General features: G+C 36.3%; 115 protein-coding genes, 1 pseudogene and 1 other annotated feature (1 of these 117 running past the window's edge). Of the genes and pseudogenes, 16 read left to right on the top strand and 100 right to left on the bottom strand.

Translation table 11 applies throughout. The annotated features are described in order from the left end of the window. The 10 genes from smc to sdaAB all read right to left on the bottom strand — a co-directional run. On the bottom strand, window positions 1-2,356 hold the 5' portion of the coding sequence (smc, locus tag NST98_RS00580) for a chromosome segregation protein SMC (protein WP_340714118.1). It extends 1,217 nt beyond the left edge of the window; the window shows 2,356 of its 3,573 coding nt (coding positions 1-2,356); its start codon is at window positions 2,354-2,356; its stop codon lies beyond the left edge, outside the window. Window position 2,357: 1 nt separating this feature from the next. Beyond that, a complete protein-coding gene (gene rnc, locus NST98_RS00575) occupies window positions 2,358-3,119 on the bottom strand; it encodes a ribonuclease III (protein WP_016837447.1) in 762 nt (253 codons plus the stop codon). Between the two features lie 219 nt (window positions 3,120-3,338). Then, a complete protein-coding gene (locus tag NST98_RS00570) occupies window positions 3,339-3,575 on the bottom strand; it encodes an acyl carrier protein (RefSeq protein ID WP_096550640.1) in 237 nt (78 codons plus the stop codon). Between the two features lie 111 nt (window positions 3,576-3,686). Then, window positions 3,687-4,433 carry a 3-oxoacyl-[acyl-carrier-protein] reductase gene (gene fabG, locus NST98_RS00565; protein ID WP_340714117.1) on the bottom strand — a complete coding sequence of 249 codons (747 nt, stop codon included), beginning with the start codon at window positions 4,431-4,433 and terminating at the stop codon, window positions 3,687-3,689. 4 nt (window positions 4,434-4,437) lie between these two features. Continuing rightward, entirely contained in the window at window positions 4,438-5,376 is a 939-nt protein-coding gene (gene fabD / locus NST98_RS00560) for an ACP S-malonyltransferase (RefSeq protein WP_340714116.1), read from the bottom strand. Between the two features lie 12 nt (window positions 5,377-5,388). After that, window positions 5,389-6,387, bottom strand: a complete 999-nt coding sequence (plsX, locus tag NST98_RS00555; protein ID WP_340714115.1) for a phosphate acyltransferase PlsX — start codon at window positions 6,385-6,387, stop codon at window positions 5,389-5,391. Further along, window positions 6,384-6,962, bottom strand: a complete 579-nt coding sequence (gene fapR / locus NST98_RS00550) for a transcription factor FapR (protein ID WP_026018997.1) — start codon at window positions 6,960-6,962, stop codon at window positions 6,384-6,386. The genes plsX and fapR overlap by 4 nt, the downstream gene beginning before the upstream one ends. A gap of 188 nt (window positions 6,963-7,150) precedes the next feature. Next, the gene (gene recG / locus NST98_RS00545; RefSeq protein ID WP_445684050.1) at window positions 7,151-9,199 is read right to left on the bottom strand and encodes an ATP-dependent DNA helicase RecG; all 2,049 of its coding nucleotides are present in this window, start codon (window positions 9,197-9,199) and stop codon (window positions 7,151-7,153) included. A gap of 7 nt (window positions 9,200-9,206) precedes the next feature. Then, window positions 9,207-10,085: an L-serine ammonia-lyase, iron-sulfur-dependent, subunit alpha gene (gene sdaAA / locus NST98_RS00540; protein WP_096550639.1), complete on the bottom strand. Its 879-nt coding sequence runs from the start codon at window positions 10,083-10,085 to the stop codon at window positions 9,207-9,209. Window positions 10,086-10,098: 13 nt separating this feature from the next. Next, entirely contained in the window at window positions 10,099-10,761 is a 663-nt protein-coding gene (gene sdaAB, locus NST98_RS00535) for an L-serine ammonia-lyase, iron-sulfur-dependent subunit beta (RefSeq protein ID WP_016837455.1), read from the bottom strand. Between the two features lie 568 nt (window positions 10,762-11,329). Here sdaAB and NST98_RS00530 point away from each other — a divergent pair. Beyond that, a complete protein-coding gene (locus NST98_RS00530) occupies window positions 11,330-11,473 on the top strand; it encodes a hypothetical protein (RefSeq protein ID WP_172597780.1) in 144 nt (47 codons plus the stop codon). Window positions 11,474-11,538: 65 nt separating this feature from the next. Here the strand turns inward: NST98_RS00530 and NST98_RS00525 are convergent, their stop codons facing one another. Next, a complete protein-coding gene (locus NST98_RS00525; RefSeq protein WP_340714114.1) occupies window positions 11,539-13,182 on the bottom strand; it encodes a DAK2 domain-containing protein in 1,644 nt (547 codons plus the stop codon). A 17-nt stretch (window positions 13,183-13,199) separates the two neighbouring features. Further along, window positions 13,200-13,565, bottom strand: a complete 366-nt coding sequence (locus tag NST98_RS00520) for an Asp23/Gls24 family envelope stress response protein (protein WP_016837457.1) — start codon at window positions 13,563-13,565, stop codon at window positions 13,200-13,202. 316 nt (window positions 13,566-13,881) lie between these two features. On the opposite strand from NST98_RS00520, the gene rpmB reads away from it, so the two are divergent. After that, on the top strand, window positions 13,882-14,070 hold the full coding sequence (rpmB, locus tag NST98_RS00515; protein WP_016837458.1) for a 50S ribosomal protein L28: 189 nt from the start codon (window positions 13,882-13,884) through the stop codon (window positions 14,068-14,070). Window positions 14,071-14,499: 429 nt separating this feature from the next. Here the strand turns inward: rpmB and NST98_RS00510 are convergent, their stop codons facing one another. From NST98_RS00510 to NST98_RS00435, 16 genes and pseudogenes are all read right to left on the bottom strand, one after another. Continuing rightward, window positions 14,500-15,156 carry a thiamine diphosphokinase gene (locus NST98_RS00510; RefSeq protein WP_016837459.1) on the bottom strand — a complete coding sequence of 219 codons (657 nt, stop codon included), beginning with the start codon at window positions 15,154-15,156 and terminating at the stop codon, window positions 14,500-14,502. Continuing rightward, complete coding sequence (rpe, locus tag NST98_RS00505; RefSeq protein WP_340704259.1) at window positions 15,153-15,821, bottom strand: ribulose-phosphate 3-epimerase; 669 nt, start codon at window positions 15,819-15,821, stop codon at window positions 15,153-15,155. Before rpe ends, NST98_RS00510 begins: the two co-directional genes overlap by 4 nt. 2 nt (window positions 15,822-15,823) lie before the next feature. Beyond that, window positions 15,824-16,708 carry a ribosome small subunit-dependent GTPase A gene (gene rsgA / locus NST98_RS00500; protein ID WP_340714113.1) on the bottom strand — a complete coding sequence of 295 codons (885 nt, stop codon included), beginning with the start codon at window positions 16,706-16,708 and terminating at the stop codon, window positions 15,824-15,826. An 11-nt stretch (window positions 16,709-16,719) separates the two neighbouring features. Beyond that, window positions 16,720-18,687, bottom strand: a complete 1,968-nt coding sequence (gene pknB, locus NST98_RS00495) for a Stk1 family PASTA domain-containing Ser/Thr kinase (RefSeq protein WP_340714112.1) — start codon at window positions 18,685-18,687, stop codon at window positions 16,720-16,722. 3 nt (window positions 18,688-18,690) lie between these two features. Then, on the bottom strand, window positions 18,691-19,437 hold the full coding sequence (locus tag NST98_RS00490; protein WP_016837463.1) for a Stp1/IreP family PP2C-type Ser/Thr phosphatase: 747 nt from the start codon (window positions 19,435-19,437) through the stop codon (window positions 18,691-18,693). Between the two features lie 5 nt (window positions 19,438-19,442). Beyond that, window positions 19,443-20,579: a 23S rRNA (adenine(2503)-C(2))-methyltransferase RlmN gene (gene rlmN, locus NST98_RS00485; protein ID WP_340714111.1), complete on the bottom strand. Its 1,137-nt coding sequence runs from the start codon at window positions 20,577-20,579 to the stop codon at window positions 19,443-19,445. 18 nt (window positions 20,580-20,597) lie between these two features. Further along, a complete protein-coding gene (gene rsmB / locus NST98_RS00480) occupies window positions 20,598-21,956 on the bottom strand; it encodes a 16S rRNA (cytosine(967)-C(5))-methyltransferase RsmB (protein ID WP_340714110.1) in 1,359 nt (452 codons plus the stop codon). Further along, window positions 21,953-22,891 carry a methionyl-tRNA formyltransferase gene (gene fmt / locus NST98_RS00475; RefSeq protein WP_340714109.1) on the bottom strand — a complete coding sequence of 313 codons (939 nt, stop codon included), beginning with the start codon at window positions 22,889-22,891 and terminating at the stop codon, window positions 21,953-21,955. Before fmt ends, rsmB begins: the two co-directional genes overlap by 4 nt. Window positions 22,892-22,894: 3 nt before the next feature. Beyond that, window positions 22,895-23,386 (bottom strand): peptide deformylase, encoded by a 492-nt coding sequence (def, locus tag NST98_RS00470; RefSeq protein ID WP_340432942.1) that lies wholly within the window; start codon window positions 23,384-23,386, stop codon window positions 22,895-22,897. An 18-nt stretch (window positions 23,387-23,404) separates the two neighbouring features. Further along, window positions 23,405-25,813 (bottom strand): primosomal protein N', encoded by a 2,409-nt coding sequence (priA, locus tag NST98_RS00465; protein ID WP_340715638.1) that lies wholly within the window; start codon window positions 25,811-25,813, stop codon window positions 23,405-23,407. 5 nt (window positions 25,814-25,818) lie between these two features. Then, window positions 25,819-26,364, bottom strand: a pseudogene (gene coaBC / locus NST98_RS00460) (bifunctional phosphopantothenoylcysteine decarboxylase/phosphopantothenate--cysteine ligase CoaBC); the annotation flags it as partial. A gap of 68 nt (window positions 26,365-26,432) precedes the next feature. Continuing rightward, on the bottom strand, window positions 26,433-26,672 hold the full coding sequence (gene rpoZ, locus NST98_RS00455; protein ID WP_340715637.1) for a DNA-directed RNA polymerase subunit omega: 240 nt from the start codon (window positions 26,670-26,672) through the stop codon (window positions 26,433-26,435). A 2-nt stretch (window positions 26,673-26,674) separates the two neighbouring features. Beyond that, window positions 26,675-27,292: a guanylate kinase gene (gene gmk, locus NST98_RS00450; RefSeq protein WP_016837471.1), complete on the bottom strand. Its 618-nt coding sequence runs from the start codon at window positions 27,290-27,292 to the stop codon at window positions 26,675-26,677. 37 nt (window positions 27,293-27,329) lie between these two features. Then, the gene (locus tag NST98_RS00445) at window positions 27,330-28,205 is read right to left on the bottom strand and encodes a YicC/YloC family endoribonuclease (RefSeq protein ID WP_340714108.1); all 876 of its coding nucleotides are present in this window, start codon (window positions 28,203-28,205) and stop codon (window positions 27,330-27,332) included. 98 nt (window positions 28,206-28,303) lie between these two features. Beyond that, window positions 28,304-29,224, bottom strand: coding sequence for an NAD(P)H-binding protein (locus NST98_RS00440; protein ID WP_340714107.1), 921 nt, complete (start codon window positions 29,222-29,224; stop codon window positions 28,304-28,306). Window positions 29,225-29,311: 87 nt separating this feature from the next. Beyond that, on the bottom strand, window positions 29,312-29,878 hold the full coding sequence (locus tag NST98_RS00435) for a TetR/AcrR family transcriptional regulator (protein WP_016837474.1): 567 nt from the start codon (window positions 29,876-29,878) through the stop codon (window positions 29,312-29,314). A gap of 200 nt (window positions 29,879-30,078) precedes the next feature. Here NST98_RS00435 and NST98_RS00430 point away from each other — a divergent pair, with 200 nt between their 5' ends. Then, complete coding sequence (locus tag NST98_RS00430; RefSeq protein WP_016837475.1) at window positions 30,079-31,761, top strand: Rqc2 family fibronectin-binding protein; 1,683 nt, start codon at window positions 30,079-30,081, stop codon at window positions 31,759-31,761. A 242-nt stretch (window positions 31,762-32,003) separates the two neighbouring features. Further along, a complete protein-coding gene (locus NST98_RS00425; RefSeq protein ID WP_340714106.1) occupies window positions 32,004-33,932 on the top strand; it encodes a serine hydrolase domain-containing protein in 1,929 nt (642 codons plus the stop codon). Between the two features lie 46 nt (window positions 33,933-33,978). Here the strand turns inward: NST98_RS00425 and pyrE are convergent, their stop codons facing one another. From pyrE to NST98_RS00210, 43 genes are all read right to left on the bottom strand, one after another. Further along, entirely contained in the window at window positions 33,979-34,608 is a 630-nt protein-coding gene (gene pyrE / locus NST98_RS00420) for an orotate phosphoribosyltransferase (RefSeq protein ID WP_340714105.1), read from the bottom strand. Further along, window positions 34,608-35,306, bottom strand: a complete 699-nt coding sequence (gene pyrF, locus NST98_RS00415) for an orotidine-5'-phosphate decarboxylase (RefSeq protein ID WP_340714104.1) — start codon at window positions 35,304-35,306, stop codon at window positions 34,608-34,610. Before pyrF ends, pyrE begins: the two co-directional genes overlap by 1 nt. Next, window positions 35,306-36,217: a dihydroorotate dehydrogenase gene (locus NST98_RS00410; protein WP_168411959.1), complete on the bottom strand. Its 912-nt coding sequence runs from the start codon at window positions 36,215-36,217 to the stop codon at window positions 35,306-35,308. The genes pyrF and NST98_RS00410 overlap by 1 nt, the downstream gene beginning before the upstream one ends. After that, window positions 36,214-36,987 (bottom strand): dihydroorotate dehydrogenase electron transfer subunit, encoded by a 774-nt coding sequence (locus NST98_RS00405; protein WP_168411958.1) that lies wholly within the window; start codon window positions 36,985-36,987, stop codon window positions 36,214-36,216. Before NST98_RS00405 ends, NST98_RS00410 begins: the two co-directional genes overlap by 4 nt. Beyond that, window positions 36,984-40,181, bottom strand: coding sequence for a carbamoyl-phosphate synthase large subunit (carB, locus tag NST98_RS00400; RefSeq protein WP_340714103.1), 3,198 nt, complete (start codon window positions 40,179-40,181; stop codon window positions 36,984-36,986). The genes NST98_RS00405 and carB overlap by 4 nt, the downstream gene beginning before the upstream one ends. Next, complete coding sequence (locus NST98_RS00395) at window positions 40,168-41,271, bottom strand: carbamoyl phosphate synthase small subunit (protein ID WP_096550607.1); 1,104 nt, start codon at window positions 41,269-41,271, stop codon at window positions 40,168-40,170. Before NST98_RS00395 ends, carB begins: the two co-directional genes overlap by 14 nt. Further along, on the bottom strand, window positions 41,271-42,545 hold the full coding sequence (locus tag NST98_RS00390; protein WP_340704273.1) for a dihydroorotase: 1,275 nt from the start codon (window positions 42,543-42,545) through the stop codon (window positions 41,271-41,273). Before NST98_RS00390 ends, NST98_RS00395 begins: the two co-directional genes overlap by 1 nt. Before the next feature lies 1 nt (window position 42,546). Next, window positions 42,547-43,416 carry an aspartate carbamoyltransferase catalytic subunit gene (locus NST98_RS00385; protein ID WP_340714102.1) on the bottom strand — a complete coding sequence of 290 codons (870 nt, stop codon included), beginning with the start codon at window positions 43,414-43,416 and terminating at the stop codon, window positions 42,547-42,549. Between the two features lie 134 nt (window positions 43,417-43,550). Next, a complete protein-coding gene (locus NST98_RS00380) occupies window positions 43,551-44,882 on the bottom strand; it encodes a solute carrier family 23 protein (protein WP_016837485.1) in 1,332 nt (443 codons plus the stop codon). 21 nt (window positions 44,883-44,903) lie between these two features. Further along, window positions 44,904-45,449: a bifunctional pyr operon transcriptional regulator/uracil phosphoribosyltransferase PyrR gene (gene pyrR, locus NST98_RS00375; RefSeq protein ID WP_016837486.1), complete on the bottom strand. Its 546-nt coding sequence runs from the start codon at window positions 45,447-45,449 to the stop codon at window positions 44,904-44,906. Between the two features lie 300 nt (window positions 45,450-45,749). Further along, window positions 45,750-46,664 (bottom strand): RluA family pseudouridine synthase, encoded by a 915-nt coding sequence (locus NST98_RS00370; protein WP_096550604.1) that lies wholly within the window; start codon window positions 46,662-46,664, stop codon window positions 45,750-45,752. Beyond that, window positions 46,661-47,140 (bottom strand): signal peptidase II, encoded by a 480-nt coding sequence (lspA, locus tag NST98_RS00365; protein WP_340714101.1) that lies wholly within the window; start codon window positions 47,138-47,140, stop codon window positions 46,661-46,663. Before lspA ends, NST98_RS00370 begins: the two co-directional genes overlap by 4 nt. A 381-nt stretch (window positions 47,141-47,521) precedes the next feature. Beyond that, window positions 47,522-50,284 (bottom strand): isoleucine--tRNA ligase, encoded by a 2,763-nt coding sequence (gene ileS / locus NST98_RS00360; protein WP_016837490.1) that lies wholly within the window; start codon window positions 50,282-50,284, stop codon window positions 47,522-47,524. A gap of 100 nt (window positions 50,285-50,384) precedes the next feature. Then, window positions 50,385-50,615 (bottom strand) — a binding site (T-box leader). Window positions 50,616-50,686: 71 nt separating this feature from the next. Then, window positions 50,687-51,241, bottom strand: coding sequence for a DivIVA domain-containing protein (locus NST98_RS00355; protein WP_340433072.1), 555 nt, complete (start codon window positions 51,239-51,241; stop codon window positions 50,687-50,689). Between the two features lie 85 nt (window positions 51,242-51,326). Next, window positions 51,327-52,112, bottom strand: coding sequence for a YlmH family RNA-binding protein (locus tag NST98_RS00350; protein ID WP_340714100.1), 786 nt, complete (start codon window positions 52,110-52,112; stop codon window positions 51,327-51,329). A gap of 84 nt (window positions 52,113-52,196) precedes the next feature. Further along, window positions 52,197-52,460 (bottom strand): YggT family protein, encoded by a 264-nt coding sequence (locus tag NST98_RS00345; protein WP_016837493.1) that lies wholly within the window; start codon window positions 52,458-52,460, stop codon window positions 52,197-52,199. Window positions 52,461-52,483: 23 nt separating this feature from the next. Beyond that, window positions 52,484-52,942 (bottom strand): cell division protein SepF, encoded by a 459-nt coding sequence (locus NST98_RS00340; RefSeq protein ID WP_016837494.1) that lies wholly within the window; start codon window positions 52,940-52,942, stop codon window positions 52,484-52,486. 12 nt (window positions 52,943-52,954) lie between these two features. After that, window positions 52,955-53,626 carry a YggS family pyridoxal phosphate-dependent enzyme gene (locus NST98_RS00335; protein WP_340433069.1) on the bottom strand — a complete coding sequence of 224 codons (672 nt, stop codon included), beginning with the start codon at window positions 53,624-53,626 and terminating at the stop codon, window positions 52,955-52,957. Between the two features lie 75 nt (window positions 53,627-53,701). Further along, entirely contained in the window at window positions 53,702-53,938 is a 237-nt protein-coding gene (locus NST98_RS00330; protein ID WP_016837496.1) for a hypothetical protein, read from the bottom strand. Between the two features lie 213 nt (window positions 53,939-54,151). Beyond that, the gene (gene sigG / locus NST98_RS00325; RefSeq protein WP_340715636.1) at window positions 54,152-54,931 is read right to left on the bottom strand and encodes an RNA polymerase sporulation sigma factor SigG; all 780 of its coding nucleotides are present in this window, start codon (window positions 54,929-54,931) and stop codon (window positions 54,152-54,154) included. A gap of 105 nt (window positions 54,932-55,036) precedes the next feature. Further along, window positions 55,037-55,744: an RNA polymerase sporulation sigma factor SigE gene (gene sigE / locus NST98_RS00320; protein ID WP_096550600.1), complete on the bottom strand. Its 708-nt coding sequence runs from the start codon at window positions 55,742-55,744 to the stop codon at window positions 55,037-55,039. A 20-nt stretch (window positions 55,745-55,764) separates the two neighbouring features. Then, on the bottom strand, window positions 55,765-56,592 hold the full coding sequence (locus NST98_RS00315) for a sigma-E processing peptidase SpoIIGA (RefSeq protein ID WP_340433065.1): 828 nt from the start codon (window positions 56,590-56,592) through the stop codon (window positions 55,765-55,767). A 264-nt stretch (window positions 56,593-56,856) separates the two neighbouring features. After that, the gene (gene ftsZ, locus NST98_RS00310) at window positions 56,857-58,014 is read right to left on the bottom strand and encodes a cell division protein FtsZ (RefSeq protein ID WP_340714099.1); all 1,158 of its coding nucleotides are present in this window, start codon (window positions 58,012-58,014) and stop codon (window positions 56,857-56,859) included. Window positions 58,015-58,065: 51 nt separating this feature from the next. Then, a complete protein-coding gene (ftsA, locus tag NST98_RS00305) occupies window positions 58,066-59,358 on the bottom strand; it encodes a cell division protein FtsA (protein ID WP_340433058.1) in 1,293 nt (430 codons plus the stop codon). Between the two features lie 107 nt (window positions 59,359-59,465). Continuing rightward, window positions 59,466-59,834 (bottom strand): small basic family protein, encoded by a 369-nt coding sequence (locus NST98_RS00300; RefSeq protein WP_340704276.1) that lies wholly within the window; start codon window positions 59,832-59,834, stop codon window positions 59,466-59,468. 3 nt (window positions 59,835-59,837) lie between these two features. Beyond that, the gene (locus NST98_RS00295) at window positions 59,838-60,554 is read right to left on the bottom strand and encodes a DUF881 domain-containing protein (RefSeq protein WP_340704277.1); all 717 of its coding nucleotides are present in this window, start codon (window positions 60,552-60,554) and stop codon (window positions 59,838-59,840) included. A gap of 15 nt (window positions 60,555-60,569) precedes the next feature. Next, window positions 60,570-61,292 carry a DUF881 domain-containing protein gene (locus NST98_RS00290; protein ID WP_340714098.1) on the bottom strand — a complete coding sequence of 241 codons (723 nt, stop codon included), beginning with the start codon at window positions 61,290-61,292 and terminating at the stop codon, window positions 60,570-60,572. Beyond that, window positions 61,264-62,091: a cell division protein FtsQ/DivIB gene (locus NST98_RS00285; RefSeq protein WP_340714097.1), complete on the bottom strand. Its 828-nt coding sequence runs from the start codon at window positions 62,089-62,091 to the stop codon at window positions 61,264-61,266. The genes NST98_RS00290 and NST98_RS00285 overlap by 29 nt, the downstream gene beginning before the upstream one ends. Window positions 62,092-62,111: 20 nt before the next feature. Beyond that, window positions 62,112-63,200 (bottom strand): putative lipid II flippase FtsW, encoded by a 1,089-nt coding sequence (ftsW, locus tag NST98_RS00280; protein ID WP_096550596.1) that lies wholly within the window; start codon window positions 63,198-63,200, stop codon window positions 62,112-62,114. 43 nt (window positions 63,201-63,243) lie between these two features. Continuing rightward, window positions 63,244-64,596, bottom strand: coding sequence for a UDP-N-acetylmuramoyl-L-alanine--D-glutamate ligase (murD, locus tag NST98_RS00275; protein WP_340433048.1), 1,353 nt, complete (start codon window positions 64,594-64,596; stop codon window positions 63,244-63,246). Continuing rightward, on the bottom strand, window positions 64,593-65,567 hold the full coding sequence (mraY, locus tag NST98_RS00270; RefSeq protein WP_096550594.1) for a phospho-N-acetylmuramoyl-pentapeptide-transferase: 975 nt from the start codon (window positions 65,565-65,567) through the stop codon (window positions 64,593-64,595). Before mraY ends, murD begins: the two co-directional genes overlap by 4 nt. Window positions 65,568-65,728: 161 nt before the next feature. After that, window positions 65,729-67,648: a stage V sporulation protein D gene (locus NST98_RS00265; RefSeq protein ID WP_340714096.1), complete on the bottom strand. Its 1,920-nt coding sequence runs from the start codon at window positions 67,646-67,648 to the stop codon at window positions 65,729-65,731. A 63-nt stretch (window positions 67,649-67,711) separates the two neighbouring features. Next, a complete protein-coding gene (locus tag NST98_RS00260; RefSeq protein WP_445684015.1) occupies window positions 67,712-69,919 on the bottom strand; it encodes a penicillin-binding transpeptidase domain-containing protein in 2,208 nt (735 codons plus the stop codon). Continuing rightward, window positions 69,916-70,296, bottom strand: coding sequence for a cell division protein FtsL (ftsL, locus tag NST98_RS00255; protein WP_096550591.1), 381 nt, complete (start codon window positions 70,294-70,296; stop codon window positions 69,916-69,918). Before ftsL ends, NST98_RS00260 begins: the two co-directional genes overlap by 4 nt. After that, entirely contained in the window at window positions 70,297-71,247 is a 951-nt protein-coding gene (gene rsmH, locus NST98_RS00250) for a 16S rRNA (cytosine(1402)-N(4))-methyltransferase RsmH (protein WP_340714094.1), read from the bottom strand. It lies immediately after the preceding gene. A 30-nt stretch (window positions 71,248-71,277) separates the two neighbouring features. Next, window positions 71,278-71,709, bottom strand: a complete 432-nt coding sequence (gene mraZ, locus NST98_RS00245; RefSeq protein WP_016837513.1) for a division/cell wall cluster transcriptional repressor MraZ — start codon at window positions 71,707-71,709, stop codon at window positions 71,278-71,280. Between the two features lie 187 nt (window positions 71,710-71,896). Then, window positions 71,897-73,510, bottom strand: a complete 1,614-nt coding sequence (gene bshC / locus NST98_RS00240; RefSeq protein WP_096550589.1) for a bacillithiol biosynthesis cysteine-adding enzyme BshC — start codon at window positions 73,508-73,510, stop codon at window positions 71,897-71,899. A gap of 108 nt (window positions 73,511-73,618) precedes the next feature. Continuing rightward, the gene (locus tag NST98_RS00235; protein ID WP_340714093.1) at window positions 73,619-74,011 is read right to left on the bottom strand and encodes a DUF3397 family protein; all 393 of its coding nucleotides are present in this window, start codon (window positions 74,009-74,011) and stop codon (window positions 73,619-73,621) included. After that, window positions 74,008-74,901 (bottom strand): ketopantoate reductase family protein, encoded by an 894-nt coding sequence (locus NST98_RS00230; RefSeq protein WP_340714092.1) that lies wholly within the window; start codon window positions 74,899-74,901, stop codon window positions 74,008-74,010. Before NST98_RS00230 ends, NST98_RS00235 begins: the two co-directional genes overlap by 4 nt. Before the next feature lie 232 nt (window positions 74,902-75,133). Further along, the gene (locus NST98_RS00225) at window positions 75,134-75,532 is read right to left on the bottom strand and encodes a transcriptional regulator (RefSeq protein ID WP_016837517.1); all 399 of its coding nucleotides are present in this window, start codon (window positions 75,530-75,532) and stop codon (window positions 75,134-75,136) included. 164 nt (window positions 75,533-75,696) lie between these two features. Next, window positions 75,697-76,467 (bottom strand): enoyl-CoA hydratase/isomerase family protein, encoded by a 771-nt coding sequence (locus NST98_RS00220; RefSeq protein ID WP_016837518.1) that lies wholly within the window; start codon window positions 76,465-76,467, stop codon window positions 75,697-75,699. Between the two features lie 185 nt (window positions 76,468-76,652). Then, window positions 76,653-76,826 (bottom strand): 50S ribosomal protein L32, encoded by a 174-nt coding sequence (gene rpmF, locus NST98_RS00215; protein WP_016837519.1) that lies wholly within the window; start codon window positions 76,824-76,826, stop codon window positions 76,653-76,655. A gap of 21 nt (window positions 76,827-76,847) precedes the next feature. Then, window positions 76,848-77,387 carry a YceD family protein gene (locus NST98_RS00210; RefSeq protein WP_340714091.1) on the bottom strand — a complete coding sequence of 180 codons (540 nt, stop codon included), beginning with the start codon at window positions 77,385-77,387 and terminating at the stop codon, window positions 76,848-76,850. 158 nt (window positions 77,388-77,545) lie between these two features. On the opposite strand from NST98_RS00210, the gene NST98_RS00205 reads away from it, so the two are divergent. Beyond that, window positions 77,546-78,754 carry a nucleotidyltransferase gene (locus NST98_RS00205; RefSeq protein ID WP_168411945.1) on the top strand — a complete coding sequence of 403 codons (1,209 nt, stop codon included), beginning with the start codon at window positions 77,546-77,548 and terminating at the stop codon, window positions 78,752-78,754. A 2-nt stretch (window positions 78,755-78,756) separates the two neighbouring features. Here NST98_RS00205 and NST98_RS00200 read toward each other — a convergent pair whose 3' ends face one another. Next, on the bottom strand, window positions 78,757-79,806 hold the full coding sequence (locus NST98_RS00200; protein ID WP_340714090.1) for a SepM family pheromone-processing serine protease: 1,050 nt from the start codon (window positions 79,804-79,806) through the stop codon (window positions 78,757-78,759). Between the two features lie 17 nt (window positions 79,807-79,823). Here NST98_RS00200 and NST98_RS00195 point away from each other — a divergent pair, with 17 nt between their 5' ends. Both NST98_RS00195 and NST98_RS00190 read left to right on the top strand, forming a co-directional pair. Continuing rightward, window positions 79,824-79,952 carry a hypothetical protein gene (locus NST98_RS00195; protein ID WP_340714089.1) on the top strand — a complete coding sequence of 43 codons (129 nt, stop codon included), beginning with the start codon at window positions 79,824-79,826 and terminating at the stop codon, window positions 79,950-79,952. A 71-nt stretch (window positions 79,953-80,023) separates the two neighbouring features. Further along, window positions 80,024-80,818, top strand: a complete 795-nt coding sequence (locus NST98_RS00190) for a hypothetical protein (RefSeq protein ID WP_340714088.1) — start codon at window positions 80,024-80,026, stop codon at window positions 80,816-80,818. Window positions 80,819-80,871: 53 nt separating this feature from the next. Here NST98_RS00190 and coaD read toward each other — a convergent pair whose 3' ends face one another. From coaD to NST98_RS00175, 3 genes are read right to left on the bottom strand one after another with little or no spacing between them, the layout of a single operon-like run. Then, the gene (gene coaD, locus NST98_RS00185) at window positions 80,872-81,357 is read right to left on the bottom strand and encodes a pantetheine-phosphate adenylyltransferase (protein ID WP_016837525.1); all 486 of its coding nucleotides are present in this window, start codon (window positions 81,355-81,357) and stop codon (window positions 80,872-80,874) included. A gap of 13 nt (window positions 81,358-81,370) precedes the next feature. Beyond that, window positions 81,371-81,922 (bottom strand): 16S rRNA (guanine(966)-N(2))-methyltransferase RsmD, encoded by a 552-nt coding sequence (gene rsmD / locus NST98_RS00180; protein ID WP_016837526.1) that lies wholly within the window; start codon window positions 81,920-81,922, stop codon window positions 81,371-81,373. Between the two features lie 16 nt (window positions 81,923-81,938). After that, entirely contained in the window at window positions 81,939-83,363 is a 1,425-nt protein-coding gene (locus NST98_RS00175; RefSeq protein WP_340714087.1) for an RNA polymerase II, read from the bottom strand. A gap of 55 nt (window positions 83,364-83,418) precedes the next feature. On the opposite strand from NST98_RS00175, the gene NST98_RS00170 reads away from it, so the two are divergent. Beyond that, entirely contained in the window at window positions 83,419-83,808 is a 390-nt protein-coding gene (locus NST98_RS00170) for a DUF7147 family protein (RefSeq protein ID WP_096550582.1), read from the top strand. 4 nt (window positions 83,809-83,812) lie between these two features. Here NST98_RS00170 and NST98_RS00165 read toward each other — a convergent pair whose 3' ends face one another. Beyond that, complete coding sequence (locus tag NST98_RS00165; RefSeq protein WP_096550581.1) at window positions 83,813-84,091, bottom strand: YlbG family protein; 279 nt, start codon at window positions 84,089-84,091, stop codon at window positions 83,813-83,815. 181 nt (window positions 84,092-84,272) lie between these two features. On the opposite strand from NST98_RS00165, the gene NST98_RS00160 reads away from it, so the two are divergent. Next, window positions 84,273-85,211, top strand: coding sequence for a glycerophosphodiester phosphodiesterase (locus NST98_RS00160; protein ID WP_340433018.1), 939 nt, complete (start codon window positions 84,273-84,275; stop codon window positions 85,209-85,211). Window positions 85,212-85,295: 84 nt separating this feature from the next. Here the strand turns inward: NST98_RS00160 and NST98_RS00155 are convergent, their stop codons facing one another. From NST98_RS00155 to NST98_RS00145, 3 genes are all read right to left on the bottom strand, one after another. Beyond that, window positions 85,296-85,739, bottom strand: a complete 444-nt coding sequence (locus tag NST98_RS00155) for a YlbF family regulator (protein WP_340433016.1) — start codon at window positions 85,737-85,739, stop codon at window positions 85,296-85,298. 94 nt (window positions 85,740-85,833) lie between these two features. After that, window positions 85,834-87,324 (bottom strand): UDP-N-acetylmuramoyl-L-alanyl-D-glutamate--2,6-diaminopimelate ligase, encoded by a 1,491-nt coding sequence (locus tag NST98_RS00150; RefSeq protein WP_340714086.1) that lies wholly within the window; start codon window positions 87,322-87,324, stop codon window positions 85,834-85,836. 146 nt (window positions 87,325-87,470) lie between these two features. Beyond that, the gene (locus NST98_RS00145; protein WP_340714085.1) at window positions 87,471-88,529 is read right to left on the bottom strand and encodes a CAP domain-containing protein; all 1,059 of its coding nucleotides are present in this window, start codon (window positions 88,527-88,529) and stop codon (window positions 87,471-87,473) included. A gap of 136 nt (window positions 88,530-88,665) precedes the next feature. Between NST98_RS00145 and NST98_RS00140 the strand changes: the two genes are divergently transcribed. Then, window positions 88,666-89,028 (top strand): YugN family protein, encoded by a 363-nt coding sequence (locus tag NST98_RS00140; RefSeq protein ID WP_340714084.1) that lies wholly within the window; start codon window positions 88,666-88,668, stop codon window positions 89,026-89,028. Window positions 89,029-89,146: 118 nt separating this feature from the next. Here the strand turns inward: NST98_RS00140 and NST98_RS00135 are convergent, their stop codons facing one another. The 6 genes from NST98_RS00135 to coxB all read right to left on the bottom strand — a co-directional run bounded on the left by NST98_RS00135 (window position 89,147) and on the right by coxB (window position 94,715). Then, window positions 89,147-89,608 carry a DUF420 domain-containing protein gene (locus tag NST98_RS00135; protein ID WP_016837535.1) on the bottom strand — a complete coding sequence of 154 codons (462 nt, stop codon included), beginning with the start codon at window positions 89,606-89,608 and terminating at the stop codon, window positions 89,147-89,149. A 19-nt stretch (window positions 89,609-89,627) separates the two neighbouring features. Then, on the bottom strand, window positions 89,628-90,560 hold the full coding sequence (gene ctaG / locus NST98_RS00130; RefSeq protein WP_016837536.1) for a cytochrome c oxidase assembly factor CtaG: 933 nt from the start codon (window positions 90,558-90,560) through the stop codon (window positions 89,628-89,630). 174 nt (window positions 90,561-90,734) lie between these two features. Then, entirely contained in the window at window positions 90,735-91,076 is a 342-nt protein-coding gene (locus NST98_RS00125; protein WP_016837537.1) for a cytochrome C oxidase subunit IV family protein, read from the bottom strand. A gap of 1 nt (window position 91,077) precedes the next feature. After that, entirely contained in the window at window positions 91,078-91,704 is a 627-nt protein-coding gene (locus tag NST98_RS00120) for a cytochrome (ubi)quinol oxidase subunit III (protein WP_026019003.1), read from the bottom strand. Beyond that, window positions 91,701-93,593 (bottom strand): cytochrome c oxidase subunit I, encoded by a 1,893-nt coding sequence (locus tag NST98_RS00115; protein WP_016837539.1) that lies wholly within the window; start codon window positions 93,591-93,593, stop codon window positions 91,701-91,703. Before NST98_RS00115 ends, NST98_RS00120 begins: the two co-directional genes overlap by 4 nt. 45 nt (window positions 93,594-93,638) lie before the next feature. Beyond that, window positions 93,639-94,715, bottom strand: a complete 1,077-nt coding sequence (coxB, locus tag NST98_RS00110) for a cytochrome c oxidase subunit II (RefSeq protein ID WP_340714083.1) — start codon at window positions 94,713-94,715, stop codon at window positions 93,639-93,641. Window positions 94,716-95,520: 805 nt separating this feature from the next. Here coxB and NST98_RS00105 point away from each other — a divergent pair. Continuing rightward, the gene (locus tag NST98_RS00105) at window positions 95,521-96,450 is read left to right on the top strand and encodes a COX15/CtaA family protein (protein WP_016837541.1); all 930 of its coding nucleotides are present in this window, start codon (window positions 95,521-95,523) and stop codon (window positions 96,448-96,450) included. 226 nt (window positions 96,451-96,676) lie between these two features. Here the strand turns inward: NST98_RS00105 and pyc are convergent, their stop codons facing one another. From pyc to NST98_RS00090, 3 genes are read right to left on the bottom strand one after another with little or no spacing between them, the layout of a single operon-like run. Continuing rightward, window positions 96,677-100,114 (bottom strand): pyruvate carboxylase, encoded by a 3,438-nt coding sequence (pyc, locus tag NST98_RS00100; RefSeq protein WP_340714082.1) that lies wholly within the window; start codon window positions 100,112-100,114, stop codon window positions 96,677-96,679. Then, on the bottom strand, window positions 100,111-101,298 hold the full coding sequence (locus NST98_RS00095) for an FtsW/RodA/SpoVE family cell cycle protein (RefSeq protein ID WP_016837543.1): 1,188 nt from the start codon (window positions 101,296-101,298) through the stop codon (window positions 100,111-100,113). The genes pyc and NST98_RS00095 overlap by 4 nt, the downstream gene beginning before the upstream one ends. A gap of 54 nt (window positions 101,299-101,352) precedes the next feature. Next, a complete protein-coding gene (locus NST98_RS00090; RefSeq protein ID WP_016837544.1) occupies window positions 101,353-101,640 on the bottom strand; it encodes a YlaN family protein in 288 nt (95 codons plus the stop codon). Between the two features lie 178 nt (window positions 101,641-101,818). Between NST98_RS00090 and NST98_RS00085 the strand changes: the two genes are divergently transcribed. Continuing rightward, window positions 101,819-102,319, top strand: a complete 501-nt coding sequence (locus tag NST98_RS00085; RefSeq protein WP_016837545.1) for a hypothetical protein — start codon at window positions 101,819-101,821, stop codon at window positions 102,317-102,319. A 10-nt stretch (window positions 102,320-102,329) separates the two neighbouring features. Further along, window positions 102,330-102,533, top strand: coding sequence for a YlaI family protein (locus NST98_RS00080; protein ID WP_016837546.1), 204 nt, complete (start codon window positions 102,330-102,332; stop codon window positions 102,531-102,533). A gap of 97 nt (window positions 102,534-102,630) precedes the next feature. Here the strand turns inward: NST98_RS00080 and NST98_RS00075 are convergent, their stop codons facing one another. The 5 genes from NST98_RS00075 to typA all read right to left on the bottom strand — a co-directional run bounded on the left by NST98_RS00075 (window position 102,631) and on the right by typA (window position 107,997). Further along, window positions 102,631-103,425, bottom strand: coding sequence for an ABC transporter permease (locus NST98_RS00075; protein ID WP_016837547.1), 795 nt, complete (start codon window positions 103,423-103,425; stop codon window positions 102,631-102,633). Further along, a complete protein-coding gene (locus NST98_RS00070; protein ID WP_016837548.1) occupies window positions 103,415-104,179 on the bottom strand; it encodes an ABC transporter ATP-binding protein in 765 nt (254 codons plus the stop codon). Before NST98_RS00070 ends, NST98_RS00075 begins: the two co-directional genes overlap by 11 nt. 1 nt (window position 104,180) lies before the next feature. Beyond that, entirely contained in the window at window positions 104,181-105,170 is a 990-nt protein-coding gene (locus NST98_RS00065) for an ABC transporter substrate-binding protein (protein ID WP_340714081.1), read from the bottom strand. A 578-nt stretch (window positions 105,171-105,748) separates the two neighbouring features. Next, window positions 105,749-106,114 (bottom strand): YlaH-like family protein, encoded by a 366-nt coding sequence (locus NST98_RS00060; protein WP_016837559.1) that lies wholly within the window; start codon window positions 106,112-106,114, stop codon window positions 105,749-105,751. 35 nt (window positions 106,115-106,149) lie between these two features. Further along, a complete protein-coding gene (gene typA / locus NST98_RS00055) occupies window positions 106,150-107,997 on the bottom strand; it encodes a translational GTPase TypA (protein ID WP_016837560.1) in 1,848 nt (615 codons plus the stop codon). A gap of 126 nt (window positions 107,998-108,123) precedes the next feature. Between typA and NST98_RS00050 the strand changes: the two genes are divergently transcribed. Then, a complete protein-coding gene (locus tag NST98_RS00050) occupies window positions 108,124-108,309 on the top strand; it encodes a DUF5325 family protein (protein ID WP_016837561.1) in 186 nt (61 codons plus the stop codon). A 171-nt stretch (window positions 108,310-108,480) separates the two neighbouring features. Here NST98_RS00050 and NST98_RS00045 read toward each other — a convergent pair whose 3' ends face one another. Together NST98_RS00045 and NST98_RS00040 are read right to left on the bottom strand one after the other, a co-directional pair. Then, window positions 108,481-109,272: an inositol monophosphatase family protein gene (locus NST98_RS00045; RefSeq protein WP_096550562.1), complete on the bottom strand. Its 792-nt coding sequence runs from the start codon at window positions 109,270-109,272 to the stop codon at window positions 108,481-108,483. Window positions 109,273-109,611: 339 nt separating this feature from the next. Further along, complete coding sequence (locus NST98_RS00040) at window positions 109,612-109,809, bottom strand: hypothetical protein (RefSeq protein ID WP_340714080.1); 198 nt, start codon at window positions 109,807-109,809, stop codon at window positions 109,612-109,614. 118 nt (window positions 109,810-109,927) lie between these two features. Between NST98_RS00040 and NST98_RS00035 the strand changes: the two genes are divergently transcribed. Continuing rightward, window positions 109,928-110,557 carry a YktB family protein gene (locus NST98_RS00035; protein WP_340715635.1) on the top strand — a complete coding sequence of 210 codons (630 nt, stop codon included), beginning with the start codon at window positions 109,928-109,930 and terminating at the stop codon, window positions 110,555-110,557. 222 nt (window positions 110,558-110,779) lie between these two features. Here the strand turns inward: NST98_RS00035 and NST98_RS00030 are convergent, their stop codons facing one another. Together NST98_RS00030 and NST98_RS00025 are read right to left on the bottom strand one after the other, a co-directional pair. Beyond that, window positions 110,780-111,070: a UPF0223 family protein gene (locus tag NST98_RS00030; protein ID WP_340704306.1), complete on the bottom strand. Its 291-nt coding sequence runs from the start codon at window positions 111,068-111,070 to the stop codon at window positions 110,780-110,782. Window positions 111,071-111,094: 24 nt separating this feature from the next. Next, the gene (locus NST98_RS00025) at window positions 111,095-112,054 is read right to left on the bottom strand and encodes an NAD(P)H-dependent flavin oxidoreductase (RefSeq protein ID WP_340705476.1); all 960 of its coding nucleotides are present in this window, start codon (window positions 112,052-112,054) and stop codon (window positions 111,095-111,097) included. Window positions 112,055-112,199: 145 nt separating this feature from the next. Between NST98_RS00025 and NST98_RS00020 the strand changes: the two genes are divergently transcribed. Beyond that, window positions 112,200-113,669, top strand: coding sequence for an aminotransferase class I/II-fold pyridoxal phosphate-dependent enzyme (locus NST98_RS00020; RefSeq protein WP_340714079.1), 1,470 nt, complete (start codon window positions 112,200-112,202; stop codon window positions 113,667-113,669). Between the two features lie 47 nt (window positions 113,670-113,716). On the opposite strand, the gene NST98_RS00015 is transcribed toward NST98_RS00020, so the two are convergent. The 3 genes from NST98_RS00015 to NST98_RS00005 form a co-directional block, all read right to left on the bottom strand. After that, the gene (locus tag NST98_RS00015) at window positions 113,717-114,394 is read right to left on the bottom strand and encodes an LrgB family protein (RefSeq protein ID WP_016837568.1); all 678 of its coding nucleotides are present in this window, start codon (window positions 114,392-114,394) and stop codon (window positions 113,717-113,719) included. Next, window positions 114,369-114,785: a CidA/LrgA family protein gene (locus NST98_RS00010; RefSeq protein WP_026019007.1), complete on the bottom strand. Its 417-nt coding sequence runs from the start codon at window positions 114,783-114,785 to the stop codon at window positions 114,369-114,371. Before NST98_RS00010 ends, NST98_RS00015 begins: the two co-directional genes overlap by 26 nt. A 300-nt stretch (window positions 114,786-115,085) precedes the next feature. Continuing rightward, window positions 115,086-115,253: a hypothetical protein gene (locus NST98_RS00005; RefSeq protein ID WP_340714078.1), complete on the bottom strand. Its 168-nt coding sequence runs from the start codon at window positions 115,251-115,253 to the stop codon at window positions 115,086-115,088. Window positions 115,254-115,343 lie beyond the last annotated feature (90 nt).

Genomic DNA, 115,343 nt, shown 5'->3' with positions numbered 1-115,343 from the left:
GCAATTCTTTATTCAGTTCAGCTAGTCGTTCTTCTGTTTGGCTTTTTTGTTTAAGTAACGCCTCTCTTCTTGAAGATGCGGACGATTTTTCAGAAGTTGCGAGATTTACAGTATTTTTTAAGTTTTTCTCTTCCAATTCTAATTCAACATATTTCGAATGCAACTCCATTTCCTCTTGGCGGTATTGTTCGCTTTGCACCTTTAACAATTCCACTTGTTTACGTAAGGTTGTTAACGTTTCCTTTTCTGTTGCCAGCGTTTTTTCCGCTTGATAAATGGATTGCTCAATTTGGGATAAATTTTTCTTTAACTGTTCTAACTCAGCTTTTCTAGTAAATAAAGAGTTTTGTTGTTTGACGGAACCGCCTGTTAATGAACCGCCAGCATTTACGATATCTCCATCTAATGTCACAACACGATATTTATAGCCACATAACCTCGCGATTTGACTTGCTCCTTCTAAGTTTTCAGCGACAAGAACATTTCCTAATAAGTATTCCACAATATTCCGGTTATGTTCATCAAATTCTACTAATTCATGAGCAAGTTGAATATAAGCTGGATGGTTCATTGCTTCTTGAATTTGTATAGTAGATAGTTTTCGAGATTTCATGACGTTTTTTGGCAAGAAAGTAGCTCGTCCAGCTTTTTTTGCTTTTAACCAGCCAATCGCTTTTTGCGCATCTTGCTCTGTATTTGTGACAATGTGTTGGGTTGCAGCTCCTAAAGCGGTTTCAATGGCTTTAGAATACTTACCTTCCACTTTTAACAGCTCTAGAACGGCTCCTTCAATTCCTTTTAATTCTCCCCGTTCTCTTGCTAGTAAAATTTCCTTCACACCAAAAGTGAAACCAGAAAAGTCTGATTCTAGTTCCTCAATCGCTTCTTTTCTAGACTTCAATTGTTGTTGATGTTGATATGCTTGATACAGCATTCGTTGTTTTTCTTCAAATGAGGAAGTGGCAGCGTTTAGTTGACGTTGTAATTGTTCATATTGCTCCAACACGTCACTAACTTTATTTCGTATATATTCGAGCTTTTGTGCGAGTTCATTTTTCAAGTTGGAAACTTGTTTTAATTTTTTTAACATCTCTTCAGAGCGGTCGTTCATACGCTCTTCTGTTTCTTCATATTGGGTTAATTGCTGCTCAATATGTTTTAACTCATTCTTTGCAGTTGCTTCTTCGTTCAATAAATCAATATATAAATTTTTATATTCTTCGATTTGTTGTTCAATTTGAGAAACAGAACTATTTAACGAAACATCCAGTTGTTTAATTTCAGCTTTTAGTTGTTGAATTTCATTTTTTTTCAAATCAAACAATTTTTTATTTTCTTCCTCAGTTTTCGCTAGTTCCATTTCTTCTTCTTTTGCTTCTTTTAAGGCAAGTTGTAATTGTTGAAACTGCTTTTCTGCATTGGAGCGTTTTTCCTGCATTAACGCTTTTCGTCCTTCCCAACGCTCCACTTCAGCACTCGCTTCAACTAGTCGTTCTTGCGCAGCATCAATCGTCTCATCAATGTTATGGATTTTTGTGCGGAGTTCGTCCATTTTTGTTTGTAAATTTGCTATTTCTGATGCTTGATTTTGCTCTTGTTGTTCCAGTTGTTCGTGCTCTTCCTTGACAATGAGTAGTTCTTGATGGTGCTCTTTCAAATCATGAACGATCAGTGACATATCCAATTCTTTCAATTCTTCTGTCATGTGAAGGTAGTCTTTTGCTGCAGAACTCTGGATTTTTAATGGCTCTAAACGGCTATCCAATTCATGTAAAATGTCTAACACTCGATGTAAGTTGTCATCGGTTTCTAATAATTTTTGCTCTGCCTTTTTTTTGCGCAGTTTATATTTTAATATTCCAGCTGCTTCTTCAAATATTGTTCGGCGATCATCCGGTTTACTATTTAAAATTTCATCAACTCGGCCTTGAGAGATAATAGAAAAGGCTTCTTTCCCTAATCCTGAATCCATAAACAAATCCGTAATATCTTTCAGGCGACATTGCTGATTATTCAATAGATATTCGCTTTCACCCGAACGATATACTCGTCGAGTTACGCTAATTTCAGAATAGGGAATACCCACTTCTTCATCTTCATTGTTTAAAATCAACGTAACTTCAGCAAAGTTCAAAGGTTTTCGAGATGCGCTTCCAGCAAATATAACATCTTCCATTTTCGAACCGCGCAAGCTTTTTGCCGACTGTTCCCCTAAGACCCAACGAATCGCATCGGTTACATTGCTCTTTCCACTACCATTAGGGCCTACAACTGCAGTTACCCCTGGAACAAAATCGATACCGATGCGATCCGCGAATGATTTAAAACCTACTACTTCAAGTCGTTTAAGGAACATATTATTCCTCCTTATGCAAGGACTGATTTAACGCAACCATTGCATTTTGTGCAGCTTGCTGTTCAGCCTCTTTTTTCGATTTTCCGCGTCCAATTCCAAGTTCTTTGTCGTTTAGCAATACGCGGGAAACGAATGTCCGATTGTGGGCAGGCCCTCTTTCGTCAATAATTTCATAATGTAATACTCCAGTATTTGATTGCTGCACCAATTCTTGCAATTGGCTTTTAAAATCCATCACATGCGAAAAAGCACCGACTTCAACTTTAGGGAACACGACTCTTTGTAAAAACTGAACAACAGAATCTAAACCTTGATCTAAATAAAGGGCACCAATAAAGGATTCAAATACGTCGGCAAGCAAGGCTGGTCTCTCTCTTCCACCAGTCAATTCTTCACCTTTACCTAAAAGTACATATTTTCCGAAATTCAATTCGTTTGCGAATATCACAAGGGATGGCTCACAAACGATGGAAGCTCGAAGCTTCGTCAATTCTCCTTCACTCATATGCGGGTAACGATCAAATAAAAATTTAGATACTGATAGTTCAAGAACTGCATCACCTAAAAATTCTAATCGTTCATTATCAGCAAATAATTTTTTGCGATGCTCATTCACATAGGATGAATGGGTAAAAGCTTGGTAGAGTAAATTCTTGTTATTGAACGTGATATTTAATTCTTCTTGTAATTCTTCAAATTGCTGTTTAATTTTTTCGGGAAACACTCCATTTTTTTGTTGAGTACCTTTTCTTTTTATCGTCATGAACAATCTGCCTTCCTATTCATTTCTCTCGTAAATATATCGTTGTTATTCGAAACAGTAAAGATATAAGGATAAAAGATTTATCCACATATCTTCACATCGAATAAATACATTGTTTTTATTATAACCCAAATTCACTTTTCATTTTTCTTTTCATGAATTTAAGCAATGAAAAGAGGCACCCATCAGCCACGTTGTGCGGGATGTGCCTCTTATAAATTAGTTTAATTTACTTTCGATATACTTGATTGCATCGCCAACAGTAACGATCTTTTCTGCATCTTCATCAGAGATTTCCATATCGAATTCATCTTCAAGTTCCATAACTAATTCTACAACGTCTAATGAATCTGCACCTAAATCTTCACGGAAAGATGCTTGTTCTGTTACTTCGCTTTCGTCAACACCAAGACGGTCAACGATTACTTTTGTTACACGTTCTAATACTGTGCTCATTTAGGTCACCTCCCTTCAATAGTATACATAAAAGTGTTTCCTGTTCAAAGAGTCTTTCATGAAAGGATGGTTAATCAACATTATTTATAGTTAGTAGCCCACAATTTTTGATTACATTGCAATGCCGCCATCCACATGAAGAACTTGTCCAGTAATATATTCAGCATCGTCTGAAGCCAAAAATACAACTGCTTTTGCTACATGTTCTGGCTTACCAAGTTTGGCTAATGGAATTTGTGAAAGCATAGAGTTTTTAATATCTTCCGGAAGAGCGTCTGTCATTTCAGTCGTAATAAATCCTGGAGCTACAGCATTCACTAAAATATTTCGTGATGCCAACTCTCTTGAAGTCGTTTTCGTCAATCCAATAACACCTGCTTTTGCTGCTGTGTAATTGGCTTGTCCAGCGTTCCCCGTCACGCCAACGACTGAAGCAATGTTGATAATGCGACCAGAACGTTGTTTCATCATTTGGCGAGTTACAGCTTTTGTGCATAGGAATACGCCTTTTAAGTTCGTTTGAATAACTTCATCCCACTCTTCTTCCTTCATGCGCATCAATAAATTATCTCGAGTAATGCCTGCATTGTTTACGAGAATATCGATTGAACCAAATTCATCTAATGCTGTTTTCATTAAGTTTTGTACTGATTCATTATCTGCAACATTTGCTTGAACTGCAATAGCTTTTTTACCAATTTTTAAAATTTCTTCTACCACTTCATCTGCTTTTTCTTTACTGCCGCTGTAGTTCACGACTACATTGGCACCCTCTTTTGCCAGTTCCAATGCAATGGCTCGTCCGATTCCTCTTGAAGCTCCCGTTACAACTGCCGTTTTACCATCTAACTTTCCCATGTTTTCACCCCTTCAATTCCTTTACAACTTCTTCAAAAGTTGCTATATCATATACACAATATGATTTTACTGAGCGATCGATTTTTTTGACTAATCCTGATAATACTTTACCTGGTCCGCATTCGATAAATGTTGTAACACCACATTCCAACATCTTTCGAACATCACGTTCCCATTGTACAGGGCTATAAACTTGTTCCACCATTTCTTTCTTGATGGATTCCACATCTTCCAATATTCCTGCATGTACATTACTAATAATTGGAATATTTGGTTGTGAAATTTCTACTTGCTCGATTTCCTTTTCTAATTTTATTGCCGCATCTTTCATCAATTCAGAGTGGAATGGTCCACTTACATCAAGTGGGATGGCTCTTTTAGCACCTTTTTCTTTCGCCAATTGAGATGCTTTTTCTACACCTGCTTTTGTACCTGAAATGACAATTTGGCCAGGGCAGTTTAAGTTAGCCAGTTGTACTAAATCACCGTTATTAGTGATTTCAGCACATACTTCTTTTAAAGGCTCTTCATCCATTCCTAAAATCGCAGCCATAGCACCTTGACCAGCTGGCACCGCTTCATTCATGTAAAGACCTCGTTTATGAACGATTTTGACAGCCTCTTCAAAAGATAACGATCCAGCAATAACGAAAGATCCATACTCTCCTAATGAATGTCCTGCTGTATAGTCAGGAGTAATGCCAGCTTCCATTAATTTGGATGCAATCATCACTCCTGTTGTAAGCAACGCAGGTTGAGCATGGTAAGTTAACGTTAGTTCTTCTTGTGGTCCCTCTAACATTAATGTTGATAGTTTAATATTTAAAGCTTGATCCGCTTGATCATAAAAAGCTTTGCTCGCTTCATCATTGGCTACAAACTCTGCACCCATTCCTACTTTTTGAGAGCCTTGTCCTGGAAAAATAAATGCTATTTTTGACATTTGTCGTCTCCTTTACTCATTTTCTTTCTGACTTTCTAGTATTGCTTGCTTCATGACGTTGACGATATCATTTTCAACCATCATAGCAGCTTGGCGTATTGTATTATAAATCGCTCTCGCATCGGATGATCCATGAGCTTTCACGACAGGAGCCTGCAACCCGAAAAGCAATGCTCCGCCATGTTCGGAGTAGTCTAGTTTATTTTTTAATCCTTTTAATTCATTTTTTACGAGTAATGCACCAAGCTTTGTTTTAGTAGAAGCCATGAATACGTCTTTTAACATTTTCATTAATGTTCCTGCTGTACCTTCAATGGACTTTAACACCATATTGCCTGTAAAGCCATCTGTTACAACGACATCTGCAACCCCTTCAAGCAAGTCGCGTGCTTCCACATTACCGACAAAGTTGAAATCTCCTTGCTGCAACATGCCATAAACTGCTTTTGTCAGTTCATTCCCTTTATTTTCTTCAGTTCCAATATTCAACAACCCAATTCGAGGGCGAGCTATTCCTTGAACTTTTTGAGCATAAATATTACCCATCACCGCATATTGAAAAAGATTTTCAGGTTTTGCGTCTGCATTTGCACCTAAATCTAGCATTAAAAACCCTTTACCATCGACTGTTGGGAGGATTGTTGCGAGAGCAGGCCTTGATACCCCTTCTATTCGCCCCACTTTGAATAATCCGCCGGACATATATGCACCTGTATTACCTGCAGAAATACATGCGTCTACTTTCCCTTCACTTACAGCTTCCAACATGCGTGTCATCGATGAATCCTTTTTTCGTCGAACGGAACGGACAGGATCATCTTCTCCAGTAATGACTTCTTCACAGTGGATGATTTCTAGACGGTCATTTTGTATAATATATTTTTCTAATTCTTCTTTTCTTCCAAATAGTTGTATTTCTATGTTTGTAAAATCTTTTAAAGCTTCGTTGACACCTTCCACAATTTTTTGAGGTGCATAATCTCCGCCCATACCGTCAATTGCAATTTTCATTTTTGTTCACCTTCACCTTTCGTGCGATACATTTCAAATTCGCCTTTGAATACGGTTTCGTTGTTTACCGTCGAAATAACATCGATATACGTTCGATTTTTTTCAGTGTTAGTTTCTCGGACAATCGCTTTCGTTACTACTCGGTCTCCTGCACGAACAGGTTTAATAAATACAACATTTGACCGAACTGTTAATGCAAGTTCATCATTAATCACTGCAACACATAGGGAGTTGGCTTGGGCAAATAAATGATGTCCACGGGCGATTCCATTTCTTTGGAAAACATGTTCTTCTTTTACATCAAAAATGGATATGGCTCTCTTATCTAACTCGATATCAATAATTTCACCGATTACTTCGTTAATAGGTAATGACTTTACTTCATTTTCTAAATTTCTTTCCGCAACATCTTTTATTCGTTCTCTTAGTTCCGGAATTGATAGTTCCATCCGATCGAGGCGAATCGTTTGAACGCTCACACCAAATTTTGTAGCAAGTTGTTCATCCGTGACGAATGGATTTTCCTCAATCGTTTCTAAAAGTAATTGCTGCCGTTCTTTTTTCGATTTTTTTATCAACATTCGCCACCTACTTTCTTCTGTTTTAGCACTTGGTACTAATACCAGTATACATTTCCATAAAAAAGAACGCAACAACGAATTGTTACGTTCAATTATTGAGTTCTTTCAATGCTCAATAAAAACACTTCCTAAATCTTCTATTTAATTTATGTTTTGTTCTTGCTTTCTATTAATTGAGTACATCAATCCATTCTCTCTCCATTTAATGCACCGGATTGTTCTAACATTTCCCGCAGAATCCTATATTCATCCTCTTTCCAAAAACGCTCATCATTAATAAGCTTTACAGCATCATTTCGAGCAACTTCCAATACTCGATAATCATGCACTAAGTCAGCTATTTTAAAATCCGGTAAGCCGCTTTGTTTTTTACCGAAGAAGTCTCCAGGGCCACGTAATTCTAAATCTTTTTCAGCTAACCGGAAACCATCATTCGTTTCTGTCATACTCCTCATTCGTTCAATTCCTTCATCGGTTTTTGGATTTGCTAGCAACACACAGTAAGATTGATAGTTCCCACGTCCAACTCGACCACGCAGCTGATGGAGCTGTGCAAGCCCAAAACGATCCGCATCATAAATTAGCATGAAACTTGCATTCGGCACGTTCACTCCTACTTCCACAACTGTCGTAGAAACGAGCACATGTATGTTCCCTTCTTTAAAATCTCGCATCACTTGATCTTTTTCATCGGGATGAAGCCGACCGTGCATGAGCCCTACTTTGTAGCGTCCGTGGAATATTCTTCTTAACTGTTCATATACCTCTACCGCATTTTGGACATCTATCTTCTCTGATTCTTCAATTAATGGACATATAACGTATGCTTGGCGACCTTTTTTCAATTCCATCTCCATTTTCACAAGGCTTGCATTCAACTGTTCTTTTTTCATCCAGTGCGTCTCAATTTGCTTGCGTCCAGAAGGCATTTCATCAATGACGGAAATATCCATTTCTCCAAATGCCGTAATAGCTAATGTACGCGGAATAGGTGTTGCTGTCATAAATAGCACGTCTGGGTGCATCCCTTTTTCCCTCAAGATTCTCCTTTGTTCCACTCCAAAGCGATGTTGTTCATCGGTTATGACAAACCCTAGACGATTGAACGTGACATCAGGTTGAATTAGGGCATGTGTTCCAATAATGACTTGGATTTCCCCATTCTCCAACTGTTCTAAAATGATTTTTCGGTCTTTTGCTTTTGTAGAGCCCGTTAGCAGTGCAATTTTTACACCCATCGGTTGGAATAAACTTTCCAGAGAAGCATAATGTTGTTCTGCTAATATTTCCGTAGGTGCCATTAAAGCACCTTGGAAACCTGCTGTAACGCAAGCATACAAGGTTATTGCAGCAACAATCGTTTTCCCTGAACCAACATCCCCCTGCAGAAGCCTATTCATGCGAAATGGTGATTTTAAATCTTTGCAAATTTCATTGACGACTCGTTTTTGGGCATTTGTCAATTCAAAAGGAATTTGTTGAATAAATTTCTTAAGTTTTTCTAAATCATACTGAATAACAATTCCTTTTTCATGATCTTTTCTCGACTTACGCAATGCTTGAATGCGCAGTTGAAACATAAGAAGTTCCTCGTAAACAAAACGCCTGCGAGCCTGCTTCAAATGATTAGCATCTTTCGGAAAATGAATGCCCTCTAATGCTTCTTCGATAGATAACAATTGATATTGTTCTCTTATTTTATTTGGCAGCTTTTCAGCCATCTGCCCTTTTGCAAGATCGAGTGCTTGCCGCATAAACTTCCGAAATTTATTTTGATGCAGATTGCCTTTTAAACGATAAACCGGTTCAAAATCTTGGTTAATCTCCTTCGCTCCAAATTTGACTGACGATGCAGTTATCGTTTGCCGTCCTCTATCCCATTTCCCTGAAACAGTAATAATGGTACCTGGAGTTAACCGTTCTTTTAAATAATGTTGATTAAAGAAAACCACTTTAACAATATGCCTACCAGAGAAAACGCTTACTTGAAGTCTTGACTTTTTCCGTCCGGTAAAAAAGACGACAGGCATGCCTTCTACTCTTGCTTCTATTGTTACTTGTTCGTTATGAGGCGTTTCTGCTAAATCCTTTAATCGAAAGTCCTCATACCGATATGGAAAATACATGATTAGATCATGTATATGATAAATCCCTAATTCATTTAATAATTCAGCGGTTTCTGTTCCTACGCCTTTAATATTGGTAACGGGTTCTAATTCGATTTGTCCCAATATATCTTCACGCTCCAAATATTTTTGCAGCAATTGCTTTTCCAGTCGGTGTAGCAGCAAGTCCTCCTCTACCAGTTTCTTTCAAGTTTGGATGCATTGTTTGCCCAATTCTAAACATAGCACCAATTACTTCATCACAAGGAATTCTACTTTCGATTCCAGCAAGCGCCATGTCCGCAGCAACAAGAGCGTTGTTAGCACCGATTGCATTACGTTTTACACAAGGAACTTCCACCAATCCAGCGACCGGGTCACAAACTAGACCTAGCATATTTTTTAACGTAATGGCGAAAGCTTCTGCACTTTGTTTTGGAGTTCCTCCAGCCATTTCTACAATGGCAGCAGCGGCCATTCCTGCGGCTGAACCTACCTCCGCTTGGCAACCTCCAGCTGCACCAGAAATGCTTGCGTTATTTGCTACCACGAACCCGAAAGCACCTGCAGTAAATAAATAACGAATCATTTGTTCACGAGTAGGATTAAGCTTATTCTTTACAGCAAAAAGAGTGCCAGGCACTACTCCGGCGGAACCAGCAGTAGGTGTTGCACAAATGATTCCCATAGCTGCATTCACTTCATTTGTTGCCATCGCCTTACTTACCGCATCTAACATCAATTCCCCTGATAGAGTGTTTCCTTTTTCAATGTACTTTTGCAATAAAACACTATCACCACCAGTCAAACCAGTGACTGATTTTACACCTTTTAATCCTCGTTCAACTGCTTGTTCCATCACAGTTAAATTTTTATCCATCTGCTCAATAATTTCTTCTCTAGAGCGATTCGTCATTAATATTTCTTGTTCAATCATCACTTCAGAAATGCTTTTATTTTCATTTTCACAAAGCTCAATTAATTCTCTGACATTTCGAAATAGTAAATCCATAGCATCTCCTCTTTTAAGTATTGATTTTCGAAACTTTCGTAATATTAGGGATTAAAGAAATTTGAGTTAGTATTTTTTCATCTACATTTTGGTCAACTTCAATAACCATTAATGCTGTAGAACCGCGGTCGATTCGAGACACTTCCATATGCCCGATATTCACATCATGCATGGCTAAAATGTTGGCTACATTCGCAATGCAACCTGCCCGGTCATTGTGAACGACTAAAATAGTAGGCATCCCGCCAGTTAAACGCAATTTAAATCCATTTACTTCACTAATTTCAATTTTTCCACCGCCAATCGAAATCGCTTCAATCGACAATTCCGATTCTTCATCACCCAATACTATTCTTGCTGTATTAGGATGTTCTTTGTTTGCTGTTTCTGGAATAAATTCAAATTGTAAATTTTCTTCTTTTGCATGCTTAAAGGAATCAATAATTCTAGTATCGAAAGTGTCAAAATTTAATAATCCACCTACAATGGCAACATCTGTCCCATGACCGCGGTAAGTTTCCGCAAAAGAACCATATAAATGGATTTTTGCCCACGTTGGTTTTTTTCCAAATAAATCCCTTGCCACTTTCCCTATCCGAACAGCTCCTGCTGTATGAGAGGAAGAAGGTCCTACCATGATGGGACCGATAATATCAAAAACAGAGGTAAATTTCATAACATCACCTATTTGTTAAGTTTGAATTAAGTGTAACATGAACTATCAGTTTCTATCAAAACAATAATATTTTTTTCACCTGCCACTTATTAGAAACTCTATATAAAATAAAAAACGTCCCTAGAAGAGACGCTTTTTTATTCTACGTGCGCCCGGCATGTACATGAACTATAGGGTGTAAGTCCCGAACTGTGAAGGCAGAAGTAACAGTTAGCTTAACGCAAGGATGTCCGTGGTGACGCGGAATCTGAAGGAAGCTGGAGGCAAAACACCGGTCCGAGGAACACGAATCTCATATAAGGCTAGGTATGATTGAGTGAGTTTGCGTAACAAAACAAAGCTCTTTCTGTCGAAGGTCATATCGAGTAAATGAGGCGGATAGATGGTGTGAAAGTGCATGTACTTACCCGGGGAGGTCTGGCGGATATGTGAAGTACGCTTCATAACCTACTTAGTGATAAGTAGCTGAACCGTCAGAAGTCAGCAGAGGTCATAGTATTAGTTGGTTTAGAACTACTAAGAAGGACCGAACAATTAAGAGAGAATAGCCCTTGGCATTCAGTGAGTCATGATGAACACAGAAAACGTAGTACCTCACTTGAGGAAGGAAGCGGTGAATCCCGTGGGAGACCTCTTGGAGGGTGGAGTGACCACTGGCATAAGAAGACAAGCTATTCACGGAAGTTATGAAAACTTGCGTCAATTATCTTAATTGAACCGCCGTATACGGAACCGTACGTACGGTGGTGTGAGAGGACGGGAGCTAATCACTCCCTCCTACTCGATTGAGAAGATAAACGGATATAATGTTTGTTTTCCATCGATAATATCCAATTCTACATGTGAGAATCGATCCTCAATGAACCGAACGACTGCATTGACTTGTTCTTCAGTTGCATCTTCACCATAAATCATCGTTACAATTTCTGTGTCATCATCAATTAGATGAGACAATAAATTATAAGTAGCATCTAACATATCGGAAGTTGAAGCAACAATTTTTCCGTCAGCAAGTGCCATGTAATCATCTTTATGGATTTCTACTCCGTCAATCGTCGTTTCTCTAACAGCAAAGGTAATTTGACCCGTCTTTACTCCTGCAATCGCTTCTGTCATCGCTTCTTTATTTTCTTCAACAGAGGCTTCTGGATTGAATGCAAGGATTGCTGCCATACCTTGAGGTATTGTTTTTGTCGGCACAACTGCCGCTTCAATATCTAATAATTCAACCGCCTGTTCAGCAGCCATCACAATATTTTTGTTGTTTGGTAAAATTAATACTTTTTCCGCACCTATTTCTTTTACCGCTTTCACGATATCTTCTGTAGACGGATTCATCGTTTGACCGCCTTCAATGACATAAGAGGCTCCAATACTACGAAGCAAGTTGCTAATCCCCTCACCCATTGCAACAGTCACAACAGCATATGGATGTTTTTCAACCGTTTGTTTTTCATCTTTCTCGGAATTCACGATCGCTGAATGTTGTTCGCGCATATTATCAATTTTTATTTTTATGAGGCTTCCATATTTTTGCCCTTCGTTCAGAACAACTCCAGGAGTTTCAGTGTGAATATGTACTTTCGCTATTTCGTTGTCTGAAACAACAAGTAAAGAATCTCCGAGATTACTCAAGTCTTCACGGAATTTCCCTTCATCAAACGGTTCTTTTCCTGGCTCAAAACGAACCATAATCTCCGTACAATAGCCATATACGATATCTTCAGTGCTCATAAACTCTTGAGCTCGATGATGTTCAGCATTTACTAATTCTTCAAGATTATCGACTTTCGTTTTTTCTGGTAGCGCTTCCCCTTTTAATGATGCTAAAAAGCCTTCATAAATAATAACAAGACCTTGTCCGCCACTATCAACTACACCAACTTCTTTCAGTACAGGGAGCAATTCTGGTGTGCGTTTTAATGAATTTTTAGCTTCTTCTACAAGCGCTTCCATCACTTTAATGATATCTTGTTCATGTTCTGCCACTTCAACCGCTTTTGCCGCTGCTTCACGAGCAACTGTTAAAATTGTCCCTTCCACAGGCTTCATAACCGCTTTATAGGCAGTGTCTACTCCCGCTTGAAAAGCTTGAGCAAATTGTTTCGCGTTAATTTCACTTTCTTTTTCTAAATATTTTCCAAAGCCACGGAATAGTTGGGATAAGATTACCCCTGAGTTTCCTCGTGCCCCCATCAATAAACCTTTTGATAAGCTTTGGGCAGTTTTACCGATATGTTTTTGGGCGTTTGCTTCCGTTTCTTTTGCCCCGGATATCATTGATAAATTCATATTAGTTCCCGTATCTCCATCTGGTACTGGGAATACGTTTAATGAATCTACAAAATCTGCATTTTGAGTTAGATGGTGCGATCCCATCTGAACCATCTCTGCAAATTTTGTTCCATCTAATAACTTCATTCGATTAATATCCTCCTCTATTCACCGTTCATTACACGAACGCCTTGAACGAAAATATTGACTGATTTCACGTTCAAACCTAATGTCTTATTTATTGTGTACTTTACTTTTGATTGGACTTGATAAGCTACTTCAGAAATTTTAGTCCCATAGCTGACAATGATATACATATCAATGTGGAGATCTTCTCCTTCTTGCCGTACAATGACACCTTTCGCAAAATTCTCTTTTCTCAAAATATCCGTTAACCCATCTCGAATTTGATGTTTACTTGCCATTCCAACAATACCATAACATTCAATAGCTGCTCCACCAGCAATTTGAGCGATAACATCATTAGAAATATCAATTTGGCCGTAATCTGTTCTAATTTCGATTGACATGATACTGCCCCCTTGGCTCATTTTAACTAAAAATATTGTACTATACAAAATTTGATTATAAAAGAGAACGATGTTGCTCGTCTAGTTTATCAGTATTTTCCTATAACTTCGTTAAAATCTTGTGTTATATTTTATTTTGTAACAACATTTTTTCACCTAATTCTTCATCTTTTTTATTAGACTGTAAAGGTTTTTTTCTTGAAACTATTCTCTAAAATAGTTGCATAGATTTTTTGTCTATGTTAAATTATTATGGTATGTGAAATACTCGAACTGAAAAAAATCTTTCAGATTCATCTGTAAGGAGGGAATATAGATGCCAAAAAAATGTGTAGTAACTGGTCGTAAAACTCGTACAGGTAATAAACGTTCACACGCAATGAACGCTAACAAACGTACTTGGAAACCTAACCTTCAAAAAGTACGTATTTTAGTTGATGGAAAACCTAAACGCGTTTGGGTTTCTACTCGTGCTTTAAGATCAGGTAAAGTAGAACGTGTATAATGACGCGTATATAAAAGCGTAAGTAAAGTCGTTTTTAACGTACTTTATTTACGCTTTTTTATTTTGAGAGAAAATAAAAGGAGGTGTGTAGAAAATTGAAAACTTTCTACACACCCTTACTTCTTATGATGTCTCTGATAAATCTTTTACTCCTGCGGTAGTAAAACAAAGTTTTCACAATCCTTGTCGCAACTTATCTGTAACTATGCGCGACAGTCACAAAGAGACCGTCTCAAATTGCTTTTCAGACAGCCCCTTTACTGGGAGCTAGACCAAAATAATTAAAAGATAATAACAGATGAATACGATAAACTACTCTTTTCTTTTTTTCTTTTTATTACTGCCTGAGAACAAATTGATGCAAGAACGGGTAAGATTACTTAAAAACTTTGGCAATTGAAAAGTATAAACTCGCACACTGAGACCTCCTTATAAGTCACTGCTTCTTATCATTAAACATATGCCTGATGAAAAGGAGATATAACCTTGCTCCCCTACGAGCTCATTGCTAGTAAATCGGCTAGAACCCACTTCAATCCTCTCCCGCGTTGTCTCATATTTCACACCGCGTAACGTCACATTTTCTACCGCTTGTATAAAAGAGAAAAATGAAAGGTAACGATATCTTTCATCTCGAGAAATCGTATGCGTTCCTGGTAACAGTATGCTAATTTCATTGTGGCTATTAATAATTCTATGTTCAATATGCGGACATTGTGCCTTCATTTTATATAAAGAACGAAGAGCCGCTTCAAAATGGTCCAAGCGTCCACCAGTTACTCCTGTAATCAAAATTTCATTCGGATTGTAGGAAACAGCTTTTAGCAGTGCTAAGTCGGTGTCAGTTTCATCTTTTTCTGAGCGATACTTTTCAATTTTTTTTACTTTAGAGCGAATTATTTCCCATTCTTCTTTCGATAATGAATCAAAATCCCCGATGATTTCATCTGGAACAATTCCTTTTTCAAGCAAATAAAGTGCGCCGCGATCTGCACCAATAAAATACATGTCCTTTTCTTTAGCATACATTTCAAATGAACATAATTCGTTTTTTGGACCGCCAGCACAAATTAATACTCTTTTCATTGCTGAATTGCAGCCTCACCACTCGTTTTAATAGCATGCAACGCAAATTTTCGATCTTCTTTATTGTAAATAGCTGAACCAGCTACAAAAATCGTCGCTCCCGCTTTCGCACACGGAATAATTGTTTCCTCCGTAATGCCGCCATCAATTTCAATTTCTACATTATATCCGTTTTCTTTAATCATTTTGGAGAGAGCTTCAATTTTGGGCACAACGCTATCAATAAACTTTTGTCCCCCAAAACCAGGGTTCACCGTCATCAACAATACAAAATCTACATCTCCTAATACGTGTTGAATCATATCAATCGGTGTGTGCGGATTTAATACTACTCCAGGTTTTACACCAAAAGAACGAATTAGTTGAATCGTACGATGTAAATGTGGACAAGCTTCGACATGAACAGAAATCCAATCTGCTCCAGCTTTTGCAAATGCCTCAATATACTGATCTGGATTTTCAATCATTAAATGCACATCTAACGGTAATTTTGTAACGGGACGTAAAGCCTCCACAACGATAGGACCCATTGTAATATTAGGAACGAAATGACCATCCATTACATCAATATGAATAAGGTCTGCTCCAGCTTCCTCCACTTCCTTTACTTCGTCCCCTAATTTCGCAAAATTCGCTGATAATATGGATGGTGCTATTTTTATCATAACTAATACCTCGGCTTTCGATCTATTATTTCTTGCAAAAATTGTAAATAATGTTCGTAACGAAATTCTAGAATGTCTCCAGATTCAACCCCAGCCTTTATGGCACATTTTGGTTCTTTCAAATGAAGACACCCACGAAATTTGCATTCATCTTTTTTTCGTTCAAACTCAGGAAAACAAGTTGTTAAATCCTCTTTTTCAAGATGCTCAAATTCAAAAGAACTAAATCCTGGTGTATCTGCAACAAGTCCACCAGCCGCTTCGATTAACTCAACATGTCTTGTCGTATGCTTTCCTCTTCCAAGGCTTTGGGATATTTCCCCTGTTTTTAAATTGAGATTTGGAATTAAAGTGTTTAATAATGTAGACTTTCCAACTCCAGATTGTCCTGCCAATACTGTTGTTTTTCCTTTAAGGATCGGCTCTAATCTATCTAGTAATGTTGGATCGTTTTTATAAGTATCTATCACTTCATAGCCAATATCTTTATAGATTTTGATATATGAATTTATTTCATCTTTTTCTTTTTCTGTCAACAAATCCATTTTAGTTAAGCAAATGATTGGGATTACTTGATGAGATTCTAATATTACTAAAAAACGATCTAGTAAAATTGTATTAAAATCAGGCTCTTTTACGGAAAATACGAGCAATGATTGATCAACATTTGCAATAGGTGGTCGTATTAATTCATTTTTTCGCGGAAAAATTTTCTTTATAACACCATCAGATCCTTCTTCCACTTTCTCATATTCAACAAAGTCGCCGACGAGAGGCTGTTCCCCTCGCTTACGGAATACCCCTCGTCCTCGACATTGCAATAATTTTCCTTCATCATATACATAGTAATATCCACTTAAAGCCTTTCGAATTTGCCCATTAGGCATCCAATTCCTCCTTAATCTCCTCTTTCAAATGGTATTGTATCTTTTTCAATAATTACCGAATCTTTTTCAATCATGTAGGATGCTGTTGAACCCTCTTGAATTACTAATTGGATTTGATAAGTCGTATCTTCAGTAATTTTAATTTCATCATACGGTTTATCCATCGTATTAGATTTGTCTTGAATATAAATTCTAACTATTTGTTCTTCACCCATTAATGCATGATCATACGGTATCACAACTTCTTTTACATATAATTTTTCGCGTTTTTGTTTAGGTCCTTTTGAAATTACTACGTTCACCGATTCTCCAATTTCTAATTTTGTGTTCGGCTTAGGATCTTGTGATACGACGCTTCCAGCTGGAATGTCGTCTGAATACACTTCTTCGACAATTTTAATTTTAAATCCTGAAGTCTTTTCATATTCCCTCATAGCAGATTGATTAAATCCTGTTAAATCACTGACAGTTCCAATTTGTTTCCCTTTACTAACTGTAAGCGTTACAATTGAATCTTCAGGAACAACTTCTTCTCCCGGTGCTGGATCTTGACCAATGATTGTCCCTTCCGGTTGATTTGAATATTCCTCGATGATTTTTACATCCTTAAATTCTTCACTAATGATGGAAAGAACTTGATTTAATTGTTTTCCTACATAATTGTTCATTTCAACTTTTTCGTTGCCAATTGAAATGATTAAATCAATTTCTGTTCCTTTTACTCTTGATAAACCAGCTTTTGGATCAGTTTCTATGACTAGCCCTTCTTCAATTTCATCGGAATTCTTTTCACGGATTTCACCGATGACAAATCCTGCCTTTTCTAGAATCTCAGTAGCTTCTTCCACTTCCATATTTGAAACGTCCGGTATCTCAACTTTATCCGGCATCATCAAGTTAACGAGTCCAATTAGTCCAATGATGAGAACAAGAGCAGCTGCCCCGATGATTGTCCAAAGTTTTTTTCTATTTTTCTTTAGTTTTGTAGGTTTCTTTTCCACTTCTTCATTTTTTGTTTTCTTTTTATGATCTGAAATGATCGGTTTTATTTCTTTCGTTTTTGCCAATTCATCGATTGGCATTACATCTTTTATAACTGGAATAGCTTTCGTTTCTTCATTATCAACAGGAGGGCGAAATTTCGGTTCATGTTGCCGAGAGGGAGATAATACCGTTTCTAAATCCGCTGCCATCTCTTCCACTGAAGCATATCTATGGTCAGGATTTTTTGCTGTCGCCTTTAAAATCACATTTTCTAAACTTTGTGGAATGGAAGCATCGAAGTTACGAACAGAAGGTGTTTCTGCTTGCAAATGTTTTAAAGCAATTGATACTGCGGATTCCCCAGAGAAGGGTACCTCTCCAGTTAGCAACTCATATAACACAATCCCTAGTGCATAAATGTCTGATTTTTTCGTTGCTATTCCGCCGCGTGCTTGTTCAGGAGACAAATAATGAACTGTCCCAATGACTGAATTCGTTTTTGTATAACTTGTTGCAGCAAGGGAAGTAGCAATCCCAAAATCTGTTATTTTCACATTACCTGCTTCATCCATTAAAATGTTTTGCGGTTTGATGTCCCGGTGTATAATTTGATTTTCATGGGCATGACTGATGGCGCTCGTTAGTTGTTTCATAATTTGAACGCTTCGAGCAGGAGAAAGCGGTGCATTTTCTTTTATGTACTGCTTTAGCGTTTTCCCTTTTACATACTCCATAACAATATAATGCATATCGCCATCTTCGCCGACATCATAAATACTGACGATATTCGGATGCATTAAACTTGTTGCAGATAAAGCTTCTCGGTGAAAGCGGCGCATACTTTCTTCTTCATTTGTTGAATCATAACGCAACACTTTAATGGCCACATCTCGATTTAATATAACGTCATGGGCTAGATACACATAACTCATGCCCCCGCCGCCAATGAGTTCAAGAACTTTGTAGCGATCATTAATGCGTTTACCTTCAAGCATAAATTACACCTCCTCTTCAGTCATCATTAATAGAATGAGGGAAATATTGTCTTCTCCTCCGCTATCATTTGCTAATTGCACTAGTTTCCGACCTTTTTCAGCAATAGGCATCGGATAAGTAATGATGGCAGCCATTTCCTCCGTTGATATTTTATTGCTTAACCCGTCTGAACAGATAAGTAAATAAGAATATTCCTTCAGGGTTAGCTCGTAAAAATCCGGTTCAATGGTGGGTTCTGTGCCTAAAGCTTTCACAATAAAATTTTTTTGCGGATGATTTTGTGCTTCTTCCTCACTGATTTCTCCACTATCTACTAATATATTAACGTACGAATGATCACGAGTTATTAAGTCAACGCTAGTTGATGTAAAATGATATACTCGACTATCTCCAATATGACCAATTAAACAATGATTATGGTCAATCAACACCGCTATAAATGTCGTTCCCATTCCTTTACAGTTTTCATGTTCTAAGGAATAGTTGTAAATTTTTTCGTTGATGTTTGATATGGCTTCCTGCATCCACTTTCGCTTTTCTTCCACCGTTGCATTTTGAAATTCTGCCTGTAGAAAATAATTGGACATTTCTTGAATTGCCATTTCACTTGCAACATCACCCGCGTTATGACCACCCATTCCATCCGCTAATAAAGCAAGTTTTAATGAATCAGGGCGCTCTAAAAAAGCTGCCCTATCTTCATTAACAACTCTTTTTCTCCCTACATCACTTTCAACCGTAAACTTCACAATTGTCACCTCGTCTCGTGAACTCTCTCTTTCGCCCGTAATTGCCCACACGCTGCATCAATATCTGAGCCATGCTCTCTGCGAATTGTTACATTGATGCCATTCTTTTTTAATGCTTTTTCAAAGGCAAATATTTGATTTCTTGGAGTACGCACATAATCTCGCTCTGGTACGTAGTTTACGGGAATTAAATTGACATGGCTTTTAATTCCTTTTATCAGTTGGGCTAGTTCTTCTGCGTGCTCAATAGAATCGTTTACACCACCGAACAACCCATACTCAAATGTGACACGGCGTCCAGTTTTATTCGTATAATAGCGTATTGCTTCCATTAATTTATCTAACTTATACGCTCTAGCAATCGGCATTAAACGTTCACGCAGTTCTTGATTTGGTGCGTGAAGAGACAATGCGAAATTAATTTGCAATTGTTCATCCGCGAACTGATAAATTTTAGGTATTATACCAGAGGTAGAAACAGTTATATGACGCGCTCCAATATTTAAGCCTTTTTCGTGATTGATGACTTTTAAAAACTTCATCATTGCATCATAATTATCGAATGGTTCACCGATTCCCATAATCACCACATGGGATACTCTTTCTCCGACTTCATCTAACGTTTGTTGCACTTTGACCACTTGCTCAACGATTTCTCCTGCAAGCAAATGTCTTTTTAATCCGCCTAAAGTTGACGCACAAAAAGTACAACCAATCCGACAACCCACTTGCGTTGTCACACAGACGGAGTTTCCATAATCATGGCGCATTAATACCGTTTCAATGGAATAGTTGTCTTGTAATTGAAATAAAAATTTGATTGTTCCATCTTTTGATTCTTGTTTTACAATCGTTGAAAGGGTTGTAAATGCAAAGTTTTCTTTAAGTTTATCTCGCAATTGCTTCGATAAATTTGTCATTTCATCAAAAGTTTTAACCCGCTTATTATAAAGCCATTCATAAATTTGTGTAGCACGGAATGGCTTTTCTCGTTTTTCATTCAACCATTGTTTTAATTCATCCAATGTTAATGAATAAATGGATTCTTTTAATTGTGGTTTTTCTTTTTTTACACGTTTCTGTGATGATTCTGCATATTCAACTAATTCATTTATACGTTCATTTAAAATAGCGTTATCCATTAAATAGGATTCTCCTTTTTACTTAACTTTTTCAAAGGCAGCAACAAAGAAACCATCACTTCCAAAGTCTTGTGGAAAAACTTGCAGCATTCCTTCGTGCTGTGCTTCTAATAATTGCTTTGGCAAATGTTTTATAGGTACAAGTTTCATCTCAGGGTGAGACGCTAAAAATGCCTCGACTGTTCCTTCATTTTCTTTTTTACTGACTGTGCATGTGCTATACACAAGTCTTCCACCAGGTTTTAATAATTTTTCAGCATTATCTAACAGCTCCAATTGAATTTCATGTAAGCGGTCAAAATCCTCTTCTCTTTTTGTATATTTGATATCCGGTTTTCGACGCATAACACCTAATCCAGAGCATGGTGCATCAACAAGGATTGCATCGAATGATTCAGGCTGTAATAATTCCGCTGCTTTCCTACCGTCAATTGGCGCTGTTTCAACAATATTAATTCCAAGCCTTGCACAGTTTTCTTCAATTAAATCTAATTTATGAGGATGAATATCCGTTGCAAGAATGGAACCTTCATTTTTCATGATTTCTGCCATATGAGTCGTTTTTCCACCAGGAGCGGCACACATATCTAGTACCCGTTCGCCCGGCTTTGGATTTAAAACGATTGCTGGCATCATTGAACTCTCATCTTGAATCGTTATGATGCCTTGTCGAAAAGTTTCCGTTCTAGCAGCTTGTCCGTTTAATAGATTTAAACATTGTGGAATTACTTTACTTTGTTCTGCTTGAATATCTTCTTGAGCTAATAACTCTATTGCTTCACCTACTGTAGCTTTTAAAGTATTCACTCGGACAGTTTGCTTCGGAGGAATATTATTCTCTTTTAACATAGCAACCGTTTTTTCTAGTCCATATGAGTCAACAAACATTTCTACAATCCATCTAGGATGGCTTGTTTCTATAGCTATACGCTCAATCGGATCTTTTATTTTTTCTAGCGACGGAATGCCCATTCTGGTGATAGTTCGCAAAATACCATTCACCATGGAAGCAATTCCTTTGTGGCCTCTCCTTTTGGCAATTTCTACAGCTTCATGAACAATTGCATGCTCAGGAATTTTCGATAAATAGACCATTTGGTAAACCGAAAGTCTTAAAAGCCATCGAATCCATTGTTCTATTTTGCCACGAATATACGGTTCTAAATAATAATCCAAGGCATATTTATATTGAAGAGTTCCATAGGTTAATTCCGTCAGCAAGGCCCGATCTTTTGCTTCAATATGATATTTATTGATTGTTTGGTTTAATAATAGGTTGGAATATGCTTGGTTCTTGTCTACGGCAAGTAGTATGCTTAACGCCGCATCTCGCACATTACCATCCCAAATATGAATACTTTTCTTCTTCTTTCTCATTCAAATAAATCTCCAATCTGCAATTTTGAACCCATGCCACGTAAATAATCTTCCGCTGACATGCGTTTTTTACCTGCAGGTTGTAATTCGATTATTGCAAGGGTTCCTTCACCAGTAGCCACTTCAAAATAATCTTTTTCAATTTTCACCACTTCACCAGGACGAGCTGTAACTTGTGAGTCACCTACTTTTGCCCACCAAATTTTCACATTGTCACCTTTAAAGGTTGTATAGGCAACCGGCCATGGATGTAGGCCACGCACTTGGTTATAAATACTTCTCGCACTTTTTGTCCAATCTATTCGCTCTTGTTCCCTTGTAATATTATGTGCAAAAGTCGCTCTTGTTTCATCCTGCGGAATGCGTTCATTTGTACCATTTAGGATGCTAGGAAGCGTATCCTTTAATAAATCTCTTCCCAAAAGGCTCAGTTTTTCAAACATGATGCCCGTATGGTCCATTTCTTCAATAGGGATTTCTCTTTGGGAAATGATATCACCCGCATCTAATTTTTCTGCCATATACATAATGGTAACGCCTGTTTTCTCTTCTCCGTCAATAATGGCTTGATGAATCGGCGCACCACCGCGATATTTTGGCAATAGCGATGCATGCACATTAATGCATCCCCATTTTGGCGCTTCCAACAACTCTTTTGGCAAGATTTGACCATAAGCAGCCGTAACAATTAAATCGGGATTCATATGAATTAATTCGCTCATTTCTTCAGAACCTTTTAATTTCTCAGGTTGAAGAACTTTTAATCCTAAACGAAGTGCTTCTTCTTTTACTGGAGGAGGAGTTAGCACCCGTTTTCTTCCAACAGGACGGTCCGGTTGCGTGACGACTGCTGCAACTTCATATCCTTCTTCATGAAGCATGCGCAAAATAGGAACTGAAAATTCCGGAGTACCCATAAACACGATTTTTGTCATATTTTATTCTTCCTCCTCCTCGAACATTTCCTCTAATTCTTCTTCAGTATAGACACGTGTAATTTTAGAATTGAATAAAATGCCATCTAAATGGTCAATTTCATGTAAAATACAGCGAGCATCGTAATCCGTTGCTTCCAATTGATATACTTGACCGTTTCGATCATGGGCTTCAATTTTAACATAATTCGGTCTTTCCACTTCTCCATAAAGCCCAGGGAAACTTAAACAACCTTCGATGTCCACTGATGAACCGTCCGTTTCGATGACTGTAGGGTTAATCATTTCAATCAATGTTCGCTCTTCACCTAACTCAACAATGGCAATACGAAGGGGAACATTAACTTGAGGAGCAGCAATACCCATACCGTCATATTCAACCATCGTTTCGTACATATCATCTAATAAAGAGATAATCTCTTCATCAATTACTGTTACTTCTTTACATGGCTGTGTTAATACTTTTGCCGGATGCTTTACGATTTCTCTAATCATTAGGTAACCTCTTTCTATTTAAATCATGGAGGGGTCTAAATCAATTGTTAATACGACACCCTTTTTTATCCAATCCGTACGATATATTTTCAATAACTGTAAAAATGTTGGAATTAAATTCGGCTCTATTTTGTATTTTATCAAACATTGATAGCGATATCTATTTTGCAGACGAACGATGCCTGCTGTCGTCGGTCCAATAATAGAAGCATTAAAAGAAAGATGAGTACGAAGAAATTCTGCACATTTATTAGCATATTCTGCTGCTAACAATACGTCTTCATGTGCTACTTGGATGAGTGCTATAAAATAATATGGTGGATATGCCGCACCATGGCGAACCATCATTTCTCTTTCATAAAATGGTTCATATTGTTGGGTTTTCGCAAGTTCAATTGCATAATGTTCCGGTGTGTAGGATTGAATAATTACCTCACCATGCTTTTCCGCTCTACCCGCACGACCACTTACTTGAGTAAGCAGTTGGAATGTCCGCTCAGCTGCGCGAAAATCTGGCAAATGCAGCGAAGTATCGGCACTTAGTACACCAACAAGGGTAATGTTTGGAAAGTCCAATCCTTTGGCAATCATTTGAGTTCCGAGCAGTATATCCGCTTTGCCAGCTCCAAAATTCTCTAATATCGCCTCATGTGCACCTTTCTGTTTTGTCGTATCTACATCCATTCTTAATACCCTTGCCTCTGGAAAGAGTTTCATCAATTCTTCTTCCACTTTTTGAGTACCTGTTCCAAAATAACGAATATGGTCGCTACTACATTCTGGACAAATTGTTGGTACAAACTGTTCATATCCACAATAATGGCATTTTAATTTTTCATTGTAGCGATGATATGTTAAGGAAATATCACAATTTTCACATTGCATCACCGTTCCGCAATCTCGGCATAAAACGAAGGAAGAATACCCTCTCCGATTTAAAAACAACACGATTTGCTCTTTCTTTTTTAACCGATCACGAATGGACTCAGTTAATTTTTCAGAAAACATGGAACGATTTCCCTTTTTTAATTCTTCCCTCATATCAACAATTTCAACAGTCGGTAGGGGTTGATTTAATGCACGCCCTTTTAATGTCAATAATTTATACACGTTTTTTCTAGCACGAGCGTAGGATTCAAGGCTTGGCGTAGCGCTTCCTAAAATCACTGGACAATGATGATATTTACTTCTCCAAATGGCAACATCCCTTGCATGATATCTCGGTGTATCTTCTTGTTTATAAGACGATTCATGCTCTTCATCGAGGATGATGAGTCCTACATTTTCAAAGGGAGCAAATACTGCGGATCGCGCACCGACAACAACCTTCACTTTTTGTTGATGAACTTTCCTCCATTCATCGTACTTTTCACCGATTGACAAACCGCTATGCATCACCGCAACAAGTTCACCAAATCTTGAACGGAAGCGATTTGTCATTTGCGGAGTGAGGGAAATTTCTGGAACAAGTACAATCGCATCTTTACCTTGCTGAATACAATGCTGAATTGCCTGCAAATAAACTTCCGTTTTACCGCTTCCGGTTACCCCATGTAATAAGAAAGTTTCAGGGGAACGATTGTCCATCGCTTCTACAATTTTATGTAATGCTTGTTTTTGTTCCTCTGTTAAAGTTAAAAAATCTGTTTTTTTAACATCCTTCTTAAAAGGATTTCGATACACTTCTTCTAATATAAATTCAGCAGCACCTTGCTCAATGATTGCTTGTAACACTTGAGGGGAACAGTTTGTTTCCTTGTAAATAAAATCAGGTTCCAATATTTCCCCAACGTGTTGTTTCATCCATAAAAGCAGTTGTTTTTGTTTTTTGGCACGGTTGGATAACTTATCATATACTTCTTGAAGAAGTTGAAGATTATCTGAAACTTTTACTTTCCTAATTTCTTTTACTTGGCCTTTTTGTTTAACTACGTTTTCAAGGGAAAGTAATTTCTTATTTAACGCTTTTTTTAAAGGGATGAGCAAATTATTTTTCTCAAATTCTTTATAGTTCACTTTTGTCGACTTGTGGAAGTAATGTTTTAAAGGTTCATCTAAATTTTCTACATTAGTTTGAAGAACGACCATTTTTTCATACTTTGCCCTAAGTGCTGATGGCAACATTACTTGTAGGCAATCGATTTCATAACAAATCGTTTCTTGTTTCAACCATTTTGCCAATTGAAGCATTTCACTTGTCAATACCGGCTCAATATCGAGTAATGACGCGATTGGCTTAATTTTATCTAACGGAACATCCGTCTCATTCTTAATCCCAATAACAAATCCGAGAACATTCCGATTTCCAAAAGGCACTTTTACTCGACAACCACATTCAATAAGCTCTTCTACTTGTTCTGGAATGAAGTAATCAAAAGGGCGGTCGACTGGATATGCGGACACGTCAACAATGACTTCGGCAATCATCATTTTTTCTCTTCTCTTTCAAAATATTGAATCACTAACTCCGTTATTTTCTCCGGCTCTTCTAATCGTCCCTTACCAACGTATCCGCAAGCTAAATACCCTTCTGATGGTTCAATAAAGGAATAGCCGTCTCTTGCAAGCTGTGCGATATTGCGTTTTACAGCAGGATGTTCATACATATGCACGTTCATAGCTGGGGCAATCCATACTGGGCTCGTTGTAGCGAGCAGTGTTGTTGTCAACATATCATCAGCAATTCCATTGGCAAGTTTACCAATGATATTCGCTGTCGCAGGTGCAACAATCACTAAATCCGCCCAGTCAGCTAATTCAATATGGGCAATTGAACTTGGATCTTTTTCGTCGAACGTATCAATATACACATCATTTTTTGACATCACTTGGAAAGTAAGGGGTGTAACAAATTTCATCGCTGATTCGGTCATAATTACTTTTACTTGAAACCCTGCTTGAGTTAATTTACTTACTAATGCTACTGCTTTGTAAACCGCAATACCGCCAGACACTCCTAGTAAAATTTTTCGACTCATCAACTTTCACCCTTTCAAAGGATAAGCTCCCAAAGAATGTTTCTCCGGGAGCTACTCGTAGTTTTACATTAAATTTTACTTCTATTGTGTTCATCAGAATAAACTTTGTTAGCATCTTGGATTTCCATTTCTAATAAACCTGCAGCAACTTCTTCCAACGCTTTCCCAACTGGTTTATGTGATTTATACTCAGACAATTTAAAGTTTCCAAGTTCTTGTAATTGACGGGCACGTTTTGATGCTAAACTAACTAATGAATATTTGGAGTCTACTTTTCCTTTCAACACATCAATGGATGGATATAACATCATCATTCTCCTTTCAACATCGATAAATATCTTTTTTCAACACGTTCACGGCGGCAATGTTCAGCCATGATGATTGCATTTATTTTTTCACAAGCTTTTTGAATTTCATCATTTTCTACAACATAATCATATAAACTCATCATTTCAAGTTCTTCTTTTGCAGTTTCAATTCTCTTTTGAATAATTTCTTCCGTTTCTGTACCGCGACCTATTAATCGTCTTTCTAACTCCGACAAACTAGGAGGTGCTAAAAAGATGAAAAGAGCTTCCGGAACTTTTTCGCGAATTTGAGCCGCTCCTTGAACTTCGATTTCTAAAAAAACATCGCGGCCTGCATCCAATGTTTCATTTACATAATCGAGAGGGGTGCCATAATAGTTGCCTACAAATTCAGCATACTCTAATAGTTTTCCCTCCTCGATTAATTTTTCAAACTCTTCTCGAGTTTTAAAAAAATAATCGACTCCATCGACTTCTCCCTCACGAGGTTTTCGAGTTGTCATTGAAATGGAGTATTCATAATTTGTATTCGGTTGTTTAAAAAGCTCTTTTCTTACTGTTCCTTTCCCAACACCAGATGGGCCAGAAAGAACAATTAATAATCCGCGCTCTTTTTTCATCGATTTCATACTCTCCCTTATTACTACCTTTCCAAGCTTATTCAATATTTTGAACTTGTTCTCGCATTTTTTCTAAAATAGTTTTTGATTGAACAACCACTGGTGAAATGATTACAGACTGATTTTTCGACCCAATTGTATTAATTTCTCTGAGCATTTCTTGCATAAGGAAATCTAATTTTCTTCCTATGGAAAAAGGTTCTTCTAACGTCTCTTCTAACTGCTGGAAGTGACTTTCAAGTCGGTCCAATTCTTCCGATATATCAATCCGATCAGCGAAAATAGCGACTTCAGCAAGTATTCTATCTTCTACTTCTTCCACATCTGCAATTTCTGCTAATCTTTCTGTCAATTTTTCTCGATGTTTTTTTACTGCATCTTGCGAATGTTCACGAATAAATTTTACTTGCGCTTTAAGCTCATCATTATATTCGAGCAACACTTGTTTTAATTCTTGTCCTTCTCGCTCTCGCATTTCCACTAATTTTTCCATCGCTTCTCGGACAGCAATTTCAACACTAGATGCAATCTCTTCTGGTGTTAACTCCTTTTTTTCATATAAAAGTGCACCTTCTAATGATAGCACTTCTTGCATAGAATATTGCTCATCTATTGGGATTACTTGGCGAAGTTCATCTTTTGCATTTTTATAGGCTTCAATAAGAGACCAATTAATTTTAAAATCTTTTACTTCTTCACCAGTAAGTTTTAAGTTTACTAAACAATCAAATTTCCCTCGTTTTACATATTGGGATATGATTTTTTTTGCAAGCAGTTCTGCCTCTAACCACTCTTTTGGAAATTTTGTATAAATTTCTAAAAAGCGATGATTCACTGAGCGAATTTCTACTGTCAGTTGATAATCATTCGTAGTTGTGACACCTCTGCCAAAACCAGTCATACTACGCACCAAGGTAAGTCACACCTTTCATAAAGCTATGCTCCAATTATAACACATGATTAAAAAATTATAACGTATTTATCCATTATTAGAAGATGAACTTAGCTTTTTTATTTTATTTGAAAAATTTCTCTTAGTCCATCATAGTATGATGTTTTTGGTAGGGGACCGATTTCCCGCTCATATTTTTCACCGTTTAAAATAACAGGTTCATCAATTAAATAAAACATCTCCGAAAATTCACGCATAAATGGGTTGAATAATCCCACCATTTGAACCATTCTTTTCGTTACAATGGAGATTTTTTTATCATATCCCGTAAGCTCACGGATCATTTGAATGATTTCTTCCCCGGTAATCGGACCGTAAGAAGGAATATTCCACTCTTGCCCATAAGCCTTTTCATTCAATACCAAGTTTACAAAAGCCTTTGCTCCATCAGGCAAATAAATGTATTCCCTCGCCAACTTTGGATTCCCTATAAACATGGCCTTTTTATTGTTTATTACAGCATTGATTGTTGTATATAATAATGTATTAGCGGCATTCGGACCGTAAAAATCTGGGAAATGAGCAATAGTATATTTAATTCCAGAATTCTTGATCATGTTTTCTAATTGCAATCGGATTTTTCCTTTTTTTGTATGAGGATTTTTCGGCATATCCTCCGTCATTTTTTTGCCAACACTTCGACCATAAGCATATATATTATCAACATAAGCAAATTTTATGTTGTACTTTTTTACAGTTTGAATAACATTGTCCATTAATACAGGTAGTTTTTTCCACTCTTGATAAGGTATATTCACTGAATGAACGATTAAATCAACATCTTGTGCTGCATGAAGTAAATCTGTTTGATTAAATAAATCTCCTTGGACGATTTCCACTCGTTCCTCATTATTAAATAGTCTTTCTAATTTTTCCTTATTTCGTGCAAATGCTTTTACTTCAATTCCACGATTACAAAATTCTTTTACAAGTGCCGCTCCCATATTACCTGAAGCACCAAGAACTAATACTTTTTTCATAAAAAAACTCCTCCCTTTTTGTTAACCAGTGGTCAATTAAATGTTCAATACATTTTATTGACCGCTGGTTAAATAAATATAAAAAAATTAACACACACCTTTAAGTAAAAATTTTACGTGATGAATTGCTGCATTCTCTATATCTTCATAACTTACAACATGGGATAAATAGTGACTAACAAAACCATGCAAAGAAATAAAAATTGACCATATATCCTTTAATTGCAATTTTTTATTTGATAATGTGTATAAAGCATTGGCAAACTTCTCATATACCTTCATCGGTTGTTCATTGATGAAATTGCGTACCTCATCATCTTTTAGCATAAACATTATTTCATAATGGCTCTGATGGTTTAAACCAAACTTGATATACCCAAGCATACATTGCTCAAGTTTTTCTAAATTTTCAATGTCCTTCTCTAATACATTGTTTAATTCCTGTTCTAATAGAACAAAATATTCCTTCACCAATGCAAAAAATAATTCTGCTTTACTTTGAAAATGATAATACAAAGCACCGTGGGAACAGCCAAGTTCTTTTGCAATTTGACGCATCGAAACTTGCTGATAGCCATTTTTTACGAATAAATCTCTTGCAACATCCATAATCATTTTTGGCGTAAGGACAGGTTTAGACGCATCTCTTGCCATAATAAATCCTCCAGTCATTCTAGTTGCATTAAATTAATTGACCACTGTTCAATAATAAGATAATTCAAAGGTTTTAAAATGTCAAATGCTTCTTCTCATTAAACTTTAAATATTTTATGAATTGCATTAGAATCAATGCAGAGATATAAAAACATGATAAAATAATATATCAGTGATTTTTCAAGAAAAGAGGAACAATTATGGCATTTGATGGATTATTTACAGTAGCGATGATCAATGAGTTGAAGAGACTTGAAACTGGTCGAATTTCAAAAGTTCATCAACCAAATGCATTGGAAGTAGTGCTCCATATCCGAGCAAGAGGGAAAAATGAAAAATTATTATTTTCTATTCACCCATCATATGCACGAGTTCACTTAACAAAAGAATCGATTGAAAATCCACAAGAACCACCAATGTTTTGCATGCTCCTCCGCAAACATATTGAAGGCGGCATTATTACTCGAATTGAAAACAATGGTTTTGAGAGATTGATTACTTTTCACATTGAAAGTAAAAACGAAATTGGTGACCAAGTGACTCGGAAGTTAATCGTTGAAATAATGGGACGACATAGTAATTTAATTTTAGTTGACGATGAAAATAAAATCATCGATGGATTAAAACATTTACCACCTTCCGTTAACAGTTATCGAACAGTGCTTCCAGGATTTGAGTATATCCATCCACCAGCACAACAAAAAGCCAATCCGATTACAATATCTGATGAGGAGATTACGAACTTTTTCTCAAATGAAAAAACATCACAAGAAGTAGTTGCTCATTTTGCTGGATTTTCTCCTTTTCATGCTAAAGAATTATTGCATCGAATGAAGGACGAAAACAATAAAATTGAAATATTCCGCACGTTTATAAACGAAATTCTTGCTAGTGCTAATCCTACTTATTTAGAAGTTGATGGAAAACCTTATTTTTCACCGACAACAATTACTCATGTATCGAGGAAAAATACGTTTTTTGTTGATTTAAGCTCCCTCCTAGACCGAGCATTTTACGCAAGAGCTGAAAGGGACCGTGTAAAACAACAAGCGGGCGACTTAGAACGCTTTTTACAAAATGAAATCAATAAATTGAAAACAAAATTAAAAAAGTTACATAAAGATTTAGAACAAGCTTCCAAATTAGATCAATACCAATTATATGGCGAACTATTAATGGCTAATTTATACCAATTCGACAAAGGCATGAAGGAAGTTACCGTAACGAATTACTACAATGAACAAGAATTGACAATACCATTAGATGAAAGAAAAACACCTATCGAAAATGCCCAAAGCTATTATTCGAAATACAATAAAGCTAAACATGCGCTCATTCGGGTAAAAGAGCAAATTGATAAAACAAAAGAGGAAATTGAATATTTTGAAATGCTCATCAACCAAGTAAACCAAGCAAGCCCAACGGATATTGAAGAAATTCGTGATGAACTAGCAGAACAAGGCTATTTGAAAAAACGAAACAAAAAACAAAAGCAAAAACAATTAAAACCTGTTCCTGAAAAATTTATGTCATCAACAGGGGTTCCTATATCGGTCGGCAAAAACAATAAACAAAACGACTATTTAACCTTTAAATTAGCTAAAAAATCCGATACTTGGCTTCACACAAAAGATATTCCAGGATCACATGTCGTCATTCATTCGGATAATCCAGACGAGACAACATTGAAAGAAGCTGCTATATTAAGCGCCTATTTTAGCAAAGCAAGAAGCTCCTCTTCTGTACCAGTAGACTATACGAAAATTCGACATGTGAAAAAGCCGAATGGAGCAAAACCAGGTTTCGTGATTTATTTTGAGCAAAAAACGCTCTATGTCACACCGGATGAAGAAGTTGTATTAAAACTTAAGAAAAAAGATTGATCTTTTTATTATTGTAGTGCAAACCTATACGACGGTTTGTACTATTTTTTTAAAATAATTCAAGCCTTCTGGTTTATAAATAACCCTAAAGCTTGAGCCTTACTAAAAATAATCAACAACCTCTTTTTTCCAAACACCTTTTGTTAAAATATTGGCTCAATATTATTGCATTACCAAGTTATTAATTACTCTATAAATGCATAGAAATTAACGATTCATCTGTAAAATTTTCAGGAGGAATAATGATGCAATTCAAATTTATTCATTGCCTCAGTATATTCGTCCTACTATTTGCATTTCTCATTCAATCACCTCAAAAGGCAAAGGCATCAGAATTTCATAAATCACAAGCTGAAATCGAACAGTTTTTTGATGAATTTTTTTCAAAGGAGATGTCAAAAAAGCATGTTCCAGGTGTCGGTTTCATATTAGTGAAAGATGGAAAAAGAATAATTTCAAAAGGATACGGCTACGCAAATATTGATAAAAAAATTGGGGTTGACCCAGAAAAGACTCTATTTCGGGTTGCTTCATTATCAAAAATTTATGTACTGATGGCAATTTTAAAATTGCAAGAAGAAGGCAAATTATCGGTTCATGATGAAGTATCAAAATATTTAGCAGAAGATGATCCACTTATCCATCGATTGAAAGGAATTAAAATTCACCATTTGCTTACCCATACAGAAGGCTTTCCATCTAAAGATGTTGGAACTTTTGTGTTAAATGCGGATGCCATTCCGCCTCTTCATGACACATTAATAAAAGATTTGAGAAAACCAACTATTCAACCCGGTACGGGCATTGCCTACGGTGGAATGGGTTCCGTATTAGCTGCTCATATTATTGAAAATATCACTGGAAAAACATTTGATGTTTATGTAAAGGAAAAAATTCTTCAGCCGCTTTCTATGAACTACAGTACATTCTCTCAAACCATTCCAAAGTCATTACAACATAGTCTAGCCACTACCTATTTATTTGAAGATAATAAGTTTATTGAAACAGAGTTTTTATATGGCTCCACTCCGCCTTCAGGAGGTCTAAGTAGCACTCCAGCAGAAGTTAGCAATTTACTAATTGCCTTAATGAAAAATGGCACATTTGATGGAATCGAAATATTAAAACAAGAAGCAGTACAATCTATGATTCAACCGCAATACCGTGGACATAACAATCTAGCAGGTGTTACTTATGGATTTTTTGAATTCTTTCAAAACAACAAAAGGGCACTTGTTAGAGATGGCAGTGGATTTGGAGTAACAACCAGAATGTTGTTTATACCTGAAGAACAAATAGGATTCGTATATTTTCAAAATATTCGAGGAGATGATTTACTTAATGAATTAACCACTACTTTTTTCGATTACTTTTTTGAAAAGAAAGCAAAAAAGACTGGTATTCCCTTAACATTAGAGGAAGCAAAGAAATTAGAAGGTACTTATCGAGCAATCCAGCAACATCAAAATATCATGAAAGTTGGTAGCTTTTTCTCCGGGATGATGATTGATATTACTGCAAATCATGATGGCACTTTACAACTTGTTGTTTCAGGTCCAGGCGATACAGCAGGTTGGGGAGGATTTGAAAAAGAAGCAACGCTCACACAAATTGAACCGATGCTGTTTCAACGTAGTGATATGGAAGGATATGTTGCTTTTGAAAATCTTGACGGAAAATTATTGATGCATACAGGTAATGGTTATCACACCACTTATGAAAAAATTCCTTGGTATGAAAAAGTGATATCACAGCTAGTGTTCCTAACTATTTTTACAATACTATTTGTCATAACACTCATCTATTCAATCATCCATTTTATTAAAAGAAATAAGAAATTCTATGCTTATATGGAATTGCCTTTCCTTCAACTCTGTGGAGTAATTAGTTTATTAAATCTTTCATTTCCATTTCCAATCTTTCAATTATGTTTTATAAATCAAATAGCTGGGTTCCCTGCAGTTGCTTTTGGCCTACCAAAACTCGTACAAATATTGCTGTATGTACCTGTGATTACTGGTATTTTGACCATGTTACTGTTTGGATTGTATTATCAATTGTATAGAAATGTTTCGAAAAAAAGAAAAATCGGCTATTTGGTCATTCTAATGGGTTACCTTCTTTTCATCCCATACTGCATCTACTGGAGATTTTTTCCTGGTTTTGCTTAAAAAAAATTCTCCTGAATCATTTTAATGACTCAGGAGAATTTTTTTATTATAATCTACCAGCTTTCAAATCTTCATGCCAATTTTTTAAGAATGGAATATCGTCGGACTTAATAGCACCAGAATCTTTTGCCGCTTCAATTAAATAGTCGAAATTCGTTAAGCTGACATACTTTATACCCTCATTTTCAAAAGCATCCTCGGCTTTTGGCAAATTGTATGTATAAACACATACAACACCCACGACTTCGCATCCTGCATCTCTTAATGCTTTTACTGCAGTAAGTGATGAACCGCCAGTTGAAATGATGTCTTCTACAACAACTACCTTCTGACCTGGTTCTAGTTTCCCCTCAATTTGATTGCCTCGTCCATGATCTTTCGGTTTGGAACGCACATATACCATTGGCAATTGTAATACATCACTCACCCATGCAGCATGAGGAATTCCTGCTGTTGCTGTGCCTGCAACCACTTCTGTTTCAGGAAAATGTTCTTTAATTTTTTCCGCTAAACCTTTCGCAATTTGTTTTCTTGCTTCTGGATAAGAAATGGTTAAACGTGTATCACAATAAATGGGTGATTTAATTCCACTTGCCCAAGTAAATAATTCCGATGCGTTTAATTCAACAGCACCTACTGATAACATGATTTGGGCAATTTCTTTTTCAATAGCCATTAAATTCCCTCCCAAAGTTGGCATACCTTTTTATAAGCTTCTACAGGATTTTCTGCTTTAGTCACTGCTCGTCCAATAACAATATAAGAAGAGCCATTAATTCGGGCATAGTCAGGAGTTGCAATCCGTTTCTGATCGTGAGCATCTCCACCAGGCAGTCGAATTCCAGGTGTCACTCGTAAGAACGTTTCTCCACATACCTCCGCAATATTTTTTGCTTCATGAACAGAGCAAACAACTCCATCTAATCCAGCATCTTTCGTTAATTGTGCATAATGCAATACTGAATCTAACAAGGATAATGGGATTTTTTGCTCCTTTTGCATTTGTTCTTCCGTTGTAGACGTTAATTGAGTCACGGCAATGAGCATTGGCCTTTTGTCAGCACTTCCTGCCTCTAATCCTTCAATGGCTGCTTCCATCATATTTTTTCCGCCGGCTGCATGCACATTTACTAAATCAACGCCCAAACGAGCTAGCCCTTTCATTGCAGATTTCACTGTATTTGGAATGTCATGAAGTTTTAAATCAAGGAATATATCATGTCCTAAATCCTTAATTTTTCTTACAATATCAGGACCTTCTTGATAAAAAAGCTCCATTCCAACTTTTACAAACAATTTTTCATCGAATTGGTTTAAAAACTGAAAAACTTCAATTTCACTCGGAAAATCTAACGCGATAATCGGTTTGTTCATTAACGATGGCTCCTTCCGATAATCTCTTTAATATGCTTTACTCCAAGCTCATCTAACTTCGCTGGAAGGGCATCAATTATATTCGGACAAATGAAAGGATCGATAAAGTTCATTGTACCTACTGCAACTGCTGATGCACCAGCAGACATAAAGTCGATTACGTCTTGAACGCAAGAAATGCCACCCATACCGATAATCGGAATATCTACCGCTTTATATACTTCATAAACCATTCGTAAAGCAATCGGTTTTACCGCTGGACCGGATAGTCCTCCTGTAACATTGGCGATGACTGGTTTTCCAGTTTTTTCATCGAGTCGCATGCCCAATAATGTATTAATCATCGTAATTCCATCGGCTCCGCCTATTTCAACCGCTTGTGCCATTTCCACGATATTCGTTACATTAGGTGAAAGTTTCACATATACAGGAACTTGAGAAACGGCCTTCACTTGTTCTACAAGTTCTCTAGCAATCACAGGGTCTGTTCCGAACGTAATGCCTCCTTGCTTAACATTCGGGCAAGAAATATTTAATTCTAATGCTTTTACATTTGGAGCAGTTGAAATGCGTCTTGCCACTTCCACATAATCTTCCGGTGTAGTACCTGCTACATTAGCGATAATCGGCACATCAAAGCGTTCTAACCAAGGTAATTCTTCAGCCATGACTTTTTCGAGTCCTGGATTTTGTAATCCGATGGCATTCAGCATTCCAGCAGGTGTTTCTGCTACACGAGGCGTCGGATTTCCAAGTCGGGGTTCTACTGTCGTTGCTTTAATCATAATGGCTCCCAACTTGGAAAGGTCATACAACCCGGCATATTCACGGCCAAATCCGAAACAACCAGAAGCAGGCATAATCGGATTTTTTAATTGTAAACCAGGGAGTTGGATATCTAATCGATTCATAATTTCACAACTCCTTTCTCAAATACAGGACCATCTGAACAAATTTTAACGTAGTCTTTCTCTTGCCCTTCTTCCGTTTTGCAAATGCAAGCAAAACAAGCACCAATGCCGCAGCCCATACGTTCCTCAAGGGATAAATATCCTTTTTTCTCCTCATACATTGAAGCTAATGCTCTTAACATCGGCAGCGGGCCACATGAATAAAAGATATTAAAATCTGGATTTAATTCATTCAATAAATCCGTAACGAATCCTTTAAAACCTTTTGATCCGTCATCCGTTACATAATAGGTTTCGCCTAATTTTGTAAACTCTTCTTCATAAAACGCTACTTCTTCTGTTTGGAAACCAAGTACATGGATAGTCCGAACGCCTTTAGCATTTAACTGTTTTGACAGTTCATAGAGGGGTGGAACACCAATCCCTCCTCCAACAAGAAGAGCCGTTTCACCTTCACGTGCTTCTTCAACTGGAAAACCGTTACCGAGAGGACCTAATACGTCCACCTCATCGCCTACTTGTTTCTGAGATAAAACTTTTGTCCCTCTACCTTGTGCTCGATAAATAATTGTAAATTCTTCTGCTTCTTTCTGAATATTCGCTATACTAATTGGGCGTCTTAACAAAGGCTCCAACAAATCTGAAACTCGTATATGAACAAATTGTCCAGGAGACATCTCCTGAACAATTTGACCTTGCAAAGTCATTTCAAAAATGTCTTTTGCAATTTCCCTTTGGCTTACTACCGTCATACGTTCTTGTCGAATCATGAATATACCTCCGCTTTCGGCATTTCCTGTATTGCAAATGTCATGGATTCAATGACTGTTATTAAAGCGTTAGCTGTATCTAATGATGTTAAACAAGGAATGCCGTTTTCAACAGTTTCTCGACGAATGCGGAAACCGTCGCGGGCAGGTTGTTTTCCTTTCGTTAAAGTATTAATTACAACTTGGGCATCACCGTTTTGGATTACATCCACCAACGTTTTACCTTTGCCACCAATTTTATCTACTACTTCTGTTCGAATACCTGCTTCTTCAAATTTTTTCGCTGTTCCTTCTGTCGCCATGATGCGATAACCTACAGATTGGAAACGTTTGGCAAGACTAATTGCTTCTTCTTTATCTTTATCCGCTACTGTAAATAACACAGTTCCATACGGTTTGATTTCTATACCTGAAGCAACCAACCCTTTATATAATGCTTTTTCTAAAGTAATGTCTTTCCCCATTACTTCACCAGTTGACTTCATTTCAGGTCCTAGTGTGATATCGACGCGTCGTAGTTTTGCAAAGCTAAATACAGGTACTTTTACGTATACACCTTTTTTCTCTTCAACTAGACCTGTTTCGTAACCTTGTTCAACGATTGATTGACCTAAAATCGCTTTTGTTGCAACATTCGCCATCGGAATGTTTGTAATTTTGCTTAAGAACGGCACTGTTCTTGATGCACGAGGGTTTACTTCAATGACATATACATTTCCATCTGAAATGACATATTGGATGTTCATTAATCCGACAATATTTAATCCTCTAGCCAATCTTGTTGTATAATCCACAATCGTTTCAATTTGTTTTTGCGTTAAACTTTGCGGTGGGTAAACGGAAATTGAGTCACCTGAGTGAACCCCAGCACGTTCAATATGTTCCATAATGCCAGGAATGAGTACATTTTCTCCATCAGAAATCGCATCTACTTCTACTTCTTTTCCTGTTAAATAACGGTCAATTAATACAGGATGATCTGGAGAAGCTTCTACCGCATTTTCCATATAATGTTTCAATTCATTTTCGTTATAAACGATTTCCATCGCACGGCCGCCAAGAACGTAAGAAGGACGAACCAATACCGGGAAGCCGATTCTCTTTGCAATTTCCAATGCTTCATCCAATGAAACCGCAGTGTCCCCCTCTGGCTGTGGAATTTTTAATTCTTTTAAAGCTTGTTCAAACAAGTCGCGATTTTCTGCTCTGTCGATATCTTCTAATGATGTACCTAAAATTTTCACACCATTTGCTGCAAGTTTATCTGCTAAGTTAATTGCTGTTTGTCCACCGAATTGTACTACTACTCCAATCGGTTTTTCCAAATCGATAATGTGCATTACATCTTCAATCGTTAAAGGCTCAAAGTAGAGTTTATCGGAAATTGAAAAGTCTGTTGATACCGTTTCAGGGTTTGAGTTGATAATAATTGCTTCATACCCTGCTTCTTGAATTGCCCAAACCGAATGCACTGTTGCATAGTCGAACTCAACGCCTTGTCCAATTCGGATTGGACCAGAACCAAGAACGATGACAGATGGTTTATCGGAAACAATCGATTCATTTTCTTCTTCGTAAGTTCCGTAATAATAAGGAGTTGCTGATTCAAACTCCGCTGCACAAGTGTCAACCATTTTATAAACCGGTACAATACCATTCGATTTGCGAAGTTCGTAAATTTCTTTCGCTTCCATATCCCAAAGCTCAGCGATTTTTTGATCTGCAAAGCCTAGACGTTTTGCTTGTTTTAACACTTCTAAATCATTTTTATTTTCAGAAAGAACAGTCTCCATGTCGATAATGTTTTTCAGTTTATATAGGAAGAATAAATCGATTTGTGACCATTTATGAATTTGTTCCACAGCGACACTGCGGCGCATTGCTTCAGCGATAAAGAATAGCCGTTCGTCGCCTGCTTTCTTAATGCGTTTTTCAATCCAGTTATCATCATGATCTTTTGCATGTTTTAAATCGATATGATAATGGCCAGTCTCGAGAGATCGAACTGCTTTTAAGATCGCTTCTTCAAAATTACGTCCTAAAGCCATTACTTCCCCAGTGGCTTTCATTTGCGTACCTAAATTACGTTTTGCAGATTCGAATTTATCAAATGGCCAACGAGGAATTTTTGCCACTACATAGTCGATGGCAGGTTCGAAGTCTGCATATGTAGTGCCAGTAACAGGGTTTTTAATTTCATCCAGCGTTAAACCAACCGCAATTTTTGCAGCGATTTTTGCAATTGGGTAACCTGTTGCTTTAGATGCTAAAGCAGATGAACGAGAAACACGAGGATTTACTTCAATTACATAATATTTAAAACTATGTGGATCAAGTGCTAATTGTACGTTACATCCACCTTCAATTTTTAATGCACGGATAATATCTAATGAGATGTTACGTAGCATCTGATATTCCCGATCAGTTAACGTTTGGACTGGTGCTACTACAATTGAGTCACCAGTATGAATACCAACTGGATCCACGTTTTCCATGCTACAAACTACAATCGCATTATTTTTTGAGTCGCGCATTACTTCAAACTCAATTTCTTTGTAGCCTGCAATGGATTTTTCAAGTAGACATTGTTTCACTGGGCTATATTTTAAACCGCTTGAAACAATTTCTTCCAACTCTTGTTCATTGTGACAAATTCCTCCGCCAGTACCTCCTAGCGTAAAGGCTGGTCGAACAATCACTGGATAACCGATTTTTTCAACAAAAGCTTTTGCTTCTTCAACACTATGAACGATGTCGGATTCAGGCACTGGAGCACCTAATTCAAACATCAAACTTCTGAATAATTCACGGTCTTCTGCATGATGGATTGCTTCTAATTTTGTTCCTAATACTTCTATCCCTAATTCATCCAAAATACCTGATTTTTGAAGTTCAATTGCCATATTTAATCCAGTTTGTCCACCAAGAGTTGGAAGTATGGCATCTGGTCTTTCTTTTCTCAATATTCGGGAAACAAACTCTAAACTAATCGGTTCGATATAAACCTTATCTGCAATTTCTGTATCTGTCATAATCGTTGCAGGGTTTGAGTTTATTAGAATCACTTTATATCCTTCTTCTTTTAATGCAAGACAAGCTTGAGTACCAGCATAATCGAATTCTGCAGCTTGCCCAATAACGATAGGACCTGAACCAATAACTAAAATGCTTTCAATATCTTTACGCTTTGGCATATGCTATTTCCTCCCCTGCTCGTTCCATTAATGCAATAAATTCATCAAATAAATAGTTCGAATCTTCCGGACCTGGTGAAGCTTCCGGATGAAATTGCACTGAAAAGACTGGATGTTTTTTATGTTTTAAACCTTCGATTGTACCATCATTTAATGAAACATGCGTAATTTCTAAATCCGTACCTTCCAATGAGTTTTCATCGATTACATAACCATGGTTTTGCGAAGTGATTTCAACAACACCAGTTTGAAGATTTTTTACTGGATGGTTTCCACCACGATGTCCGAAAGGTAACTTATAGCTTTTCGCACCGCAAGCCAATGCAATCAATTGGTGCCCTAAGCAAATACCAAACATCGGAACTTTCCCAATTAATTCTTTGATTGTTTCAATAGCTTCTGTTACATCGGCGGGATTACCTGGACCATTGGATAATAGAATGCCTTCTGGACGAAAACTCATGATTTTTTCAGCAGGTGTATTATAAGGAACTACAAGAACATCACAATGACGATTATTTAATTCACGCAATATCCCGTTTTTCATTCCAAAGTCCATTAGCACTACTCGTTTCCCTCTACCAGGACTTTGGAATGGCATTTTTGTCGAAACTTCTTTTACATGATTTTTCAAATAAGGCGTTTCATTTAATTGTTTAACAATTTCTTCTACATTCACTTCCTCGCCTGCTGCAGTTAACATCGCACGAACTGCACCTTTTGAACGAATGATGCGAGTAAGTTTTCTTGTATCAATTCCTTCAATTCCAGGAATATTATGTGTTTTTAAATACTCATCCAAAGTGATTTCAGAACGGAAATTTGATGGGATTTTCGTTAATTCACGAACAACAACACCTCGAATAACAGGAGCAATCGTTTCAAAATCATCGCTGTTTATTCCATAGTTACCGATTAATGGATAAGTAAATGTTACAATTTGACCGTAAAAAGAAGGGTCAGTAATTGTTTCTTGATACCCAGTCATCCCAGTTGTGAAAACAACTTCTCCTTGACTGCTTTGTTCACTTCCAAACGCTTCTCCCTGAAATACTGTCCCATCTTCCAAAATTAAGAGACGCTTTTTCATCATTCTTCCTCCTTATAAACCACATTTCCTTCAAAGATTGTCATGACCGGCCAACCTTTTGCTTTCCATCCATTGAATGGCGTATTGCGACCTTTAGAATAAAACTCATTTGCATCAATTGTTTTCTCTTTATTTAAATCAATAATTGTTAAGTCAGCAGGTGCACCTACCTCAATTTTTCCATAAGGAAGCTCGAAAATTTCAGCAGGTTTTGTAGCCATCCAATCCACTAATTGTTTTAGTGTAAAAATTCCTGTTTCTACAAATTTTGTATAAAGCAATGGAAAGGCTGTTTCAAATCCTACAATTCCAAAAGGAGCTCCAACCATTCCGCAACATTTTTCTTCAGTAGTATGTGGTGCATGGTCTGTGGCGATGCAATCGATCGTACCATCAAGTAATCCTTCAATTAAAGCTTTTTTATCTTCTGAAGCTCGTAACGGAGGATTCATTTTCCAATTTGCATCATCACTTGGAATGTCCATATCTTCTAATAGGAGATGATGTGGACAAACTTCTGCAGTAACACGAATGCCCGCTTTTTTAGCATCTCTTACTGTACGAACGGATTCTTTCGTAGAAACGTGACAAACATGATATCTTGCCCCAGCTGCCTCGGCAAGTAATACGTCCCGTGCAATTTGTACCGATTCACAAACGCTTGGAATTCCAGGTAATCCTAATTGTTTATTACGAACCCCTTCGTGCATTACCCCGCCATAGATTAATGAGTTATCTTCACAATGGGCAACAACAATTGCACCAACTTTTGCTGCATCTTGCATTTGTTCATACATTGTTGCAGCAAGTTGAACGCCCACGCCATCATCTGAAAAAGCTACAGCACCATGTTCTTTTAATTCAGCGATATTGGTACGTTTTTCCCCGGCTTCATCAACAGTAAGTGAGCCATAAGGAAGGACACGAACCACTGCACTATTTTTAATTAATCCTTTAATATATTCAAGGTTTTCAACAGAATCTGGCACAGGCTTTGTATTTGGCATAGCACAAATTGTTGTAAATCCACCTCTAGCAGCTGATCGAGTGCCCGTTTCAATTGTTTCTTTATGTTCAAAACCAGGTTCCCTTAAATGAACATGTACATCGACAAATCCTGGAGAAACAAAATTTCCTTTTCCATCAATTACTTCAGCATTTTCTGGTTTTGATTCACCGATTGCAGCAATTTTGCCTTGTTCAATCGTAATCGTTGTTTCAACAAGTTCACCGTGGTCATTTAACATCTTGATATTCTCTATAAACGTCGCCATGTTATCTCTCCTTCAAAATTGTTTCAAGAATTGCCATTCGAACAAATACACCGTTTTGTACTTGTTGAAAAATTCTTGAACGTCCACATTCCACTAGTTCTGAAGCAATTTCCACATCCCGATTGACTGGCGCCGGGTGCATGATGATTGCATGTTCCTTCATTTGCTTTTCTCGTTCGGGTGTCAACCCAAATTGTTGATGATAATTTTCCTTTGAAAAATATACATCATGTCGTTCATGTTGAATTCGAAGCAACATAATCACATCACTTTCTTCTAACAGACCGTTCCATGCGTGCTGTGCCTCAAAATCACCGGCCCATTCAGGAGGACAAAGGAAATTTACATTTACTCCTAATCGTCGCAATGCGATGGCATCAGATTTTGCAACTCTGCTATGAGAGATATCCCCTGCAATCGTTACTGTTAAACCTTTGAAGCGTCCAAATTCTTTATAAATCGTATATAAATCCAATAAACTTTGGGATGGATGCTGCCCTGTTCCATCACCGGCGTTAATAATGCCGACATTAATTCCTTCAAGCAATTCTTTGTAGTATTCATCTTCCTTTGCCCGAATGACAACCGCATCAAGTCCAATCATTTCCAACGTTTTTACAGTATCGTACAAAGTTTCCCCTTTTAGCATACTTGAAAATCCTGCTTCAAAGGGGATGACTGTACATCCTACTTTTCGTTCTGCCATTTCGAAACTTGTTTTTGTTCGAGTGCTTGGTTCAAAAAATAAATTCGCTACATAATAGGAACGTGTTAGCTTCGTTTCCGCTCCCTGTTCAAATTCTCTTGCTCTTTCTAAAATAGCCAACACTTCATCGTTTGATAAATGTTCCATTGAAAGTAAATTCTTCATTGTCAGTTTCCTCCTAATTTTATTTACACTCATTGCCATATACATGGCTTAGGAGGGATGACAAGTATGCACTTGCCATTCGTCTCCTTTTTTGCCTCACTGGACAAATCATTAAAGGATTATTGAATATCTTCTTATTTAAATTCTTCTATATTCTTTTCTCTACCCGGAAGGATTAAGTTTAAGATAACGCCAACAATAGCAGCAAGTGCCATACCTTCAATCGCAAATGCTTCAGTAAATCTGATTGCTGCGCCACCAATTCCCACCACTAAAATGACAGATGCTATAACCATGTTGCGGTTTTGACCAAAATCAACTTTGTTTTCTACAACCATTCGAAGACCACTTGATGCGATAATCCCGAATAATAGGATGGAGATTCCTCCTAAAACGGCTGTTGGAATTGTTTGTACTAACGCCATTGCTTTACCGAAGAATGAAAGTAATATTGCAATCACTGCAGCACCCATGATGACATACACTGAATACACTTTCGTAATGCCTAATACACCAATGTTTTCTCCATAAGTCGTTTTCGGTGGACCACCAATTAGCGCACTTACAAATGTACCTAAACCATCACCAAGAATGGAGCGGTGCAATCCTGGATCTTTAATATAGTTTCGTTCAACGATTTTTCCTAATACAAGTTGGTGACCGATATGTTCTGAAATCGTTACGATCACAATTGGAACCATGGCTAATAAAATTGTTGATGTTACGTTAAACTCATAATGAATTCCAGGAATTAAAAAGTCTGGGACTGCAAACCATGATGCTTCTTTTACTTTTGTAAAATCTACGATACCGATGATTGCGGAATATATATACCCGACTACTAATCCTAAAAGAATTGGCATCGCGCTTAAAATATTTTTAAAGAACACGTTGAAAAATATCGCTGCAAATAAAGTCACTAATGCTGCTGAAAAATGCCAGCCACTATATTGTTTTACTAATTCTGTTTGACCTGTATCAGAATTTACTTGTTCCACTGAAATATTCATTGCCATATCTACCGCTACTCCAGCAAGTCCAAGTCCAATTACCATGATAACTGGTCCTACTACAACAGCTGGCAATATTTTCATAATCCATTTATAGCCGGTTTTATATATTAGTAATGAAACAATTCCATATACTAATCCAACTGCCATCGCACCAATCATTGCATTTCCAGGATTCACTGCTGCACCCTCTGGATCTAAACCGCCAGATACTAATAACATCGGTGCAATAAATGCGAAGGATGAACCTAAATAAGCTGGTACTTTAAATTGTGTTACAATCAAAAAGATTATTGTTGCAATACCGCTTGTTAAAAGTGCAATCGCTGGACTTAACCCAACTAATTGGGGCACTAAAATCGTCGATCCGAACATGGCAAACATATGTTGAAAACTTAATGTAATGAGTTGTCCACTAGAAGGTTTTTCATTAATATCGATAACTTGATTTGACATAATTTTACCTCTCTATCTTCATTAGTTTGATTTGTGTAAAGTAACTTGATCTTTTCCGTCTACTTCTGTTACATGAACAACAATTTTTTCAGAACTGGAAGTCGGAATGTTTTTCCCTACATAATCTGCCCGAATTGGCAATTCCCTATGTCCTCTGTCAATTAATACAGCAAGCTGAATTTGAGCAGGACGCCCTAAATCCATCACTGCATCAAGTGCTGCGCGTACAGTTCTACCTGTATAGAGCACGTCATCAACAAGAACTATTTTTTGATCATTCACAACGTAATCAATATCCACTTGTTGTACAGTTGGCTCGTCCTCATCAAATTTCGTAGATAAATCATCGCGGTATAATGTAATATCTAATTCACCTGTGCGAACTTTTGTACCTTCAATTTTTTCGATTCTCTCAGCCAATCTCCTTGCAAGATAAGTACCGCGAGTCCTAATGCCAACTAAAATAACTTTGTCAATTCCCTTATTTCGTTCAATAATTTCGTGAGCAATTCTCGTTAACGCTCGGTTCATCGCCTGTGCGTCTAACAATTCTGTGACTTGAGCCATTCATAAATTCCTCCTTATTTCATAATCCAATCACTTTGCACAAAAAAACCTCTTAAGCCGCCAGCTTAAGAGGTTGAAGTTACAGTAAAATAGTATGTTGGTATAGTAATTGAATATAGGAACCCCTGTTAAAATTGGGTACACTTCACCCAAATTAGATATAATAGGGCCTTACCCATTCCATCCAACATATCTCATTACCTTTTCAGCCTCTCTGGACTGCCATTAAAGGTACTCATATTTTATTGTCGTTTGATGTTATTCTACTTCTGTAAAGTATAGAACTAATTATCTTCCAAGTCAACACTCTTTTCTTAATTGTTCAAGTAAATTTACAAAATCATGAGGTAAAGGTGCTTCAAATTCCATAAATTCATTTGTTCTAGGATGCACGAAACCTAAAACACCTGCATGTAAAACTTGTCCTCCAAAATCAATCGTTTTCTTTGGACCATATTTCGGATCTCCCACTAATGGATAACCGATATATTTCATATGAACGCGAATTTGATGAGTGCGACCTGTTTCTAATTGACATTCCACTAATGTATATTTTCCTCCAAAACGTTCCAACACTTGGAAATGAGTAATTGCTTCTTTTCCATTGTTGACAACAGCCTGTTTTTGGCGGTCTTTCGGATCCCGACCAATGGGAGCATCAATGGTCCCTTTATTATGTGGAATATGTCCATGAACTAATGCAGTATATTTTCGTTTTACTGTTTTATTCACTAACTGTTCAACAAGCGAATGATGGGCTTGGTCATTTTTAGCAACCATTAACAGACCAGAAGTATCTTTATCGATGCGATGAACAATCCCTGGACGAAGAACCCCGTTAATTCCAGATAAATCTTTACAATGATACATTAAGCCATTCACTAATGTACCTGTCATATGTCCTGGGGCAGGATGAACTACCATCCCCCTTGGTTTATTCACAACAAGTACATCAGAATCTTCATACACAATATCCAACTCTAAATTTTCAGGGATTACTTCAAGTATTTCAGGTTCGGGAACATCTACTTCAATAGAATCCCCTTCTTTTACTTTATATTTAGCCTTTACTTCCTTGCCGTTTACTTTTATTAGCCCTTCTTCAATCCAATTTGATATTTGTGTTCTAGACCAGTCCTCTTGAATAGTTGATAAAGCTTTATCAATTCGTTCTCCTGCATGTTCTGCTTCAATTGTTATGGATACAACTGTCATTGTTTCACCTTTCTCTGTTCTTTTTGATCTTCCTTTAATATCACAATTATCAACATGACTACGGATATCGTCAATGCCGCATCTGCTACATTAAAAATAGGAAAATCATAGCGGATAATTGGAATGAAAACATCAATAAAATCAACCACTTCACCTCGAAAAACTCGATCAATAAAGTTGCCGATTGCCCCACCTAATAAAATCATTAAACTAACGCCAAGGAAAGGCTTATTTTTTCCTTCTTTATGAAAATAATAAATCACACCGACAATTACAATAATCGTGACAATATAAAAAATCCACATTTGTCCTTGAAGCATTCCCCAAGCTGCTCCACGATTTCGATGACTTAAAATACCAATCCAAGGATCCCATATGCCAATCCGATCACCTATTTGCATCCTCGTCACGATAAACCATTTTGTAATTTGATCAATCAATATGATGAATAGTGCTAAAACGTAGTATTTAAACACATTCTTTCCCCCGTTTGCCTATATATCTTCATTATTCTAACATATTCCTTCAATTAATACAGAGAAACTATTCCTTTTATTTCAATTCCGATGTAAAATTACAAAACACTTGTGCGGATACACTCCCCGCTCGTGTATATAATCCTCCTACTTGTGCGGATACACTCCCCGCTCGTGTAGATAATCCTCCTACTTGTGCGGATACACTCCCCGCTCGTGTAGATAACTCCATTGTTCATGTGAAAAACCATTTTGTAACAATCTTACAAATTCATATATCGCTCCATTAAATTTCCCTACTAACCATTTTATTAAAAAAGATGTATTTGCAAACAAAAACCGCCCTTGAATTACAAAAGTAATTCAAAAGCGGTCTATTAATTATTCGTAATGATTGATTACAATTTCTGCACAGCGAGCACACAATGTTGAATGTTTTTCGTTTTGTCCAACAGTTTCAGCATAAGACCAGCAACGTTCGCATTTTTCACCATTCGCTTTCTCAACAGCAATGGATGTTTTATCTAGCTCTACAGCATTGTTTGGTGCATCTTTTCTATTGCCTAGAACAACAAATTGTGATACAAGTGAAATTTGTTTAAAGTCAACATGTTCATCATTTAATAATGCTAATACTTCTTCATCATCTGCATAAACAGCCACTTTTGCATCTAATGGTTTACCAATGATTTTCGCGTTACGTGCCTCTTCTAAAGCTTTTAATACTTCGTCACGAATCTCCATCACTTGATTCCATTTTTCACGAAGTTCTTTGAAGTTGCTGCGTTCATCAACTTCTGGGAAGTCTGTTAATTGAACAGAAGCTTCTTCTTCATTTAAATAAGACCATAATTCATCCGTCGTATGTGGGATGATTGGTGTTAGAACCTTTAATAATGTGTGCAAGCAATCATACATCACTGATTGCATCGCACGGCGAGCTGGATTGTTTGGCGCCTCAATATATACTACGTCTTTCGCAACATCTAAATAGAATGCTGACAATTCAACAGACACAAAGTTGTTGATGGAATGATAAACTGCTGAGAAATCATATCTGTCATATGCAGCACGCACTTGTTTTAATACATCCTGCAAGCGCATGTACATATATTGATCCACTTCACGCAATTCTTCATATGGCACTCGGTCCGTTTTTGGATTGAAATCGTATAGATTCCCGTGTAAATAACGAAGCGTATTTCGGATTTTACGATACACTTCAGAAATTTGTTTCAACATGTCCATCGAAATACGAACATCACCTGTATAATCTACAGAAGCAACCCATAGACGAAGAATATCCGCACCATATTGTTTCATCACTTGTTCAGGAGCGATGACGTTTCCAAGGGATTTACTCATTTTGCGTCCTTCACCATCTAGAACGAAACCATGAGATAAAAGCCCTTTATATGGAGCATGTCCATTAATTGCAACAGATGTAATTAACGATGAGTTAAACCATCCACGATATTGGTCAGAACCTTCTAAATAAAGGTCAGCAGGATATTTCATGCCTCGTTCAACAAGCACACCTTGGTGAGTGGAACCAGAATCGAACCACACGTCCATAATATCTTTTTCTTTCGTAAATTTTCCGTTTGGACTGCCTGGATGAGTAAAACCTTCAGGTAATAAATCTTTTGCTTCTTTTTCAAACCAAATATTTGAACCGTGTTCACGGAACAATTTTGCTACGTGAGCAATTGTTTCTGGCGTAATAATTTCTTCTCCATTTTCAGCGTAAAATACCGGAATGGGCACACCCCAAGCCCGTTGACGGGAAATACACCAGTCACCACGATCGCGAATCATGTTGTAAAGGCGAATTTTACCCCAGCTTGGTGTAAATGTTGTATTTTCAATCGCTTCCAACAATTGATCGCGGAACGGTTCGATGGAACAGAACCATTGCGGCGTTGCACGGAAAATAACCGGTTTTTTTGTACGCCAGTCATGTGGATAGGAGTGCGTAAAGAAATTTAATTTTAATAAAGCTCCGACCTCTTTTAATTTTTCAGTCACCACTTTATTGGCATCATCATAGAACATGCCTTCAAATCCAGGTGCTTCATTAGTATAGCAGCCTCGGTCATCGATTGGGCTCAATACGTCCAAACCGTATTTTTTCCCTACGATATAGTCGTCTTCCCCGTGTCCAGGTGCAGTATGAACACATCCAGTACCTGCATCGAGTGTTACGTGTTCTCCAACCATTACTAAAGAATCGCGGTCATAGAATGGATGTTTCGCAACAATATATTCCAATTGTTGTCCTTTTACTTCTTGAACGATTTCAACTTGTTCCCATCCAATTTCTTTTGAAACGTTTTCAATCAATTCTTTTGCAACGATATATAAGTTGCCATCCACTTTCACAACGGCATACGTAAATTCCGGGTTAACAGAAATACCTAAGTTAGCTGGAATTGTCCAAGGTGTAGTTGTCCAGATGATGAATTTTGCATCTTCAGGAACAACGCCTTTTGCGTCTTTAATTTCAAAGCTCACATAAATGGATGGTGATTTCACATCTTTATATTCAATTTCCGCTTCCGCCAATGCAGACTCGGAAGACGGAGACCAGTAAACAGGTTTTAACCCTTTGTAAATGTACCCTTTCTCCGCCATGCGGCCGAACACTTCAATTTGGCGGGCTTCGAATTCAGGTTTTAATGTAATGTATGGATTTTCCCAATCACCCCGTACGCCTAAACGCTTGAATTGGGCCTTTTGATTTTCAATTTGTTCGTAAGCATATTCTTCGCAAAGTTTGCGGAATTCGGCAATTGACATTTCTTTGCGATTAACACCTTTTTTCGTTAACGCATGTTCAATTGGAAGCCCGTGCGTATCCCAACCTGGAATATATGGAACATGGTAACCTGTCATAGAACGATGACGGTTAATCATATCTTTAAGGATTTTATTTAATGCATGTCCAATATGAATATCCCCGTTTGCATATGGAGGACCATCATGTAATACGAATTCTGGACGACCTTTCGTACGGTCATTTACCAGCTTATTAATATTCATTTGTTCCCATTTTTCTTGAATTTTTGGTTCGTTAACCGGAAGATTTCCACGCATTGGAAAATCAGTTTTAGGCATTAATAACGTATCTTTATACTCTACCATTCAACTTCCTCCTTTAATTATTTTGACCTATACGTATTTTTAAATTTAAATTTTGCAAAATAGAAATTCACTCTCAAAATAAAAAAAGTTTCTCTATCCCTATAGGGACGAGAAACGATTGCCCGTGGTACCACCCTTATTCACAACGTCAATAAAATAATTGACCGTTGCCTCATGACACTGTAACGTCGTGTAAAACGAAATCACTTACTTTCCTTTCAGTGATTTGGCTCAGGAGCGATTTTCTTTTTTGCTGCTTGTTCGAGCTTCCACCGTCCTCGAATCGCTAGTTGCCGCAAGCAAAAAATACTGTCTCCGTCAACACCTATTATCCCTGTTGATTAAATTCCTGTGTATCAGTATATGAAAATCATACCACCCAGTCAAGTATTAAGAAAATTATTACAATTTCCCTTGTTCTGATGTACTATTTTTAAGAAATTCTTCTTCATCCTCTAACTTAAATTGTTCTTGTATCTCCGTTAATCCAATATCGTATTCCATTAAGTGATCCCAATCATCGGCATTCAACAAGTCCAGCTGCGCTTCTACTAACATTTTGAAACGGTTTCGGAATACTTTTGATTGCTTTTTTAATGCATCAATTTCAATTGTTATTTTCCGTGCTTTTGCTAATGCTTCGTTGACAATACGATCCGCATTTTTTTCCGCTTCTTTAATGATAAGTTTTGCCTCTTGTTGAGCATTTCTGCGTACTTCCTCTGCCGCTTCTTGCGCTACGACAATCGATTTTTGCAAAGTATCTTCCATTGTATTATAGTGCTCCATTTGAGCAGTCATTTGTTTTACCTTTTCTTCAAGCTCTTTTTTCTCCCGTATAATGAGCTCATAATCTTTAATAATTTGATCTAAAAATTCATTTACTTCGTCTTCTGCATAACCTCGAAAAGCCCTCGTAAATTCTTTATTATGTATATCAAGAGGTGATAGTGGCATGGTCTCGCACTCCTTAGTCAAAATGTAAGCTTATTATTATTATAACGTTCGATGAAGTTCTTTACAGTAAATTTTTAAAACAATCTTACTTTCGCTCAAATAGTCCTATTGTTAATCGAATTTTGTCTTTTTTCGTTCGCCCTTCAATACGTGTAATTTTGAAACGCCCAAAGCCTCGACAAGAAATTGTATCCCCTTCTTGCAGCTCATAGGATGTTTCTTCACAAAGAGCAAAATTCACTTTTACTTTCCCTCCACGAATTAAGTTTTGGGATTTTTGCCTTGAAATATTAAAACTATTTGATAATATGGCATCTAATCTCATTGAAGATACAGTAAGCACTTTCTCTATCCATTCATCTTGCGGAAGAATTAACTCTTCCATGTTTTCTAATTCATCAATCCGCACATTTATCCTGCCGATTTTCGTCAAATTAGTTTTCACGTAAAGCGCAATCTCTTTTGTACAGGCAAACTGAATAATTTCCTTATCAATGCGGATGTCCCCAAAATGTTTGCGGTCAATTCCTAAGGAAAGCAAAGCTCCTAACACATCCGGATGCCTTAATTCAACGAACTTGGAAGGGAATGTTAATTTTAATATGATAATTTCAAAATCTTTTATAGTTGGTTCAAAATAGGATGGGGCAATATACAGTCTTTTCCTTTCCGCTTCTTGAAACGCCCCTTCACTATAAACGTTAATTTCATCATGAGTTCCAATAATGGATTGTACTATATGTTGTTCTCTCGGATCTAAGAACACGGTTAATTTTGGGGCATATCGATCTTCCACTTCTTTTTTCCATTCAATGACACGTTCGATAAATGGTTGTTCATCTTTTCGAAAATGTTGCAAAATATTCTGCATGTCGTCAACTCTCTCATGAATAATTCAGAAAATAAAGAACATTATATAAAAAGGATGTGACTCTTCTTTGAGCCGCACCCATCGCTAAAATAGAATATAACTTAATACTTTATAAACTCCACGCTCAATAAATGTGAGAACAATTAAGGCGATAATTGGTGAAAAATCAATCATTCCAATCGGTGGAATAAATTTTCGGAAAAACCCTAAATAAGGTTCACAAAACTTTTCTAATATCTGACCAAAAGCAGTACCTCTAGATGCTGGAACCCAAGACATTAAGATATAAATAATCAACATTAATGAATAAATTTGAAATCCTATCGATATGATTTGTATAATCGCCATAAACTCCTAATTACCTCTCTATTTTAGATATCGTCGTAATAATAATTGGAAATTTCACCTTGCACTTCAACATTTTCTGGAGTGCATAGAAAAATATTGTCACCAATTCGCTGAATATCCCCACCTAGAGCATATACGGTGCCGCTTAAAAAATCAATGATGCGCTTTCCAGCCTCATGGTCAATTCGTTGAAGATTGACGATGATGGCACGTTTATTTTTTAAATGCTCAGAGATATCTTGTGCTTCAGCATACACCCTTGGCTCTACTATAACCACTTTGGCGTTTTTCAATGAATTTGCAGATTGAATATTAATAACATTTAACGTTTTCTCTTCACCATGGCTATTGACAATTTTTTTAGTTTTCCTAGTTACAGTCTCTTGTGGTAATGAAACTGGTTCTTTTGCTGTTGGTTGAATTTCTTGCTCTTCTTCTTCATCTAAGTAAAAGAAATTTTTTAATTTGCTAATCATGCCCATCTTTTCAACCCCCTATCCTACAAGAGCTGTTCCGATTCTTATAAAAGTTGCACCTTCTTCAATAGCAATCTCATAATCGTTGGACATCCCCATCGATAACTCTTGGCATGGTGCATACGGTAAATTCAGCTTCATAACCTCTTGTTGTAATTCTTTTAAATCACGAAAAACTTTTCGAATAATTTCTTCGTTGTCTGTATTTGGAGCCATTGTCATTAAACCGACTACTTGAATTTTGCTGAATTTTTCTAAGGATTGAATGAAAGGAATCACTTCTTCTTTGCTCAAGCCATGTTTTGATTCTTCACCTGAAACATTTGCTTGAACAAAACATTTTACTGGTTTTATTGCTCGCTTTTCAATTTCTTCCGCTAAGCTCATACGATCCAATGAATGTAAATAATCAATTTCATTAATGACTTTTTTTACTTTTTTTGATTGTAGGGTGCCAATATAATGCCAAGCAGCTTGATCTTGAATCGATTCTTTTTTCGCAAGTAATCCTTCTGGACGATTTTCGCCAAGATGAATTAATCCTGCATTTAATACTTCTTTCGTGCGTTCAACAGATACTTGTTTTGTTACTGCAATAATTTGAATATGATCATGCTGTCGGCCTGCTCTATTTTTGGCTCCTTCTATTCTTTGTTGAATAATTTCTAAGTTTTCGCGAATATTTGCCATCATAATCCCATCTTTACAACTATAGTTTCTTTCATTTTAACAATCAAATCTCTATTTTTCAATGAATACCAATAATTAAGAAACTCCTTTTACTAAAATGACATCTTTGCCGATTACTAAAATATCGTTGATGAATACTTTGCGAACAGGTTCTTCACCTTGTAGAAAGGTTAAAAACTTTTTTGGTTCTGATACAAGAAAAGCTGTAATCATTCCGGTTTGTTCACAAACTTCTGCATCGATAATGTACCCGATAAATCTGCCACTGCCCGCCTCAATTATTTCCTTTTGTTGAACTACTGAAAATTTCAATTGAATCTCCTTTCAATAAATGATTACTCCAAGAAAATACAAAACTTCGTTCAGAAAACTTCAAAATACTTTTGAATTTATTCTAGAGCAGCGATGAGAAGATAAAATTTAATCTATTTTACGACAAAAGCATACTCAATAGGAACTATACTACTCTTTATAAAAATAAAAACGCACTTGTGAAAAGTGCGTCGGATTTTACAGTGATGATCCTTATCCTAATTTATAGTCTTTTTGCATGGTTTCAATCGCATTCTTTTCAAGTCTAGAAATTTGAGCTTGTGATATTCCAAGGGATTTTGCTATTTCTGTTTGTGTTTCGCCATAGTAGAAGCGTTTTGCAAGAATTAATTGTTGACGTTCATCGAGCTTTTGAATACTTTCTTTTACACTAACATACGCAACCCATTGTTCTTCTGACACGGCTTCATCCCTTAATTGGTCCATGATATATACTGCATCTCCACCATCGGAATAAATCGGCTCCTGAAGAGAAAGGGGATCCTGGATTGCATCTAAAGCATACAGCACGTCTTCTTTTTTCATGTCAATCATTTCGGCAATTTGTTCAATTGTTGGCTCATATAAATTTTCAGATATGAACTTTTCTTTTGCCTGCATTGCTTTATAAGCTATATCTCTTAAAGATCTTGATACGCGAAGAGCATGATGATCTCTTAAGTGTCTTCGAATCTCGCCAATAATCATTGGTACAGCATATGTTGAAAATCTTACATTATGCTTTAAATCGAAATGGTCGATGGCTTTTAATAATCCGATACATCCAACTTGGAACAGGTCATCTGCTTGTTCACCTCGATAAGAGAATCTGCCGACGATACTCAGTACCAGCCGTAGATTACAAATCACCAATTCATCTCTAACCCATGTTTCTCCGTTTTTCAAACGAACAAATAGCTCTCTCATTTCTTCATGTTTTAATACTGGCAAAGAAGCAGTATCAACACCACAAAGCTCAACTTTTGTACGCACCATCTTCTTTTCCTCCAGACTTTTTATCTCTTGGATTGTTTTTTAAGTTTGTCCGAAAAGGAAAAGAATATGCGTATTGTTACTAGTCCAATTTCAGCCAATTCTTTATGAGATTGGTTGGTTTAAGGATTCTCTTAACTCGGAAATAATTTTCTTTTCTAAGCGAGAAATATATGATTGAGAAATTCCTAAGTGATCCGCAACTTCTTTTTGCGTCATTTCCTTTTTACCGTTTAAACCGAATCTGCATTCCATAATGTATCTTTCTCTCTCGCTTAATCCGTTAATAGCTTCAAACATTGACGCACGTTCAATTTTCTTCTCAACATCATTCATAATAATTTCTTCATCTGTGCCTAAAATATCTGATAGTAGCAGTTCATTACCGTCTGGATCTGAGTTTAATGGTTCATCTAAAGAAACTTCACCCTTCATACGACTTGTCTTTCTTAAATGCATTAAAATTTCATTTTCAATGCAGCGAGAAGCGTATGTGGCAAGTTTAATATTCTTTTCTTTATTGTAAGTTTCAATCGCCTTTATTAATCCGATAGAGCCAATACTAATTAAATCTTCTATAGGTGTACCTGTGTTATCAAAACGCCTTGCAATATATACAACAAGACGTAGATTTCTTTCAATTAATGTATCACGAGCTTTCATATCACCATTCATAAAGGCTTCTATTACTGACATTTCTTCTTCTCTAGATAATGGTACCGGCAATGAATCATGACCTCCTATATAGTATGTTTTTTTAGTGCGAAACTTACTAAATATTCTCGTGATCAGTTCTTTCAGTTTTTTAAACAACCATTCTCCCCCTTTATGAATTAGTTCAACGCTAAAACGTGGAGTATCATTTGTGCATTCTGCGGAAAACGAGCATCGTGTCTAGTAAAAACAACATATTCATCCAATATTTCCTTCTTTACGTTTCCGTAAAGAATCAGACGGTCAAAACGAAATGCTAATGCGGTTGACGTTTCTTTTTGGACCGTTGACAATATCAAAATTCTGATTTTAGGGTACATAAAGCTAGGAAACATTGTTAGTTGATAAGGATTCTTGTCGTCCCACGTAAGCAATCCTTCTTTTAATTCTTTTGGCAATTTATCTTCTACCGCTTGATACGATAAGAAATGAACCGGTTTTCCGCTAATTGGTTCCACACATTCATTTCCCGTATCAATGAATCCTTTCAACGAATATGTTTTTTGAAAAAGCTCTAATTCACAATCAACGACAAAGGATTGTTGCAACCTTTCTTTTGTCATATTTCTCCACTTCGAATGAATAAAAGTTAAACTAAGAACAGCGATACTTAAACAGAAGATAAAAAAAATAAGATCAGATTGTCTAAGTAAAAAAGGTAATAAACTTGTGAGCAAACCACCTAGAAAAAAGGTGGCGACAAGCAACACTGTTCCTTGTTTCAACAGTGTTTGAATTCGAAAGGAGAATGCGAGTCCAATTAATAAAAGAAAACTTGCAACTGCTCCTATAAATGTGTGATAAAGTATTGAAGACACGAGTCCGCTAATGAATGCACTGAATAACAATCTTCTTTTCCTTACATACAATCCCGTTATTTCCTTCGTAAACTTTAATAAAAAGTAATTAAATAACGTATTGTATAGTACGAGTAATTCTCCAATCATTTTAGCGTCCTCCTATTGATAGATTAACACTGTCTTCATGTGGAAAATGTCAAAACGTTGTAGGGAAAGCGGAGTTTTTATTGACAAAATATTGCATATACCGAGAAAATATGCATAAAAAAAGGAACAATCTAGCGTAATTTTTAATACGCTATATTGTTCCTTTGCTACTTTTTTCGTTGATAGATAGATATTTTACTTGAGAAAATGTCGAATTTTCTATTTTTGTGTAACATTATTTCTTAATATAAAACAAAGGTACTGTTACGGGTTTCGATGACGACGATTTCTTAAAAATGTTGGAATATCTAAAATATCTTCTTGTTGATTGCGATTATATTCCGCTTGCTGTTGCGGTTCTGTATTGCGTTCCCGCATTGGTTGTTGCTGTTGTTGTTGAACTATGTTTGGTTGTGAGCTGCGAGTATTGAAAGAAGGTCTTACACTTTGTGTGTTTTGAGGTGCAGCATCATCTGAAAAGCCCGTTGCAATTACTGTTACAATGATTTCATCATTTAAGTTTTCGTTAATCACTGATCCAAAAATCATATTCACTTCTTCATCAGATGCGGATGCAACGATATCCGCTGCTTCTTGCACTTCAAAAAGACTTAAATTTGTTCCTCCAGTAATATTCATAATGACACCTTTCGCGCCATCAATGGAAGTTTCAAGTAGTGGACTGGAAATTGCTTTTTTCGCAGCTTCAGTCGCACGATTTTCACCAGAAGCAATACCGATACCCATGAGTGCTGATCCCTTATTGGACATAATTGTCTTTACGTCCGCAAAGTCTAAGTTGATGAGACCTGGTGTAGCTATCAAGTCGGAAATCCCTTGCACTCCTTGACGTAATACGTTGTCAGCTTCACGGAAAGCTTCAAGCATTGGAGTGCTTTTATCAACAATTTGTAATAGTTTATCATTCGGAATGACAATCAGTGTATCCACCGCTTCTTTCATTGCAGCAATTCCACTAATTGCCTGTGTTTGTCTCTTCTTTCCTTCAAAGGAAAACGGTCTTGTCACAACTCCAACAGTTAATGCTCCCAAATCCTTTGCAATTTGCGAGATAACTGGTGCGGCACCTGTTCCAGTTCCTCCACCCATGCCAGCAGTGACAAATACCATATCTGCTCCACGAACAACTTCTTCAATTTGTTCTCTACTTTCTTCAGCAGCTTTTTTACCAATTTCAGGATTTGCCCCTGCACCTAATCCACGAGTCAGTTTACTACCAATCTGTAATTTTATTTCCGCTTTTGATAGTTTTAAAGCTTGAGCATCTGTATTTACTGCAATAAATTCAACACCTTGAACTCCATGTTCAATCATTCTATTTACAGCATTATTTCCACCGCCGCCTACACCAATTACTTTAATATTGGCTAGCTGGTCAATATTCGTATCAAATTCTAACATTCTTTCTCCTCCTGCCACACTAGTCTAAGTTTTTTATATTCTTCTTTTTATTTATTCAAAAAATTTATCAAATAACCTTTTTGCTTTATCGATAACGCTCGATTTATTACCGTTATCAGCTTTTTCAGATGCATGAGATTGTTTTTTAGGAGGAGTAGTAACTGAACCTACCGCTTGATAAACAGGTGCTTTCGATACCGGGCTTCTTCCAAAAAATTCATCTTCCATATGTGCATAACAAATTAAGCCAACAGCAGTTGTAAATGAAGGTTCTCGAACGCCGATATAATCAGGAATATAGATTCTCACGCGCGTTTGCAAAACTTGGCGTGCAAGTTGAGCAATTCCTTCTAATGAAGCAACACCGCCTGAAATGACGATTCCACCAGGTAAATCTCTTACTCCTAAGCGAGCTAATTCGTCTAAAACGAAATCAAACAATTCTTCCAAACGGGAACTGATAATTTCCGCTAAAAATTTTTGGCTGTACTCTTCTGTAGCATCTGTACCTACAACTGGCACTTCAAATACTTCCTCATCCGAAGCATCATCATAGAAGGCATGTCCATATTGTCTCTTTATTTTTTCGGCTTGTTCAGTTGGAGTTTTTAATATGATGGATAAATCTTTTGTAATATGGTCGCCACCAATCGGAACGACTCCTATATGAGTTAACAAGCCATCTTCAAATACGGCAATCGTGGTTGAACCACCACCAATATCAATAAATGCGGTACCTTGATTCTTTTCATCTTCCGTTAAAGCAAAATATCCTGCTGCTAAGGGTTGCAAATAAATTTCTTTAATATCAAGTCCTGCACGCTCTACACATCTCAAAACATTATGCAATAATGTGCGAGATGTGGTAATCATTGTGGCATCCATTTCGAGTCGAATACCAATCATGCCGCGGGGATCTTTAATTTCATCCAAGTTATCGACTATAAATTGTTTTGGAATTAAATTGACAAGTTCCCGCTCCGGTGGTATCGACATCACTTGAGCAGATTCAAATACTCGCTCTAATTCGTCATCTGTAATTTCACGATTTTCGCTATTAACTGCCACAACACCTTTCACTGGCTGTAAGGCTGTTTGATTTGCAGGTATCCCTAAAACGACCTCTCGAATTTGTATTCCCGTCATTCGTTCTGCCTGTTCAACGGCTTTTTTAATTGATTGAACGGTTGCATCTATATCAACAATTGCACCTTTTCTAACGCCATTCGTTTTGACATTTCCAACTCCTATAACATGCAACTGGCCATCTGTTACATCTCCAATTAATACTTTAATAGAAGAGGAACCTATATCGAGTGAAATATATATATTTTGATGGTTCATCTCACCGCACCTCCTTCGAATGCTACTACACTCATTTTATTTTAAAATACTATATATGTCTAAGTAAATTCTTGTATAACATAATACATAATAAAATTCTACAGCTATTATACAGTTTTTTCATCCTTTTTTACATGTCTGTCTTCCCACTTTTGTATCAAAATTCGTCGAATGATTGCAATATTTTGAAAAAGTCTGACTCCAAAGGCAAAAACTGCCGCTAAATATAAGTCTACTCCCAAATGGACACCTAAAAAAGCAAGTCCAATAGCTAACGCGATATTAAAGAAAAATCCTGAGATAAACACCTTATCATCGTAAACTTGTTGCAAATTTGCCCGAATTCCTCCAACAATGGTATCTAGCGCAGCAAGTACAGCTATTGATAAGTAATTTTCATATACTGAAGGAATTTGAATATCGGTCAATAAACCTAAAGTTAATCCTAATATCAATCCCAAAAATGGTAACCACATATTCTAATCCCCTTCACTCTTCAGCAAATAAGTATTAGTCAAATCCCCATCATAGGCATCAATCGTAATCTCCTCTTTTGCTGGGTGTATTGTCAACATCAAATTATCGAGATAAAAATCATCTTGAAAAGTCGAAGCATATAAATAGCTATGAAGTTTTTCTGCTTGTTCAAAGTTTTCCGTAATAATATAAATATCTACATTTGAATTACTTATTGGAACACTGTTGACAGTCGTTTTTCCATTGATATCCCGAATGGCAGTTGTATGAACAATTCTCTGTCCATCTATTTCGATATAAAGACCGTTATAACGATATATTTCGTTCACAAGTCTCATTAAAAGATCAGGGGATATTGGTTCCACTCTATAGCCGCTTAGAATCAATTCTTCTGCAGGCCTAATATTTAAATGGACTCCTGGACCAACCACTTTTGAAAGACCTGCCCTCTCCCTTAAATTGTCAACAGTTGATTGTAATACTTTTCCTTGTTCTTCAATGTTTGCATCTTCATATTCTGCAGCAATTTTTTTTAATGAAACAATTTCGTTTAATAGTTCAGAGTGCACTTTTTTTTCTTCTGATAGCTCTTGGCGTATTTCCCAAATGTCTCTTGTATCTCGAGATTCAGGTTTTTGTATTGTATTATATTGAACAGCAATCATTAACCCTACAATAAAAGAAATGATCGTGATTCGAATGACTACTTTCTTTTCCACCTGCCTGCCCCCTTTTTAAGAATTTATTGAAGGCATTTCAATATTATCCAAAGCTTGAATGATTACGATAATTGAATCATTTAATAATTGATCAAAAACTCCACCTGCTATTTTTAAGGAAGAAATTAATGTTTCTGAATTTCCAATTGCTTCAATTTCAAAAGGAGCAGGATATTGTTTTCCATCCACCGTAATCACAGGACCATTGCAATGAATATAAGAATTTGGTTTCAATCGATGTCCATTTATAGCAATTGCTTCAGCACCGGAAATTTTTAATTCATTAATGACCATAAAAATATGACTTTCATGAACAATATAGTCATTTGGATTTGTCGATTTCGGGTTGTAATGTCCGTCTTTTAGTGTAACTCTGATTCCTTCGCCATGAGCGGGCAATTCGCCTAGTATTAGTCTCAACTTTTCTGCTTCCTGTGCTAATTCTTTATAATCATTTGTATTTTCAGTAAAAGACTTTTCATATTCTCTTATTTGAGCTTTTAATGCATTGAGCTCATCCAACAATTCTTTATTTTTCTCTTGTTGCTCAATAAGCTCTGTGCGGTATATATCTTCCTGTTCTAAATAATTCGAATCAAATTGTTTATCATCTCTTGCCAAATTATAGGCATAACCAATAATGAAACCTGTTACGATACTAACGAATAGAAGGATAAAATGTTTTCTCTTAAATTTATTTTGTCTTTTCTTATGAAGTGGATTCATCATTTTCCACATCCTGTTCTTCCTTCTCACTATCAGTTTGCGTACCTATATTCAAAACCTTATATTCTTCTGAATAGGGTTTGTAATAAGAACCAACTTCAATATCGATAATTCCCTTTTCATGCTCTCCAGTGTTTTCGATTTGAGCAACGATTGCCGGATAATATTTAAGTTTTTCAGCTAGAGAAGTAATTTCCGCCCTCACTTCATAGCCATCGTTCATAAACAATGTAATCGCAAATGGATCCGTTTCTGTAGAAGCTAAATTAATTTGTGAAATTAACGCTAGCACCTCTTCATCAAGTTCAGCCAATTCTTTTAGTACCAATTTCCTTAATTCGTCATCATGGAAATGCAAAAAGATTGGTGCATCAATTGGAGGAAATTCTTCCGATTTTTTATAAACAACCCCATTTTCCAATATCGGGTAAAAATGATTATTTTCAAAGATGTAGGCTACTTTTCGATATTCTTCTATTTCAATTTCTACTGTTGTAAGCAATTTTCGCTTCACAACTACATGTTTGACCCATTCATCTTGTAAAGTTTCTTCAACGTTTGAAATTTTAAACCCCCACATTGAATGGCCGATTTCAAGTCCAGACTTTTGTAAATAATATTCTTTTTTTGCTAAGTCCGCTCCATGCACCGTAATTTTTTGTATATTACTATAAGGAGATTGGAAATAAAGGAGTAAAAATAACGTCGCTACAAATAGTGATATGATGACAGCAAACTTTATGTTTGTTCGTCTTCTTCTTTTTTTCTTCAAAGTTGGTATGCGTTCTTCTATATCAATAACTTTGTCCATTTTTACTCCTCCTTTCCAATTTATACGGTTCGATTGGATATTGAAACGATGACGCCAACAATAAACCAAATAATCATTAACGAAGTACCGCCATAACTAATAAATGGTAATGTCACACCAGTTACAGGAATCAGCCCGATTACAACACCAATATTTAACGCTGCTTGAAAACCAATCATTGCTACAAGGGAACTAATGGCGAAAAAATCAAAGCTTCTAGTTGCTTGCAGAGCTAATCCTATTCCGGAATAGATAAATAAACAGAACAGTCCAATGATTAAACAACCGCCCAAAAAACCGATTTCCTCTAAAATAATTGAAAAAATAAAATCATTTTGCGGCTCTGGCAAATATAAAAATTTTTGTCTACTTTGTTGAAATCCATGCCCGAGTAACCCAGCAGGTCCAATGGCTAGCAAAGATTGTACCGCTTGGAAACCGCTTCCTAATGGATCTTGCCATGGATCAATGAAAGCCTCAATTCGTTTCAAGCGATAAGGAGCCGTAGCAATTAGACCGATTAATCCGGCAACACCAAGTAAGATAAATGCCACATACAGTTTTATTGGATATTTTGCAATAAAGAGCAATATAAAAGAGGATACAATTAAAATAAACACAGATCCGAAATCGGGTTGTAACATGATTAAAGCACTTGGGATTAGAATGATGAGGAAGTGCTGGAGTCGGACAACCCGTTCACCGTTTGGCACTTTGCTTAATAGAAAACTTAAATACATTAATGTCGTAATTTTTACTAATTCGGCAGGTTGAACTGTCAATGGGCCAATTCCGATCCAGCTTTGTGATCCATTCCGCTCAAGACCAATTCCTGGAATTAAGACAAGAACAAGGAGTACGAGAGAAAATATATATAAGCTAATCCATGTTTTTTCATTGTGAAATATCGGCATATTCGAAACAATGTAGAAGACAATTAATGCCAATAAAAGATAAATGGATTGTTTAATGTAAAATGGAATTTCACCTTCATAGTGAATCGCACTCCAATATGTACCTGCCGAATAAATGAAAATTACACCAATAATCGAAAGTATGAATGCCGAAATAATAAATAGCCTTTTATACGTAAATTTCAGGGATGGCATCCTTTCCTAAATAATTTTTGCTTCAAAATCAAGTTGGCATTTTTTAAGAAAGCTTCATTGCCGCCTCGATAAATAAATCTCCTCGCACTTCAAAACTTTTATATTGATCCCAACTAGCACAAGCTGGTGACAATAATATAACGTCGCCATTCTCAGATAGTTGCGCAGCCTTTTCAACAGCTTCCTCGATATTTGTAGCAATTTCCCATTTCTTAACATTGCAAGATTTTGCAAATTCGATAAATCGGTGTTTCGTTTCGCCCAAAGCTACTACCGCTTTTACATTCTTCATTGCTTCACGCAATTCTTCAAAGGAATGTCCTCGATCAAGTCCACCGGCAATTAATACAATCGGCTGATGAAATGCTTCTAAAGCTACTTTTGTTGCTAAGCAATTCGTCGCCTTGGAATCGTTATAAATTTTTCGACCTTTCCATTCACGTACAAATTGAGTACGATGGCGAACACCAGAAAAGTTTTTTAACACTTCTTCCATCGCTGATTTGTCGCATCCATAAATGTTGCAAGCAGCAATGGCTGCTAATATATTTTGCAAATTGTGTTTACCAGGTAAAGCAATCAATTCTCGATGAATAAACGGTTCTCCTTCCCAGTAAATCATAGAATCATCAGCACTAATTCCTTCTTTCATGCGACCTTTTACGCTGAATGGAATTTTTGTTGCATTGGATTTACTTGCCCAATCTGCAACCACATTTTGATCTTTGTTAAAGATTAAATAATCTTCTTCTGTTTGATTTTTGGTAATACCAAATTTCGCTTTTGCATAATCCTCAAAAGTTCCATGATAGTCTAAATGTGCATCATATAAATTTGTTAACACTGCAATTTTGGGCTTAAATTGTTCAATCCCCATTAATTGAAAAGATGATAATTCCGTTACAATTACTTCATCAATGCTGGCATTTTCAGCTACACCGCATGCTACAGTCCCAATATTTCCAGCAATTTTCGGCTTGCGATTCCCCGCTTTTAACATTTCAAAAATTAATGTCGTCGTCGTCGTTTTGCCGTTTGTTCCTGTAATACCAATCATTGGTGCTTCGCTTACTAGATATGCTAATTCAATTTCAGTAATGACAGGTATATTCTTTTTCAAAGCATCTTTGACAATTGAATTTGTATAAGGAATGCCAGGATTTTTTACAACAAGTTCGAAACCTTCATCCAACAAATCTTCTGGATGTCTCCCACATATTACTGTAATTCCCATTTTCAATAGATTTTGAGCATCGGGATTTTCTTCGAATGGCTTCGCATCATTAACTGTTACAAATGCCCCAAGTTTATGTAGAAGCATTGAAGCTGCTACACCGCTTTTTGCTAAACCTAATACTAAAACTTTTTTATGTTGAAATTTTGTTGTATGAATCATAAATATGCCTCCGCTATCACAGCAATCATTGCTACTAGTAATGCCGTTGACCAAAATACAGCGACAACTTTTCGCTCCGACCATCCAGATAATTCAAAATGGTGATGGATAGGGGCCATTTTAAAAATGCGTTTTCCTCTCGCTTTAAAACTTACTACTTGAAGGATAACAGATAATGTTTCAATTACAAAAACTAGCCCAATAAGCAATAGCAATAATTCTTCCTTTACAATGACAGATACGAGTCCTAGAGCTCCTCCAAGAGCGAGAGAACCCGTATCTCCCATAAATACCTTTGCTGGATTCGCATTGAAAATTAAAAATCCTAGCAAAGCTCCTGTTACTGCAAAAGTAAATAATGCCACATCCGTCTGCCCATTAAATAGTGCGATGACGCCAAAGGCACTAAAGGCGATTGATGCTGTGCCAGCCACCAATCCATCTAAACCATCTGTTAAATTGACCGCATTGGAAAAACCAACGAGCCAAAAAATTAAGAAGGCCACGTAAAGTATTCCTAAATCAACAGACCAGTCGGTAAAAGGAATGCTGATGGAAGTATCAAATGTACCTAGCCTTAATAGTAAAAAGGCTAAAATGGAAATAATGATTTGACCGACTAATTTTTGCAATGAAGTCAAACCTAAATTTCTTTTAAAAACAATTTTAATGCCATCATCAAGTAATCCGATGACACCAAATCCTGCCAAAACTAATAACATAACAACGGATTGGGTAGTAAATAATTGAAGCATTTTTCCAACAACGATTGTAGTTGTAACGATGGAAATTAAGAAAATCACTCCACCCATCGTTGGCGTTCCGGCTTTTTTCATATGGGATTTGGGACCTTCCGTTCTAATACTTTGGCCAAACTTCAACCGTCGAAGTATTGGTATTATCAACGGCCCCAATATTACTGAAATAAGAAAGGATACTGCTAAAATAGTTATTGTTATTTCAATAGACATGTTAGATCTCCCTCAAAAACTTCATTCTGAATCGATTTCTACAATATCATAGATGGAAGCATGGTACTATTAACAAAATAAGGAAAGTTCCTCTCTTGTTATTGATAAACTCCCGCGAGGAAAAGCTTCCTTGCCGCAGGAGCAGTAAAATTCAATTCTATTTAATCTCCTAAATATAAATGAATCGTTCCATCCACTTCAATAATATTATCCGGTTCAGGCAATTGACTTTTTACAACTTTTCCTGTTCCATGCATTTCAATATGGAATGGGTATTGAAGCTTCATGATTTCATCCACTTTCATTCCAACTAAGTTTGGTACCCGTTCTGTCATTGGATCTCCCCAACGATACTGCTTTTCCAATTGCCCTTCCCGATTAACTTCCAAACCGATGATTGGCGCAATGTCTTCTATAATTTGCCCGACGATAGGTGCTGCAATGGTACTACCAAAAACGACTGAACTTTTCGGACTATCAATCGCAACATATACAACGACTTGAGGATTATTACTCGGCGCAAAGCCGATGAAAGAAACAATATAATCCCCAACCTTATATCGACCATTTTCTACTTTTTGAGCAGTTCCTGTCTTCCCACCAATACGCAGCCCATCACGATATGCGTTTCGTCCAGAGCCATTTGCAACAACAGATTCTAACGCATATCTTACCTTTTCGGAAGTTTGTTCACTGATAACCGTACGTTTTAATTCCGGTTGATTTTCAAGAATGATTTTTCCCGTTTCTGAATCAACAATTTTTGAAACGACATATGGCTTAAATAGTTTCCCTCCATTAATGGCTGCAGATACAGCTTGAACTTGTTGAATAGGCGTTACAGCAATTCCTTGCCCGAAAGACGTTGTTGCATGCTCAACAGGTCCAAAAGCTTCTTTTGAGAATAATATGCCGCTCGCTTCTCCGGCAATGTTTGATCCAGTCGGTTCACCAAAACCAAAGTTTTTAATGTACTGCAATAACTTATCTGGACCCACTCGATGCCCAAGTTCAATAAACCCCGGGTTGCAAGAATTTTCTACTACTTGTAAAAATGTTTGTTGTCCATGTCCCTCGCGCTTCCAACAGCGAAGTCTTGAATCTTCTACAATTGTATACCCCTTATCATAAAAAGTCTCTTTTTCTAAATCCACTTTCCCTTCTTCAATGGCAGCGGCTAGTGTAATGATTTTAAATGTTGATCCTGGCTCAAAAGTCATCCAAACGGGCAAGTTGCGATTATAAATTTCAGGTTTCACTTTTTCTAAGTTACTTGGATCGTATGTAGGATAAGAAGCAAGGGCTAAAATTTCTCCCGTATTTGGATTCATGGCGATTGCTAAGGCTTGTTCCGCATTATATTTTTTCATCGCTTGCGACAATTCTCTTTCAACCACTTGCTGAACTTCTAAATCAATTGTTAGTTGTACAGTTGCTCCTTGATGCCCTTCCCGCCACTCATCATCTACGTGTGGTAAAGTATTTCCTTTTGCATCCGTAAACAAACGAATTGCCGCATCTTTTGATGTGAGGTATTTGTCATATTGATATTCAATTCCTGCAAGTCCTTGCGTATCGTAGCCAGTGAATCCAATGAAACGGGATAATAAATTTCCATAAGGGTAATATCGAACATAATCGACACCTGTATATAGACCATCGATTTTTAACCCTTGAAGTTCAACAGCTTGTTCATAAGTAATGTTTTTTGCTTCTGGTGCAAGCTTTACTAAGTACGATTTTGAATTCATTTTTTCATATAACTTTTTTTCATCAACTTTTAAGACAGAAGCAATTTGTTTGGCAGCTTGTTCAATATTATCATTTTGTGCAGGCATAAAATACAAGGTCGGCGCTAATTTATTTGTTACAATGACTTCACCGTTACGATCGACTATTTCTCCTCTTTCTGAAGCGAATGGAATTTCTCGATCCCAGTTTTCCTTTGCCAGTTCTGTTAACTTGTCATGCTGAATAATTTGAACAATAAACAGTCGGACGATGGCGGCTATCACAAAAAGAATAAAGCCGTACAATACAATCCGCAACCGTTTTTTGGAGACGGTTGAAATCCACTTCATTCGACATCACACCTCGTTTTTTACAAGGTATGAAACGAACTTCTCATCTATTCAAAAGCTAAGCTAATCTTGGGGCAATTCCTCAGATTCCTCACCACTTATTAAGAATAATTCTTCAGGAGTTTTTAATTTAACAACGATCGGGGAGGAATCAGTAATTATTGTATTTTCTGATACACTTTGGCTTTCTACATAGCCTTCTCCTACGATTTCAATGTTTATACCGGACATCGCTTTATAGATTAGTAAATTTCTCAATGACCAATTTTCAAAAGAAGGCAATGTCACAACGCCATCCGTTTTTAAAAAGACGATGCTATCTTTTACCATCGAAACTCCTTCTTTCGGATATTGGTCAATAATTTCTCCGCCTTCACCAATGATAATTGTTTTTAAACCTTGACTCTCTAATTCTTGTTTTAAGTTCGCAGCTTTTTTCCCAATATAGTTCCCTATCGTTATTTTCTCTACAGGTTTCGCATCTTCTGGATTAATGTTTAAATATTTTAAGCTATTTTCCATTACAGGCTTAAATACTTTTTCCACCGGTTCAGAACCAATTTCAGTTCCTTTAAGTTTTGGTCTTTTCACTGCTACATAAACAATCAATTGTGGATCATCAACAGGGGCAAAACCTAAGAAGGAATATAAATAATTGTTTTTTCCATATAAATAGCCTCTTCCATTTGGATTCGGTATTTGAGCTGTACCTGTTTTCCCCGCAACTTCATATCCATCAATTTTATAGTTTCTCGCAGTACCTACTTCCGAAGTAACGGTAGAAGCCAAAATTGCTCTTACTTGTTTCGCTGTGCTTGCAGAAATCGGTTTTCCTTTTTCTTTCGGTTGATGATTTTCAATCACTTTTCCTGTGGAAGAATCCACAATTTTATCTATAACATATGGTTGCATCATAACGCCATCATTCGTAATGGCTGTCATGGCTTGCACTAGCTGTATCGGCGTCACAGTAGAACCTTGTCCGAATGAAGTTGTTACATAGTTAATTGGATATCGGGATAAAATTGTTCCTGTTACTTCTCCCGGCAAATCAATGCCTGTTTTTTTCCCGAATCCAAAGGCTTCTAAATAATCAATAAAAGTATCATTGCCCATTAGTTCTAGTAAATTGGCCATCGCAGTGTTGGATGAACGTTGGAAACCTTCTAAATAAGTAATTCTTCCCCAACCATGAATATTGTGGTCACGAATCGTTCTGTCCAACACCCTATAAGAACCAGATTGATACGTAGCATTCGGATGCCAATTGCCTGTCTCAATTGCAGCAGCTAAAGTAAATGTTTTCATTGTAGACCCGGGTTCAATTACTTCTTGTGTCACGTAGTTTAACCAGTTGTTTTCCAAACCAATTCTAGTTTCAGGATCGAATGTAGGACGTTGAGACAATGCAAGAATTTCACCTGTTTTTGCATCCACTACAAGGCCAACCATCGAGTCAGGATTATATTCTCGGTCCACATTTGTCATCGCATCTTCCAAGAAGTTTTGAATTGTTTTATCAATTGTTAAATAAATATTGTCACCATTTTTCGCTGGTTGTACCATCTTATCTCTGTTTGGCAATAAATAGTGAAATGCATCGCTTTCATATTCAATTTTCCCGTTTTCTCCAGTTAAATGTTCGTTGTAAATCAATTCTAATCCCATTTTCCCTACAGGAATAAACGTTCCATCCTCTTGCTTTTCTCTTTGCGTAAAACCAATTAAATGGGATGCAAAAATACCGTTTGGATAATATCGCTTCGTATCACTTACAAATTTAATACCAGGTAATTTTTCCTTTTCAATTTTCGTTTTGATTTCGTGACTGATTCCTCTTCCTGCAGAACCGAATTCAACTTGATAATAATATCCACCATTCGGCCTTCGTTTTGTTAATATCTTATAAATAGTCGATTCATCCATATCAATATAATTTGCTAATATTTCAGCTGTTTTTTTAGGATCTACAACATGTTGTGGGTTATTTGGGTTTGTTGTTGCAACTGGATTGACAACGGCGATTAGTCGATAGCTTAACGTATCTTCTGCTATTACATTTCCATTCCGATCTAATATTTTTCCGCGTTCAGCAGTAATCACCGCTTCCTTTTGGTACAATGCTGCAGCCCTTGCCTTTAATTCTTCTCCTTCAACTTGTCCAGTAATTTGGATGTAAGTAATCCTTAAGAATAATGCAAAAAAGAGCCCTCCATATAATAAAAACATTAGAAAGGCTCCCCATTGAAAACGAAATTTCTTTTTCTTCATTCTCCCGGCACTACCTTTACGTTATCTTCTTTAAGAGTTAAACCGAGTGAATTGGCTTTTTCCCAAATTCTTTCATATGTTGATAATTCGCTAACCTGTACTTTTAAATCCGCATTTTCTTTTTCAATTTCTGCGATTTCTCTTTCAATTTTTTGTATTTCAATCGTTGTTTTTTGAATTGAGCTTTGTTTATGTAATACGAATACAGATAAAGTTGCAACAACTATAACAAATGCGATATATAAAAACTTTTCCCTTGCTGTAATGATTTTACGTTGCTTCTTTTTTGCTTGCCTTGTATTTGGTTGATTGGTGGGTTGTTGATAGGGTATTTCTTGTTGTTGATAATATAATGGTTGCCTAACCCGAACTGCCATTTAGCCACGCCCTTTTTCATGAATTTTTTCAGCGATACGTAATTTTGCTGATCTCGCTCGATTGTTTGCCAACAACTCTTCCTCCGATGGAACAATCGGCTTTTTCGTAATATTTTTTAATACCGGTTGGAATTCATCTGGTACGATTGGTAAACCTGGAGGTAATTCTGGTAATGATGAAGCCTCTTTAAATATTGTTTTAACTATGCGATCTTCCAAAGAGTGGAATGTGATAACACTTATCCTACCGCCAATACGTAATAAATCAATGGCATCTGTCAGCGACTCTTCAATCGCCCCTAATTCATCATTCACTGCAATGCGAATTGCTTGGAAAACTCGCTTTGCTGGATGTCCACCTGTACGACGACGAGATGCTGGAATGCCCTCTTTAATTAAATCGACAAGCTGTCCTGTTGTTTCAATGGGTGCTTTTTTTCTTGCCATTTCAATTTTTCGAGCAATTTGCTTTGAAAATTGTTCTTCCCCATAACGGAAAAAAATACGCACTAAATCTTCATATGGCCATTCATTTACAATATGGTAGGCAGTTAGTTCTTGAGTTTGATCCATTCGCATATCTAAAGGAGCATCGTGCTGGTAACTAAATCCTCTTTCCGGAGTATCTAATTGGGGTGAGGAAACTCCTAAATCATAGAGAATACCATCAACTTTCTGAATATTAAGTTTATCCAATTCCTGTTTTATATACCTGAAATTGGAATGAACAAAATTCATTCTATCCTTATAATTTTCCAAACGTTTTTTCGCATGTTCAATGGCAGTTAAGTCTTGATCAAAACATATTAGTCTACCATTGCTAGAAAGTTGTTGAACTAAGTACTCGCTATGACCAGCACCACCTAATGTACAATCCACATATATTCCGTCTGGATGAATATTTAAGCCATCGACAGTTTCTTTTAATAGTACAGTTGTGTGATCAAACATGAAATGATTGCTCCTTCATCGATGTATTCGCTAGAAGTCAAAGCCAATAAGATTTTCTGCAATATCATTGAAAGATTCCTCTGCTTCGTTGAAATATTCTTCCCAAAGTTCTTTAGACCATATTTCAATCTTAGTTGAAACACCTAAAATAACACATTCTTTTTCAAGTTTTGCGTAAGTAGCAAGATTCGAAGGGATGTTAATGCGCCCTTGTTTGTCTAATTCAACTTCGGTAGCCCCAGAAAAGAAGAACCTAGCAAATGCTCTTGCATCTTTTTTCGTCATTGGCAAGTCTTTCAGTTTTTCTTCGAGCTTTCGCCATTCGTTCATAGGATAACCAAAAAGACAGTTATCAAGCCCCCGTGTAATGACAAAAGTATTTCCTAATAATTCACGGAATTTTGATGGTATGATTAAACGTCCTTTGGCATCAACAGTATGTTGATATTCTCCCATGAACATGCTACTCACCCCACTTTAGTAAATAATGTACCACATTCCCCCACTTTCCACCACATATTTCTTCGCATAGTTTGTAAACTTTTCACAAATTATGCCAATTGTACTCCGTAAACAGAGCAGTGTATAAGAAAAAAGAATTAAAAAAGCTATCTCCTACGAGATAGCTCTAAAAAAAATAGAAAAAACGCTATAATTTTATCAAATAATGATAATTCCCAATTTTCATTGGTAATTGTAATAAGTGTGTAATAAGACTAAAGCCATAAAGATTTAAATATTGATATGGGTTAAATACACGTTCTTGGAAATTGTTGTTTGGATACAACTCACTTACAATTGTATTCAACCGGCGAATTGTGTGATGATGTTTTAGTAAGACTTCTTGTTTGATTTTTTGACTTAAATAATCAAGTTGCATATTGTGGTAATTCTTATTTCTTTCTAATATCCTTTCCAAATGGAGCTGTTTCGCATTCAATAGTTGTAATAACTCATCATATTGCTCGTCTAACATCTTTCTGATTCGCTGTATTTTTTCCTCTGCTTCAACCTCTTGAATATCCTGAATAAATTGTTTCATTATTTTTTGCACTTCACCAGCCATAACATCTTCAAAAGTTAGTTGATATTCAAAAAGCAGTTGTTCTACACGACGAGTAATAAAAGTAATATTTAACCTTGGGGCTAAAATCGGCATTTGTAAGTCTAATACTTCAAATGCATCTTTTAAAGCCGCCCAATAATGAAGTTCTCCAGGACCAGCCACAAAAGCCAATACTGGCAAACACATTTCTTGCATTAAAGGTCTCGTTACCACATTATTACTTAGTTGTTCTGGTGATTGTTCAGCAATTTGTAAAAGTTCTTCAAGGGTAAATTTTACGTTTGCAGCCGAATTAACAAATAAGCCATTCTTTCTTTCGAGTAAAAATCGTTCTCCATTTCGCACATAAAAGAGGTTCGCATTTTCCTCCGTTGCAACAATCGGAGTACCATACCCTCTCTTTTCTAATAATCGTTCCTTTTCAATTACTGCTAAACTAATCTCCTCATTTTTTTCGATGATTCGCTGGAAAAAAGTGGTTTGATATTGTCGAAATGGTAGAAACGCCGAATCGATCATTAGCAGTCCTTCATCTTTAAATAAATCATTCATTAAACGAGCGAAGAAATCAGTAAATGTTTCACTGTCATTCATATGTCGCAGTACCGAATGATAGAGATCATGCGTGTATTCCGTTTCACCATAATCTTTAAAAATTTCATCTATATAATCTTTCATTAACGAATGATCAAACCGAGTTTCGGAAGCAATTGTCTTTTTGCGAGGAGCTACGTCAAAAATTTTCTTTTTTGGCAATCCATCGACAATCGTATAAGTATGATTAATTTCTAAAATATCGTGGTCTTCACCCGCAATCCAAAAAATCGGTACGACATCAATACCTAGTTTTTCACTTTGTTCTTTCGATAGCAAAATAACACTAATTGCTTTATTAACAGAATAAAGCGGACCCGTCAACAATCCCGCTTGTTGACCACCAACAACTGCCAACGCACCTTTTTCTAATTTTTTTAGATTCTCCATTGATTTTTCTGAAATGCCAAAAGGCTCCATATACTGATAAATAACGTTACATAAACTTTTTCGATTATACGCTTGTTCTCTCAAATAATGAGCTCGTACTCGAAATGATTCATCTTTATATGGATATTGATAAAATGAGAGCAAATGTTCACTTTCCGCCCAATAATCAGATAACAATTGATTGTTAACTGGTGATAATTTTTCCAGTTTCATATTACTACTCCTCTACTTAACTCAATACGTTCATTTCATTGAAAGTAAATATTTATTCCTGTTATATTGTAATCTTTGAAACATTGTCTGAAAAGAAAATGGCTCAATCTATGTAATAAAAAATATAATACTTTGAATAATGCCTACAATCCAAACAATTGTATAGATGAAAATTAAATATAAAAATTGCATGCGCCATATTCTTCTCAATAAAGGAAATACTTTAATTTCTTTTTTCCTTTTCCATTCTTTATAAGTCATCAACATCGCAATCAATATGGAAATTACAACGGCTACAATACTTATTGTAGAGTTCCATAGGGTTGCAATGGAGAGGGTGACGGAGAAAAATAAAAAAAAGGTCGTGATATCTGCTGCTAAACTAAAACTACTGTCCGCCTGTTTTTTCAAGTATTTCCGAAATAAAAGAAATGAAATAATGAAGGCAGTCATTGGCAATAAAATTAGGGTGCCAAAAATGTATGTTAAAACTAATTTCACGTTTTTTCACCCTCTAGTGACAACACTAAATGATATAACGTTTTTAAAGTCGGTAAGCTTTTACCTTTTAATTCTGCTTTTTTTATGATTGCTCCGACAATCGATTCCACTTCTGTTTTCTTATTCATTAATCGATCTTGTAACATCGAAGAAGTGTTAGAAGCTGTTTTTTCGCACAACGAAACAACATCTTCAAATGAGACAATCATTCTTTGTTCAGGGAAAGCATTCATTAATTCTTCATATAAATCTTTTAACAATTTTTTTGCATGAATATTGTTGATTAATTCGCCGTTTTTTACTTGCAACACAGCTGTCAAGGGGTTGATAAAACAATTATATAACGCCTTCTCAAAAAGCATTTTTTCAGCATCATCGACAAATTGTAAAGGAAACAATTCGCTTTCTATCCCGCGTAACAATTGAAAAACCTCGTCATTTCCCCTTTCAACTGCTAATTTTAACACACCAATTCCATTATGAATAACTGTATAATCATTTACCTTTTGTGCACCGAATTGACATGAGCCAAATCCAATAGTCTGTTGAGGAAGTTTCAGCGCTTCTTCAAAATGAGCTAAACCGTTTTGTACAAATAAAATTGGTATGTCCTGTGGCAGCTTCTGAAGTTGCAGGAAAACTTCTTGCAGATGTGTATATTTTACTGCCACAATTACTAAAGATGCTGTCGCAATTTCATTATATGTAGTCGTAACATTCACATATTTCTTCGTAATAGTTCCATCCAAATTATTTCTATAAAGACCATGTTTTCGTATTGCTTCTTCTTGTTTTAGCCTTCGAACTATTAACGTTACTTCATATTTTTCAGCTAAAAACGAGGACATCAACATTCCGACAGAACCTGCACCAATAATAACTATATTCATACGCGCTTCCCTCTTTATAACTTATTTATTCCATTAAATTGATGTTAATTGTTTTGCTGGTTTGTACATCCTTATTTTTTCAAGAACGAAAACGACAAAAAGGTGTGACCGAAAGAGTGTCACACCCTTTTTTCATATTATACTGGAAATATTTGAAGTTTTCGATATTTAACCGCAGCTTCCTTTACCTTGATTGATGGATGATGGTGATAAAAAAGAGGAATAATGGCGATTATTGCTGCTGTTTTTGCTGTTGTTGTTCGATGAATATTGCACCTTGTTGAAGCCATTTTAGCACTCTATCATGCTCAGTTTGAAGCTCTCGATATTTTAGTTCTAATTCATTGTATGCTTCTGTCAATTCATCAAAACTATTAAGAGCAAGCTTTAAGTGGCTTCGCATTAATTGCTTTGGTCGTTTTCTAACACTATTTAACATTTGACCATATTGTTGCCTTAATGTTTTATTCCAGCGGAAACCGCAAGCCTGCTTTGTTCGATTCAGCACTTGCGCAGCCTCAGCAAACGCTTCTAATTGAGTTCTTCCATTTTGTACAGCTGTGATGACAATCTCTGCTAATTTTTCGTCATCTTCAGCTGTCCATTGATCTTTCCTTCTTTTCCCTTCCATACTTATCACCTCTCATTTTTTTACTACTATATGCAAAAAGAGAGTAAATAGAATTAAAGAACATAGAAAAAAATAGGTTGCGACATATAATAATTTTGTCGCGACCTATTTTCAAATGGATATAACCGATTATTCAGTAGTATTGTTGAAGACAATATTTTGTATTATTTATGATTGCTTGATTTTGATAAGAAGCGTTCAACTGCTTTTTCATGATCTTCACTTTCCCAAAGTTTTGCACAAAGTTTGATTTCTTCCATAACACGTCCATACATATTTCGCTCTCTCCATTTGCGAAGTTCAATCTCTTTATATGCATGATGGACAGAAGGATGAATTTTTTTCATATCTTCAATAAACGCTTCCAATGCTTCTTCTTTTGGACCGTCAAATATTCTCATAGCCCAACCAATTTCATATAATTGCTGAGCAGTGTATGGCTTCGCATCAATCAGCATTTTTAATGCACGGTCATGACGCAATCCACGTTCAAATAAATACGTACCGCCACCCCATCCGGTCGTAATTGCCAACGTTCCTTGAATAAATCCGCATTTTGCATGACTTGCCACCAAACGAAAATCACATGCTGTAGCGATTTCACAACCACCCCCAACGGCTGTCCCGTTAATTAAGGCAATGGTTGGAACATGCAATGTAGCAAGTTCATATAATATATTTCCCATTTTGCTTAACATACCAAACGCTTCTTCAGCCGTTTTTAAACTATGAAATTCCGTCAAATCTCCACCAGAACAAAACGCTTTATCCCCCGCTCCAGTAACAACTAAAAATCGCACATCTCTGTTCTCTTTAATATGTTTAATTACTTGTTTTAGGCCATTCATTACTTCGTCATTTACTGCATTTCTCTTTTCTTCTCTATCAATAGTAAAAGTTAGAATACCGTCCTTTTGTTCAATTTGGTAAGACAATGAATACATCCCCTTTTTGATATTATTTCAACATAATACGATATGTTTTCATAGTAATAAAGGTTTTAAATTTTGACAACAATTGGTTTTTACCTATTTCATGAACAATGCAAAAAAAGACTATTAGAGAGCCATGGTCACTCTAATAGTCTTTCGTAAGCAGCGTATAACGAATCTACGCTTTATTATTTACTTACCACTTCTTTACCTTTGTAATGTCCGCAAGATTTGCATACATGGTGAGATAAAGTTGGTTCACCACAATTTGGACAATTCACCATACCAGGTACTGATAATTTGTAATGTGTACGGCGTTTTCTTTTTGCAGTTTTAGAAGTTCTTCTAAATGGTACAGCCATGATTGGCACCTCCTTGCAGATTTATTCATCTGTTTTTGATTGATCAAAAAACTTAGCTAATCCAGCAAGTCTTGGATCCACTTTTGGTTCGTCATTTACTTTTTGACTAACGTCTTTTTCTGTTGAATAACTCCAGTCTTTTCCACCTTTAATAGTACCTTCAGTACCTTCTTTAAATACTTGCATCGGCACTTCAAGAAGAATGATTTCTTCTAAGACTGGCTTCAAATCGATGACTTCTCCATCTATGTAATGGATATCTTCATCTTCTTCATTTCCCCGAAGTTCTGGATCAACCCAGCTAAAGACTTCTACCGTCTCAACTTCAATAGGAAATTCAACATCCTCCCAAGTACGAGCACAAGGGAGTAATAAGGTCGCTGTCAAAGTAAACTGACAAGTCATTTGTGAACTTCCGATTGTACAGTGACCTTTTACATGAACGGGTGAAATATCGCGAATTTCTTGATTTCGCTTTTTCACTTCATCCAATTGCACAACTGTATCGATCGGCATTCCTTTATGGCGATACTTCGAAAGTTGATGAATTGACCATTTCATTCACGAATCACCCCGAGACAACAATGTTGATTATATAATGAGGTAATATAGATGTCAAGATATTTTCTTGTCACTTTACAAAAACGCTTCTATAATTCAGTATTAACTAAAGAGATAATTTTAGAAGAAAGATTGTATTATTTGAAAGGGGCATTTTTATGAAAGCGGTTGGAATAGTCGTTGAGTATAATCCATTTCATAACGGACATTACTATCATGTTACCCAATCTAAAAAGATTACAAACGCCGATGTAGTCGTCGCTGTTATGAGTGGCCCCTTTTTACAAAGAGGTGAACCTTCTCTTGTCTCTAAATGGCATCGAGCAAAAATGGCTTTACAAAGCGGTGTCGATATCGTTGTTGAATTACCATATGTTTATAGCACAGCTAATGCACCTGTATTTGCTGAAGGTGCGATATTTCTCCTTGACGCATTACAATGCGATGCTTTTTCATTTGGGAGCGAAGAAGGAAAACTCGAACCTTTCATTAACACTGCTAATCTAATTGAAGAACATAATGAAGAATATAATGCGCTCATCAAGAAGTACGTATCAACAGGAACTAGTTATCCACAAAGCTTATATTACGCTTATGAACAATTAAAACAAAAGAAAAATGAAAATTACATCGACTTGTCCAAACCAAATAACATTCTTGGTTATCACTATATTGCCGCTGCAAAAAAATTCAATTTATCAATTCAACCAATGACAATTCAACGATTGCATGCAGGCTATCACGATGCAATCAATGAAACATCGACAATCGCCAGTGCAACTGGTATTCGTAAAGAAATATTTCAAAAGAGAAATGTTGAAGCGATACGTAATTTCGTACCAAATTCAACTTATGTCCATCTTGTTGAATGGCAACAACAATTTTCAAAATTTGTTGACTGGGATGCTTTCTGGCCACTATTAAAATATGCCATCATGCGTTATAATCCAGAAAACTTGAGAGCCTTTGCAGATGTTTCGGAAGGAATTGAATATGCTCTCATCAAACATGTAAAACATAGTGAAAACTTTTCACAATTTATGTCAGACATAAAATCAAAGCGGTATACTTGGACGAGATTGCAAAGAATGCTGACGCACATTTTTACTGGCATAACGAAAGATGAATTGCATCAATTCAAGCATCCAACCTACATTCGTTTACTTGGAATGACAAAAAATGGACAAGCTTATTTATCAGAAAGAAAAAAGAATTTAGAGTTGCCGATTATTAGCCGAGTAGCACAAGCAAAGGATCAAATGCTTCAAATCGACATTAGAGCATCTGAAATGTATGCTTTAGGCGTTGAATTATTTTCACAAAAGAAAATTGACGGAGATTATAAAACTCCGCCAATACGATTATAGAATTACGATTTATCTTTTTCAGGAAGACTTGCTAAATAATTTAATGCATCGTCAATCGTTTTTACCGGCACGATTTTCATGTCGGTATTTAATTTTTTTGCGATATTGACAGCAGCTTCATAATTGGAAAGAATGGCTGGATTATTCTTCTTGACTTCTTCAGGTATTTCATCATCAGGAGCGAAGAAAATTTCCATGCCATCTTCATGAGCTGCAACAACTTTCTTTTCAATGCCTCCGATACGACCGACTGTGCCGTCTTCATGGATTTCTCCAGTTCCTGCAACTAAATATCCCTTTGTAATATCTTCTTCTAACAGTTGATTCAGAATTTCTAAAGTGAACATTAACCCTGCAGAAGGTCCTCCAATATCTTCTGCATTCACTTTTACCATCGGTTCTGTTTTAATCGTTTTATTTTCGGAATAAGTAATCCCTAAACCAACCTTCCCATCACTATCTGGGATTTCCTTTAATGTAATAGTGCGATCCAGCAATTTATCATTGCGGTGAATCACTAATTGGACGACATCATTTTCTTTTTTCGTTTCTAAAATATGAACTAAATCTTCCGCTTTTTTTATAATATTCCCATCAATTTCTTGGATTTTATCTCCAGGCTCTAATTGCCCATCACTGGCACCACCAGCTAATACATTTAAAACAGTGATGCCCTGATAATCAACTGTATACGGTAAACCAGCCTTATTATAAGCGACGTAAATAGCATTAAATTGTGAATCCTTCATTAGCTTTAATTGACGAACGTTATATTCCCGTTCATCCTCTTCTTTATGGTGAACTTCCTCTTTTTTCAAAATATCTTCATACTCTTTAAACTTTGCGATGAGATATGTCAAGGGTGTCGCTGGTCCCATTGCAACCGTCATAAGACTGATTGTTCCTTCATCGTCCAAATCCCCATTTTCCACAGTAACAAATTTGCTAACATCATAGGAGCTTCCAGGTTTCATAATATAGTAGTCCAGCTTGTAAAAAGATAAAAAAAATAAAACCAACATCGTAACGATTATCGTAATAAAATGTTTCAAAAGTTAAAGCACCTCCTATGTTAGCTCGAAAAAGACTAAAAAAATTAAATCGTGCATATATTAGTTTAGCATTTGGTTCATCGAAAAAACAAAAGTTGAAAAGAGTTGATGGCTTATTCCACTACTATATCTTTTCGTATGTATAACGCTCATTTGTTTACTATTACTATTTCCAGGAATCGCTCATAAAGGAGCGGACCTTGGACTTCAACTATTCATGGAAGCTTTATTCCCATATTTACTTCCGTATTTGATTTTAACACAATGGTTTATTCGCTTAACACCTGAAAAGGAAGATTCCTTATCTAGATTCAAATTATATTTTAAAACATACGGCATCAGTGCTCTCGGTGGTTTCCCGACCGGTGCCGCAACCATTGCCTATTTAAAAAGAACAAATCAAATTTCAAATAGTGAAGCAAACGGCTTATTAAGTATTTGTCATGGTCCAAGCCCTTTATTCGTATTAGGATTTGTTGGACATGACTTACTACATGATGCCCGCTTCAGCTGGCAATATTTAATTTTATATCATACAGTTTCTCTATTCCTTTTGTTGTTATATTATTTTTACCATCGTTCCAATCCTCGGCAAGAAATCAAATTAGACAACCTTAGACGAAATGAAAATCCATTCATTTCTAGCATCAAAGACAGTATTCCTACTGTTCTTGTCGTTGGTTCAACAATCATTTTTTTTACAACCATTTATACCGTCGTCATGTTTACAATTCAGACAATTTTGCCAAATATACATAAAAATCTACTACTATTAACAGCAGCATCTTTAGAAATGACGAACGGACTTAAAATTGCACATAAGTTTTTTGCCGATGAATCAATTATACTTCCTTTGCTAATGGCTACTTTCTTATCAAGCCAAAGTTTAAGCATTCATATGCAAGTAGCAGTCATCGCAAAAAGTGAAAACATTTCGCTCAAACCCTACATTCTATTAAGAGTTCTCATCACGATTATTATTCCGTTGCTATATTTTATATTATTTTTATAACTTTATAAAAAGAGAAAACTCGGCAGATGCATTTTATCTTGCCGAGTTTTCGATTATTGATGAAATTTCTTCTTTAATGCTTCTTCTACTTCACAAGGTACTAATCCTTTTACACTTCCACCATAGCGAGCAACTTCCTTCACAATACTAGAACTTAAGAAGGAATATTGATTTTTAGTCATGATGAAAAATGTTTCAATCGATTCATCTAAAAAACGATTCATCGATGTTATTTGCATCTCATATTCGAAGTCTGATACTGCTCTTAAACCTCGAACAATAGCGATGGCGTTTCGAGACTTCGCATAATCCACAAGCAATCCAGAAGAACTTTCAACGCGAATATTTGGAATATCCTTCGTTACCTTTTCAATCAACTCAAGTCTTTCTTCAATAGTAAACAACGGATTTTTTGAAGAATTTTTCAATGCAGCAACATATACAAGATCAAATACATCTGCTGCCCGTTTAATAATGTCTAAATGTCCATTCGTAATCGGGTCAAAACTTCCCGGTACTACTGCAATTTTTTGCGACAATTTCTCCCTCTCCCTAATTCATTCGATAAATTGAAATAATAGTATTTCCATAAGTTTCATCTCGGATGCATGAATATCGTCCGTAAGCATCTGGCAATTGTACTTCAGTCGAATGTTCACAAACGATTATTGCATCGTCAGCCAGCTTTCCGCCTTCTACAAGAAGTGAAATGTAATCATAATATTCTAGCTTGTTATATGGGGGATCAACAAATAAATAATCTATTTGGATATCCCTTTTTAGCAGTGCCTTTACAGCACGGCTTGCATCTGTACAATACACTTCCGAAAACTCTTCGTAACGGCACTTTTTTATATTTTCTTTCAATACTTGAACAGCTCGGCGATCTTTCTCAATAAAGATAGCTTTTTCCGCACCTCTACTTAATGCTTCAATTCCTAGTCCGCCGCTGCCAGCAAATAAATCTAATGCTATTCCACCTTCGAAAAAAGGCCCGATGATATTAAATAGTGCTTCTTTCACTTTATCCGTTGTAGGTCTCGTAGTCGTTCCGGCAATCGCTCTGAGCGGTATCCCTTTCCTTTCACCGGCTACTACTCGCATCTTCATCACCAAGCTTTCACGATTGTTGTTCAGAGTCAATGTTTTTTATGGAAATAGAGTCTTTCTTTTTATCCATTTCAACGAAAAATAGCTTTTGCACCCAAGACTCTTCAATGTAATACTTATCAGCTATCACTTTTATTGGTTGTGACACGGTATTGTAGCGTCTTTGGTTATAAACATAAAATTCATGATTAAAAGGAAAACGATATTGTCTAATATCATTATTTACATAATAACCTTTTTCCCCAACTCGTGTTTCATAACCGAGATGATGTAATAAAGAGTCAGCAGAATATAACACTTGACCATCTTTAAAAATTACTTCAACGTCATCTACTAATCGAGCATTTACATAAACATCTCGGAAATCATTGAATAGTAACGGAAATACTCCATCAGTTGCGACGTTTGACTGGAAATATTGTGTATGGTTTGCAAACACTTCGCTTAATTGTTCATCTAAAAGCGCTGCATCGATTTTTTTACCTTCTAAATCATGTAACTTTTGTTTCCAAAGTTCAAGTTGTTCTTCTGTCAATCGACTTTTTAAAGTCATTGTTATTTCTTTAGCTTTTTCCCCGCCAATCTCAGAATCAGATAAAATCGAAGCCATAACCTCAGTTACCCATGCAGGTACATTTTCAAACTGAAATTTCGTACGTAATTGAGATAATATAACTTCTTCCTTTAAGGCTTCTATTGACAAACTATTAGAAAACAAAATACGTTCACCTTGTTTACCAGAAAGATTTGAACCATGAACAATCGCGACGTGTTCATCATTTAAGAAATTCACTTTATTTAGCTGTTCTACTAATTCGTTTCCGATTTTATTTGTCGAATATATAGAAATCAAATCATGTTCCCTTTGCAATTGTAAATGATCAGCATAATAAAGTTCTTTCACTGGACCTGTGCCGCTAAACATCGAATAATGCACAAGGGATAATGATTGCTGACCAACTAAAGGTAAACCTGTAACCCATGTTCCAGCAATTGATTGTTCAGTTGTAATATGTACTGTTGAATAGGATACAATACCATTTTCTAACGTCACAAAAATATCTTTCATTAATTGGTTAGGTTTTAATCCTCCATCAAGGGGTATTATGTATGAAATCGACTGAGTTGTCATATCACTTTCTTGGAATTTAGAAAAATCCTCACTTAACCGTTTGCAGCTATTTTCTGTTTCAATAAAACAATCGGGGTTTACAGCCTGTTCTGGCCAGTTGATAGAAATCGTTTGATTTGGTAAATTTCTAAAGTGATGACGAATATCTAAACTTTGACCTCTGTATACAATATCAATTTCTTGCGTGTAAGTAAAATCGTCTATTTCGCTCTCTCGATAATCGGAATAAACTTGGTATTGAAAAAAAAGCACGCCGCTAATAAGCAAAACGAGCAGACTAAAAAAACTGACGATATATTTCATATGCAAACCACCTCGAACATGCTACTATTATGTACATAGAAAGGATGATAACGATATGACGCAACAGTTTGTTGAACTCGGACAAGGCTACGGAGATATTTACGAGCTTTGTGAATTAATTCGTACAAATGAAAAAAGATTCCATAATGCCTTTTTGTTTATTTCTTATAAAGGTAATCAAGCATATGCCTCTCCTGCAGTAGCCTTTCAACCAGTTGGTGATAGCAACTTTATGCCAATATACATATGTAGAGAAGGGATACCATACACTCCAGAAAAACCTTCTAAACGGCTACAATTATTTGAAGAGTCATTAAAGGCAATTGGCAAAGAAGCCGTTCAAATGGATATTAAACATTCCTGCTATTATTCCGAAACGATTTTATTCTACCAACATTTGATTGGTGTATTAAGAATGAACCGTTTAATTCCGCAACTATCTTAATAATTCAAAGTCCTATTTTATAATCGTATTCTTGGTCCTGATCTTTCTTAGACTTTGAATTTTCAAATTCATTTTTAACAAACGGTAAGTACGATTCAACAACGTCTTTCACAAAAGGAAGGCGTTGTATTTTATTTTTTATATAAGAAATTTCATCTCGATTACAATAGAGCACCACGTATTTTAGTTTTCTTGAAATGTATTGGACATTTCCAAACTTCCTCAAGCTTTTAGCATGTTTCAGTTGATAAACATACACGATTAGCCCTTGACGTTCTTGCATTTTTATTACCCCTTTTCTTCATTTAAAGGATACCATATAGTTATTTTTGATAGCAACTGACATTCGTGACATGATGTAACAATTTCCGTTATAATCATCTTTATAAGATGTAATCTATACAAGTAATGATTATAGAAATCCTATTCGTTAATATATAGAAACTCGTAAAGGAGGCCTAGTCATGGGTAAAAAAACGAAACTGGCACTGGCTATTGCCGCCGCAAGTGCAGCAGCATGGGCTGGAAGTAAAGCTTTTCTAAAACCCCAAAAACGTGAAGGAAAAGAAGTATTGAGCATGGATATACCTGTCGTCTTAGCTCATAGGGGCGGTGCACTAATCGCACCTGAACATACAATGATTGCTTTTGAAAAATCCTTTGAACTCGGGGTAGATGGTTTTGAAATTGATATACGATTAACAAAAGACGAAGAGATTGTTGTACTTCATGATGAAACAATTGACCGCACTTCTGATGGAATGGGTGCTGTAAAAGATTTTACCCTAGAAGAACTAAAAAACTTTAATTTTGGTTTCCATTATAAAGATAACAATGGAAATTTCCCTTATCGCAATCAAAAAGTAGAAATCGTAACGTTAAGAGAGTTATTTGAAAAGTTCCCAAATATGTTTATTAACATCGATATTAAAGATAGTCCAGAAACTTATGAAGGTAGTTTAATGCCTTCGAAACTTTGGAGATTGATTGAAGAATATAACGCAGAAAATCGAGTGGTGGTAACAAGCTTCTATAGTGAACAAGTGGATCGTTTTAATTTGTACGCCCAAAACCGAGTCGCATTAGGAGCTGGAGAATCGGATGTCCGAAAAGCGTTTGCAGCATTTACAAGCCAATTGGGTCATCTTTATCATCCAAAAGTAGATGTTTTTCAAATCCCGATAAAATCTGGAAGGTTCTCTTTAGACTCACCGAAATTTATCGCCTTTTTAAACAATTTAAATATCCCTGTCCATTATTGGGTAATTGACGATGAAGAATTGATGAGAAAACTACTAGATAATGGAGCACAAGGCATCATCACCGACCGGCCAGATATTGCTGTTCCCCTCGTTCGGGATTGGGTAGAACACCATAAAGAAAAAGGGGAAAATCTTTCATAAAGTCTTTAAATTCTTCAAATTAAAAACGGCTTAAGCATTAATAACTTAAGCCGTTCATTTATAAACTAAATATATCACACGAAATCAAGCTGAACAGGAGCAGCTTCCACCTAATCCGCAGCCACCTGAGCTGCAAGATGTTTCAAAAAATGGGTTGCTAACTGGAACTTTAACCGCTTCAGAAACAGACTTTCCGATAATAAGACTTATTTCATCCAGCATATCTTGCAGCTCATTTTCTGCAAGCTTTAAATTCGCTACTTTTTCATCAAGATCCAGCTCTCTCTTCAACTTCCTGATTTCTTTCATAATTGTATGGTAATCGGGATGATATTTGCCAAAGCGTTGTACATCCTCGTACTGCACTTTCATTCGATTAAATGCGGCAATTTTTTCAACTAATACTCTATCACTATATACAGCATGATGAGCTTGTTGATAATTGCGTACGGGCTCAGAATTGAGAATCATTGAGCTTAACGCATCCGCTTCATCTAAAATGAAGGCCCATTCTGATGTCATCATCATCATTTATTCCTCCAATCTGTACATCTATCATAGCAAAATTTGAACAAAGTTTAAATTTGCAATACTTGTTTTCTTGTCCTTCATTTTGAAATTATTAAGACTGGCAATCATCCACTTTATTTTTTAACGATTTAGTTAGTACAGATTGCACACACTCATAATCGGAAAAATAAATCTCCTTATCTTTAAACGTTTGTGTCGTTTCATGGCCTTTACCCGCAATAACAATCGTATCTCCTTCTTTTGCAGATACAATCGCCTTCTCTATAGCTTCTGCCCGATCTAAAATCATTTCATATTTTTGAGTAGATATAAAACCAGCTGCAATTTGAGAATTAATATATGCAGGATCTTCACTTCTTGGATTGTCTGTTGTTAAATAAATCATATCTGCATACTTTGTAGCTACTGCTCCCATTTTAATTCGTTTATGTTTATCTCGATCTCCACCACAACTAAAGACTAATATTAAATCACCTTTGGCAGTTTTTCTTAATGTTTTCAATATTGCTCTAAGTGCTGCTTCTGTATGGGCATAATCGATATAAATAGACAAATTTAAATGGTTTGGAATGGACTCAAGCCGACCTTTAGGCAATCGCAACTGCTCTGCCGCTTCACAAATATTTTCGATAGAAAAGCCTAATTCGCATACTGTCGTAATAGCTGCAATAGCATTTTGCAATTGATGTTCTCCTACGAATGGCAGTGTAAATACTTTTTGACCTTTATCGCTCTGTAAACAGCAAGTGGAATGATGATTTCCCTCTGCTAATAGTTGCAATTGATAATTTACACGATTTCCAAGACCAAAGTAAGTTTTTTTCTTTTTCGATTGCAAGCCTACTGTGCGGCAAAATGAATCATCACCATTTAGTACTAATTTATCTGCTAGTTGAGCCAAAATTTGTTTTGATTGTTTATATTTCTCGTAAGATCCGTGATCTTCAATATGATCTTCCGCTAAATTTAAAAATACGCCAATATCAATATCACAATCATCTAGTCGATGAGTAGATAACCCCATGGAAGATGCTTCTAGTACGACATATTGAACTTTATTGCGTACTGCATATTGCAATATTTTGTGTAAATGTTTTGGTTGTAGCGTTGTTAATACTTCATATTCTATTTGTAATTCTTCACCGTTTATAAAAACTCCATTCGTTCCAATTACCATTACTTTTTTATGTAGTGCTTGTAGTAATTGACCAATAAAATGACTCACAGTCGTTTTTCCATTCGTCCCTGTAATGGCAATCACTTGCATCGCTTCTGCCGGAAATCGATAAATTTTTGCAGCACTAAATGACATGAATTTTAAACAGTTTGGTACCCAAATAAGTGGAACGGATAACTTTAATTGATCAAGTTGTGTTTCATCTTCAATGACAACTCCAACTGCTCCATTTTTTACAGCTAAATCAATATACTGATATCCATCAAATTTTCTTCCTTTTCGTACAACAAATAAGTCACCTGGTTTTACATGTTGTGCATAGTCTTCAACGCCCTTTACTTCTACACGGATGGAACCGCCTTTTACCGTACATGGCCAATCTTTCAATAATTCTGCTAATTGCACTGTGTCACTCCTTTTCCCTATCATATGCCTAGGTCGTTAATGTGACACTGTCAGAAAAGGGTTCGCAGCAATCAGTATGCGACCATTTATTAAAAAAAGCCACCATTGTCCCTGTGGGATATGGTGAACTTTTATTTAATGGTTCATTATTTATCAAGAAAGATTTGAGTATAATAATTAATGAAAACGCCTGATCCTACATGAGTGAAATCATCATTCAAAATTAATTGACGATGATCTTCCGAATTGAACCAACCGTGGGCAGCTTCAATAGCGTCAAAATAAGCAGTTGCCAAGTTTTCGCCAGCTTCATTATATGAAACAGAATGAGATTCCAATCTTTCTTTTAACGAACCAAATTTTGGCGATTCATGGGAAACATAATTTTCGGTATACATTTCTTCACTATGCTCCATCGCTACAATGCTTGTATCCACATCCCATTCTAAAGCTGGCAAGTGTTCATACTGCCTGAAAACATTCACAATATCAAACAATTGCCTTGAATATCCTTCATTGCTTTGTTGAAGTACATATGAATTTAAGTTTGGCGTTGGTATTAAATCTCCTACAAAAGTCATCTCATATGGTCTATGCTTCACAAGCGTTTCACTATTTAGAAAACGAATTCCAATTAAAGTGTCAGTGAATTGATCAATATATAATTGAGCAAAAACTTCGTCAAATTTTACTAAAATCCGGGTGTGCATATCGTATTCCGTCAAAGAAAAGGTATAAATATTTTCACCAATATTGACAGTAATTTCCGGATTCACAATCGTCATTCGATAAATTTCATCAAGAGTCTGGCCAATTTTATATGGCGTTACATCCAATTTTTCTCCTGCTATGTATGCTTGGACAATCTTCCCGCGTTCCACTCCAAACATTGCAATGGATTTATTATCATAATTATAAACCCACCATTCATAACCAAAAGCACTTTTATCAATTCGACTCGGTTCACCAAAGTCCTTGTATAGCTTTTTACTTTCTTGATTTATGTATGTAGAAATTCCTGTTTCAGGTCTTGGCAAGGCATCCTCAAACCCCTCCGGAACGACTGTTTTAGGAATTACCGTTGACTTAGAATTTGGACCCTCCAAAGGTTTTAATTCATCGGTTGAATCCGATGTATAATAATACAGAATGGCTAAAGAAAAAAGGACGATCAATATTCGAAAAAGAGTTTTCATACGATTCATATCCTTTGCTATAATGGTTTCATTATACTAAATTTATCTTGTATGACACAATGTTGTCATTGCAACTCTTGAGAAATTGCACTATTATAAAATTATGCGTAAAATTTTGTGCGATGTAACTAAAGGAGGAACATTCATGTATTTCGAAAACAAAACGCTTGAAGATATAGTAGTAGACCAAGCAGTACTTGTTGATATTATGGAAAAAAACGGTTTAGAATGCCATGGCGCATGGGACTATGATCGTATGACATTTGACAAACGCTTCGATGTAAAAGAAGGCCGTTATTATCTACGCGTATTCTGCACAGCAATTTCAGGTGACTGCGGAAATAACACTGCAACTTTAAAAATCTTAAAACCTGCACTTGGTAAATATTATTATCCACATGGTGTAGAATACGGTGATGATGAAGTATTCCCAGCACATTTAGTAAAAAAATGTGAAACGATTTTAGAAAATGTGAAAAAAGATTTAGCCGAATTAGGCATCGCATAATGCACTCATATATTCATTTATTTTACAAAAGAGGCGGTTGAATAGCCTCTTTTTATTTTTGCTTCAAATTTTACTTAAAAAATAGAAATAAAAAAAGGAGCTATTAAATTAGCTCCTATTAAAATCCAAATATTGCTTTAATGACAGAAGTCGTTTCTCCGCCTTCATAAATAACATATAGAAGTAAATAGACAATAACGCCTGTAATAGCAGTAAAGAACCATATAATACTCGTAATCGGTCCTAGTCGATTATGAGTGCGATACTTTTCCCTTAATCCTGTCACAATGCTAACAATACCAAAAACAGCTCCTACTGTAGCTAATAGGATATGGAAAAATAAGAAGAATGTATAATATATTTTTAACTCTTCTGGTCCACCAAAAGACGTATTACCAATAAAGATAGTTCGACTAGCATAAATAATAAAGAATATTAATGCACTAACACCAGCTGCCAACATTACTTTTTTATGTGCTTCTTTTTTTCCTTTAATGATTAACCCCCATCCAATTGCAACTAAAATTGCACTTATAACGATGAAGGCTGTGCTGATAGTTGGTAAAATTGGTACGCCCATTCTTTACAAACTCCTATTCTTAATATTGATTTCTTTTTTTCGCTTGAAACTCACTATATGCTTTTGCAGTAATTTCTTCTTCACTAATTTTGTGTTCATCTCTCCACCAGTCGATGAATACAAAATACAGCAAAATTCCTAAAATTATTTCTTGGATAATTTTCATAAGTACTCCGCCCAATTGTTGGTCACGAATTGGTGATAAATTCGTAAACAATTCTGGACCAGATAGTTGAACTGTTGTACTTATGCTAGCTAGAGTTTGATCCGGCACACATAGAGCCATTGCTCTTAACCATGCTTCTCCATCAGTATATGTTGCATAGACAGGATCTTTTGTAAAAATAATTAATGCACAAGCAGGAGTTATTACAACAGCTGTAGCAATTATATATCCAATCTTGTACAACCCTTTTAATTTCGGTTGCCCTGGCACTTCATTCACAAGTGGCCAGTACATAAAAAAGGCAGATAAAAACAATACAAGACTAGCTAAACCATGTAAAGTTTCATCAATTTTAATGTAGTCAAATACTAAAGGAATATGATATACAGAGAAAGTTAATGCAAAACCCAGTACCGAAACGATCGGATTTGTAAACACTTTAATTAGTTTATTGACTACCGGAAACTCAACTACGACTTTCCAAACCCACCATGGAATTCCTTTAATAATCAATATTGGTAGTAATAGCAAATAAAAGGCCATTTGAACCATATGCATTGTAAACGTTATATTCGACATTAAATCAATCGGCGATCCTTTTATTACATATAAAAGCACGATTCCTAAAACAAAGTAAATCGCCTCTCGTTTCTTCAATGGTTCACTCTCTTTAAAATCACTTCTCCAACGAATTGTAATGAGAAAATAGACAATGACTAAAAAAATCAATGTCCCAATCATATATGGGCTCCACAAAGCTTGAAACCCAAATATACTTAAAGGCATATTATCGCTCCTTAAAACCAAGTAGTAAAAATAGCAAAGTTCTATTGACATTATATCATTATTTCACTATACGAAATGTAATAAAAAGGCCATCTTTTTGAAGAAAATATGATATTTTTCAAAAGTAAATATATGTAAGAATGGCTGCCTAGAAATTCTAGACAGCCATTTTCATTACCACCAAATAATTGTGTTAAATGCCAAGAAGAATGTGAATGCAATGACAGCTCCTACCCATACAAAAGTGGAGATTACACCGATAAAAGGTGCATGTTTATCATCCATATGCATGAAGGAATATAGTTGTAATACAACTTGAATACCAGCTAATAGTAAGATCACTGGTTTAATAAAAGTTGGTGCAAAGTCAGCAACAACTGTTGCAAATGCAACGAATGTTAAGAAAATCATAATCGCAAAATTAATAACTTGCTTGCGCATTTGTACTGCGCTTTTTCTGCGATCAAATTCGTATTGGGACTGGCTTCTACCTTGAATCTCAGTATCGTGACTCATATTATCCTAACACCCCCATGAGGTATACTACCGTAAAGATGAATACCCAAACAACGTCAATAAAGTGCCAATAAATGGACGCTACAAAGTATTTAGGTGCGTTGTATAGATTCAGACCACGACTAGCATTACGGACGATTAAGCAGATCATCCAAACTAATCCGATAATTACGTGAAGACCGTGCGTTCCTACAAGTGTAAAGAATGCTGAAGAGAACGCAGATTGAGTATAACCAAAACCAATGTGTACATAGTGATAGAACTCATAAATTTCAAGGGCAAGGAAGCCAAGTCCAAGAAGAACTGTTACTCCAGTCCAAAGTTGAACCCCTTTGAAATTATAGTTTTTCAAATGATACATCGCATATACAGAAGTTAATGATGATGTTAAAAGGAACATCGTCATCACAAAGGCCAATGGTAATTCAAATAGTTCTTGAGATGTGAACTGCATACCTGCTGGACCTTTGTTTCTCAAAGAAATGTATGTTGCAAATAAACTTGCGAATAACACAATATCGCTACAAATGAAAATCCAAATACCTACGTACTTATTTTTACCTTCATGTGTTGCTTGTTCTGGGTGTTCTGGCCAAGTTTGAGGGGTGAATTTAGTATTTAACATTATTTATTTCCCCCTTTTCCATAAAGCTCATTTTCAATTTCAATAATTTCTTCTGCATGTAAGTGATATCCTAAATCATCTTTTACTGAACGAACAATCATTGCAAGTACAGTAATACCAAGTCCAATTACCATTACTGGTACTGACCAAGATTCTCCATCTGGATGATATAATGCACCAAATGCAGCGACGAATAATCCGATTGACATAATAAGCGGTAAAATTGAGTTATTTGGCATATGAACATCGCCAAGTGGCTCTGCATATGTCATGCCTTCAGGATTTCCTTCTTGTTTTTCAATCCAATATGGGTCAAATCCACGAACAAGTGGAGTTTGTTTAAAGTTATAGAATGGAATAGGAGTTTTTAATGCCCATTCTAAAGAACGTCCATCTCCCCAGTAGTCGCGGCAGTTTAATGGTTCAGATTTAATTGATAACAACATGTTTAGAACCATTAACACTACACCAATTGCCATCATAATCGCACCGATGGATGAAATGAAGTTGAATAAATCCCAACCTTGACCTTCCATGTAAGTGAATACGCGGCGTGGCATACCCATTAATCCAAGGAAGTGCTGTACAAAGAATGTTAAATGGAATCCGATAAAGAAAATCCAGAATGTCCAATAACCTAATTTTTCGCTCATTGCACGGTTGAAGAATAACGGCCAATAGAAGTGGAATGATGCAAAGATTGCCGTTACGATACCACCAACGATTACGTAGTGGAAGTGTGCAACGATAAAGTATGAATCGTGTAATTGATAGTCAAGTGGTGCAGTTGCCTGCATTACACCTGTTACCCCACCAGCAACGAAAGATGGGATAAATCCTAAAGCGTAAATCATTGGTACAGTAACTTTAATAGAACCGCCCCAAATTGTCAGAATCCAGTTAAATACTTTCATACCTGTAGGAACAGCAATCGCCATTGTTGCAACTGCGAAAATAGCGTTAGCTGTTGCACCAAGACCAGTTGTAAACATGTGGTGAGCCCAAACCATGAATCCTAAGAAACCGATTAAGATTGTCGCGAATACCATTGAAGAGTATCCAAATAAACGTTTACGAGCAAATACCGGAATAATTTCAGAGAATAATCCGAATGCTGGTAAAACTAAGATATACACTTCAGGGTGACCGAAAATCCAGAATAAGTGCTCCCAAATAATCGTATTACCACCCATTGTATGATCGAAGAAGTTTGCATCGAACATACGGTCAACTAACATCAAGAATAACCCTACAGTAAGTGGAGGGAATGCGAATAAAATTAATGTACTAGAGATTAGCGATGTCCAAGTAAATAAAGGCATACGCATAAATGTCATACCTGGTGCACGCATAGTGATAATAGTAACAATGAAGTTAATACCAGAAATTAATGTACCTGCACCAGAAATCTGTAAACCTAATACATAGAAGTCAATACCATGTCCAGGTGAATATAAAGATAATGATGCATATGAAGTCCAACCAGCATCAGGTGCTCCACCCATAAAGAATGATAAGTGCAAGAATGTAGCACCTAAGAAGAATAACCAAAATCCTAATGAGTTCAGGAATGGGAATGCTACGTCACGAGCACCAATTTGTAAAGGTACAACCATGTTCATAAAGCCGAATAATAGTGGTGTTGCTGCTAAAAAGAGCATTGTTGTACCGTGCATTGTTAATAACTCATTGAAAGTACCGGCAGAAATAAAGTCGCTATTTGGAAACATTAGTTGAATACGCATTAAAAGCGCTTCAAAACCTGCGATAGCAAAGAATAATAGCCCAGAGAATAGGTACAATACCGCAAGTTTTTTATGGTCAACAGTTGTTAAATAGTCCCAAATAACCGCACCCACGCCCTTTTTCTTTGTGACTGCTACTGAGCTCACAACTTTAACCTCCTTAATTAATCTCTATCTATATCTTTTAAATGATTATTTTTCAACTGATAAGCTCATTAAGTAATCAGCTACAGCACTTACTTCCTCATCAGTTAATTCTTTATACATGTCAGTCATTAAGTTGCCTGGTTTATACTTTTCAGGATCTTTAATCCATGCTTCTACGTTCTCTTTCGTATGCTCTAAGAATCCTGCAACACGGTTGCGATCACCAAATGTTGTTAAGTTTGGACCCATTGCTCCAGCAGGGCTAACTGCAGAAACTGCGTGACAACCTAAGCAGTTTTGAGCAAATACTGCTTCACCTAAATCTGTTGAATCAGTAGAAGCTGTTTGACCTTCTGTAGCTTGCATAGCAGCTACCCAAGCATCAAAGTCTTGACGATTTAATGATTTTACTTTGAAATCCATTAATGCGTGAGAAGGACCGCAAAGTTCAGCACATTTTCCGTACCATACACCTTCTCCACCATTTAAGCCTGCAGATTCTTTATCGAATACTAGATAGAATTTATTTACGTTTTCAACGTTAGTATCGATTTTTCCGCCGATTGCAGGAATCCAGAATGAGTGTTTAACGTCAGCTGCTTTTAAGTTGAAGTAAACCTTTTCATTTGTTGGAACAACTAGTTCTTGAGCAGTGACAATACCATATTCAGGATATTCAAATTCCCACCAATATAATTTTGCAGTAACATTTACTGTTAGCGCAGTTGGATTACCTTCCTCATCCACTTCATCCATAGCAGATACATCGGCAAATTTATAAGTAGCCAAAATAGTTGGAACAGATAAAATTAATAAAAGAATAATTGGGATAACTGTCCAAATTACTTCTAAAGTGTGGCTACCTTCCACTTGTTTTGGCATGTAATCTTCGCCGAGTTTAGAGCGACGGAATTTCGCGAAAGTAAGTAAATAAAGAACTGAAACTACTATAACTACTAACGTCATGATGCTTGTAGCTAGTAATAGTAGATTAAATTGCTCTTTTCCGACAGCACCTGATGGTCGAAGTGTTGAAATATACTCTTCACCACAGCCCGATAAAATAATAGCAAATGCTGCTAATAACGGGAAAAGAGACCATTTTTTAAGCCCTTTCTTCATAGCTTAATTAAACCCCTCTTTCTTTTGATTGTCTTGTCTAACAGGACATTATGGCTCTATCTATTTGAATTCTTTATTGAAGAAAGAATCCCTGATGGTATAAAACTGTTAATTAATGAGTGAAATTTTTACTGTAATTCATATCATCAATCAAACTAATACAACATATACTTAGTATAAACAGTACTTAATCTAATAATGGTGCTTAATAAGTGCAAAAACCGCTATTTAGCAGTTTATACATAAAAATGAAACAATAACCATATTAACATACAATTTTCATTAGATGAATGACATTTTTTTAAAATAAAAATTTAAATATAACTCCATGCATTTATTACATACATGTCCTAATGAAAACACAGTTTCCCCATGAGCTCCATTTTCACTAGCTCTGAGTTTACTATGACGATCATTATATTGGCAAGAAAATTCAATGCCTCAAAATTTCAGCCCGCTTATTATTTCCCTCCTTTTTCCTTTCAAAATTGTAAGCTTTACTTACTAAATTCTACTATATCGAACTTTGTGCCAAATTTCTAGATTATAAGGTGAATTTTGTGTGAAACACCAAGTTCAATGACCTTAATTTCTACTTTACTACAAAGCATATTATAAGGAACTATCAATTAATAGTATTTTTGTGAAATCTTTTTCACATTTCTGTGAACAGTTTGTGAAATTTCATATCAATTATTTCGTGCGAATTCTTTGAAGTTGTCTTTTTTGTATGAATTCGCTATCATCATAAAAGCATAGCTTTTTTCATGCAATTTTTACAGAGTATAAAAGTAGGTGTCAATTAATGCAACACAGGTATTATTGGATATTAAAATGGGTTGCAGTAGCTACTACCCTTGGTATGTTGCTTATTCTATTAGGGGGAGCTCTCGTAACAAAAACGGATAGCGGTTTAGGCTGTGGTCGAAATTGGCCAGATTGTAACGGATCATTGATTCCGAAAGAAATTACTACTGAAGTGTTGATTGAGTTTTCCCATCGCTTTGTTACCGGGGCAGTCTCCATCCTAGTTTTAATATTAGTTTTTTGGACATGGAGATCTCTCAGTCACGTTAAGGAAGTTAAATTTTTAGGATTTCTAGCAATCTTTTTCCTTGTATTGCAAGCATTAATTGGTGCTGCCCAAGTACTTTGGGGACAAGGCGATTTTATTTTAGCCCTGCACTTTGGTATTTCCCTTATTTCCTTTGCAGCCGTAATGTTGCTCGCAATGATTGTTTTCGAAGTCGATCAGAAATTTGATGCTGATCGGGTTATTATTCGTAGAAAATTAAAGTGGCATACCATTGGTGTTACCCTTTATTCATACATAGTAATATATACCGGAGCGCTAGTTAGACATACAGGATCAAGTTTAACATGCCCTAGTTGGCCGTTTTGCTATAACGATAAACCATTTAGTTTACCTAGCAAAATGTATGAATGGGTGCACATGGGGCATCGTTTAGCCGCATTATTAATTTTCATTTGGATTTTATATATTATGATTCATGCCTTTAAACATTATAAAGATCAACGGGTTATTTATTGGGGCTGGATTATCGCGTTTATTCTTGTTGCTTTGCAAATTATTGCAGGCATGTTCATTATCTTGACTCAATTAAATTTAGTCGTGTCCTTACTGCATTCATTGTTTATTACACTATTGTTCGGACTGTTATGTTATATGATTTTATTAGTTGCCCGTAGTTCTTATAACGAAAATAAAAGATAATTTTCATGTGGATTGTTCTCTTAATGAGAGGCAATCCATTTTTATTTCATTACTATTGAATCGAATCTTCAAATCCTTAAAGATATTCCCCAAGCAATAATTGCTATACTACTATATTTCTTACGCTCTAGAGAATTTATCAACCAAATATTAAAAAAAAATGAGCGAATTAGAAAACATATCGCTTTCTAAATTCGCTCCATTTATGAAATTTCATATTCTTACATTATTCAAGTTCAATTAATAAGTCACCAGTTGAAATGGCATCGCCTGGTTTCGCGTAAATTTCTTTTATAACCCCATCGTTAGGTGCTTGTACAGTCGTTTCCATCTTCATTGCTTCTGTAATTAATAAATGATCTCCACGTTTTACACGACTACCATTTGATACAAGAACTTTTAATACCGTTCCAGGCATTGTTGCACCAATTTGATTCGGATTATTCGGATCTGCCTTAATAGCAATTGTTCCATCTGCTTCAACCGTTAAATCTTCAACTACGACTTCACGAGGTTGACCGTTAAATTCGAAGTAAATAACTCTCGTTCCATCGTGTTCTGCTTCACCAATCGATACTAATTTAATAATAAGTGTTTTTCCTTTTTCAATTTCTACTTCAATTTCCTCTCCGATTCTTAAACCATATAGGAATGAAGGCGTATCTAAAGCAGAAAGGTTGCCATATTTTTCAACAGCTTTAAAGTAATCTTCAACTACTTTTGGATAAAGTGCATAGGAGATAACATCTTTTTTCGTTAACGATTTGTTAACTTTTTTCTCCAGTTCTTCTTTCAATTTGTCAAAATCAACTGGTTCTAATAATTCACCAGGTCGAACTGTAATCGGGCTTCGATCTTTTAATATTACTTTTTGTAGTTCTTCAGGGAAACCACCGTGAGGCTGACCTAAATATCCTTGGAAAAATTCAACTACAGAATCAGGGAAATCAATCGTTTTTCCTTTTTCTAAAATGTTTTCCTCATTTAAATCATTTTGAACCATGAATAATGCCATGTCGCCAACAACTTTAGATGATGGCGTTACTTTAACGATGTCGCCAAATAATAAGTTAACACGAGAGTACATCTTTTTCACTTCATCCCAGCGATCAGCAAGGCCAACTGCTTTCGCTTGTTGCTGTAGGTTACTATACTGACCACCAGGCATTTCATGAACATAAATTTCTGAATGCGGGCTTTTCATGCCGCTCTCAAAATCTCGATAAAACTCTCGAACATCTTGCCAATAATAGGATAATTGCTCAAGAGAATCGATATCCGCACGTACTTGTCGATTTGAGCCGCTCATGGCATAATAAAGTGTATTTGCACTAGGCTGAGATGTTAAACCTGCCATGGAACTTAATGCCGTATCAACAATATCAACACCCGCTTCAATAGCTTTTGCATATGTGTAAATTCCATTGCCGCTCGTGTCATGAGTATGCAAATGGATTGGCAAGTCTACAGCTTCTTTTAGTTCAGAAATAAGCACATAAGCAGCTTCTGGCTTCAATAATCCCGCCATATCTTTGATGGCTAAAATATGTGCTCCAGCTCGCTCCAATTCCTTCGACATTTCTTTATAGTATTGAATTGTATATTTCGAACGAGTTGGATCTAAAATATCGCCAGTATAACAGATCGCAGCTTCTGCGATTTTGCCTGTGTTTCGAACTTCATCGATGGCAATTTCCATACCTTTAATCCAGTTTAAGCTATCGAAAATTCGGAATACGTCAATTCCTGCATTTGCAGCTTCTTTAATAAATTCGCGAATTAAGTTATCTGGATAGTTTGTATAACCTACCGCATTAGCACCACGGAACAACATTTGGAATAATATATTCGGAATTTGTTCACGGAGTTTCACAAGTCTCTCCCATGGATCTTCTTTTAAGAAGCGGTAACTCACGTCAAATGTTGCTCCACCCCAAAGTTCTAATGAGAAGAAATTATGCAACATGCGAGCATTATAATCTGCAATTTTATACATATCTTGGCTGCGAACTCGGGTTGCTAAGAGCGACTGGTGAGCATCACGGAATGTTGTATCCGTTAACAATACATCTTGTTGCTCCTTAATCCAACGAACAACTCCCTCTGGACCTTGTTCGTCTAAAAGTTGTTTTGTTCCCCGTGGTATCTCAGTGTTTTTAATATCCAATTTCGGTTTTGTTGGTTTGACAAAAATCGGTTTCTTCTTTTTCTCAATTCCAGGGAAGCCATTTAATGTTACATCCCCGATATATTTCAATAACTTTGTACCGCGGTCTTTGCGTGTAGCAAAGTTAAATAATTCAGGGGTTGAATCAATAAAACTTGTATCAAAATCACCAGATAAAAACTTCTCATGTAAAACAACATTTGTTAAAAATGGAATGTTCGTTTTTACACCACGAATTCGGAATTCACGCAAGTTTCGATCCATTTTCGCAGCAGCTTCTTTAAATGTTCTACCCCAAGTGGAAATTTTGACAAGCAAAGAATCGTAATAAGGGGTTACAACAGCTCCTTGGAATCCGTTGCCTGCATCTAAGCGCACCCCGAATCCACCGCTTGAACGATAAACCATGATTTTTCCTGTATCCGGCATAAAATTATTTGCTGGATCTTCTGTTGTAACGCGAGATTGAATCGCATGTCCAAATAAAGGAATTTCACTTTGTTCAGGGATTCCGATTTCTTTGGAATGAAGATTGTACCCTTCTGCAATTTTAATTTGCGCATGAACAATATCAATGCCCGTAATCATTTCAGTGATCGTATGTTCTACTTGAATACGCGGATTCACTTCGATGAAATAGAAGTCGTCACCGGAAACTAAAAATTCTACTGTTCCAGCATTCACGTATTCAACGTTTTTCATCAACTTAACTGCAGCTTCACAAATGGAGTTTCTCAAATATTCTGAAAGCGAAATCGATGGCGCAATCTCTACCACTTTTTGATGACGACGCTGAATAGAACAATCGCGCTCATATAAATGAACGATATTGCCTGCTTTGTCCCCTAAAATTTGCACTTCTATATGTTTCGGTTTAATAATCGCTTTTTCCACGTATACTTCATCGGAACCAAAAGCAGCCTTTGCTTCTGATTTTGCCCTTTCATAGGCACTCTGTAATTCGTCTTTTGAATGCACCAATCGCATTCCTCGACCGCCACCGCCAAGCGCCGCTTTAATCATCACTGGATAACCTACATCATCTGCAAAGCGCTCTAATTCCTCAAAGGATGAAACAGGGCCATCGCTACCAGGAATAACTGGAATTCCCGCAAGAATTGCTTGTTCCCTTGCTTTCACTTTATCTCCAAAAATTTCCAAATGTCTAGAATTTGGACCGATGAAAATAATACCTTCTTCTTCACAGCGTTTCGCAAATTCAACATTTTCAGCTAAAAAGCCATAACCTGGATGGATGGCGTCTGCTCCTGATTCTTTTGCGATTTCAATGATGCCTTCAATATCTAAATAAGCATCGATTGGACCTTTCCCAACACCAACGATATAGGCTTCATCAGCTTTATAACGATGGTGTGAAGCACGATCCTCTTGAGAATAAATCGCAACTGTCTTAATGTCTAATTCATTGCAAGCTCGTAAAACACGAATTGCAATTTCCCCTCTGTTTGCCACTAATAATTTACGAATTTTTCTCATTGTGTCCCCCTAAGTTTTCTTTTTTCTAGTTTCTCATACATAGAAACATTGATTAATATGCCCATTGCGAAAGATAGAACCAATATAGATGATCCACCGTAACTAATGAATGGCAACGTTACCCCAGTTAATGGAATTAGTCCCGATAAACCACCTAGATTAGTAAAGGTTTGGATGGCAATCCAGCTAGCAATGCCCGCTGATATCATTCTTGCTAAAGGATCTTTCGTAAGCAAAGCAATCAAAATTCCTTTAAATACGATAAATCCTAAACCACCAAGTACAATAATAACGCCTAACAAACCCAATTCTTCCGCAATTACAGCCATTATAAAATCAGTTTGCGGTTCCGGTAAATACCCCAGTTTTTGTACGGATTGACCAAGACCTACACCTTCTAATCCACCAGAACCAATCGCCATATAGCCTCGAATGACTTGAAGGCCTGAACCTTGCTCATACTCAAATGGATTTAAAAAAGCTTTAATTCTCCCAATTCGATTTTCTGTAAAAATTGAATCCCTTTTAAATAACGCTAAAATTCCAATAATGGCTCCACCAAAAAGTGCTAATTCCGCAAAAAATTTAAAAAAGGTTCGTATGCGAATTCCACTTGCGGCAACAACTGCTATAGCGATGCCAGAAATAATAAGCACAGCTCCAATGTCAGTTTCATTTGCCACAAAAAAGATAATCGCAATCCATACTATAATGGGATAAATAATATGGTTTGGGTGTAAGTCTACCATCGGTGTTTTTAAACTTTTGTTATAAAAGGCACCGGCAAAATACAGTATGATTATCAGTTTTGCGAGTTCTGAAGGTTGGAATGACATAATTCCAAATAAATTAATCCAACTTCTTGATCCCGTCTCGGCTTCACCCGTACCAAATAGCAATAACCAAAACATTAAAGTGATAATTAAACCAACCATAAACATCATAATTTTTTTCCTACTATAATGTTTATACGGGAAAAAAGCACCGAGAACAAAGGTAAAAAATGCAACCACTAAATTAAATAATTGTTTTTTATAATAATAATCCGGTTCTTTACCGTTGACAATAGCTACCATCATACTGGAACTATAAATCATGACAAGTCCAAATAAACATAGGAACACATATACGAAAAATAATGGATAATCAAAATTTCTAATATAGTATGAAATATATTTTCTCATAGTAAAGACCTCTTTTAGAAAAAAAACTCAAATCAAATCGATTTGAGTCTTCTGTTACTTGTTTGTGTTTGTATATGCTTCATGTAACAAGGACAATTCCTTTTCTAATGTATCCAAAATCTTCCTGCCTTGTTCACGTTCAATCAATCCCAACTTTACGGCGAAATCGATTTCACGGGATAAGCCAAACATTTGTGTATCCAACACTTCTTCATACAAAGGACACTGTGGCATCGTTAAATGGTCCATTTGCACTTTAATTAAACGAGCTATTTTATCTGCATCTTCCAATAACAATTCTAAAGCTTTTTCTTGGAAGGAAGCTTGTGTTTTTTTCTCCATGAGGACGCCCCCATTAATGTGATTTCTTCTATTCTATCTTTATAAAGTTTAGCTTTTAGCACATAAAAATGCAAGTAGCAAACAATAGGTAGAACCGTGATAAAAGATTATTTCTTTATTAAGATAGAATCTAGCTGTATACTGATATATGTAAAATAGTTAAGGGGGATATTTAAAAATGGAAAGCATCATTCCAATTAAAGGTAAAGTCAAGTATAAATTAACATTAGATCCATCCGTATGGATTTTTGATGATCGCAGAATTGATTTAAAATCTTATTTCACCAATCCGAAACAAGAAGAAGATGAAGATTTAAAATACTTATTTAACATGGGAAAACACTGGTCCCGTGAAATCATGGAAGGTGCAACATTCCCTCCTACATTAAAAACTGAAAGAAAATTTGACCGCCAAGGTATGAAAACTGGTACATTCGGAATGGAAATTAAATATTTTTTAAATCACGCTGAAATTGAAAAAGATGCAACTACAATTGTATTTGAATGCAAAGATGGTTCGGAACATGCTTTTCCAATTGAAGAAGCATACAAATTTATTTTTAAATATAGCCAAGATGGTAAGCCGCTAACAGAGGATGGACCTGTTCATTTAATTTTTGGAGATGGTTCAAACGTGGACAATCCTATCAAAAATATTTCCGCTATCCGAGTGGAATAGGATTGAGTGTATGCGTGTCCAATGTGTACTTTGTGATACCATCCACGAACTGGAAGACGACTCACCATTGGCTAAAAAATTAAGAAATCGACCAATACACACATATATGTGTGAAACATGCAATGATCGCATTACAACGAAAACCCTTGAACGATTAGCAACTGGAAAATTTCGATTTTTCCGCAGCTCATCTAGCATCGATGAAGAATTATAAAAAATATCCAATTAAACAACATATGACCTATTATGAAATTTACTCTATTTTCATAATAGGTCATTCTTTATCAAGAAACAGTGATTCCCTGTTGCTGTTATTCATTTTTAATTAATCTTTTCTCTAACATTTCAACCAATTGATACATGAGTGTTGCAAAAATCGCGATAATGAGCAACGACATTAACACGAGATTGAAATTAAACACTTGGAATCCGTAAATAATTAAATATCCAAGTCCTCGGGAAGAAACAAGGAACTCCCCAACAATAACCCCTACCCAAGAAAGGCCAACGTTTACTTTTAATGTAGAAATGATCGTTGGGAAAGAAGCTGGTAAAATCGCTTCCTTAAACATTTGCCATTTGGTTGCATTAAATGTTTGCAATACTTTTAAGTAATTGGCATCCACATTTCGAAAAGATGTGTAGATTACAATGGTTGAAATGATAACTGAAATGATTGCTCCCATCGTGATGATGGAAGTCATTCCTGGACCAAGCGCTACAATTAATATAGGTCCGAGTGCCACTTTTGGCATGGAATTTAAAACGACGAGATAAGGATCTAAAATTTTTGAAACAGTTGGGAACCACCAAAGTATGGCCGCTAAAATTGTTCCGATTAACGTTCCAAGAATAAACCCAAGAACCGTTTCAAATAAAGTATAGTTTATGTGGATAAATATCGTACCGTCTGATACCATATTCGTTAACAACTTAAATATTCTGGAAGGTGCACTAAATATGAGCGGATCAATCCAGCGTTTAGAAGAAGCCATCTCCCAAAGTACAAAAAATCCTACTAAAATGAAGAGCTGGTAAAACTTGATCCACCGTTTTTCCTTTGCTAACCGTTTTTTATATTGTAAATGAAGTTCTTTAATGTTCAAGATGTTCAAGCTCCTTCCATATTTGTTGGAATAATGGGGAGTAGCTTGAATGACTGCGAGCTTCAAATGGAGTTAACGTTCTAATTTCTTCAGGTATATCAAACACTTTATGAATTTTACCGGGTCTTGCGGAAAATAGATAGATACGGTCACTCATAGCTATAGCTTCACCTATATCGTGCGTAACAAGAATGGCCGTTTTATTATATTGCTTTAACATTTTTGAAACGAGATCCTCAAGCTTTAATTTTGACTGATAATCCAGTGCAGAAAAAGGTTCATCTAATAGCAAAATTTTCGGATCTACCGCAAGCGTCCTGGCTAGCGCCACCCTCTGTCTCATTCCACCAGATAGTTCTCTCGGATATTTTTTCTCCACTGGCGGTAACCCAACATCTTGCAATAATTTCGATGCAATGCTCATATCAACATGTTTGTTTAGTAGTTTTAATCCGAGTGTAATATTCTCTTCAATTGTCTTCCAAGGAAATAAATAATCTTGCTGAAGCATATAGCCAATGGATAACTCTTTATTTCCATACACTTGCTGATTTTCTATGAACACGTTTCCATAGGTCGGTTGAAATAATCCTGCTATTATGGATAACAATGTTGTTTTTCCACAACCACTCGGACCAATAAAGGAAACAAACTCTCCTTCTTCTATCGTTAAATGAATATCCCGTAACGCTTCCGTTGCCGCATCCTTTGAAAAATACGTATGGCTGACATGTTCTACAACTAAGAAGCTCATATTACTTCGAAACCTTCTCTGCGAAAGTTGTATCTACTAGTTTCGAATAATCCATACGCATCGGAAGTTCCCCTGCTTCATCCATAATGTCTTGCAAGTTATTCCACTCTTCTTCATCTAAAATTGGATCTTTGGCATAGGATTCTTGCTGGCGATAACGTTCTACAACTTGTGCAATCAATTCAATGTCCGTATCTTCAAAGAATGGCTGAATCGCTTTTGCCACCTCTTCTGCAGGTGCTTCATATACATAGTCTTGTGCTTTTTTAATAGCTCTTGTAAATTTCTCTGCCACTTCCGGATTTTTCTTTAAGTAGCTTTCTTTCGCCATAAACACCGTATATGGCACATGACCGGATTCTGTACCAAAGGATGCAACTACATGGCCAATACCTTCTTTTTCAAACACACTTGCTGTCGGTTCAAATAGTTGTACAAATTCACCAGTACCGGATGCAAAGGCTGTTGCAATATTGGCAAATTCAATGTTTTGGACTAAATTCAGATCCTTATGTGGATTAATTCCGTGTTTTTTAAGAACAAATTCTCCAACCATTTGCGGCATACCACCTTTACGTTGGCCAAGGAAAGTAGAACCTTTCAACATATCCCATGAAAATTCATCAATTTTCTCTCTAGACACTAAAAACGTACCATCTGTTTGAGTTAATTGAGCAAAGTTTTTTATCGGATCGTTAGCACCTTGAGCTGTCACATATATAGAAGTTTCAGCCCCTACAAGGGCAATATCTATCCCATCAGAAAGAAGTGCAGTCATTGTTTTATCCCCACCAGGGATAGTAGACAACTCTATTTCCAATCCTTCTTCTTCAAAATATCCATTGGAAATCGCAACGTATTGTGGTGCATAGAAAATCGAACGCGTTACTTCCCCTACTTTCACTTTTGTCATCTCTTTTTCTCCACAAGCAGCAAAGATAACCATTATCCCTACCAACATGACAGCAAGACTAATTTTCCACCATTTCATCCCTCTTACCTCCTTATTTCGTAGTTCTTTCAATTATCAAGAGTAGGTTATGCGAAGGAGAAAAAATGTGTGATTACCTAGAGATGGGAGAAAAATTCAATTTTGAGCGGATATTTTCTCCTCTTGAGTGGATAGCACACCGATTTGTGTAGATACGCTCCATGCTTGTGCGAATACTCTCTTCACTCGTATAGATAGCACACCAGCTCGTGCGGATACTCTCTCTGCTCGTGAAAATATCCTCTCCTCTCGTACAAATAGCATACTCTGGTAGATACTCTCTCCCCCACACATACAAATTCCTTATTTCTGTGAAATCTCTAACGACTTATAATGTTTAACATTTACTCTATTTACCAAAAAAGAGCGAATTGGGAAAACACAACGTTTTCTCAATTCGCTCTTCATCTAAGCACATTTTTTCTGTGACGTGACAGGGATTCTTCTATTACTTAAAAGACACTGCTACTTGCAAATTAATTCATAGGTGTTGTAATTGAATAGCGATAGAATCCCTAATCAATAATAAACTACCTAATATTCTAATGCATCTGGAATCACATTTTTCCACATACAAATTAAGCTTCTTGTTCTTCCTTCTTCTCTCGCCATAAACGAATTTTATAAAGAATTAATACAAGTGCTGCAACAATTAATCCTTCAATCATTGGCAAGAAAATCGCGAAGAATGTCAGAAGAATACAACCTAAAAATAGGAAAATATAAATAATTATATTTTTACCTAAACTAAGTTTTTTCGCAAAGCCGAGTTTATACACTATTGCAGATAAGATGAAAACTAAGAAAAAGATAATATATCCTGCAGTTGTATTGCTTGGAGCACTTTCGTAAACATAACGAGTAATCGGTGACATGCGATTAAACACTCGTTCTGTATCACTAAGTACTGGTGCAGACGCTAATATCAAACTGAAAAGCTTCAATTCGAACAACACCTTTCATACTTTAAAAGAAAGAATTATACTTGTTCAGCGTATTTTTTCTTTTTCGCTACTTTTTCTCTTTCGTTTTTATCTAATATTTGTTTACGTAAACGAATCGATTCTGGTGTTACTTCTAAGTATTCATCATCGTTTAAAAATTCCAATGCTTCTTCCAACGTTAAAATGCGTGGCTTTTTAATCACTGCAGTTTGATCTTTTGTTGCGGAGCGGATATTTGTTTTTTGCTTTTGTTTTGTAATATTCACAGCAAGGTCATTATCTCGGTTATTTTCTCCAACAATCATGCCTTCGTAGATTTCTGTTCCGGGCTCTACAAATAGAGTACCACGATCTTCAATTTGCATCATCCCATAAGTCGTTGCTTTTCCTGTCTCCATTGAAACAAGCGCTCCATTATGGCGTCCGCCAACACGACCAGGAACAACCGGTTGATAGCTATCAAATGAATGGTTAATAATACCGTACCCTTTTGTAATGGACATAAATTCCGTTGTATATCCAATTAGTCCTCGAGAAGGCACCATGAAAATTAGACGTGTTTGTCCATTTCCGTTATTTGTCATATCCATCATTTCGCCTTTACGATGTCCTAATGATTCAATGACTGCACCCACGTATTCTTCAGGAACATCCACTTGTACTCTCTCAACTGGTTCACATTTGACACCATCGATTTCTTTAATGATTACTTGCGGTTTCGATACTTGTAATTCATATCCTTCACGGCGCATGTTTTCAATTAAAATTGATAAATGTAACTCCCCACGGCCAGAAACGATCCATGCATCTGGAGAATCCGTATCTTCTACACGTAAAGAAACGTCTGTTTCTAATTGTTGTTTTAACCGTTCTTCTAGTTTACGAGCCGTCACAAATTTCCCTTCTCGACCTGCAAATGGAGAATTATTTACAAGGAAAGTCATTTGCAATGTTGGTTCATCAATGTGAAGCGGTGGCAATGCGTCTTGATGATCAATCGGACATACCGTTTCTCCGACGTTAATATCTTCCATTCCTGACACTGCAACAATATCTCCAGCGCTCGCAGATTCAATTTCTTCTCGTTTCAATCCTGAATAACCTAATAATTTCGTAACTCGATATTGCTTTACACTACCGTCTAATTTCATTAGTGCAACTGATTGGCCAACATGAATTTTTCCTCGGAATATACGGCCTACCCCAATTCGGCCTACGTAATCATTATAATCGAGCATCGTTACTTGGAACTGTAAAGGCTCTTCTGAATTATCAACTGGTGCTGGGATGTGATCTAAAATTGTATCAAATAAACATTGCATATTTTCTTCTTGATTTGCTGGGTCCGGATCAAGACTTGCTGTACCATTGACTGCAGAAGCATATACGACAGGGAAATCTAATTGATTTTCATCGGCACCTAATTCAATTAATAAATCTAATACTTCATCTACGACTTCAAGAGGGCGGGCAGAATCTTTATCAATTTTATTCACCACAACGATTGGCGTTAACTTTTGTTCTAATGCTTTTTTCAAAACGAAGCGAGTTTGAGGCATACATCCTTCAAACGCATCAACAACAAGTAAAACTCCGTCAACCATTCTTAAAATTCGCTCTACTTCGCCGCCGAAATCCGCGTGTCCTGGAGTATCTAAAATATTGATTTTTGTACCTTTATAGTGAACGGCTGTATTTTTTGCTAAAATAGTAATGCCGCGTTCACGCTCTATATCATTCGAGTCCATTACTCGTTCTTCTACATGTTCATTAATTCGAAAAGTTCCAGATTGTTTTAATAATTGATCCACTAATGTTGTTTTTCCGTGGTCAACGTGTGCGATGATTGCAATATTGCGAATATCTTCACGTAATTTCGTCATATTTCCACTCCAATTTCTTTGTTCATAAGATTAACTGTGTTATTATATCACAAGACCGTAAAAAATTGTCCTTTTCTGAAATATTACATTTTTTTAACATTTGGAACATTAAAGGGGGCGCTATGCATGAATAAAGCGAAAATCGTGATGTTTATATTTTCCTTAGCCGCACTTTTGTCAATGATCTCCATCGGTTATGCAATTGCTACGGAAAGCGTTGTAACAATCATTGCAAGTATCATTGCATTATGTGCTGTCATGGGACTTGGATTTCGCATGAAAAAAAAGTTTCGAGAAAAGGGGCTTTTATAAAATAAATGGCCTGACTAAAAAGTTTTGCACTTTTTGGTCAGGCTTAACTATTTTTTATAGTTCTTTCTCTGCTATGGTCACATCAATTGCGTCTCCTCGTCGAATTTATCAGCGACGAAAGCGATAGCGGCAGTCGTAATTAACGCTCATTCTTTTTGTTACCTCAATATCCTATTTTAATTCGATAAATTCATCTAACAACTTTTGATGAATGGATGGATTTGCAATTAAAAATGTATCATTGGACAATAAATTGAATGGTTCACCTTTTAAATTTGTTACAACGGCTCCTACCTCTTGTGCAATCACCATTCCTCCACCAATATCCCATGGCGCTAATCGCATTGATAGATAAGCATCAAGTTTCCCAGTAACAACTAAAGCGATTTCCATGGCAGCAGAGCCATAAGATCGAGTTCCTCTAACCGTTCGAATGAGATTGGCGATTTTTTCATGATTGATTTTTCCATTTTGAATCACCCAACTTGAATTGATGCCAATAATCGCTTCTTCAATTGTCAAAGGTTCTAATTTACGAATTGGATGATGGTCAATATACGCTCCTTCTCCTCGTATTGCATATATCAGCTCATTCCGCATGACGTCATATAAATATCCTAGCTTCCCTACTCCATCAACAAAAAAACCAACTGTAATCATGAAATTGCGATGTTGTTTAATAAAGTTCATTGTGCCATCAATCGGGTCAATAATCCAAATGGGGCCATCAAGTGTGACGATTTTGTCGCCCAACCCTTCTTCTCCCATAATTTTATGGGATGGATCTAATTCTTTTATTTTCTTTACAAAAAATTGCTCGATTTGACAATCAATATTTGTCACTAAGTCATTCGCATCTGTCTTCGTTTCTATAATCAATTCCTTCGAAAAGGATTCTCGTATTTGTTCGCCAGCATCATAAATCAATTTTATCGCAAATTCATTTATTTTTTGTAAATCCATTCCACTAACCCTACCTTCTTTATCAGCAATCGAATTCTTCTATTCTAGTATATTATTTACAAAATTCAGAAATTTACTTCGGATAAAATAAACGAAATATTCTAATACTTTAACATTTTAACATGAATTCTTCAAATGGACCCCTGTTTATTTTAGTTGTATATTTCATGTAAAGTCTTTATTTTTTTCATTTTCAAATTGTTATTATATACTTTTTGAGAAGGAAAGAGGGTTAGCAGGGAGTAATTTTTTCAAAAATATTAAGGAGTTATATTTTCAAAATAAAAAATCACTTGCTCTACAAATGAAAGCAAGTGACTTTAATGGAAGGGAAAATGTTTACGCATATGCGTGCAGACCATTTAGCTCATCCTGAATTTCTTTTAAACGTTTTTTACATCTTTCCATTTCTTTCGTATCGTTTTCCTGCATCGCGGAATATAAGGAAGCCAACTCATAATCTAATTCTAACCGTAAAACATGTTCATATTGCTTTTCAATATCGACTTTGCGGATGATCTTAACCGTTTGTTTCATGAACATCACTTTCCTTTCCCAATTATTTTTTGTCAAAAGGATAAATGCTATTGTTACAAGATTTTTCCCAAAAAACGTGAAAAATAAACATTTGATTCAAAAAGGAGGAAAACAAATCATGGTCGATATAAAATGGACAAATTCCGATTTCAATGTCTTTACCATTGACGGCTTAGATCATCGGATGGATGCACTAAAAACCATCGTACGTCCAAAATTCGAAGCATTAGGTAACCATTTTGCCGGTTATTTCAGCGCTAAAACTGGAGATGAATTTTTTGCCCATATAGCAAAACATGCAAGAAGAACAGTCAATCCGCCTAACGATTCATGGGTAGCATTTGCACCTTACAAACGAGGTTACAAATCACTTCCTCATTTTCAAATTGGGCTTACGCACACCCATTTATTCATTATTGTTGCAATTATTTATGAAGCCCCACAAAAATCTGCCATGGCAGATCGTCTATTAAATTCAATCGATGTTTTTTACGAATTGCCAGATGATTTTATTATTTCAGGGGATCATACATCTTTAGATGCTATTCCGCTAAAAGAAGCATTGAACGGTCAATTGAATGAACTTCTTGTTCGTTTAAGAGACGTCAAAAAAGGAGAATTTTTAGTTGGGCGTCATATTCCTCGGGAACAATGCATAAATCTATCTTCGGAAGAGTTTTTAAAAGTCGCTGAAAATACTTTTGAAGCCCTTTTCCCAATTTACGATATCATCGTTGGGAAAAATTAGGATTTCCAATCGGATATATTTACAGATATAACTTCCTATTTTGAGGAAAAGTCGATTTTCTGCTATATGTTGTATAATTAATATGCTCAGGACGACTTTAATCATTACATTTTTCTTCCGCTTTTTTTCATCAAATTCATTTATAAACTCCATTAATGATTCATATATTGATGTTTGGGAAAGGAAAAAAGGAGCGTAAATGACCGCTCCTTTTTGTTGTCTTTATCTTCGTTTTTTTTGTGATTCAAGTACAATTGTTTCCCCATTTTCTAGTTCTCTTGCCTGTTTCACTACCGGGTAACTAGCATATCCACTGACCTCTTCAAATTCACGAAACAGCGTTTTTTCTTCTGCTTTCGATGGAACGATTTCTTTAAAACGCCGATACTTTTCTAACATCACTTCTCTTTTAATGCCTTTTTCATATGCTTGTTCAATTCCTTCAAAAAATTTTACTACCGCGATAATTTCTTCCGTTGTCCAATCCGGCGAAATAGGATACGCATATTCCATTGACAGTACCTCTCTTTTTTCTCTTTATCTTCCCCACTTTAATCGGATTTCTTCCGCTTCCCGGATCATTCGATCAATCAGTTCTTTTACAGTTGGTACATCTTTTATTAAACCAGTTACTTGTCCTGCCCAACCGAATCCGTTCTTTGCATCTCCATCGTAAATGAAGCGTTTATTGGCCTTTCCGCTTATGTATTCTTTTAACGCTTCATAAGTAGGGTTTTCCTTTTCAATTTCCAAAATTTTTTCAGTAAATTCACTTTTTAATGCGCGAGCTGGTGTTCCTAATGAGCGTTTGATAACCGTAGTATCTGTTTCTGTACTGTTGATTAGCGCGTCGATATAGGCAGGTGATGCATGCACACACTCTTTTGTCGCAATGAATCGTGTCCCCATTTCGATTCCTTCTGCCCCAAGGGACAATGCTGCCATCAAACCACGACCATCGCCAATTCCCCCAGAAGCAATTACCGGGATTGAGACGCTATCTACTACTTGCGGAACAAGCACCATTGTCCCCACATCATCACGACCTAAATGCCCTCCACCTTCTTGTCCTACAACCATCACTGCGTCCGCACCAAGTTCTTCAGCTTTTTGTGCTTGACGGCGCGCCGCTACTAATACTAACTTTTTCACATCAACACCTTCAAGTAATTTGAACATCGGTGCTGGATTTCCTCCAGTCATCGATATAACGGGCACTTTTTCTTCAATGGCTACTTCCACCATTGGTTCATATCCTTTCCCGTAATTGCCAAAAGCAAAATTGACGCCGAAAGGTTTATCCGTTTTCTCTTTCGTTTTTCGAATTTCTTCTCTTAATTGTTCTGGGGTTTCTAAACTGAGAGCAGTAATTTGTCCAAGTCCACCAGCATTAGATACGGCTGCAGCTAAATCTGAGTATGCTAAATAAGCTAAGCCACCTTGTATGATTGGATATTGTATTCCTAATAATTTCGTTACTCTTGTATCCCAATTCAACATTTACATCCCCTTTTCATCATAATTATTTATATAGTTCTTCAATAAAACTTAATTTTCCTTTAATTTTTTATAGCATGTGTAACCTATAGATGCTATAATTTCTTTGTTTTGAATATTAATTAAAAGCGAGGTGGTACCTGCGTTGTCACAGTTAGAAACTCCTTTGTTTGACGCATTGCTAAAACATCGAAACAGACATCCAATCCAATTCCATATTCCCGGACATAAAAAGGGACAAGGAATGGATCCTGCGTTTCGAGAATTCGTCGGAAACAACGTTTTATCAATTGATTTAATCAATATTGCTCCACTAGATGATTTACATTCACCAAAGGCTGCTATTAAAGAAGCTCAAGAACTTGCTGCACAAGCTTTTAGTGCTGATTATACATTTTTCTCTGTTCAAGGAACTAGTGGTGCTATCATGGCCATGATTATGTCTGTCGTCGGTCCAGGAGATAAAATTTTGGTACCACGAAATGTTCATAAATCAACAATGTCAGCGATTATTCTTTCAGGTGCTATTCCGATATTTATTTATCCTGAAGTGGATGAAGAATACGGTATCACCCATGGAATCTCAGCAGAATCCGTTGAAAAAGCAATCGAAACATATCCTGATGCAAAGGCTGTACTTGTCATTAATCCAACATATTTTGGTTTTGCTGCTGATTTAAAACGCATTGTGGATATCGCACATGCTTCAAATATACCAGTAATCGTTGATGAGGCCCATGGCATTCATTTAAAATTCCATGATGAACTACCACTCTCAGCAATGGAAGCCGGTGCAGACATGGCCGCAACAAGCGTACATAAGCTGGGAGGGTCTTTAACGCAAAGTTCTGTATTAAACGTTCGAGAAGGTCTTGTGAGCGTAAGTCGAGTTCAATCAGTGTTATCAATGTTGCAAACGACTTCAACTTCATATCCGCTATTAGCATCCCTCGACTGTGCTAGAAGACAATTAGCAGTTCATGGATATGATTTAATTGACCAAGCCATTCGCCTGGCAAAAGAAGCAAGAAAACGAATTAACAAAATTCCTCACTTAAAAGTTGCTGGAAGAGAAAAATTGCATTCTTCTGCTACATTCGATATGGATCAGACAAAATTGTTGATCAGCGTAAAAGATTTAGGAATTACAGGTCATCAAGCGGAGGAATGGCTTCGTCAAAATGCGAATATTGAGGTAGAGCTATCTGACCTATACAACATCCTTTGTCTTGTGACATTAGGCGATACAAAAAAAGAAATTAATTTGCTAATTAACGCGCTCCAACGTATGTCTCAAACCTTTGATTCTGAAGCTTGCGTGAAAGAAACAGAAGTCAATGTACCGGACATTCCTGCGCTTGCCATGACACCAAGAGATGCCTTTTATTCCAGTACAGAAGTAATTCCTTTTAAAGATTCCGCTGGTTATATTTGTGCTGAATTTATCATGGTATATCCTCCAGGCATTCCAATCTTTATTCCTGGGGAAGTCATTACAGAAGAAAATATAAAGTATATTCAAATGAATATTGAAGCAGGATTGCCGGTTCAAGGTCCAGAAGATGCGAGTCTACAAACCATTCGGGTTATTAAAGAACGCAAACCGATATATTAGTATGCATTAAAAGATGAAAGCATTCTAGAATCTACTAGAATGCTTTTTTACATAAAAATATATGCAAATATTGGACATAAAATCGCACCAATTACCGCACTAAGCCCCAAAGATAATGAGCCAATCGACAAATCCAGTTCACTATAATCCACAAGTTTAGACGTTCCAACTCCGTGACTAGCGCTCCCCATCGCAATTCCACGACTAATGGATGATTCAATTTTCCCAATGGAAAACACAACAGAACCAAGTAATGCTCCTGTAAATCCTGCAATCATTACCAATACGGCAGTAAGAGGTGGGATCCCGCCAATTGTTTCACTCACTTGCATTGCTACAGGTGTCGTAATGGATTTTGGTAAAGCTGTTAATATTAATTCTTTATCTAATTTAAAAATAACAAGCAAAGTATAAATACTAATTAAACCACTCACCATGGCTATCAAGATACCAGATAGAATCGTATATTTATATTTCAACACCATTTCCCACTGATTGTATAAAGGATAAGCTAATGCCACAACTGCTGGACCCAGCAAATGTTGTAAATAACGTCCGCCTTCCATATACACTTCGTAAGGAATATTCAATAAAAGCAGTCCTGCAATAATAATAATCGACGAAGTTAAAATTGGCATGAAAAACTGATAAGGGAATCGTTTATGTAATTTCACCATTAATAAAAATATGATAACGGTGCTAATGATGGATATACTTGCTTGCATGATCCATTTCTCCCTTCTCCTTCTTCTCTTTCATTGCTAGCTCTTTTTTCTCAATCCATTGACAAATCAAACTTGTTGTGATTAGTACAAATAGTGTACTAACAATAACGGATGCCATTAATAATGAGCCAGACAAGGAGAAAAGCTCAGGATAATTAATTATGCCAATCATCGGTGGAATAAAGAACAACATCATAAAACCAATTAAAAAGGATGCACCATCTTTTATATAATCTACTTTTATCCATTTTAACTGCAAGCATATAAATAAAAGCACTAACCCTATAACACTAGCTGGCAATGGTAGTTTTGTTAAATTACCAATTAATACACCAGCATAATAAAAAATATACAGAATCAAAATTTGAGCGATTATCCGAACGACTCTCATAGAATCATTAGAAAAAGGAAATCCTTTTTCTAAACTCACCTCCGTATCCGTTATTTTATACCTGTGACAAAATAATGTCTATTCTTTTAAATTTATAAAAATCAAAACTATCTAAAAATTGAAGATAAATTCTTAATTTATGAGGATGAATTCTCGAATAAACGGATAAATGCATTTTTACAATGAAGGAGCTGGCATCTTTTTTTTGATGTAATTGCTCCATTAAATAAGAATATCCTTCTTTTGTAGATAACACTCTAGCTTGTGCAGATTAATACTGCTCTTGTGCATATTCCTTATTTAATTGTGTGGATGTTTCACCTGCTCGTGCGAATAAATCAACCTTTTACATAAATAGCTCTCCTCTTGTGTAGATAACTTATCTGCTTGTGTGGATACATCAGCAGCTTGTGCGGATAGCTCCCCTACTTGTGTGAATGGCTTCCATTCTTGTGTAGATAACCACACATCTCGTGCGGATAACCTTCAAGCTTGTGTGGTTAGCATATAATCTTGTGCGAGTTTCCCCACAATACGTTTCCTCCTCATTATATGGAT

The sequence above is a fragment of the Ureibacillus sp. FSL W8-0352 genome (genome assembly GCF_038004345.1).
In the GTDB taxonomy this organism is placed as follows: Bacteria; Bacillota; Bacilli; order Bacillales_A; family Planococcaceae; genus Ureibacillus; species Ureibacillus thermosphaericus.
The sequence above is the reverse complement of the archived record's forward strand: the minus strand, read 5'-3'. Positions and strand labels throughout refer to the sequence as shown.

Excerpts from the sequence above, each read along its gene's own strand:
- NST98_RS00350 (WP_340714100.1), bottom strand. The coding sequence starts at position 52,112 with ATGCAGAATATTTTGCAACATTTTCGAAAAGATGAACAACCATTTATC.
- sdaAA (WP_096550639.1), bottom strand. The coding sequence starts at position 10,085 with ATGGATTTACTATTTCGAAATGTCAGAGAATTAATTGAGCTTTGTGAA.
- ftsA (WP_340433058.1), bottom strand. The coding sequence starts at position 59,358 with ATGAACCATCAAAATATATATATTTCACTCGATATAGGTTCCTCTTCT.
- NST98_RS00205 (WP_168411945.1), top strand. The coding sequence starts at position 77,546 with ATGAAAGCGGTTGGAATAGTCGTTGAGTATAATCCATTTCATAACGGA.
- typA (WP_016837560.1), bottom strand. The coding sequence starts at position 107,997 with ATGACGAAATTACGTGAAGATATTCGCAATATTGCAATCATCGCACAC.
- NST98_RS00160 (WP_340433018.1), top strand. The coding sequence starts at position 84,273 with ATGGGTAAAAAAACGAAACTGGCACTGGCTATTGCCGCCGCAAGTGCA.
- NST98_RS00050 (WP_016837561.1), top strand. The coding sequence starts at position 108,124 with ATGAATAAAGCGAAAATCGTGATGTTTATATTTTCCTTAGCCGCACTT.
- NST98_RS00525 (WP_340714114.1), bottom strand. The coding sequence starts at position 13,182 with ATGAAGTTATTAGATGGAACAAAATTTGCAGAGATGGTTCAGATGGGA.
- mraZ (WP_016837513.1), bottom strand. The coding sequence starts at position 71,709 with ATGTTCATGGGAGAATATCAACATACTGTTGATGCCAAAGGACGTTTA.
- rsmH (WP_340714094.1), bottom strand. The coding sequence starts at position 71,247 with ATGTTTGATCACACAACTGTACTATTAAAAGAAACTGTCGATGGCTTA.
- NST98_RS00260 (WP_445684015.1), bottom strand. The coding sequence starts at position 69,919 with ATGAAGAAAAAGAAATTTCGTTTTCAATGGGGAGCCTTTCTAATGTTT.
- NST98_RS00070 (WP_016837548.1), bottom strand. The coding sequence starts at position 104,179 with ATGAGCTTCTTAGTTGTAGAACATGTCAGCCATACGTATTTTTCAAAG.
- rlmN (WP_340714111.1), bottom strand. The coding sequence starts at position 20,579 with ATGGATAACGCTATTTTAAATGAACGTATAAATGAATTAGTTGAATAT.
- pyrR (WP_016837486.1), bottom strand. The coding sequence starts at position 45,449 with ATGGCTCAAGTCACAGAATTGTTAGACGCACAGGCGATGAACCGAGCG.
- NST98_RS00335 (WP_340433069.1), bottom strand. The coding sequence starts at position 53,626 with ATGGCAAATATTCGCGAAAACTTAGAAATTATTCAACAAAGAATAGAA.
- NST98_RS00355 (WP_340433072.1), bottom strand. The coding sequence starts at position 51,241 with ATGCCACTATCACCTCTTGATATACATAATAAAGAATTTACGAGGGCT.
- bshC (WP_096550589.1), bottom strand. The coding sequence starts at position 73,510 with ATGAAACTGGAAAAATTATCACCAGTTAACAATCAATTGTTATCTGAT.
- ftsL (WP_096550591.1), bottom strand. The coding sequence starts at position 70,296 with ATGGCAGTTCGGGTTAGGCAACCATTATATTATCAACAACAAGAAATA.
- NST98_RS00230 (WP_340714092.1), bottom strand. The coding sequence starts at position 74,901 with ATGAATATAGTTATTATTGGTGCAGGTTCTGTCGGAATGTTGATGTCC.
- NST98_RS00395 (WP_096550607.1), bottom strand. The coding sequence starts at position 41,271 with ATGAAAAAGCGTCTCTTAATTTTGGAAGATGGGACAGTATTTCAGGGA.
- NST98_RS00380 (WP_016837485.1), bottom strand. The coding sequence starts at position 44,882 with ATGTCAAATCAAGTTATCGATATTAATGAAAAACCTTCTAGTGGACAA.
- rnc (WP_016837447.1), bottom strand. The coding sequence starts at position 3,119 with ATGACGATAAAAAGAAAAGGTACTCAACAAAAAAATGGAGTGTTTCCC.
- ftsZ (WP_340714099.1), bottom strand. The coding sequence starts at position 58,014 with ATGTTAGAATTTGATACGAATATTGACCAGCTAGCCAATATTAAAGTA.
- sdaAB (WP_016837455.1), bottom strand. The coding sequence starts at position 10,761 with ATGAAATTTACCTCTGTTTTTGATATTATCGGTCCCATCATGGTAGGA.
- NST98_RS00300 (WP_340704276.1), bottom strand. The coding sequence starts at position 59,834 with ATGTGGTTACCATTTTTGGGATTGATATTAGGATTAACTTTAGGTTTA.
- NST98_RS00040 (WP_340714080.1), bottom strand. The coding sequence starts at position 109,809 with ATGAAACAAACGGTTAAGATCATCCGCAAAGTCGATATTGAAAAGCAA.
- rpmF (WP_016837519.1), bottom strand. The coding sequence starts at position 76,826 with ATGGCTGTACCATTTAGAAGAACTTCTAAAACTGCAAAAAGAAAACGC.
- priA (WP_340715638.1), bottom strand. The coding sequence starts at position 25,813 with ATGATTGCCGAAGTCATTGTTGACGTGTCCGCATATCCAGTCGACCGC.
- ileS (WP_016837490.1), bottom strand. The coding sequence starts at position 50,284 with ATGGTAGAGTATAAAGATACGTTATTAATGCCTAAAACTGATTTTCCA.
- NST98_RS00065 (WP_340714081.1), bottom strand. The coding sequence starts at position 105,170 with ATGAAATGGTGGAAAATTAGTCTTGCTGTCATGTTGGTAGGGATAATG.
- rpoZ (WP_340715637.1), bottom strand. The coding sequence starts at position 26,672 with ATGTTATATCCATCCATTGATGTGTTGAAAGGAAAAGTAGACTCCAAA.
- NST98_RS00165 (WP_096550581.1), bottom strand. The coding sequence starts at position 84,091 with ATGCAAGAACGTCAAGGGCTAATCGTGTATGTTTATCAACTGAAACAT.
- NST98_RS00340 (WP_016837494.1), bottom strand. The coding sequence starts at position 52,942 with ATGGGCATGATTAGCAAATTAAAAAATTTCTTTTACTTAGATGAAGAA.
- pyrE (WP_340714105.1), bottom strand. The coding sequence starts at position 34,608 with ATGGCTATTGAAAAAGAAATTGCCCAAATCATGTTATCAGTAGGTGCT.
- NST98_RS00370 (WP_096550604.1), bottom strand. The coding sequence starts at position 46,664 with ATGACAGTTGTATCCATAACAATTGAAGCAGAACATGCAGGAGAACGA.
- pyc (WP_340714082.1), bottom strand. The coding sequence starts at position 100,114 with ATGAGAAAAATTCGTAAATTATTAGTGGCAAACAGAGGGGAAATTGCA.
- NST98_RS00125 (WP_016837537.1), bottom strand. The coding sequence starts at position 91,076 with ATGAGTCACGATACTGAGATTCAAGGTAGAAGCCAGTCCCAATACGAA.
- NST98_RS00010 (WP_026019007.1), bottom strand. The coding sequence starts at position 114,785 with ATGAGAGTCGTTCGGATAATCGCTCAAATTTTGATTCTGTATATTTTT.
- NST98_RS00175 (WP_340714087.1), bottom strand. The coding sequence starts at position 83,363 with ATGAAATATATCGTCAGTTTTTTTAGTCTGCTCGTTTTGCTTATTAGC.
- NST98_RS00410 (WP_168411959.1), bottom strand. The coding sequence starts at position 36,217 with ATGAATCGATTAGATATCCAACTCCCTGGTTTACAATTAAAAAATCCG.
- ctaG (WP_016837536.1), bottom strand. The coding sequence starts at position 90,560 with ATGCCTTTAAGTATATTTGGGTTTCAAGCTTTGTGGAGCCCATATATG.
- NST98_RS00015 (WP_016837568.1), bottom strand. The coding sequence starts at position 114,394 with ATGCAAGCAAGTATATCCATCATTAGCACCGTTATCATATTTTTATTA.
- NST98_RS00210 (WP_340714091.1), bottom strand. The coding sequence starts at position 77,387 with ATGAAATGGTCAATTCATCAACTTTCGAAGTATCGCCATAAAGGAATG.
- NST98_RS00390 (WP_340704273.1), bottom strand. The coding sequence starts at position 42,545 with ATGGCGACGTTTATAGAGAATATCAAGATGTTAAATGACCACGGTGAA.
- NST98_RS00405 (WP_168411958.1), bottom strand. The coding sequence starts at position 36,987 with ATGATTCGACAAGAACGTATGACGGTAGTAAGCCAAAGGGAAATTGCA.
- NST98_RS00145 (WP_340714085.1), bottom strand. The coding sequence starts at position 88,529 with ATGAATCGTATGAAAACTCTTTTTCGAATATTGATCGTCCTTTTTTCT.
- NST98_RS00440 (WP_340714107.1), bottom strand. The coding sequence starts at position 29,224 with ATGAAAAAAGTATTAGTTCTTGGTGCTTCAGGTAATATGGGAGCGGCA.
- NST98_RS00530 (WP_172597780.1), top strand. The coding sequence starts at position 11,330 with ATGATGAACACAGAAAACGTAGTACCTCACTTGAGGAAGGAAGCGGTG.
- murD (WP_340433048.1), bottom strand. The coding sequence starts at position 64,596 with ATGATTCATACAACAAAATTTCAACATAAAAAAGTTTTAGTATTAGGT.
- NST98_RS00195 (WP_340714089.1), top strand. The coding sequence starts at position 79,824 with ATGTTAGCTCGAAAAAGACTAAAAAAATTAAATCGTGCATATATTAGT.
- fabD (WP_340714116.1), bottom strand. The coding sequence starts at position 5,376 with ATGTCAAAAATAGCATTTATTTTTCCAGGACAAGGCTCTCAAAAAGTA.
- NST98_RS00080 (WP_016837546.1), top strand. The coding sequence starts at position 102,330 with ATGCGTGTCCAATGTGTACTTTGTGATACCATCCACGAACTGGAAGAC.
- NST98_RS00045 (WP_096550562.1), bottom strand. The coding sequence starts at position 109,272 with ATGGATTTACAAAAAATAAATGAATTTGCGATAAAATTGATTTATGAT.
- NST98_RS00105 (WP_016837541.1), top strand. The coding sequence starts at position 95,521 with ATGCAACACAGGTATTATTGGATATTAAAATGGGTTGCAGTAGCTACT.
- fabG (WP_340714117.1), bottom strand. The coding sequence starts at position 4,433 with ATGGGAAAGTTAGATGGTAAAACGGCAGTTGTAACGGGAGCTTCAAGA.
- rsgA (WP_340714113.1), bottom strand. The coding sequence starts at position 16,708 with ATGCCTAATGGGCAAATTCGAAAGGCTTTAAGTGGATATTACTATGTA.
- NST98_RS00570 (WP_096550640.1), bottom strand. The coding sequence starts at position 3,575 with ATGAGCACAGTATTAGAACGTGTAACAAAAGTAATCGTTGACCGTCTT.
- rsmB (WP_340714110.1), bottom strand. The coding sequence starts at position 21,956 with ATGAGAAAGAAGAAGAAAAGTATTCATATTTGGGATGGTAATGTGCGA.
- NST98_RS00035 (WP_340715635.1), top strand. The coding sequence starts at position 109,928 with ATGGTCGATATAAAATGGACAAATTCCGATTTCAATGTCTTTACCATT.
- NST98_RS00510 (WP_016837459.1), bottom strand. The coding sequence starts at position 15,156 with ATGAAAAGAGTATTAATTTGTGCTGGCGGTCCAAAAAACGAATTATGT.
- NST98_RS00385 (WP_340714102.1), bottom strand. The coding sequence starts at position 43,416 with ATGAAGAATTTACTTTCAATGGAACATTTATCAAACGATGAAGTGTTG.
- NST98_RS00190 (WP_340714088.1), top strand. The coding sequence starts at position 80,024 with ATGGAAGCTTTATTCCCATATTTACTTCCGTATTTGATTTTAACACAA.
- rpe (WP_340704259.1), bottom strand. The coding sequence starts at position 15,821 with ATGATAAAAATAGCACCATCCATATTATCAGCGAATTTTGCGAAATTA.
- NST98_RS00135 (WP_016837535.1), bottom strand. The coding sequence starts at position 89,608 with ATGGGCGTACCAATTTTACCAACTATCAGCACAGCCTTCATCGTTATA.
- pyrF (WP_340714104.1), bottom strand. The coding sequence starts at position 35,306 with ATGAACAAACCGATTATCGCGTTAGATTTTCCGAGTGAAATTGAAGTT.
- rpmB (WP_016837458.1), top strand. The coding sequence starts at position 13,882 with ATGCCAAAAAAATGTGTAGTAACTGGTCGTAAAACTCGTACAGGTAAT.
- NST98_RS00430 (WP_016837475.1), top strand. The coding sequence starts at position 30,079 with ATGGCATTTGATGGATTATTTACAGTAGCGATGATCAATGAGTTGAAG.
- fmt (WP_340714109.1), bottom strand. The coding sequence starts at position 22,891 with ATGACAAAAATCGTGTTTATGGGTACTCCGGAATTTTCAGTTCCTATT.
- NST98_RS00085 (WP_016837545.1), top strand. The coding sequence starts at position 101,819 with ATGGAAAGCATCATTCCAATTAAAGGTAAAGTCAAGTATAAATTAACA.
- NST98_RS00225 (WP_016837517.1), bottom strand. The coding sequence starts at position 75,532 with ATGGAAGGGAAAAGAAGGAAAGATCAATGGACAGCTGAAGATGACGAA.
- NST98_RS00315 (WP_340433065.1), bottom strand. The coding sequence starts at position 56,592 with ATGATTGGAGAATTACTCGTACTATACAATACGTTATTTAATTACTTT.
- gmk (WP_016837471.1), bottom strand. The coding sequence starts at position 27,292 with ATGAAAAAAGAGCGCGGATTATTAATTGTTCTTTCTGGCCCATCTGGT.
- NST98_RS00425 (WP_340714106.1), top strand. The coding sequence starts at position 32,004 with ATGATGCAATTCAAATTTATTCATTGCCTCAGTATATTCGTCCTACTA.
- NST98_RS00095 (WP_016837543.1), bottom strand. The coding sequence starts at position 101,298 with ATGAGAAAATATATTTCATACTATATTAGAAATTTTGATTATCCATTA.
- NST98_RS00285 (WP_340714097.1), bottom strand. The coding sequence starts at position 62,091 with ATGGACAAAGTTATTGATATAGAAGAACGCATACCAACTTTGAAGAAA.
- def (WP_340432942.1), bottom strand. The coding sequence starts at position 23,386 with ATGATTAGAGAAATCGTAAAGCATCCGGCAAAAGTATTAACACAGCCA.
- NST98_RS00435 (WP_016837474.1), bottom strand. The coding sequence starts at position 29,878 with ATGGCAAGAGATGCGTCTAAACCTGTCCTTACGCCAAAAATGATTATG.
- coxB (WP_340714083.1), bottom strand. The coding sequence starts at position 94,715 with ATGAAGAAAGGGCTTAAAAAATGGTCTCTTTTCCCGTTATTAGCAGCA.
- NST98_RS00170 (WP_096550582.1), top strand. The coding sequence starts at position 83,419 with ATGACGCAACAGTTTGTTGAACTCGGACAAGGCTACGGAGATATTTAC.
- NST98_RS00265 (WP_340714096.1), bottom strand. The coding sequence starts at position 67,648 with ATGAAGTGGATTTCAACCGTCTCCAAAAAACGGTTGCGGATTGTATTG.
- NST98_RS00520 (WP_016837457.1), bottom strand. The coding sequence starts at position 13,565 with ATGTCAATCGAAATTAGAACAGATTACGGCCAAATTGATATTTCTAAT.
- ftsW (WP_096550596.1), bottom strand. The coding sequence starts at position 63,200 with ATGCCATCCCTGAAATTTACGTATAAAAGGCTATTTATTATTTCGGCA.
- NST98_RS00030 (WP_340704306.1), bottom strand. The coding sequence starts at position 111,070 with ATGGAATATGCGTATCCTATTTCGCCGGATTGGACAACGGAAGAAATT.
- NST98_RS00090 (WP_016837544.1), bottom strand. The coding sequence starts at position 101,640 with ATGGAGAAAAAAACACAAGCTTCCTTCCAAGAAAAAGCTTTAGAATTG.
- pknB (WP_340714112.1), bottom strand. The coding sequence starts at position 18,687 with ATGCTTGAAGGTAAACGCATTAATGATCGCTACAAAGTTCTTGAACTC.
- NST98_RS00140 (WP_340714084.1), top strand. The coding sequence starts at position 88,666 with ATGTATTTCGAAAACAAAACGCTTGAAGATATAGTAGTAGACCAAGCA.
- rsmD (WP_016837526.1), bottom strand. The coding sequence starts at position 81,922 with ATGCGAGTAGTAGCCGGTGAAAGGAAAGGGATACCGCTCAGAGCGATT.
- NST98_RS00155 (WP_340433016.1), bottom strand. The coding sequence starts at position 85,739 with ATGATGATGACATCAGAATGGGCCTTCATTTTAGATGAAGCGGATGCG.
- mraY (WP_096550594.1), bottom strand. The coding sequence starts at position 65,567 with ATGTCTATTGAAATAACAATAACTATTTTAGCAGTATCCTTTCTTATT.
- plsX (WP_340714115.1), bottom strand. The coding sequence starts at position 6,387 with ATGAAAATTGCAATTGACGGTATGGGCGGAGATTATGCACCTCAAAAA.
- NST98_RS00290 (WP_340714098.1), bottom strand. The coding sequence starts at position 61,292 with ATGTGGAAAATGATGAATCCACTTCATAAGAAAAGACAAAATAAATTT.
- NST98_RS00345 (WP_016837493.1), bottom strand. The coding sequence starts at position 52,460 with ATGGCGATTATACAAATCATATCGATAGGATTTCAAATTTATTCATTA.
- carB (WP_340714103.1), bottom strand. The coding sequence starts at position 40,181 with ATGCCAAAGCGTAAAGATATTGAAAGCATTTTAGTTATTGGTTCAGGT.